Origin of the sequence: Sphingobacterium micropteri (assembly GCF_014692515.1) — a bacterium.
In the GTDB taxonomy this organism is placed as follows: Bacteria; Bacteroidota; Bacteroidia; order Sphingobacteriales; family Sphingobacteriaceae; genus Sphingobacterium; species Sphingobacterium micropteri.
Genome location: NZ_JACOIK010000008.1, coordinates 173,014 through 288,356 on the forward strand (window position 1 = coordinate 173,014; position 115,343 = coordinate 288,356).

A 115,343-nucleotide genomic window follows, 5' to 3' on the forward strand; every position below is an offset into this window, starting at 1 on the left:
CTTGTTCAACTGATATAGATTCCTCCTTTTCCGTTCTGATCACGACATTTTGCTGGATAGCCTTTTCATCATTTTCAAATCGTATTGACGTATAAACGTCTGCCGAAAAAAAATCGTCAGATGAAAATAACGGGGATTGACGCAATAGACTATCCATGTCCTGTTGAAATAATGCCTCTCCTCTGTCTGTTCCATTGATACGCGAAACCTTATATCTCATCTCTTGTGTCAAATCTTCCTTGAACACAAATTTTTGTTGAGCAAGCAACGGACAATATAACGACACCCATATTATAATTGCGATAAACTTCATTAGCTGTAAATAGGATAAGGAAAGATACGATTTTTACGTTATAAGATTATTTCCATAGATTTTCTGATCTGGACACCATATGTATCCCTTAGTTCTTCAAACCGCTGCCGTGTACTGTTTTCAAAACCGGCAATAGGAGACATACAGTCTTCCAACAACGTAATACGCGAGGTAATCGATCTATCGGCTGCATAATACTCCAAAATCTGTTCCACAGAAGCTAACACGCAGTGGCTGGAAGCTTCACCGGCGATAAAAATAGCATCATACGCACGGATGGCATTAAGCACCGCATGGTTTACGTAGTGTTCCTTGTCGTATTCCGCTTTGATGATACCATACATTTCGGTGTATGGATTCTGTCCTTTATAAACCAACTTAGGCTTCGTGTTACGTACTGCTGCATGAAAATATAACATTTTTGTAAACTCCGACTCGAGTTTAGCGCCAAATGTGCCCTCCAAGCAATGATATGGCCAGATACAAAGTTGCTTTTTACCCTCAAATTCCAGGTTGCGTAAGTAGTCTAAAGAACGTTCTGTCTCTCCATTGGCTACTGTCCAGGTTCCATTTGCAACATCATGATAGCGGATAATCGTAAAAGGTTCTGGGTGCTTCCCCTCCTTGTCCAGCCACCAAACCGGGTGGAAAATTTGCATCATCGAATGGCAATCCAGGCTACAGATTACTCCCGTCAGTGATTCGATATGACGATACATCCATTTCGTCAGCCGTCGTACATCTCCCTTCGAGCCCGCTACAGCCAGACTACCGATGCCTTCCATAAAATCATTTTGCACATCGATAGCTAAAAGTAGCGTTCGTTTTACATCCTGTGAAGCAGGTGCAATATTTTCTCGTTGAGCTAATGCCAAGATATCGGCTAAGTTTTCTCTGCTAACAAATGAAGCGATGTGATTGACGTTAACAATATCTTCGTAAGCTGCTTTCATATCATAAATAGGTGAACATATAATTACCGAATACCCTCCCACCAAGCGCTATTCGACGCAATACTATCCATATAAACCACCTGCCCTATCTGAGGAGTAACGACATCAACATTGCTTTCCTGAGCCGCTTTGGTAATCCTGATGAGCGGTTCATCCCAAGGGTGGTTCGCAAGCGGAAATTTAGAAGAATGGACAGGAATCACATAAGCCGCTTGCAGATCCTGTGTAGCTTGAACAACCTCTTCGGGCATCATGTGGATATTATGCCACATCTCATTGTACTGCCCGTTTTCTAAAATCGCAAAATCAAAAGGTCCATATTGTTGTCCTATTTCTTTGAAATGCTTACCATAACCACTATCGCCACCCAGAAACAATTTTTTAGAACCATTCAGAATGAACGATGACCAAAGCGTCGTATTCCTTTTAAAAGTACGGCCCGAAAAGTGTCTTGCTGTAGTAGAAGTAATTTGCATACCGTCCAGCTCCACGCTGTCTCCCCAATATAGTTCTGTAATCCGATTAGCGGGATAACCCCATTTTTCTAAGTGTGCTCCTACCCCTAGACCGGTGACAATATGTTTAACTTTATGTTTAAGCTTCATAAATGTGTTGTAGTCCAGGTGATCCCAATGATCATGCGTGATGAAAAGTATATCTATCTCGGGCATGTCCTGGACGGTGTAATTATACGTGCTATTGAAAGCCCGTACGTTAATACGTACTGGTGTAGCGTATTTGCTGAAGACCGGATCAACTAAAATTTTCTTTCCATCCAGTTGGATAAAATACGAGGAATGCCCAAACCATACGTAAAGGTTACTTTCCGCAGGAAGCGTGTGCAAGTCAGTTTTGACGACAGGTATGGAATCTTGAGGTACATTGCGCACTTTTTTGGTAAAGAAGAATGCTCTGATAATATCCCGATAAGTAACCCCTTCTGCTAGTGCCGGCGTAGGCTCTAGGTTATCAAACGCGCCGTTTTGATAATTGGGTTTGCTTTCCATCAGCGCAAGACGATCCCCGGTAGCATTTGCACCGAATCGATCATGCCGCAAGTAAATAAGTCCACCGATAACGATCAGTATAATGAGGACAAGTAGAATCTGCATACTTCGAATTAAAAACTTTTTCATTGATGCAGCCAAAATTAGGGGGAATACACATCATCTAAAAGTCATAATCTGCAGGTATCAAAATGCAACTGTCATAAAACGCCAATTTAGTGTATCGATAATCGTGAGCTGGTTGGTCTCTATCGGCAGCCCCGTAACCATTTTAAGTACCTGCATGGCCATCATCGTACCCACAATTCCCGGTAGCGGACCTAACACACCGTTACGATCACAATTGGGCACGTCTTCGGGATTTGGAGCCTGTGGAAACAGATCCCGGAGATTTTTGCTTCCCTGAAAATTAAAAACAGCTACCTGTCCTTCAAAAGCGAAAATGCTGCCATAAACGAGTGGTTTATTCAGCGCTACACAGGCATCATTCACGATATAGCGTGTTGTAAAATTATCAGAACCATCTACCACAATATCATAATCACGGATGACATCCTGGACATTTTCGGCGTCTATTTTTTGACAGACCGGAACGAAGGTAATATGGCTATTAAAATCCCTTATAAAACCAGCTGCGCTCTCCGTCTTGGATTTTCCAACCGTACTTTCGCGATGAATGACCTGCCTGTTGAGGTTATGTATTTCCACGTCGTCAAAGTCAACAACCGCTAGCGTTCCTATCCCTGCAGCCGCTAAATACTGTATGACCGGGCTGCCCAGTCCACCTGCGCCGATCACGAGGACCTTGGCATTGCCGATCTTCCGTTGCCCATCTACACCTATCTCTTCGATAAATATCTGTCTGCTATATCGCTTAAACACGTCGTTTGTCTGCATCTTTTTTTATTACCAATAAATATCCCAATCTTTCATAACGGGCTCATATCCTGCTTGATAAATAACCTTTCGTACTTCGTCCATGCTACGTTCGTCGCTGGTTTCGAACTGTTCCAAAGATTGCGGATCCACCACATATCCTCCAGGATTGGTTTTCGATGCCGCACTCATTGTCGTAGCACCCAGCGAAATGATATGGTTTCGGAATTTTTCATTCTCCCGGGTCGAAATGGAAATCTCCAAATCTGCGTTCCAGATCCTATAGGCACAGATCAGCTGCAGCAAATCCCGATCTTCCATGATAAAGTTGGGCTCTATAATACCTTCAGCCGGCCGCAGACGCGGAAAGGAAACGGAATATTTCGTCTGCCAGTATGTTTTCTGCAGGTAATCAATATGCAGCGCATTGAAGAAACTGTCTACCCGCCAATCTTCTAAACCCAACAAAACGCCCAGACCTATTTTATGTAATCCCGCCTGCCCTAACCTATCGGGTGTATCCAGGCGGAATGCAAAGTTTGACTTTTTACCTTTCGGATGATAACGCTTATACACCTCTTCATGGTAGGTTTCCTGGTACACCAGCACGGCGTGCACGCCAGCTTGATGCACAGCTTCATATTCTTCTAACGACAATGGTTGTACTTCGATGGAGATATGTGCAAAATGTGGACGTAACAGCTTTATGGCCTGGAGAAAGTATTCTATACCCACTGTTTTATTGGCTTCGCCGCTGACTAAGAGGACGTGATTTACGCCCATGGCTTTCAGCGCAGCGGCCTCTTGCATAATCTCGATACTGCTCAAGGTTCTGCGCTTGATTTGGTTATCCATGCTAAAACCGCAATACGTGCAGATATTCTGACATTCATTGCTAAGATACAGCGGCGCATACAGTTGTATAGTTTTTCCAAATCTCTTTTGGGTAAGTTGTTGCGTCAACTGCGCCATCTCTTCCAGCGAATCACTCGCCGCGGGTGATAACAGCACTAAAAAATCATCTATTGTTTTTTTAGTCTTGTGCAGACTGCGCTGTACATCTGCTTTACGAGCGCTATAAATGCGGTCGTGAATGGAAGTCCAGCTATATTGATGAAATGTATTTTCAAATGATTGCATTTTCTCCGTTATTTATGTAGCAAAAAATCCGTCAAAGGGCTTGATGGCGCTGCAACTGCATGCGAGGCCGGCAAACCGGCTTCATAAGCTCTTCGTCCGGCAACGACCGCTTCTTTAAATGCTATCGCCATTGCCGCCGGATCGTTTGCAACCGCTATGGCTGTATTGACCAGAACCGCATCGGCTCCAATCTCCATGGCTTTCGCGGCATCCGAAGGCGCACCGATACCCGCATCCACGACTACAGGGACGTTACTCTGTTCAATAATGATTTCCAGAAAATCTAACGTTAACAAGCCTTTGTTACTGCCAATCGGAGCACCAAGCGGCATCACCACGGCTGTACCCGCTTCTTCCAATCTTTTGCATAAGACAGAATCTGCATGAATATAAGGCATCACGACAAAGCCATCTTTTGCCAATAATTCGGTAGCCTTGAGCGTCTCTATCGGGTCAGGCAGCAGATATCTTGGATCGGGATGGATTTCCAATTTCACCCAGTTGGTTTCCAAGGCCTCTCTAGCCAGCTGTGCTGCCAAGATAGCTTCTTCGGCATTTCGCGCACCCGATGTATTCGGTAATAGATTGACATGGGGAATTTGTAACGCCTGCAGCAAATCGTCCGAATCCGACTGTAAGTCCACACGCTTCAAGGCCATGGTTACCAATTCCGATCCGGAACGACGAACGGCTTCGGCCATCTCTTCTAATCTACCAAACTTCCCTGTTCCTAGAAACAGCCTAGAGTTAAATGTTTTATCTGCTATCGTTAATATATTCATCGTAATCGTTTTTTAAAGTCAGAAACAATCGTCGGCGTATCCGTTATAACCTTGGATACAGCGACACCATAAATTCCTTCAGCTAACAAGGATTGGATGTCGGTGAGGCCAATCCCTCCGATCGCATAAATCGGGGGACAATGTATAGCCCGATTTTTTAGATATTGCATGATCTCCCGATACCCCTCCAGACCTAAGATCGGGCTCAATTTCTCCTTGGTTCTCGTCGTTCGATATGGCCCTAGGCCAATATAGCTGCACCCCTCGTCTATTCTTTTTATAACATCTGTTATCGTATTGGCTGTGCCGCCGATTATCTTCCCTTGTCCGAGGACACTTCGTGCCTTTTCGATTCCCTCATCGTCCAATCCGAGATGCACGCCATCGGCATCGATATGTTTGGCAACCGCAATGCTGTCATTAATGATACAGATAGCCTGGTATTGCTGACATTGTTGTTTTACCTGCTCAGCGAGTTTTATACGCTCTTCGTCGGCAGCCGTTTTCCAACGTAGCTGGATCCAATCGGCTCCGTGATCCAATGCTTGCTGGATATGATAGGCTTGTTCTTTAGCCGTAGTGCCTTGTGATATATATTGTAGTTTACTTAGCTTCATGATGAATCTCCGTATGGATGTTTTTATGTATCGTATCAAATACCTGTATCGGCTGCGGACTGTTCCAAATAGCGCCCAATAGGGCGATCGCATCTGCTCCTGCTGTAAAAACCTGTCCATAGTTCTGTTCGTCTATACCGCCTAACCCGACGAGTCGCACGTGTGGATTGCGCCGCAGACGCAAATCGTGCAAAACGGTATGGGTTATACCGTATCCTTTTTTAGAGATACTGGGAAAAACCGGTGATAAAAAAGCATAATCCCATAGAGCATCCAAGGTATTGAACGTTGTGATGGTATGAACCGATGTAGATAAAGTAAACCCAGTCATGAATGCTTGCTGTTTATGCTGCTTCCGGTCTTCTTCGCGAACATGCAGGCGCCCGATACCGAGTTCGTTTGCTAAGTGAAAATGCGAATGCAACACCACCTGTTTACGATAGTCAGGATCAATAGCGTCTACATAGGCCGCCATCTCCACATCGGTAAGCTGATATTTCCGAATATGAAACAGCGATAGTCCGCGTTCCAAAAGCGTATTGACAATCGCTGATTCATGCGCTACAGGCTGTTCCGGCGACAGCAGTATGATCATAGATAGATTTCTTTACCTTGTTCTATAAATTCTTTGGATTTCTCTGCCATTCCCTCTCTGGCCACATCTCTAATCTCTTGTGTGATTTTCATCGAACAGAATTTTGGGCCACACATCGAACAGAAATGCGCTACCTTGGCGCCGTCTGCGGGGAGGGTCTCATCGTGGAATTCACGTGCTGTATCGGGATCCAGCGATAAATTGAACTGGTCTTCCCAGCGGAACTCAAACCTCGCTTTGCTCAAGGCATTATCCCTATACTGCGCTCCCGGGTGTCCTTTCGCCAAATCAGCTGCATGAGCTGCCAGTTTGTAGGTAATCACACCATCTTTCACATCTTTTTTATTGGGCAGCCCCAGATGTTCCTTCGGCGTAACGTAACATAACATCGCACAACCATACCAGCCGATCATAGCCGCTCCAATAGCGGACGTAATATGATCGTATCCCGGAGCAATATCCGTAGTCAATGGACCTAACGTATAAAAAGGCGCTTCATCGCACTCTGCCAGCTGTTTATCCATATTCTCCTTAATCATATGCATCGGTACATGCCCTGGTCCTTCGATCATCACCTGCACATCGTGTTTCCACGCAATCTTAGTCAACTCTCCCAAGGTTTCCAGTTCGGCAAACTGGGCCGCATCGTTGGCATCCGCAATGGCGCCTGGGCGTAGGCCATCCCCTAGTGAAAAGGCCACATCATAGCGCTTCATAATCTCGCAGATTTCTTCGAAATGGGTATATAAAAAGTTCTCTTTATGATGAAACAGACACCATTTTGCCATGATAGATCCCCCGCGGGAAACAATACCCGTTACGCGGTCTGCCGTCAAATGGATATACCGCAACAGGACACCAGCATGGATCGTAAAATAGGACACGCCTTGTTCCGCCTGCTCTATTAACGTATCTCTAAAGATTTCCCATGTTAAATCTTCGGCAATGCCTTTTACTTTCTCCAACGCTTGATAAATCGGTACTGTTCCGATCGGTACCGGTGAATTACGGATGATCCATTCCCTGGTTTCGTGTATATTTTTTCCGGTGGACAGGTCCATAATGGTATCGGCTCCCCATCGACAAGCCCATACGGCTTTTTCTACCTCTTCTTCGATACTTGACGAAACCGCACTGTTTCCGATATTGGCATTTATCTTCACCAAAAAATTGCGCCCGACGATCATGGGTTCACTTTCGGGGTGATTGATATTATTGGGAATAATGGCTCTTCCTGCTGCGATCTCATCGCGTACAAATTCGGATGTGATTTTCTGTTTTGGCGTGTGCGCACCAAAACTATGACCGTCATGCTGTTGACGCATAGCCGTTGTTGCTGCTTCCAACTGTTCTATACGCTGGTTTTCCCGAATGGCGATATACTCCATTTCAGGTGTAATCATCCCTCTTTTAGCATAATGTAGCTGCGTTACATTATATCCTTCTTTAGCAACCTTCGGTTTATGGCTATATTCGAAACGTAATTCGTCCAAGCTTTGGTCGGCCAAGCGTGCTTTTCCATATTCGGAACTGATATTGTCCAACACTTGTACATCTCCCCTGTCCAATATCCATTGCTCACGAATCCTGGCAAGACCTTTACGGACATCTATTGCTGCATGTTCGTCTGTATAAGGACCAGAAGTGTCGTACACGGTTATTGGCGGATTAATTTCTAACGCTCCTGTACTTAATCTCGTTGGATGTTGCGCAATCTCGCGCATGGCAACCTTAATCGGGAAGAGCTTCCCTTCGACGTAGACCTTTTTGGAATTCGGAAATGGCTTGTGTGTGATTGTTTGCTTGATCATAATATGCTGATTGATAGATGACGGAATTAACCACCTTGTGTGGCCGTGATGATGAGAATAAAATCCTTGTCTCGTAATACAGTAGAGGCCCATTGTGTTTTGGGCACAACTTGGTTATTAACGGCTACGGCAATACCTTTGGATTTCCCCGGAGCTTCCAATTGCATTAACTCCTCCAATGAAGCCGGAGCCTCTCCAAAAAACTTTTGTTGATGATTGATGATAAGTTCCATTCCTGTTGACATTTTATTCTAATAAATAAAACTTTAGGAATGGCTACGACAATGCGGAATGCATCAGTGAAGACATCTTACTTTTCCCTACGCCAGTATGATCCGGATCAGGTTCAAAGGGTAAAATCTCAGTCTGCTAAACGCAGACACCCCTAAAGTGTGGGACTAAGATAATACTTTTTTTGGAATAAAACCTAATACTTCCAACAAATCCTGCTTGGATAGACCATCTAAATAAGATTTATCGGTCTTAATCAACGCTTGCGCCAGCTTATTCTTTTTCTTTTGCAGATGCACGATTTTTTCCTCGACCGTGTCCGAACAGATTAGCCGAACGGCCACTACATTTTTCTGCTGACCGATACGATGGCTACGATCTATCGCCTGATTTTCTACGGCGGGATTCCACCAAGGATCAACAAGATAAACATAATCCGCTTCGGTGAGGTTGAGCCCCACCCCACCCGCTTTCAGACTAATTAGAAATACACGGACATGCTCGTCTGTTTGGAAATGCTTCACCGGAGTTCCTCTATCTTTCGTCTGTCCAGTCAAGTACACAAACGGAATATCTTTACGCTCCAGTTCAGCTTTAATCAAGTCCAGCATCGCTACAAACTGCGAAAAAACAAGAATTTTATGTTCTTTGGCTTGGCTTTCGATTTGTTCCGTCAGCACTTCAATTTTGATCGCGTTATCACCAGAATGACCTTCTTTAAGCAACACAGGCGAGTTACAAATCTGGCGGAGCTTGGTTAACCCCGTCAATACATGCATACTATTTTTATGAATTTCGGATTCATCAGTCGCCGATATAAATTCCCGTAACTCTCTTTCATAAGCGTCATAAATCCGGCGTTGCTCCGCATTCATTTCGCAATAAATGATCATTTCCGTTTTTTCGGGCAATTCTTTTGCAACTTGCTTTTTTGTCCGGCGTAGTATAAATGGTCTAACCTTCTCTTGAAGTTCCACCGCGCGCTTATTGTATTCAAATTTATCAATCGGAAGGGCATACGTATCTCTAAAATATTGCTTGCTACCCAGCAATCCCGGACAAGCAAACGATAACTGTCCGTAAAGATCGAATGTATTATTCTCCATAGGTGTTCCTGTCAATACAATTCTATTGCGTGACTGCAAAAGTCGGGCAGCTTTGTATCGTTCAGAACTTGGGTTTTTAATGGCTTGCGATTCATCCAAAAAGATATAGTTAAAACGGAACGTTTTCAGAAAACGGATATCTGACAGTAACATACCGTAACTGGTCAACACCACTTCATATTGGTCCATCTCCTCGACACTTTTACCCCTTTCCGCTCCGTAATGCAATAGTGTTTTTACGGACGGTGCAAATTTGGATAATTCTTCCTGCCAGTTGAATAACAAAGAGGTCGGCACAATAACCAGATTCGTTGTATGTCCATATTTTTCCCGTTGCGTTAAGATAAAGGCAATAATTTGCAAGGTTTTTCCTAACCCCATATCATCCGCAAGGCATCCCCCAAAATTGAAGTTATCCAAAAAGTTTAGCCATTTCAATCCTTCCCGTTGATAGTCCCGCAGTTGCGCCTGTAACGTAGTCGGCACCGAAACCGCTGAAAAGCTTTTATGTTTTACGAATTGTGTCTGATAAGCTAGGATTTCGGTTTGTACTTCTGCGCTCAAAACGTCTTTCTCAAATAGCTTTGTTACCTCGGAAAAGTTGATTTTTGGAATTTTAAGCAATTCCTTATCGATTTCGCCTATTTGAAAATAACGGGAAATTTTGGTTATCCATTCCTCGGGCAATATCCCCTGTGTGCCATCATCCAGCTGCACAAATTTGCTTTTGTTCCGAATGGCACGGTACACCTGCTTTAAGCTGGCGTTATTTTTCCCAAAACGGACTTTCAATTTGGCGTTAAACCAATCTACACCACTGATCACCTCGATACTTATCTTCGCCCGGTGTGGATTTAGCCTATTACTTTTAAGCTCATGGAATCCCAATATGGTAATTCCTTTTGCCCGCCATACCTCAAAGGCTTCCAGAAACCAATCTTCATCCAAAAACTGATCTTTGTGCAAATAGAAATATTCATGTCCTTTCATTTGCTCCCGAAAATCCGGGTGTTGTTGCATCACAACTGACGTAAGGCGTTCTTCCGCTTCTTTATCCCGTTCGATTTTGAATTCGTTCCCGTTTTGATCGGTGTCTAGCAGTTGTTTCTGGGAATACACGGGAATCTCGATAGCACCGTATTTCATTACCGGTGTTATGGATATATAGTTGCCTTCTTGGTGTAAGTATATAATGGGTTCCGTTTCGAAGTTTTTTTCCGCCAATTGTACCGGAGTAGCAACGCGGATATAACTATAATCAATATGCAGCAACTCCTCCAATGGTGCCAATACCGTTTGAAAGAATTCGTCATATTTCGAAGCATGCACCAGCAAAATCTCGTTATTTGATTTAAAAAATCTAATCACCCGAAGCATATCCGGATGGTCTACGAAATAGAAAACCTGTTGATGGTAAACGAAATAATCATGCCGAATAACCGTATTCTTAAATGGAAGTGACGTATCATTAAATTGTAATTCTCCGGTAACCTCGTAAAATGGTTCTTTTTTAAATACCCGCAACCGTATCTCCGCTTTTAGCACCGCTAATTCAACAGGCAATAATGACTTTGCTGTAACCGTTTCTGAAATATCTCGATCGTGATAGTAAACCTCCAAGTCTAATGGATTCGCAACAATCAATTTTAATGCTTCCGATTCCGCTTCTGTATGATCTTCACTATAGGTCTGTTGAAAAGTCGTAAGGGCGGTGTAGAATTTAATTTCCTGTGGATCATCCGCTTTCCAAACGAGCTTTATCGGATCTATGTTCGCTATCGGATTCTTGATTTTGCCGGATTGTGTTATAGCCGCTTCCATCAACAGGAAGTTCAACTGTTGGTAATAGCGATGTCTACCGATCACCAATAGCTGTTTTTTACCGATATCCTTTGCATTCAAGTCCTTTAAAAAGGATTGCTGTTTAGGTAGTAGATCTTTTCTGAAAAGCTGCTCATCCATAGGGAGCAATTCTTTGATCCTGGTTTCCATATGAAGTTTTCCTTCTTGATGACTCAACTGGAAATAACTATCCAAATGCGGTTCGTTTTCCAAACCGTAGTATTTCGCTTGCGCCAACAACGTTTTATGCCGAAGCATCTTATCAAAGAAAATACGATAGTCCTTTCGTTCCAGAATACCGTAGATGATTTCGGCTTGATGTAGACACAGTGTAGAAGAACCCTGCATACAAGAACAGGAAGATATAATAGCATTACCCATCTGGCTCACCGCCACATTCGGAAATCCTACCACATTTATTTTCGTGAATACACCTGCATTCAATGCTAATGAAATAGCGGAAATATGTTGAAAATCTCGCTTCTCCATAAAATCTCCACTTGCTGTATGTTTCAGCAACTCAAATACCGAAAGGCTTTCTATGTTTGTATTAGCTAATGTATACTCTTTTGGTAATTCCGTCATGAAATGCAAATGAACTAAAAAACAGTCAAATTCTTACAATTAGTAAAGTTAGGATATTATCTTAATTTTGTGCCGACATTATCCCACAACAAAGAGAGTTTCCACACATGAATATTAATGCCGTTTCCCGAAAAAAGCGTTTTGTTATACTGTTAATACTAGGTTTACTATCTGCTATCGGTCCATTTTCGATCGATATGTATCTCCCCGCTTTCGAAACCATCGCTTTAGATTTCGAAACAACCATTGAACATATACAGCTTTCGCTGACTGCCTTCTTTATTGGCATCGCATTTGGCCAACTCATCTATGGCCCGCTACTAGACAAATTTGGACGGAAAAAACCACTTCTTATAGGCTTGGTGATCTACATGGTCGCTTCTATATTGTGTGCCTATACAAAGGAACCTAACCATCTTATCTTTTTACGTTTTATCCAAGCGCTAGGTAGTTGCTCCGGTATGGTAGCGAGCCGCGCCATGGTACGGGATATTTTTGAACCTAGGGAAGCCGCCAAGGTATTCAGTATGCTCATGTTGGTTATCGGTATCTCTCCTATTTTAGCGCCTAGCGTCGGCGCTTTTGTGCTGACCAATTTTGATTGGCATATTATTTTTATCATACTAGCTTTACTAGCCCTTTTGATCTTTTTAGGTGTCATTTTCATCTTACCCGAATCCTACCAAGGTAACAAGAAGATGTCTCTACATCCTAAGTATATTATAACTGATTTTTGGCAAGTTTTTCGGAACCCAACATTTCTTTTATACGCCGCTGTTGGTGGCTTCGCATCAAGTGGGCTATATGCTTATCTATCTGGTTCACCTTTTGTTCTACAACAATTATTTGGCCTGTCTGAAGCCCAGTACGGCGCAGCCTTTGCATTAGTCGCATCCTCGTTGATTGTGGCCACCCAGCTTAACCGCGTTTTTTTGAATAAATGGAATAGCGAAGGAATTTCCAAAAAAGCAAGTCTTTTACAAGCATCTGTTGGTATATTGCTCGTTGCCATCACCTTAGTAGGCGGTATGAATCTCTATATATTGCTTGTTCTTATCTGTCTTTTCCTTTGTAGTCAAGGCTTCATCTTTCCAAACACATCCGCCTTAGCATTAGCTCCATTTAGCAGACTTGCAGGCATTGCATCCGCGCTTTTAGGGTGTATCCAAATGGCATTAGGTGCGCTAACTTCCGCTTCCGTCAGTTATTTCCACAACGGTTCGATGGTACCCATGGTTGCTGTTATGTGTGCTAGTGCAACAATCGCCTGCGTGATATATTGCTTCGTTGACAAACGCCGAAGCCATACTTAGCGACCTCTGATTAGCAGACTTCCAAGAAACAAAGACACAAACTATTTCTATCGTTTTTTGTTCTTTAGATAGGAAACCGAGATGTAAATAGCTCTCATCAACCATTGAACAAAAAAATAAATAGATGAAAAGTACTTTAGATATTGATGTTACATCCTTTTATCAAACGCAGTTTAAGCGCTTGAAATGGGCGTTGAACGATCAAACAGAAAACGAATCGAAAAGCGCTCTAGAAGAGGAGTCCATAACGAGCAAAAGCGAAATAAGAGAAGCCATGGAGGATCACATCGAACATATAAGGGCTGCTCTTCCCGAAGGAAGTGTACTCAATGATTATGAAGTTGCCTTATCTTTTGATCCACAGACAGAGGAGAAACAAAAAGCGGAATTTACGACGATATTCAACGAATTCAATACAAGAGACGAATCTAATTAAAGATATTATGTAAGTTTGGGCGGGTTATGATTCATAAGAACTACATCCGGATTATCAAACTTGCATTTCCGGTTATTCTGGCTAATGCTTCCGTTCCCCTATTAGGATTGGCGGATACTGCGGCTATCGGACAAACCGGAGCCGCCGTAGACTTGGGTGCCATAGCTTTGGCATCATTAATTTTTAACTTTGTGTATTGGGGGTTTGGTTTTCTCCGGATGGGTACAACCGGTTTTATATCGCAAGCAGCCGGAGCGAATGATACAGATGAAATGCATGCCTTATTATTCCGGGCAGTATTATTAGGGGCAACAATCGGTCTAGTCCTTATCATACTTCAACGACTGATTGGCGAAACGGCCATCAGCTTACTAAAAGCAAGCGATGAAATTAAAACCCTTGTAAGAGACTACTTCTATATCCGTATCTGGGGAGCTCTGGCTACCTTAATTACCTTCACGTTATTAGGTACACTTATCGGAATGGGCTGGACAAAGCACTTGCTGTTCGTCCAATTATTTCTCAACGGACTTAATATCCTTCTCAATGTACTTTTTGTTGTGGGATATGATCTTGGCGTGCGCGGCATTGCGTTCGGTACGGTAATAGCCGAATGGTCTACATTATTTTTCGCGGCTTACCTACTCATCAAAAAGATGCAATTACGGAGTCTTTCCCACCGTTTGCAGCAATTGCGGTCTCGTGTCTTCGATAAAGAAAAACTTATTGCCTTGTTTAAAGTCAATGGCGATATCATGATTCGCACCTTGGCCCTGCTTAGCGGTTTTGCTTGGTTTGCCAATCAGGGAGCAGAGTTCGGCGATCAAGTTTTAGCCGCCAACCATGTCCTCTTGCAATTTGTGTCCCTCTCTGCCTTCTTTCTGGATGGCTATGCCCATGTCGCCGAAATGCTGACAGGCAAAGCATATGGAGCAAAAGATAAAGCCTATTTTATCGAGCAGGTTCGGCATTCCAGTATTTTAGCAGGTATTACCGCGTTAATCCTCGCGTGCAGCGTATACATGCTAAGCGATTTCCTCATTTCGCTGCTCACGAAAGATATGCAAGTTCAAGCAATAGCTTCTGCCCACAGTCTGTATGCTGCTATTTACATTGCATTATCTTTCGCCGCTTTCCAACTAGATGGCGTTTTCATCGGCGTAACAAAAAGTGTGGAAATGCGAAACGCAACACTGATGGCTTTGTTTATTTTCATCGGCTCGGCCATGTTGTTAACACCTCCCTATGGTAATGTGGGCCTATGGATTAGTTTTATTATTTATGTCGTTGCACGGGCCGTTATGTTAGGTATATACTATCCTAAAATATTACGGGGGATGGTAATTACTTAACAATTTTCTATATTTATAGGAATAAAAATGAAATATGTCTTCTATTCGATTATTATTTTTATTCATTGCGGTATATATCGGTAGCACAGGGTCTTCTATGGGGCAAGATACCGTGGTTTCTCTTGCGGATACAGCAGCAGAAATATCTTCCAAAGCGAACGATCTCCTCCAGATACGCGAACAACAAAAGCAAGATTCCCTCCAACGGAAGAAGCTCGAAACACAACTCATCTCCTTATCCACACAAGGGGACAACGAGCGGCAGCGTCTTTTACAAGAAATCAACATATTAAGAAGCCGGGATTCCATTCTGTATGCGAAGAGGAAACAAGCAGTAGACTCGCTGCGAACGTTAAACAAAGGTGTACCCGTCGTCCCATTTAAGGACACCCTATTTACGGTATATACGCAAGTCGGGAGTTACACCCCCCAGGAACGGGCTGCCGCCGTCGAAAACCGAATCCGCTCGCTTGCGGACAATTACAAATTTGACGTAGACTCCTTACGTCTGGAGCAGAACGAAACCAATTGGATCGTTTATTGGGAAGACCAGATGATTGCCAGCATAGGTGATGAGGATGCCATGTGGGCCGATCTTCAAACAGCGCAGTTGGCAAACACATATCTACAGAATATCAAAGATAGTATCGTCCAATATCGGGAAGATACCAGCCTGCAAAAAATAGCATTAGGTGTTGTCTTTGCCGTTATCATTATACTCGCCGTGGCACTCATTATTAGCGGCATCGGAAAGATGATAAAGTGGGTCAAAAAACGATTACTCTTATTACGAGGTAATCTTTTCCAAGGTTTCCGTATAAAGGGCTATGAGCTAGTTTCCGCCAAGCGGCAGATAAAGTTCATCTGGACGCTTCTCAACTTCGTGAAGTGGATACTTATCTTAACGTCGGTTTATCTCGCACTTCCGATATTGCTGAACCTGTTCCCAACAACGGAGGGCTATGCGCCTATCCTGTTAGGGTACTTTATCAAACCCATCAAAGATGTTGCCCAGGCTGTGGTCCGCTACCTACCTAATTTGATAACAATACTCGTTATTTGTATTATTTTTAGGTACCTATTGAAAATGCTCCGCTTCTTTGCCCAGGAAATACACAATGGAGCATTGAATTTCCCCGGATTTTATAAAGAGTGGGCATTGCCTACCTATCAGATTGTCCGCGTGTTACTATTCGCTTTCTTGCTGATTATTATCTTTCCGTACTTTCCGGGAGCCGACACCCCCATATTCAAAGGTGTTTCTGTCTTTATCGGTGTTCTTTTCACGTTCAGTTCAGCAGGCGCACTGGGCAATATCATAGCGGGTCTTCTATTAACCTATATGCGTTCGTTCTCTATTGGTGACCGCGTGAAGATTGGTGATGTTTCAGGCGACATTATTGAAAAAAGTTTATTGGTAACCCGTATTCGTACGATTAAGAATGAAGTCATTTCCGTTCCGAATTCGCAAGTCATGAATAGCCATACAATCAATTACAGTATGGATGTAGAGGCGAATCCGTTAATTGTGTACACACATATCACCATGGCTTATGAAATCCCCTGGCAGCAAGTACACGAGCTGGCAAAAAAAGCATGTGAACAAGTAGATTTATTGGAGAAGACCCCCGCACCTTTTATTCTACAAACAAGCCTTGACGATTTTTATGTCACCTATCAAATCAATGCGTATACACGGAACCCTCATAAACAGGCGGCTATCTATTCTGAATTACACAAACACGTCCTGGATGTATTTCATGCGGCTGGAATAGAACTTTTGTCTCCACATTTTCGTGCCGTACGTGATGGCTCGGAACTCGATATGCCGACAGCATTTAAGAAAGATAAAGACATTCCAAAACAATAAGGTATTACATAAGGATTACCATATTTCCTGACGAAGTCAGTAATTTTGTGGTATGAAGAAGATTAAACTTTCGGCTTTGGATCTAGCGACTGTCTGCAAATGGCAAAACGCACAACAAGCTATTGCTAGAAGTGTCGAAGCGGCTCAATATGTTGAGGAATTAGGATACGAACGGATATGGTTCGCAGAGCATCATAATATGGAGCATATTGCCAGTTCGGCAACAGCTGTTTTGATTGGCCATGTCGCGGGTAAGACTAATCATATACGGATTGGATCGGGAGGAATTATGTTACCCAACCACTCTCCTTTGGTTGTTACCGAACAATTTGGCACTTTAGAGACATTATACCCTGGCAGGATCGATTTGGGACTGGGCCGTGCTCCCGGTACCGATCAGGTAACAGCCATGGCACTCCGTCGAAACAACCTGAATACCGCATTCTACTTCAAGGATGATGTACAGGCTCTCCAACACTATTTTGAAAACGATGATCCATCGGAGAAAGTACGTGCCTTCCCCGGTGAGGGATTGGATATCCCCATTTATATTCTAGGTTCCAGTACCGACTCCGCGCATTTGGCTGCTGAGTTAGGGCTACCTTATGCTTTCGCCGCACATTTCGCACCCGCCATGCTCGCCCAGGCAGCGGAGATTTACAGAAGGGAGTTCAAACCTTCCAGCCATCTGAAAGAACCTTATTTTATTGTCTGCGTCAATATTATAGGCGCTAACACAACAGAAGAAGCAGATTTCCTTTCCAGCAGCTTACATAATATGTTTGCCGGTATTATCACAAACCATCGGCGACCGCTATCTCCTCCTACAGAACAGACAATATACCACGGCATCCCCGAAATTGAGAGAGCCGTCCATAGCATGACCGCATGTACTTTCACAGGCGATAAGGAAACGATTAAACAAGATGTCTATGATTTTGTCGACCGGTATCAAGTTGATGAAATCATGACAACAAATTATGTTTATGACAATCAGAAACGACTAGAATCGTTTCGTATCATTAAAGAGGCGTTAATATAGAGATACGTTCAGTTCAAAAGCAAAAACGATTTTGCTTTGCTTGAAAAAAACGGTATGTTGGACCATATGGAAAAAAAGACTTTAGCTATCATTGGTTGTGGCAAATTGGCCACACTTATTGCGGATGCGTATAACGCCAATCTACTTCCGGAATACGAATTGGTTGCTGCGTATTCCCGAAGCATGGAAAAAGCGCAACACATTGCCGACAAGGTAAATGCCAAGGATTCCAGATCATCCTGTGTACCTTGTGCGTCGATTCAAGAGGTTTTAATGATGAAACCCAACTATATTATCGAAACCGCTTCACCGAATGCCCTAAAGGAGTTTGCGCTTGATGCTTTAAAAAATGGCTCTTCCATCGTGACACTCTCGATGGGCGCTTTTGCAGACCAAATATTTTATGAGGAGGTCGCTAAAACAGCTAAAGAACATGGTACGAAAGTACATATTGCTTCTGGGGCTATCGGCGGACTGGATGTATTACGGACAGTTTCCTTAATGGGTAAATGTGAAGCTTCTTTTCAAACCGAAAAAAGCCCTAACTCGCTTAGAAAATATGCGCTCTATCAAGAATCCTTACAACACGAGAAAAAAAAGGTATTCGAAGGGAACGCCATCGAGGCGATTTCACTTTTTCCTACCAGCGTCAACGTATCTGTCGCCGCATCAATTGCATCCGTAGGCCCTGAAAACATGCGTGTCTCGATAACCTCTACGCCTGATTTTGTGGGCGATAACCACCGCATAGAGATCAAAAATGAACAAGTCCATGCGGTGGTCGATGTATACAGTGCTACGGCGCAGATTGCCGGTTGGAGCATTGTCAATACCCTACGAAATATTGTTTCGCCTATTGTGTTTTAAGATAGGTTTCGATATTGGCCAGTACTTTCTCGCTCAGGCGTACAAACGCCTGGCGGGTACGGCCTACCGACACCCCCATGCAGTTCACATGCGGGTGCGTCAGAAATTTCTCATTCCCTAAAGCGATCAAGGTATCGCAATAGCAACGATTATCTCCTGCGATCCATTTCTCAAAAGGTTCTTCATCCCAAGCGGGCGAAAGTCCGGTATTAAACAATATCTTCCGATCGCCCATGGCCTCAAATTCCTCCTTGTGCAGCAAAACTACACCACGGTTTAAGCAGGTGATGATTACTTCATTTTCTTCTACCAATTCGCGAACCGGTAAATACCGATAACCTTTTTGCTTGGCATCCTCTTTTTCCGAGCGTGCGAAATACGAAATTTCTGCACCAAAGAACCGGAGTGCATCCGCTATCATCCCCCCGGACTTGCCTAAGCCGACGATCCCGACTTTTGTGCCGGTGATTTCTCGCGGCACACCGTCCCAAGGAGCACGGCGCGTGCCATCGTTCTCCGTACCAAAACCGTGTAAACAACGCACCAGCTCACTCACCACATATTCTACCACACCTTCGTCGCCGTAATCCCGAACACCTAACACCGTGATACCTTTGGAATTCGCATACCGGATATCCACATTGGCACTTTCCGGGGTGTACAGCGAGCAGCACATACCAATATATTTTACGTTAGGGCATTTCACCAACGCATCCTCCCCCAAACGAGAAATATAACTGATTAAAACAGCATCCGCGTCGCCAATCCGTAAAGCCATCTCTTCTGCAGATTGTGGACTATTTGGATAAAAGACCACTTCCTCCGCATAGTCGAATAATGCCTTTTCAGCCGAAGGAATTAAGTTTAGTGGTTCAACGGCAACTAATTTTTTAAACATATGTAATATATCTTTAATATGCTTTCGCAAATAATACACGCTTACCAGATGGCTTACCCGTGAAGATACAAACGCCCGCTTCTTCCTTCGCATCCAAAGGGATACAACGAATAGTTGCTTTCGTTTCGTCTTTTACACGTTTCTCGGTCTCTACGGTTCCATCCCAATGACAGGAAATAAAGCCGCCCTTGTTTTCCAGTACATCTTTAAATTCTTCATAAGAATTCACTTCCGTAATATGTTCGCTACGGAAAGACAACGCTTTATGGTAGATATTCTCCTGGATAATACCCAATAGATTTTCGATGGTCACGGCCAGCCCTTCCTGTGATACCGTTTCTTTTGTTTGTGTATCGCGCCGTGCCAATTCCACGGTGCCATTTTGCATATCACGCGCACCAACAGCCACACGTAACGGCACACCTTTCATTTCCCACTCTGCAAATTTAAAACCCGGACGTTGCGTATCTCTATCGTCATATTTTATCGATATATCCATGTCCCGCAATTCGCTTGTTAGCTTATTAACAAAACCATCGATGTTCGCCTTTTCTTCTTCTGTTTTGTAAATAGGAACGATAACCACCTGAATAGGAGCTAATTTTGGTGGCAACACAAGCCCTTGATCATCGGAGTGTGCCATAATCAATGCGCCCATCAAGCGAGTAGATACACCCCAAGAAGTTGCCCACACATGCTCCAATTTTCCTTCTTTCGATGTAAATTTCACATCAAAAGCTTTTGCAAAATTTTGGCCTAGGAAATGCGAAGTACCCGCCTGCAATGCCTTGCCATCTTGCATAAGTGCTTCTATACAATACGTCTCCAATGCTCCGGCAAAGCGTTCGTTTTCTGTTTTTACGCCTCGAATGACAGGAACAGCAAGTGTCTGTTCGGCAAAATCTGCATATACCTCCAACATTCGTTCTGCTTCTTCAATAGCCTCTTCACGCGTGGCATGCGCCGTATGTCCTTCCTGCCATAAGAATTCGGCGGTACGTAAAAATAAACGGGTGCGCATTTCCCATCGTACTACATTCGCCCATTGATTTACTAAAATAGGCAAGTCACGGTAGGACTCAATCCAACCTTTATACGTATTCCAAATAATGGTTTCCGACGTAGGGCGTACAATAAGCTCTTCTTCCAATTTTGCCGTTTCATCCACAACGATATTTCCTTCACCATCATTTTTCAATCGATAGTGTGTTACGACGGCGCATTCCGTTGCAAATCCCTCCACATGCGATGCTTCTTTAGAGAAAAAGGACTTGGGGATAAATAAGGGGAAATAAGCATTCGAATGTCCGGTATCTTTGAATTTCTTGTCTAATATCGCTTGCATACGCTCCCAAATAGCGTATCCGTAAGGCTTGATAACCATACAACCGCGAACCGCCGAATGTTCTGCCAAATCGGCCTTGACGACTAAGTCGTTATACCATTGTGAGTAATCTTCACTACGACTTGTTATTCCTTTTCCCATTATTTATTTCAATTATTATTTCTGTAACAATTATTGTAATTTGCTCGTATTATTATGAAAAAACTTGGGGTAGCCCTAAGTTTTATTTATATTTTTGGAAACGGATTAAACCCCCGTCTAAAAAACGGGTCTAAGATAATAAATAAAGACTGTATTAGCGAAGTTTAACAGTAGAGGATATTATATCATGAAAACAAATAGATTATTATTCGGTAGTTTGACACTTGCAGCCATTTTTGCGCTGAGCTCGTGTTCAACAAGTAGGCAGATCGCCCACCGAGACGATGTGTATAATAATCAATCCCAAGCTCCCCAAGATTACCTGAGTCCGGATTATTATTATACTGATGGCGAAGTACAGGAGGAGCAATATGTCCAAAATGACTATTATGCTGATGAATACGCCGACGAAGAATACGTAGAAGGATTTGAATATGACAATAATCTGGAATATGCGAACCGCATTAACCGTTTCTATTACGGTGCACCCGGCATGCCTTATTTCGACCCTTGGTTTGACCCTTGGTATGGATACGGAGGAGGTTTTGGCCTAGGATGGTCTAGCTGGGGTTGGGGATCAGGTTGGTCTCTAGGATTCGGATGGGGTCGTCCCTCCTTTGGTTTTGGCTGGGGATGGGGAAGTCCTTATTACGGATACGGTAATTGGGGCTGGGGTGGATACCCTTATGCCGGCTGGGGCTATAACGCCTGGGGACACCCTGGATACGGATATGGAAACCATTATTATGGTGGAAATCGTTATTATGGTGGAAACCGATATAGTGTACGGCCAGCCAATGCACCTACCCGTGTTGCCGCTCGCAGTGGATACAATACACGTGTAGGGAATACGACACGTGTTTCCAACTCACGCGTGGCTCGGGATAGAAACGGTCGTATTGTGACCGGACGCACAACCCGCGCTACAGCAAATGGTACACGCACTACACGTGCTTCGGGAAATACAAGCCGCGTACGGACAGAGAACGGAAATGTTACTAGAAATCCTGCTAATAGACCTTCAAACTCTTCCCGTGTCGGTACACGTACACGTGGTGCAACGACTAACAGAGAAGCGGTAGGAAACAGATCGAGAACAACCACTCGCCCAACAACGGGTACGAGTAACACATCGCGTTCAAGGACAACCACCCGTCCGACCACGCAAAGTACTAGACCGACTACTACCCAACCGTCCAGACCGGCTACGCGAAGCACACCTTCGTATTCGCCTTCGAGAGGTTCCTCTGGTGGCTCCATGTCGAGCGGTGGTGGATCGTCAAGAAGCTCGGGTGGTGGCGGAGGCAGCTCCCGTGGGGGAAGAACAAGATAATTTTCTCTAACAGATATAATTGACATGATGTAGAGGCGCAAAACTTGCGTCTCTACTATTTAAAACAAACTATGCATATAAAAAACATACTACTTACATCTTTATTACTTTCCGGAATAGGTTTTTCCGCTCATAGCCAATCTGTAGGCAACGGGTTAATATTTTCGCAAGAAACCAATGGTGGTACCGCGCGATTCAAAGGATTAGGGAATGCAAAAACAGCATTAGGCGGTGATATCAGTTCCATTACCGGAAATCCTGCTGGATTAGGTTTTTTTGGTCAATCTGATATATCCGTAACGTTCAATTACGACAATGCTGCGAACAAAGGCAATTACTTTGGAAATAGCGTCAGCAAGAATAAAGGCAGATTTGGTGTGGATCATGCCGGCGTCGTTTTTCACCTTCCAAAAAATGAAGGTTATTATGGATGGCAAAATTTCAATATAGGGATAAGCTATGAAAATACCAATAGATTTTCTAATCATGTGCGTTATGAGGGGGTAAATCCCGACAATACCATCATTAGTGCTTATACGGATGATATAGCACAATTTGGAGATCAAGCACTTACCAACAGTTTATCCGGCATGAGACTTATTGAAAGGTTTGCCGATACCGATAAAGGTTATTTCCCGATCACCAACGAGGTTGGGAATAAAGATCAGATCAGTGATATATTGACGACCGGCAACAGTTTCAAGACATCCTTGGCATTTGGCGGTAACTACAACAACGTCTTTTATATTGGCGGTAACATCAGCTTTACTTCTTTTATACACGAAAACTCGGCACAGTTCTCCGAATACGGTTGGACGAAAGATGCCGCTGCAGTAGCCGCGGATAATCCCGGATCCAATTTTATCGATCCAACTCATCCGAATTACGATTTTTTGAAGGCTAATTACGAGATGCTGGACGATTACTACCAACGTTCCGAAGGCACTGGAATCGACTTCAAAATTGGTGCTATTTATAAACCTACGGTCGATTGGAACATCGGAGCCACCATTACCTCTCCTACTTGGTATACCGTTGATCAATATACGGAAAGTTATATCGGCGTGGATTATTACGATAACGAGAATGCAGAGGAAGCTTTTGATTATGGTGAAACGGAGTTTAGAGACGATTTTAGCTATCGCTTGGTTACACCTTGGAAATTTGGCCTTGGCGTATCTAAATTTTTCGGCCGCGGATTGATCTCGGCAGATGCCGAATACGTTAACTACGGTAGTATTAAAATTCGGGACACCAGAGGGCCAAATTCATCAGAAGATGCGCTTTGGGACCAAGATTTTAAAGATGCTTACCAAGGAGCCGTTAATCTACGTTTAGGCGGTGAATATTTAATTACCAATACCGTCAGCGGACGCGCAGGTGTCAATTATTTCGGTAACCCTTATAAGAACGCTGATAATAAACAGTATAGCGGTAGCTTGGGTTTAGGCACGAAACTTACAAACACCCTTTATCTTGATCTAGCAGTTGTTCACCTTATTAATGATTATAAAGTAAGTCCGTATCTTCTTAATGAAGAATTTTGGAACAGCACTAGTCCAGTTGCAGACATCAAACATCAGCGTACAAATGTAGTGTTGACATTGGGGGCTAAGTTTTAACTTATTTACATATGAAACCCAAAACCGTCATATTCAGCATCATCACCGCATTTGTGCTGATTATTCTCTTTAATAACAAAGAAGAAGCAAGCTTTTGGTTTTTTGGCGAAATACGCACCTCAAAATTATTGATTTTGGGTGTATTCTTTATTTTGGGAGTTATTACTGGTGGGATTGTATTCCGTCGAAAAAAGAGTCATCCGAAAGAGTATAGCATTAATAATACAACCACAGTAGATAATCCGGAAATACAAAACCCATCTCCTTACACTAATTTATCAGAGGAGGATCGGAAGTTTTTGGATCGTGATTAAATTTTGTAACTCGTGATTTGCGAGGGTCTGTTAAAATATACTACATTTACTTTAACAGACCCTTGCATATACTACTGATTAATGCAGGCCCTTCATAGATAAACCCGGTATACACCTGGACCAAGCTGGCTCCTGCTTCCAGTTTCTCAATAGCATCTTCCGCCGAATGAATCCCGCCTACTCCTATTATCGGGAATGAACGATTGGAGCGTTCGGCTAAGTATCGAATAACCTCGGTAGAGCGATTTGTGAGCGGTTTCCCACTGACCCCTCCTGCTTCCTTCACTAAAGATGGATCACTATACAATCCTTCTCTTGAAATAGTCGTATTCGTCGCGATAACACCGGCTATTTTTGTTTCTGTCACGATTTCCACAATATCATCCAATTGGGAATCTGTTAAATCTGGAGCAATTTTAAGTAAAATCGGTCGCTGGATATATTTGGTATGGTTCAAATCTTGAAGTGTATTCAAGATTTTCTTTAAAGGCTCTTTTTCCTGCAAATCCCGTAAACCCGGTGTATTAGGCGAACTCACATTCACCACAAAATAATCTACATATTCAAAAAGCGCATTGAAACAATAAGTATAATCGTTTACAGCTTCCTCATTGGGTGTCGTCTTATTCTTGCCGATATTTCCTCCAACAATCAACTTATTCCGGTCTTTCAGCCGTTTCAAACGACCTGCAGCCACATCAGCACCCTGATTGTTGAATCCCATGCGATTTATTAAAGCCTCATCGTCCACCAACCGAAACATCCGTGGTTTATCGTTTCCCGGCTGTGGACGCGGGGTTACGGTCCCGATTTCGATAAAACCAAAACCCAAACCTGCCATCTCTTCGATATACTCCGCATTTTTATCAAACCCAGCGGCAAGCCCTATCGGATTTTTAAATTTCAATCCGAATACTTCACGCTCCAAACGAGGATCATCCACCGTATAAAGTGACTTAAGCAATGACTTCGCACCCCAAATTTTAGTAAATGTGCGCAACCCTCCCGTCACCCTATGGTGTGCAGTTTCAGGGTCCATCGTGAAGAATATAGGTTTAACGATTTTATACATATCTGCAAAGGTAGCCAAAGAAGCAGAAATATTCATTACTTTTGCAGCAAATGATATCAATTAATAATTTAACATTCGAGATTGGCTCACGTGCACTATATGACGACGCCAACTGGCATATAAAACCCGGAGACAAAGCGGGATTAATCGGTGCAAACGGGGCTGGGAAGTCCACGTTGCTGAAATTAATCGTAGGTGATTATGCCCCGACTTCAGGCACTATTTCCATGGCGAAGGACTTAAAGATTGGTTATCTTAACCAAGATTTGTTGTCCTATCATTCCGATAAAAGTATCCTGCACGTTGCTATGGAAGCTTTCGAACGGCAAAACCAATTGCATTCAGAGATTGAAGTATTGCTTAAAAAACTGGAAACCGACTATTCGGACGAGATACTAAATAAACTGAGCGATAGACAGATGGAGTTCGAAGCGCTCGACGGTTATAACATCGAGTTTCGTGCACACGAAATCCTCGCCGGACTGGGGTTTTCGGAGGAAGAGCAACAGCGTCCCTTAGCGACGTTTTCGGGTGGTTGGCGTATGCGTGTTATGCTCGCGCGTATCCTCCTACAAACACCAGATATTCTGTTATTGGATGAGCCGACTAACCACTTGGATTTACCGTCTATTAAATGGCTGGAGAATTATCTACAGGCGTTCGAGGGTGCTATCGTCATTGTTTCGCACGACCGCTATTTTCTCGACCGGATCATCAATAAAACGGTGGAATCCCGCAAAGGAAAACTGACAGTCTATGCCGGAAATTATTCTTTTTATCTGGAGGAGAAATCCTTACGTGAGGAAATCCAAGGCAATCAGTTCAAGAATCAGCAAGCGAAGATTAAGCAGGAAGAACGGCTAATAGAGCGTTTCCGAGCGAAGGCGAGCAAAGCCAAAATGGTACAATCCCGTATTAAAGCACTCGATCGTATGGAAAAGGTGGATGCTGTGGATGATGATAACCCCGAGGTGAATTTCAGCTTTAAATTCTCCAAACCTTCGGGACGCCATGTTGTTACGGTGGAAAATGTTTCTAAATCATATCCTAATCTGGAAATTCTACGTGATACAAGTGCCATTATCGAAAAAGGAGATAAAATAGCGCTCATCGGTGCAAACGGTAAAGGTAAATCGACCTTGCTTCGCATTGTGGCCGATGCGGATAACGAATATGAAGGCAAGAGCATCAAGGGACATAATGTGTCCCAAACATTCTTTGCGCAGCATCAATTAGAAGCGTTGCATCTCGAAAACACCATTATACAGGAGCTGGTCAACTTTGCTCCCAAACATACCGAAACCGAATTACGCTCCATCTTAGGTTGCTTCTTGTTCACCGGTGATGATGTCTTTAAGAAAATCAAGGTGCTGTCGGGTGGCGAGAAATCGCGCGTCGCGTTAGCGAAGGCATTGACAGCCGATGCAAATTTTCTTGTACTCGATGAACCGACCAACCACTTGGATATGGCCTCTGTTAATATCCTTATCCAAGCTTTACAGCAGTACGAGGGCACATTCATCGTTGTTTCGCACGACCGTTATTTCTTAGATCATGTTGCTAATAAAATTTGGTTTATCGAAGACAAAGAAATTAAAGAATATCCAGGCACCTATGCGGAATATGAAGAATGGAGTGCAAAGCGTGTGGTAAAGAAAGAGCCTCAGGGAGAAAAGAAAGTCGTGAAAGAGAAAGAGCAGCCTAAAAAAGAAAAGACTCCCCCATCGGAAGACAAGAACAGGCTCATCCAACGTAAAAACAAGGAGTTGGCAACGCTTGAACAACAAATAGAGGAAAGCGAGAAATCCGTGAAGGAGCTTGAAGCACATTTAGCAAAAGAAGAAGTTTATTCGGATGCACCAAAGCTTCAAGAAGCCACCCGGACGTATAATTCTGCCAAAGCTTCTTTTCAGCAGCTCCAACAAGATTGGGAAAAGCTAGCCGAAGAGATCATGGAACTTGAGGGATAAATTTGTACTTTTTTCCCGTAAAAAAGTACGCAAAAACCTCGTCACTTCGGATATTTGACATCGAGGATAGTACAAAAAATGGACTTCTACAGTTGTCAAATTTCCGGATGTGACCCTTTTAAGGGAAAGGGAGGGACAGTTTATGGTTATTTAACTTAGGTGGTAACGTTGGTTTTTAAATTCCATCGAGGTATAATAGCTATATTTCTCTGTATCCAGCGGATAGTCCCAGCATCCCATGCGGTGGTACATCTCTCCACCAAAGCCTTTCTTGAAACGATAAAGTCCGTACATCGGATGCGATGGATCGGGGTTTGGTGCTGTTCCAAAAAAATCATATTCTGTACACCCCCGTTCCTTTGCCATTTCCATCGCACGCCACTGCAGTGCATAAGTAGCCATATAATTTCGGTTTTCTGAAGCCGAAGCTCCGTAGAGATACGTTCCCCGATTGGCCGAGATTACCAAAAACATCGCCGCTAGCGGCTTGTCTTCGATTTCGGCAACCAATAAATACACATCTGCGGGTGAAGAAGTATCGTTTGCCCGGGCTGAAAGTACAATCCGGAAGTACTGAATATCATGCAAAAAGAAATTATTTCGGGTAGCCGTCTGACGGTATAAATCATACCAAATCTCCAGACTTTCAATTCCCAACGAACGCACATTTACACCTTTCCGCTGTGATAGGTTGATATTATATCGTGTTTTGGGTTTCATACTTCCGAACAGCATATCCGTATCCTTCCGTAGATCTATGAACATGGTATTAGAAGGAAGAATATCGGTATTAGCCTTTCTCAACCGCCAATTGGTCGTGCTGTAATTGAGTCGAATCTCCTGTATACTTTTCTCGGGTACACCGAGCCAATTGCCATGCAGATCATAGCAATTTTCGTCCTTTGCCCAAAGTGATTGCCAAGGTAAATCATACCTGATCATAATGCACTTAGGCGGCAGAAACGTCCGTAAACTTTCGGACAGCTGTTCCAAGAAATAACCTTGATTTTCCTCCGATGGTTCTACTTCGGGACCATAAGGCACATAAGCAATACTATGCTCCTTATCGATCGGTTGGATAACAATCAATAAATCACCTATAAAATAAGCGTCACTTTTGCTATGCGTATATAAATCAGATTGTTTCGTTCTGAAATTGAACGCTCTGGTACGCAATCCCTGTAAGTTTTTCACTTCTGACCAATAGGCCGTTTGTTGGATAATGGATGTCTTATAAACTTGTTTAATTTCCTTATCTTCTAATTCCGCGATCATATATAAAAATTATAGTCATGATTTCAAAACCCAAAAGCTGCGAACATAGCCAAAATGTTTGGATTAAACAGCTCTTATTTGTCACTACCGTGTTATATATTGCCGATAAAAGTATGTCCCTTATCTAAATGTAACATTATTTATTACATTTAGATATTTATTATTATCTTTGTCTCCATGAACAATACAAGGTTTGCAACAGTGATACATATATTGACACTTTTGGGTAAAACGCCTGAACAGTGGCTGAGCTCAGATTGGATTGCAGGTAGCATCCATATCAATCCGGTAATTGTTCGTAAAGAACTCGGTTTTTTACAGGACCAAGGTTGGGTCATCAGCAAAAAGGGTAAAGAAGGTGGGTCTATGTTGGGGGTTCCAACCCATAAAATAAGTTTGGCCGCTATTTACAAAGCTGTCAAAAACACCAGCGTATTAGGCAAAAAAAATCAAACTCCCAATCCAAAATGCCCCGTAGGAAAACATATCAACAAAAAATTGGATCAACTTTTTGCCGAAACGGATGAGATGGTGTCTAATGCACTTTCTCACAAAACGCTTAAAAATTTTGTAGAGCAATTTGAATAATTTTTTTGACCCTTAATGTAACAAAGTTTATTACAAATAAATATTAATAATATGACAAAAATAGGAATCACCGGAGCTACTGGACAACTGGGTCGTTTGGTAGTAGAAAAATTAAAACAACGTGTAGATGCGGATAATTTAATAGCGCTTGTACGCGCGCCTGAAAAAGCGGCGGATTTAGGTATCGCGACCACCGCGTTTGATTACAACAAACCTGAAACCTTAATTGAAGGACTTCAGGGGATTGACCATCTTTTGCTCATTTCTGGAAATGAGGTTGGGCAGCGCAAGGCACAACATCAAAACGTTATCGATGCCGCACGCCAAGCGGGTGTTCGATGGATTGTTTATACAAGTCTCCTTCGTGCAGACTCGTCCTCTTTGAGCTTAGCACCCGAACATCTCGAAACCGAAGAACTACTCAAAGCTTCCGGCATTCCCTACACCATCTTAAGAAACGGTTGGTATACGGAAAACTATACTGCCTCCATTCCAGGTGCTTTGGGTGCCGGTGGGTTTGTAGGAAGTGCAGGCGATGGCAAGATTTCATCTGCTTCACGCGCCGATTACGCTGAAGCGGCGGCAACCGTGCTGAGCAGTGAAGATCACGTTGGAAAAGTCTACGAATTAGCAGGAGACGATGCGTATACCTTAAAAGACTTAGCGGCTGAAATTTCTCGACAGACTGGGAAAGACATCCCTTACAATAACCTTTCCGAATCGGAATATGCCGGTGTGCTAGCGTCGTTAGGTTTACCTGAACCACTTGCACAAGCTATTGCGAGTTGGGATGTAGGCGCCTCCAAAGGTGATCTATTCGACGATAAGAAGGTTTTATCCCATTTAATCGGACGGTCCACAACACCGTTAGCTGAATCTGTTAAAGAAGTGTTGGCTTAGCATAATGAATCAAGGCAGGCTTATTGGTTTCTTTTATGTCATAAGTCTGCCTTATCATATTAAATATCCACGAGTTAACATTCAGTTAATATTGATTTCTTATGTTTGCTCTATGGAAAATATAAAATACAATGTCCCAGTTGTGTTGCACCATACCAGTGATGATTCACACAACTTCAAACCATTACCTATTCCTACGGGCGAATATCCATATCGCTTGAACATAGAAAAGATCATTGGGGAAGCGACAAACGGAATACAAGACCGCATGTTTTTTCATATGGTCGGTGACACAGGCAGTGTCCGTCATTCTGATTTTCAGGCAACGGTTGCCCATACGCTAGCCCAACAAATTGAAGGCCATCCGGATGCATCGCCTACTTTCTTTTTCCATTTGGGTGATATCGTTTATAATCATGGTGAAGCACACGAATATCCGGTACAATTTCTAAAGCCTTATAATCAATACCCAGCTCCTATCTTTGCTATTGCGGGTAACCACGATGGCGATATCAATCCGAACGCATCCAGTCCGTATCAAAGTCTCGACGCCTTCATGGATGTCTTCTGTGATACACACAGCCGACCGGTAAGTTATGGTTCGGGCGCCAATAGGAAGAGTATGGTACAGCCCAATGTATATTGGATATTGGAAACACCGCTTGCACGTTTTATAGGTCTGTATGCCAACGTCACCAAGCATGGTATCATTACCGATGAGCAACGCGAATGGTTTATAGAAGAATTACGAGATGCCGCCATACAGCGAGATGAGCAGGCTATTATCGTATGTATACATCACGCTCCATACTCGGCAGATACAAACCACGGATCGAGTATCGCTATGATTGATTTTCTCGAAAGTGCATTTGCCGAAGCTTCCGTGATACCCGATGCCGTATTCAGCGGTCATGTGCACAATTACCAACGTTTTCATAAAACATACCCAGATGGTATTACGGTGCCTTACATTGTAGCCGGTGCGGGAGGATACGCTGACCTCCACACGATAGCCTCTCACGACTCCGCTATAGTAACACCATTGCAAACGTTCGACAATGACGTTCGATTAGTTTCTTATTGCGATGACCGTTTTGGCTTTCTCAAAATGGGCGTTGTCAAAACGGATGAAGGTCTGAAACTGACGGGAGCATATTATACGTTAACCCAACCGGATGATATGGAAGCCAAGTTATACGATCGTTTTGAGATTCCGTTGCAACGGCAAATATTCTACGAAGTGTAGAATTATCAATATTATCCAAAAACTTTCCCGATAACGTTACCGATTGCGGCGAAATCATCGAGATTATTGACGGCTCTCCTTTCGATCGGGTTTTCTCGTGCTTCCGAATACGGATAAATCAAGATATAATTATTGTGAAGTAAATTATTATTTAAAAATTCCGGTACCGCATGCATTGGAGAAGTATAAGAGAATCGATTTCTATCAGCCATGAGCACAATTAACCCTTGATCCGTCTCCAGTCCAAGCAATACGCTCTCCGCTTCGTTCCAAGACTCCATTTCTTGCAGTTCGGCTTCGATTGCTGATTTCTTTAAAACACGTTCGAGAACGCCCAGCATCCGCTTGTTAGTGTGAAATGTCATCGTAGCGCCCGAATTACGCGCAATGTTCCAGATTTTTAACAGTGCGTGAAAAAATCCTGGTTCCTCCTCGGCATCGCGCGGAATAATAACGACATAGTTTTTCACCGTCGATATCGGCTGGACGGCGCGGTATATCAATAAATTCACATGCTCGTTTGTCAGGTAACCATTATAAAGATTGTAAATAAACGACGCAGAAAATCCTTTTTCACGTTCCAAACCGATGATTAAATCGGTGATATTTTTCTCTTTAATGACATTATTAACACCAGATACAACCTGTTCATCATGCCGGGTGATAGGTGTAATAACGACATCGGTGGCAGCGCCCATTTTTACTGCCGCATCTAAAATACGTTCTGCATTTTTGGCCGACGATTCATTTTTGTCCTCATTGATAATATTTAGCGCAAATATTCCCTCTTTATTTGACGCTGTTTTAACCAGCAGTCCAAGGTTGACCATTTTCTCGGTCATCTGCTCATTATTGATCGGCAGTAGAATCCGTTCCCTTTCGACACCTTTACCCGTCACCGTGTTGTCCTTATCCACATCCGCTATTTTCTGTCCGCTCGACATCGATACGAATGACGATATGGTACAAGACACTAAAATGAGTAAAATACTTCCATTTAATACATGGTCATTTAATAATCTGATTGGCTCGCCGTCCGCAGTTTCGCCGATGATAATCGTATAACCGACCATTACAGAAGCTAATGTTGCCGCAGCAGATGCTGCACTCATGCCAAAGATTAACCGTCCTTCGTTGGCCGTAAGCTTAAAAGTCCGTTGCGTCAGATATGCTGCCATATACTTCCCGCCTATCGATGCCACAAGCATAATTGCCGCTACCCCAAGCGTTTCCCAATCGTTTATAAAAGCCTTAAAATCAATCAGCATACCCACGCTGATCAGAAAAAACGGAATAAATATGGCATTACCTACAAACTCTACCCGATTCATCAATGAAGAAGTATGTGGGATGAGCCTATTGAGTGCCAAACCCGCAAAGAAAGCTCCTATAATTGCCTCTATTCCCGCTATCTCGGCAAGAAGTGCCCCCATATATATCATCACAACTACGAAGATATACTGGGAAATCTTATCCTCCACGCGCTTGAAAAACCATCTTGCAATGATCGGAAACAACATTAATACGATGGCCGAAAACAACACCATAGAAACTCCAAGTCTCACCCAAAATTCCGTACCTGCCTCTCCTTGGGACATACCGACAATGACAGCAAGCACCAAAAGTGAAAGTACATCGGTTATCATCGTTCCACCAACGGTAATATTCACGGATAAGTTTTTCGCAATCCCCATACCGCTGATCAGTGGGTATGCAATAAGGGTGTGCGACGAGAACAAACTAGCGAATAAAATGGATGTTGGAATGGAGAATTGCAACACATAGAAGCCCCCTATAAATCCCAGAGCAAAAGGAAATATAAAGGTGTATAATGCAAATGTCAAACTCTTCCATTTATTCCGTTTGAAATCCCCCATATCTATTTCCAATCCCGCCAAGAACATAATATAAAGCAGACCTGTCGTCCCTATTACAATAACACTGCTGTCTCGTTCCAGCACATGAAAACCATTAGGCCCAATTAAGGCTCCAGCGATAATTAACCCCAATATGTGTGGAACTTTAATTTTGTTCAACAAGAGGGGAATAAACAGGATAATAACCAATTCAATCAGAAATTTGATTAGCGGGTCTGTAATCGGAAGTGTTATTGGGTGTATAGCAAGCATCATATATCGTTATTTTGCTCTCGGTGTTAATTCTACTGAAAATACAGTCTCACAATTATTTTTACCTGTTAAGACCAGTATACCTCTCATCACACCGGGTTTTATATCATCGAGCTTGGCCCGTCTGGTTACCCGCGATCTACTCACGTTGGTATCGGCTAATACATTCAGCGTAATTTCGTTGCCGCTATGTTGTCCTTTAAATATGCGAATATGTTCGTCGTTGTTGACAACTTGAACATAAGATCCAATGGAATCTGAATAAAATCGCCAGACCTCGTGACGTTGATCCCCAACAACATAGTTTACACAACGTGAAGTACGGCACACCATCCGACTATTCCATTCGCCCACTATGCTATCTGGCCAAGATTCATACGTGGAGATGGTATCTCCCTCCAATTGAGTTAATTTGCTACCCCGCAGACTATCCCTCATCTTTAACAACATGCGATAGTCTTCTTCTATCAATGCAATACGCTCTTCCCGCTGTTCAAGCGTTCTTTCACGATCGTCAAGCGTCTGATTCTTGCCATCTTGCCCACAACTTATCAGCAATATCATCACCAGATATATTGTATAAAAGCGTACTATCATGCTTATTTTTTTATTCATAAATATACTATAACGCATACCCTAACAAAACCGCTACCATGTAGTTTTGTTTACAGAAATTTTCAAAAACTACTTTTATGAAAATTCCAACTATCCGTTCGACGTTGTACCATTCCCACACAGAAAGGTTACCATAAAAAAGTACAACTAGCTATTGGAATTTCGCTTTTTTTTATACATTTGCTCCGCAATATGCGAAAAAGGACTAAACAATATATTGCCGTCGCGCTGCTTCTTATGCTACAGATTGTAGGGAGCTTTGATTTATACGCGGCAATACATTATCCTTGCTACTCTTCCAGCGACCAGCAAACGACTTTACTTCACAAAACAAACACGACCGTTTCATTCGATCGTACGCCTGTAGCATTTCACAAAAACCTCTCCGAGGTTTTGGAAAACAGTGATTCTAGTTTGGTTGATTTTCCTTTTTCAGTAGCAGCCTTTACCACCCTACTTGTCCAGTTTTTATACTATATCGTATTACCAGAAGACCGGTCACTGGTTTACGGCTTTGTTCCACCCCAAGGGGTAGATTCAGCTGGCCGATACCTTCTTTTTTCCAACTTTAGAATTTAGGATCAAGCTCCTTTTCAATTTTCTTAGTAATTCCTGTTTTTCAATACATGTTCAAACATCGGTATTGAAAGGAGATTTATATAGCCTTTAAAGAACAAATATCCATATATGAAACGTATCATTTTTTTTAGCGTGCTGGGCACGCTATTAACCCTCTCGTCCTGCCATTCTCATCAAAAAGAGAAAGAAGAAAACATTTTTCTGGTTACTTCCTCCCTTATTAAAGACACCACTATTACGCAACAATATGTTAGTCAGATCCGCTCCGCCAGGCATATTGAAATACGTTCGCAAGAACGCGGTTTTTTGGAGAAAATATATGTAGATGAAGGCCAATTTGTCCATAAAGGGCAGCTCCTTTTCCAAATTATGCCTAAAATTTACCAGGCAGAATATCTTAAAGCGCAAGCCGAAGTGGAGGCAAGTACGTTAGAGGTAAGCAATGCACAGGCACTAGCGGATAAGCAAATCATTGCACCAAACGAATTAGCCTTGGCCCAAACGAAACTGAAAAGAGCGGAAGCCGAAATGGAATTGGCAAAAACACATTTACAGTTCACCAAGATTACTGCGCCCTATGATGGTTACATCGATCATCTGGAGCTTAAATTGGGCAGTCTAGTAGATGAGGGTGAGCTACTGACGAGTCTTTCCGACAATAGTACCATGTGGGTTTATTTCAATGTCACGGAACGCGAATACCTCGATTTCAAAACCAATAAAGATCAGCAGGACGTCAGCAATGTGCAGCTATTGCTGGCGAATCAACAGGTGTTTTCCCAACAAGGAAAAGTAGAGACTATCGAAGCAGACTTTAACCACGAAACGGGAAATATTGCCTTTCGGGCGGCCTTCCCCAATCCAGATAATCTTCTGCGAAACGGGCAGACCGGTACCATCCTGATGTCTAAACCTTTCAAGAAAGGTATCCTTATTCCGCAAAAAGCCACGTTTGAGATCATGGACAAAAAATACGTATATGTCGTGCATGATGACGAAACAGTCAAGCTGACACCGATCTCGATCAAAGCAGAGCTCCCGGATTTATATGTAGTACAGCAAGGTTTAGACGGAAATGAAAAAATATTGCTGGAAGGTATCCGCAAGGTGCAGGACGGTGATAAAATAAAATTTGAATACGAAGAGCCACAGCAGGTCATGGCTAAATTGACATTGCCCAGTGAATAATAAGCAGATCATAAACATTTAAAAACATAGCATATGTTTGAGAACTTCATAAAACGCCCCGTATTGGCAATCGTCATGTCCATCTTTATCGTACTCATGGGACTATTGGCGATCAATTTCTTACCCATCTCCCAATTTCCGGACATTGCTCCGCCGGTGGTCGTCGTGAATATTGCATACCCCGGAGCGAGTGCAAATGTCCTTACCGAATCGGTGTTGATTCCGATGGAAAAAGCTATTAACGGTACTCCAGGCATGAAATATATGACCTCCGACGCGACCAGTGCCGGAGAGGCCGCTATCATGGTTTATTTTAACCTCGGTACAGATCCTAGCTTAGCTATGGTGAACGTGAAAACGCGTATCGAACAAGTCACCAACAACCTACCGGAACTCGTACAGCGCGAAGGCTTAGTTGTTAGCTATACCTCTCCCAATATGCTGATGTATGTCAACGTATTCAGTAAAGATAAACATGCCGACCAAAAGTTTCTATACAACTTTGCGAACGTCAATATCATCAATGAAATAAGCCGGTTGGATGGTGTCGGGAGTGCAAAAATATTGGGGAGCCGTACCTATGCCATGCGCGTTTGGCTCAATACCGACCGCATGCGTGCGTACAATGTCTCGACAGAAGAAGTCATGGAAGCCATGGCCCAGCAGAGCATCATCGGAACACCAGGGCGCTTAGGGCAAAGTACCGGTAAAAAAACACAGTCTTTAGAATATGTTTTAACCTACGAGGGGCGGTATAATAAGCCTGAGCAATATGACAACATCATTATCCGGTCGAACCCGGACGGTGAAAGCCTCAAATTGAAAGATATTGCCACCGTAGAACTTGGAAGTGAATTCTATGATATTTACTCTAATCTAGACGGCCTCCCTTCAGCTTCTATCACGCTCAAACAGAGCTACGGCAGTAATGCTAACGACGTTATAAAAGAGGTAAAAAACAAGCTTGAAGAGATTAAAGCGTCTTCATTTCCTCCCGGTATGGACTACAAAATCACCTATGATGTATCCAACTTCTTGAATGCATCGATGGATAAAGTCGTTCATACCCTTATCGAGGCCTTTATACTGGTGGCTTTGGTGGTGTTTATCTTCTTAGGCGACTGGCGGTCTACCTTAATTCCCATCATTGCCGTTCCGGTATCCTTAATCGGGGCGTTCTTCTGTATGCAGGCCTTCGGACTGACGATCAATTTGATCACGTTGTTCGCTTTGGTTTTAGCTATCGGTATCGTAGTGGATAACGCCATTGTCGTGGTGGAGGCGGTACATACCAAGATGCACGACAAGCATATGCATGCCTATCCCGCAACGCTCGAGGTCGTCAAAGAAATCAGCGGCGCTATCATCGCCATCACCTTGATGATGACCGCGGTGTTTATCCCCGTAGCTTTTATGACCGGACCGGTAGGTGTATTTTTCCGGCAATTTTCGATTACCATGGCCAGCTCGATCGTGATCTCCGGTTTTGTCGCCTTAACATTGACACCTGTTTTGTGTGCCATGCTGTTAAAAGGCCAACAGGGCAAAAAGAAGAAGAAAAGCATCATGGATAAGATGCTAGATGGTTTCAACAAACGTTTCGAGCGTACGACGACCCGATATGCTGTATTAATGAAACGACTGGTTAACCGCAGGCTCATTACATTTCTATTATTCGCCATATTCGCTGTAGCAATCGTCGGAATCAGCAGTACCCTACCTTCCGGTTTTATTCCGAATGAAGATCAAGGTATGATTTATGCGATTGTGCAGACGCCACCAGGCTCCACTTTAGAGCGAACGAACGACATGACCACCCAGCTACAGCATGTTGCTGAACATATGGAAGATGTATCTTCTGTGACGGCATTGGCTGGATATGAAGTGCTGACAGAAGGCCGTGGTTCCAATGCCGGAACCTGTCTGATCGCATTAAAAGACTGGTCCGAACGCAAACATACCACAGCAGAAATCATCGAAGAACTGGAAGAAGAAACCAAAGATATCGCCGGAGCAACGATCGAATTTTTTGGTCCACCGGCCGTACCAGGATATGGCGCCGCGGGTGGTTTTTCCATGCGCTTACTCGATAAGACCAATTCAGATGATTATAAAGCACTCGAACAGGTCAACGATGACTTTATGAAAGCCCTTGGTGAACGGAAAGAATTAACAGGATTATTCACCTTCTTTAGTGCTAATTATCCACAATACGAATTGGAAATCGACAATGAAGCCGCTATGCAGAAAGGCATTAATATTGAGACGGCTATGAATAACCTGTCGATATTGATTGGCAGTACCTACGAACAAGGATTTATCCGCTTCGGCACCTTTTACAAAGTCTATGTACAAGCCGCGCCCGAACACCGCGCCCTCCCGGAAGATATCATGAAACTTTATGTCAAAAACAACCGCGACGAGATGGTGCCTTATGCGGCTTTCATGAAAATGAAGAAGACCCACGGACTAAATGAAATTACACGATACAACATGTATCCATCCGCGTCCATAAAAGGCGAACCGGCAGCAGGCTATAGCACAGGCGAAGCCATTAAAGCTATTCAGGAAGTAGCCGCACAGACGCTTCCAAGAGGTTACGACATCGGTTGGGAAGGACTAACAAAAGACGAAGCTGCACGAGGCAACGAAGCATTGTATATTTTTGGTATCGTTTTAGTATTCGTTTATCTCGTACTCGCTGCACAATATGAAAGTTTTATCATTCCCTTCGCGGTGATCCTGTCGTTACCCGCAGGTATTTTCGGAACATTCTTATTGTTAAAACTGATGGGGCTATCGAACGATGTATATGCACAAGTAGGGCTCGTTATGCTCGTTGGGCTCCTGGGCAAAAACGCCGTCCTTATTGTCGAATTTGCCATGCAGAAAAATGCCGAAGGGCTATCCACCTATAAAGCAGCGATCCACGGTGCTAAAGCACGTTTCCGGCCGATTTTGATGACTTCTTTCGCATTTGTTGCCGGTATGTTGCCCATGCTGTTTGCGCATGGACCGGGCGCTATCGGAAACAAAACCATCGGTGCTGCCTCCGCCGGAGGCATGCTGTTGGGAACCATCTTTGGGGTTATTGTCGTCCCCGGTCTCTACTTTCTGTTTGGTAGCATCGCCAATAAACGCAAGCTCATCAAATACGAAGAAAAAATGCCTTTGTCCGAACGCATAGAGAATTAACATCCAGCAAACTTATCAGAAAAAAGATGAAGAGAAAATATATATCTTACAGCAGTATCCTCCTACTATCAACCCTATTTGGTGCCTGCGGTGTCCCGAAGATAGCAAAACAGGAAGTACATAAAGAACTGCCTACACAATACGACAATCAATCCATACGCGACAGCAGAACCAATATAGCACAAATTGACTGGAAAGACTACTTCCACGACCCATATTTAGCAGCCATTATTGACAGCGCACTTCAACACAATCAGGAACTCCTTATCACGATGCAAGAAATCGAGATAACGGCCAATGAAGTGATGGCACGTCATGGAGAATATCTTCCGTCGGTAGGTATAAAAGCAGAGGGCGGAATAGAAAAGCGCAGCGAGAATACACCCTTGGGTGCGATGGAAAGACAAGTTGAAATCCGGCACGGGAAAGAAAATCCCGAACCGATGCCGGACGTAGGCTTTGCGCTTGTCGCCAACTGGGAGATTGACATCTGGAAAAAACTGCGTAACGCGACCAAGTCTGCACAACTCCGTTATTTATCTTCGATCGAAGGTAAAAACTTCATGGTCACCAACCTCGTCGCCGAGATTGCTCGTTCTTATTACGAATTGCTGGCTCTTGACGAACAGAACAGGATGATTCAGCAAAACATCCAATTGCAATCGCAGGCACTGGAAATAGCGAAAGTCCAGAAAGCAGCAACACGCGTCACAGAACTGGCGGTAAAAAAGTTCGAAGCCGAGTTGCTGCGAACCCAAAGTCTGCAGTTTGCCGTACAGCAACAGATCGTAGAAACGGAAAACAAGATAAACTATCTCGCTGGCCGATATCCTCAACACATCCTCCGACCCGAGTCAGACTACGCCGTTAATAGCAGTCTCATGTCGTTTGCAACAGGATTACCAGCAGCGTTATTAAACAACCGCGCCGACATCCGGCAGGCGGAACTCGAAATAGCCGCCGCAGATCTGGATATCAAGGTTGCCAAAGCTCGGTTTTACCCATCGGTCGGTATATCGGCCAATCTAGGTTATCAAGCTTTCAATCCAACATATCTACTGAAAACGCCGCAATCATTGATCTACTCGCTGTCTGGGGATTTAATGGCGCCGTTAATCAACAAAAAAGCGATACAGGCCGACTATAAGAACGCCAATGCGAAACAGGTTCAAGCGGTATACAGTTATGAACAGTCTTTGCTGAATGCTTATGTAGAAGTTGCCAATCAATTGGCCAACTACCAGAACATTTCCCAAAGCATTGGGTATAAAGCCAAGCAGGTAGATGTCCTTAACAAATCCATTGAAATTGCGAACGACTTATTCAATGCTGCGCATGCAGAATACCTGGAGGTTTTGATGACACAACGTGATATTTTAGAAACGAAGATGGAGCTCATTGAAGCCCAACGTGACCAATATATGGCTAAAGTGAATCTATATCGTTCCTTAGGTGGCGGATGGCAGTAAGTTATTTCACACCAAGTAGGCTAACAAAACGTATTAGCCTACTTGGTATTAATACTTAATAAATCTCACCAGCAGTTCGAAGAACCTGTTCCGCTTCTTTATCTTCATATTTTAGGATCAACTCCTGAAGTCTGCCCTGCAAAGATTCCTGTACAGAACCGTAATCCGGGTGATCAATAACATTCGATAATTCGTTCGGATCCTTCTGGAGATCAAAAAGCTCCCAATTATTCAATTCACCATAAAACCGAACCAGTTTATATCGTTCAGTACGGATACCAAAATGTGGATGAACACGATGAGGCTGTGGGAATTCATAATAGTGGTAATATCCAGCGTCCCTCCATTGTACACTATCTTGATCATTTACCAATAACGGTAAAAATGAGTCCCCTTGAATATCGTTTGGAATAGCTGCACCCGCCAATTCCAACACGGTGGGTGCCCAATCAATATTTAGAATAAGATTTTGAAGATTCAAACCCGGTTTTACGATCCCCGGATAGCGGAGCACAAATGGTGTCTTTAACGATTCCTCGTAAATAAACCGTTTGTCAAACCAACCGTGCTCTCCCAAATAAAACCCCTGATCTGAGGCATATATTACGACCGTATTCTCTGCCAGACCACTTTCATCCAAATAGTCCAATAATTCCCCTATATTTCGGTCCAAAGATTTTGCCGTAGAAAGATAATCTTTCAGATAGCGCTGATACTTCCATTCTACTAATTCCTTTCCCTCCAATTTCTTTTCGGCAAATTCTTTCGATATTTTACCGTAGTAGTCCGACAATGCCTTCTCTTGCGCAGGCGTGTAGCGACCTCTCACATGGGCATCCAATGCTTTACTTTGGCTGGCGGTAAGTTCCTTACCTCCAAACCACTTTTCAATGAGCTGTTGCTTTAATTCCTGCGCCTGCTCTTTGTTTGGGTTGAACACCTGTCCCACTTTCAAATCCTGTCTTAGCACCATCGTTTTATCGATAGTCATATCCTGATCCTTAGCAGCTTCCCTGCCTTCATAATCGTCGTAAAACGTCTCAGGAATAGGAAAATCTACACTATCAAAAGCCCCTAGATCTTGGATGTCAGGCATCCATTCCCGATGCGTAGCCTTATGTCCTACCACCAGAAAGAAAGGTTTATCAGCATCTTGCTGCTCGATAAAATCCTTAGCAAAAGACGTGATGATATCGGTCACATAACCTTCGTGTCTCACCGTATCACCGTTGTTATGAATAAAATCTGGATTATAGTAATGGCCTTGTCCGGGCAGTATATTAAAATAATTCAACGCTTCGGTAGGGAGTGTTCCCAAATGCCACTTGCCGACCCAAGCCGTATTATAGCCGGCTTTTTGCAACTCCTTTGTAAAAATTGTCTGGTTAAGATCAAAATTAGGGTTTTCATTTGTCTTAAAGCCATTCTTATGACTGTACTTCCCGGTTAATAAAGTTGCCCGACTAGGTCCACAGATACTGTTTGTCACCAGTTGGTTTTTAAGGATCACCCCTTCCTTTGCGATCCGGTCAATATTTGGTGTTTGTGCCAGTGTACTTCCATACGCGCTGATTGCCTGATATGCATGATCATCCGAAAAGATGAATACGATATTTGGCCGTTTACGTTTAACCGAATCCAGCTGTTGTCCGAACGTATTGAATGTCACACCAGATAATAATCCAGCGAGCACGTAACTATATATTTTTCTGTTCATAATCATTTATTTTACGTCGTTTACTATTTCATTAGGCCAGGGAACGAATCTCTCCGTTCCTTTAAAGCGTGGCAACTGTGCTTCTCTTTCTTTGAGCTTTTGTGTCAGTAGCCCTGCCAGTTCTTTTGTTTTTTCAGGGTATATATCCGTCAAATTATGCTTCTCCCCTATATCATGATCTAGATTATACAATTCCAGTGTTTGTTTCGTATAATCATAGATAAGCTTCCAATCCCCGATTCTTAAGGCGCTGGCCCACGAAGAAGACGAAAAATCTTCCTTGATCCATCGATTAGGATGATGCCATACCAACGCTCGGGTAGAATCAATCAGATCAGCATCTTGAAGATATGGTAGAAGATTAATGCCGTCTACCGTCTGCACCACCTTCCTATTTTCTATACCGGCAATCGCACGAATAGTAGAAAACAAATCCTCCACGATTATAGGATTTTCGGAAACAGACTGTGGTTGAATCACCTTTGGCCATTTCACCACGAGCGGAATGCGAATCCCACCTTCATACACCGATCCTTTACCCGATCGCAGCGGTGTATTATGCGTATCGGATATTCCTCCTCTCGGCGGAACACGCGATAACCCGCCGTTATCAGACAAGAAAAAGAATACGGTATTTTCCGACAAGTTATTCTTCGCTAGATAATCAAGGACATCCCCTAAACTCTTATCTACTCCTTTTACCAATGATTGATAAGCCGCTTCGACACTATCCACCGACGTTCCATAAAACGCATTAACATACCGTGGGTCAGCCATTATCGGCGTATGTACGGCATAGTGGCTTAGGTATAGAAAAAACGGCTGCGACTGCCTTTCAGCATCTCCTAGCGCCGCCAGAGCCGATTGAGTAAGTGCTTCTGTCAGAAAAATATCTTGTCCGTGAAATTGTTTAAGTCCCCGGACCGCATTACGATCGTGAAAACCGTTTCGAGATCGATCAAAATTTTCCGATCCAAAATACGAAGCAGGATGTCCAATTTCACTACCAGCAATATTAACATCGAAACCAATGTTTTTAGGGTCTGCTGCCGCAATGCCTTTACTTCCAAAATGAGCCTTTCCGGCTAAAATAGTTCTATAGCCATTTTCTTTAAGCAAAAGCGGTAAAGGCGTTGCCAAAAAGGTATTGTCTTCGTTTTTGTCTATTCCCAGACCGTTTATATTCCAGTCTACATGCTGGAATATCGTATCCGGGTAATCGGTGCTTCTATCCTTATCCGGATGTGTCCAGTTGGTTACGCGGTGCCTTGCCGCATTTGTACCTGTAATGAGGCTTACGCGTGTTGGTGTACAGAGCGGGGTTGCATACGCCTCGGAGAACTGGACACCGCTTTGTACCAATTTTAAAAAATTGGGGAAAGCCGAAATATCCTGCCATCCCAGATCATCTACAAGGAATATGATGATGTTTGGTTTAGCATCGTCCTTTTCATAGACTGTCGCGGCATTACACACCCCATGTACAAACAGCATGGTAAAAAGCAAAAATTTAATATCCATCATTTTGTACAAGATTTGGATTTCTATCTATCTCACTTTGTGGGATCGGATATCGTATTTGATAATCAAACGCCACCTTTCCCCTTGCTTTTGCATATTCAATAAAACGGCCATGTCTGATCAGATCCTGTCTACGCAACTCCTCCGTAAAAAACTCCCAACTTCGTTCTTTTAGGATATGGTCTCGTAAAGCAGCCTTATCTCCAAAAGAAGATAAGGATAACGGTGGAACATTTGCTTTCTCCCGCACCTGATTGATTAAATCTATTGATTCCTGGTTAGGTCCGTTTAACTCGTTGAGCGCCTCCGCCTTTGATAGTAAGATGTCCGCATAGCGTACAACGGGGAAATCATTGCCTAAGTCAGCCCCCGTCGCCGGCAAATCTTCTTGAAATTTAAAGCTCCGTGCATCGTCTTTACCCAACGAAATTATGTTCCCATTCAAATCTTCGTATGAAGTGATGATCACCTCCTTTCTTTCATCCTGCAGATGAAAAGAATCCAAAAACGACGAAAGCGTTTTCAACTGTGTCGCATAATTTGTTTTTGCGGCACCTTTATATTTATAATTTGGAGGCGCTGCATGGGGCAAATAATTTGTGCCCAAACCCGGTTGCGCAATATGCGGCCTTACATAAATAAATTCCTTGTTCTCTTCGTTTTCAATCAAGAATAAATCTGTTCGTTTTTGACCATCAAATAGATCATACACGCCCAAACCAATGAGCTCATTTGCCCGTTCGACTACTTTATCCCATTTTTTATTGTTTAGGTGAAATTTGGTCAAAAATGCCCATGCGGCACCTTTTGTCGCCCGTCCATATTCTGCTTGTTCAACAGGTAGAATGGCACTCACTTCCAATAGTTCATCTTCCACGAACCGAACAAATTCTTCTTTTTCAGCTCTAGAAGGTCTGTCGTCAGCAGCTACCTCGCTACTCGTAATCAATGGAACCGATCCAAATAAATCGTACAAATAAATATAGTTGCTTGCTCTTAAAAACCGCGCTTCAGCGATGATCTGGTTTTTCCTATTTTCATCGAAGTCTATATTTGGAACATGATCTATCACTAAGTTTGCTTTATAAATGGCATTGTAATACTTTGACCAAGCCGTCGCAAAAAACTCATGCGCAGGATTCCAAGTGAAATCCTCCAACGGTTGTGCGAGCCCTCTTAATCCGCCCTCGCGTATAATAAGTAAATCCGTATTCACTTCGGCCATGACCAAAATATTTCGAAAGCCATCCGTACCTTGCTTCTGTTCAGCTGCGTATGCCGCCAGCAGCAGAGACTCGGCATCTTCTTGGCTGTTAAAAAAGTTATCAGGACCAAAAGACGAGTAAACCGTTTCGTCCAGTGCATGCTGACAAGATAACAACAAGAAAACTATTAATAACCCAATACTATTTTTCATTTTTATTTTCATCTAATTATTTTTATACACCTTAATGTCTCTATCTACCCGTTTTAAGGTTGGCATTGATACCGAAAATATAAGACCTTGTCAAAGGATAGGCGTTAAAATCTGCACTTACGTTTGAGGTTCCAAATGCACTAACTTCCGGATCCGAGCCCGAATAATTCGTGATTGTAAACAGGTTCTGTGCCGTAAAATGAAAACTCAACGCGTCAAAAAACGCATTGTTCTTTAACGGTAACTGATAGCGCAACTGTACATTTTTTAACCGTATATACGATGCATTTTCGACCGCCCGGCTATTGACGTTGCTCGCGTACGAAACAGCAACCGGCACGGAAGAAGAGTTCGTATTTGTGGGATTCTCAGGTGTCCAACGATCCAAGTAAGCGTCGCGCAATCTGTTTCTGCGAAAAGAGATCGGGTTTTCCGAATCCGCACGGTTCATATAGAACAACGAACTTCCAGAAACCCCTTGCACAAAAAATGACAGCCCAAACGATTTATAACTAAAATCATTGTTTACACCATACGTGAAATCTGGAAAGGGAGAACCTAAAATAGTACGGTCGTTAGCATCTATCCGTCCATTACCATCTACATCTTTATATCGGTATTCGCCCGGTCGTGATAGGGGTTGAGCGGAGTTCTCTATATCATCATCCAACTGGAACACACCCGCTATCTGATATCCATAATACGCATTCAATGGCTGTCCCTCCTGTATAATCGTAAAATCGTTGATAAATCCAGCCGATCCTGCCAATATAAATGGCAACCCGCCCAGATCGGTCACTTCATTTCTAATTGTAGAAAAGTTTATATTCGATTTCCATTTAAATTCTCGATCGATGTTCAGCGTGTTCAAACCGAATTCAAAGCCATAATTTTTCACACCTCCTACGTTCCTAAGTGTTGTATTAAAACCCGTCGTTCTAGGTACAGGTAATAGCAACAATAAATCTTGGGTGTTCTTATGAAAAAAATCGACACTACCTGTTATGCGATGGTCTAAGAATCCAAAATCAACACCGATATCAAATTGCCTTGTTGTTTCCCATTTTAGATTCGGATTAGGTAGTTGGACGGCCGATACACCTACCTTTGACGCCCCGCCCAATACGGCCTCGCCAGAAGGGCCGAACAACACTAACGAGTTATAATTCCCGATTTCCTGATTTCCTGTAAGCCCATAACTGGTACGGATTTTTAGATCCGACAGAAAAGAAACATCTTTCAAAAAAGCCTCATCCTTTAAGTGCCAGCCAATCGCTGCGGAGGGGAAAAAGCCAAACTTACTCGACTCACCAAACCGGGAAGAACCATCTGCCCGGAACGTAAATGTCAACAGGTATTTTTGCAATAGATTATAGTTCACACGCCCCAGATACGATTGCAACTGATTGCGCGTCCGTTCGCTACCCACGCCGTAAGTAGGTTGCAATCCCGCGCCTATATTATCGGTGTATAGCGCATCCAAAGGAAACCCTTGCGCATTGGCCGAAAGTCCGCGGAATTCAAATTCTTGAAAAGTATAACCCAATAAAGCCTCTATTCCATGCGCACCGGCTTGCTTTTTATAGGTTGCTGTCAGTTCCAATAGATTATTTAGTGCTTCATTAGATCTTATATTCGCCATTCCTTTCGTTCCCTCACCTCGCTTTAACAGTCTACTGATATAACTATCCCGTCTAGCATTCTGGCGATCGAAGCCTACATTGGCACGTACGGAAAGCTCGGGAAGAATCGCATATTCGGTATACACATTTCCAAACGTCCGGTTTGTTTTTCCGTCATCCCTTATCTCCTGACTTAATGCATATGGATTTTCCAGATTGACGATACGCGTTACACCGTACGATCCATCTTCCTGAAAAATCGGCAATGTAGGATCCTGAAACAAAGCTGAATAGATAATACCGGCACTTTCATTGATACTTACTCCACTCGGCGCATATTGGTCATCAATGGAACTACCGTTTAAGTTAATCCCAAACCTAATCCTATCCGATTGATAATTCAGATTCGCTCTGCCGATATATTTCTTTAATCCAGAATTCAATACTACACCTTGTTGATTGGCATAGTTCAATGACGCATGCACATTCAATTTATCTACACCCCCCGAAAAGGTAACATGATGATCTTGCAAAGCCGCATTTCTATAGATCTCGTTCTGCCAGTTGGTACCCGTTCCTACTTGTCGAATTTGCTCTTACGTAAACTCGGGAGTCTCGCCAAGATCAGATTTAATATCATTCAGAAAAGACATATACTCTTGCGCGTTCAACATTTCTATCCGATTTGCAACAGACTGTATACCCGTAGAAACGTTATAGCCGAGTGCAAATCTGTTTCCCTCACCATTTTTAGTTGTTATCAAGATCACACCGTTTGCCGCCCTAGATCCATAGATAGCAGTGGCCGATGCGTCTTTCAATATTTCTACCGATTTGATATCGTTCGGGTTTAATGAATTGAGGGGATTTCGGGGAGAAGGATCGCCTACCACCGCCGAACTAGGTGATATTGGTGTGTTATTAATGGGCAAGCCATCTATAACATACAACGGTTCATTACTCGCATTGATTGAATTCGCACCGCGTATACGGATAGACGCTCCCCCACCCGGTTCACTGCTCGACTGTGTCACCTGTACGCCCGGCGCTCTACCAGCAATCAGTTGATCCACTGATTGTTGAAAGCCATTATTGAAATCTGCCGTTTCCAAGGAAGTTACCGAACCGGTAAGATCTCTTTTTTTCTGCGTACCGTATCCGACCACGATAACTTCATCAAGGTCTTTGGCAGAGGGGTTTAATTCGATAACAGTTGGTGAAGATTCGACAATGACCGTTTTTGTTTCGTATCCCAGGTAACTCAAGATAAGCGTAACGGGCAACTTTTGACCAGTTACAAAAGCAAACCCGCCCGCCCGGTCGGTTTGTACACTGTGCGTTACCGCATCCAATTGGACTGTCACACCTACTATAGGTGCTTTTGTTACAGCATCGACGACCTGTCCCGTCAACGATGCATTAATAATGGGTTTAGGGTCTACTTGGGAATAAGCTTTTGTTGCGATGAAGTTAACAGAAAGCAATAGAAGGTAGACTGCGTACCGTCGTACAGCATTTTTTTTCATTAGTATAAATATATTAATAGTAAAAAACGAAAAGTGCCAACGCCAATTGACAATTAATAAAATAAGTAACGCTACGAATGAATTTTAATTTCTTCGTTTTGTTGGCTTAAAATAGTTCGATATTAATGGCACATTCGACAGGAACCTCGAAATAAGATGTGAAGAGGAAGATTAGAAAGGAATCTGTTTAAAGAATCAAAGTCATACTTTTTCATTACGATAATTGTTTATTAGTAAAAATTAAACTCGTCGCCAACGCCAATTGAAAAACGATTGAACAAAGATATAAATACTTCTATAAAAACTACTAAAAAGGTAGACTTTTTTTAGTCTCAACAATCTTATTATTTTTGTTGATACACTATATACATTTTGAATTATTTTTTCGTAAGACATGCGTACTCAAAGCTCTCGTTCATCTTTCCTAAAATTAGGAAGTTTCTTATTGCTCCTATGTACGTATACGTCGATCGTCGTCGGACAACAACACAAAATAGGAACATTGATCGATAGCGCAGATCTATTGCTCAAGAAAGGTTTAACCGAAGAAAGTAAATCACTGTATCAAGGAATCATATCAAAAATTGAAACCGACGATTTGCCGGATACCCTACAGCTGCGGGCCCATCTCGGCATAGCGCGTGCGTGGCATATGCACCAGCAACTGGATAGCTCACTACAATCTTACTTAAAAGCATTGCAGCTGGCCAAATCCACCAGTCAACCATCTTTTCTGACAGATGTATACATGGGAATCGGTGTGCTACAAGCACAAATCAAAAACTTCACCGATGCGATACACTATCTCCAGCAAGCAGATAGTTTGGCCACGGAAACCTCCGTTAAGAAGCTGCAGATCAGAATCAACCTAGCCAATACGCTTATGGACGCAGACCGGGATGAAGAAGCGCTTCATTATCTACAGGAGTCGTTACAAACAGCTCGATTGTTGGATCAAGAAGCTATGCAGGCCATTATCCATACCAATCTCAGCAATCTATTTATCAAAGCAAAAAACTGGAAAGCGGCCATTACGCATAGCAGGGAGAGTCTCCAAATTAGAGAGAAATTGGAGCAACCTCCATCCATCGTAACGTACAATAACTTAGGATACGCACTCATGCAGTCAGGTGCGTTGAACGAAGGTAAAAGAGCCTATTTACGTGTACTCCCTATCGCCCAAGGCATACAACGACAACAAATTCTCAAAAACTTAAAAGAGCTTTCCTTATTGCAAAACGATCACCGTGCGGCCTTACAATATTTTGAGGAATATGATCAACTCAAAGACTCCATACAGCAGCACGAATTAGAGCAGCGAATCGCCGAGATAACCGAAGCCTATGAAAGTGCGGAAAAATCACGGCAGATCCAATCCCTACAGCTGGAAAACAAAACCAATCGGCAACAGCTTGCGATGGTTATTATTGGAAGCGTACTTCTTATCCTGTTGATTTGTTTAGCAACGTATCTTTATCTGAAAAACGAAGGGGTGAAACGAGAACTTAGCCACTCCAAGACAAGAAATCAATTGTTGCGTGCACAGTTGAATCCACATTTTATATTCAATTCACTACAACATGTACAGCACTACCTCTACAACAATGACAAAGAGACGTCCATGGCGTATCTAAGCAACTTTGCACGTCTTATGCGATCGACGTTAACGCATTCAGATACCGACTGGATTTCGCTAGAAGAAGAGATCGAATTACTCCGTAATTACCTTTATCTACAACGTCTGGCTTCGCATAAGCCTTTTCACTATAACGTGGATGTCGATCCCGAAATAGATCTTTCGTTCGTACAGCTACCACCGATGCTTCTTCAACCCTTTGTCGAAAATGCCATTAAACACGGTATTACCGAGCAAACTGATGCCCATATTATGGTGGATATACGTTTAATAGGTCAAAAACTAACGATCAATATCTCCGACAACGGCGGGGGTATATCTACGAGCTCTCCAGACCACTCCAATAACCTACACAAATCCATGGGGTCGCAATTAGTTAGCAAAAGAATTAATGAAATCAACAAACAATATCCTAATTTCGTAAGCGTAATGATTGATAGAATACGTCCTATGGAGACCTATCCCGGTACACGCGTACAGTTCCTATTTGATCTCACAAAAATTTCAAAAAGTTAACGATGAAACAAAACATGACCTGTCTGCTTCTGGAAGATGATCACTTCACCATGACCATGATGAAGGACATTATTGTCGGTGCATACCCGCAGGTCAAGATTATTTCCTGTTACCAGATAGCGGAAGCAGCGCATTGTCTTGTTTCTACAAAGGTTGATTTTTGCATCCTGGACATCAACCTTCCAGATGGAAATTCTTTCGATTGGCTAAGTCGTATTTCCGGCGAAATAATGTATCCTTTCCGGATTATCTTTATTACCGCCTATTCGACCTATGCAGCCAAAGCATTTCGTTTCAACGCATTAGACTTTGTGGTTAAGCCTTTTTCTCCAGCAGACCTTTATATGGCCATCGACCGCGTACTGCAATCGATCAACGATGAATTCCGAAAACTCGAACTGGAGCAGGCTCTACGAAACCTAAGCCATAGCGAGGAAGCGGAGCAGCGTTTGGTGCTCAAAAGCCAAAAAGCGATTCATATTGTGCGGCTTGGTGAAATCGTATACCTTTCTGCGGATAACAATTATTGTAACTTCCATTTAACCGATGGCCGCATACTCCTGGTTTCACAACCATTGAAACATTATCATGATAAGCTAAGCGGTTTCGGTTTTCTACGTATACATCAAAGTTATCTCGTAAATCAGGTATACATTACTTCCTTTAAAAAAAAGACAAACCAACTTATTATGTCTAATAAAGAAAGTCTTCCCGTTGCACAGAGCCGTCGTGTGGATGTAATCGCGTATCTCGGCCAACTCTAACGAAGTCAATTCGAATTCTCAAAATATACGGGCAAATACTCAAACACCAGCCTCCCTACTCGTTTTTTTAGCGTAATACCCCTACATTTAGTTATCGAAACATGAAGGCCATCCCCTCATGATCATCGTTCATTAAAGAAAAATTTATGAAAAGGATCGTTATTTTAATTTCCATATTGGGTTTGGCGCTCAACGGCCATGCACAGATTTTAAAGAAGATACAGCGCAAAATGGAGGATAAAGTTGAAAAGTCGGTTGATGGTATTTTAAATGGTAAAACAGAAGAAAAAAACCAACAGCCGAATGCTGGTATTCCGGGAACGACAGGTCCTAAAACCGCAGGAACATTTGACATTCTGACAAAGTCTGAGCCCTTTATAGCTGGTAATGTACTCCTGTTTGAAGATAGCCTGAACTATGACACACCAGGTCATATGGCAAAATATTGGCAGACTAATAGTACGGGCACCGTGGTTGAAATTAATGGAGCTCCGGGAAAATGGTTAAAATTGGCCGACCAAGCTTCTTACCAGCTAGACACCTTACTCCATTTGCCCCAAAAATTTACGTTGGAGTTTGATCTTTTAACGCGCGCCAGTGAAGCTAAGGATTTACGATCGATAGATTTTGGCTTTTCCAAAAACAACAGTACACGAAAATATATCTATGGCGTGGCAAACGAAACAAATGTATACACCAGTTTGCAATATTACTACGAAACGATTAACACCACCAGTAACAATAACAACAACCAAAGCAGGATAGAGTTCCCGCTGAGCAATTATGCGAACGCCATCATGCATGTATCAGTGTCCGTAGATGGTAGTCGAATGCAGGTTTATATCGATGATCACAAGGTACTGGATGCCACTGTCCTGGATCCACAAGTGCCCAAACATTTTTTCCTATCTACGGAAAATTACCGTAATAACGCCGTTGCTCTTATTAGTAATCTGCGCATTTACGGTTTTTAATTTCTTACCACCCGATATAAATTACTCACATTTCCCGTCTGTCGTACAGCTTTGCCCTTTTGTGATCTCCAATTGATTTTCCGGATTTAGTTTACGCCATTCGGGAAAGGCTTTTTCGAGCATTTGAAGAAAAGCCTCCGCTGGCTGTGCTCCGGATACGGCATATTTTCTGTCGACGACAAAAAATGGCACACCGCGCACGCCAATCTGCCTTGCTTCTTGGATATCCTGATTTACTAAATAGGCATATTTGTCGTCTGTAAAAGCCGCTTGCAATTCGGTTTCATCCAAACCAATTTCCGTTCCTAACTGAGTCAGCGCTTCGATGTCTGCAATACTTTTGCCTTCCGTAAAAAAGGCCCGGAATAACCGCTCTTCTGCCTCATCGCCCAAGTTTTTAGTTTTGGCAAATTGGATCAATTGATGGGCTTTTTGTGAATTGACAATGATCGATTTGTCAAGGTGATAATCTAAGCCCACCTGTTTGGCAGACTGGGTTACATTTTCCAGCATCCCCTTGACCTGATCTAAGCTCATTCCCTTTCGTTTTACCAAATACTCCTCATGGGTTTCATTAGCCACTTCCGGAATAGTAGGATCTAATTGGAAGCTTTTCCAAACAACTTCAATATGTTCTTTTTCGGGGAATTTCGCCAATGCCGTTTCAAAATTTCTTTTTCCGATATAACAAAACGGACACATGACATCACTCCAAATTTCTATTTTCATTTCGTCTCTCTTTTATTTTGTTTGCTTTATTAGCGAGCTTTTTAGCTGTAATCGAAATTACTGACAAAGACTTTCTTTAGCAAGGGGGGTATGTAGAAAGTAAGTCAAAAAATGGAGCAGATTTTAAAACTATAATAATCGAAAAATGAAAAAACACCGAAATTGTAAGAAGCAGCCTACAAAATCACTATTAAAAATTTAACGTTTCGGAATTTACATTAAAACAACACGGGAGAGCATTTTGTTATATAATTTAGTAGTGAAAAATTACAACAGAAAATGATCAATTTCGAATATAAGAACCCTACAAAAATACTTTTCGGTAAAGGCAAAATCCCTAAAGTTGCCCTCGAAATCCCACAGGACGCCACGGTATTGATGGTATACGGTAGCGGAAGCATCAAGAAAAACGGTATTTACGAGCAGGTTAAAGAGGCGCTGCGCAACCATACGGTTTATGAATTTGGAGGTGTTCCTGCCAATCCGGAATATGACATATTACTACAGGCGTTGGCCCTTATTAAAGAAAAGAAAGTAAGCTATCTGCTAGCTGTAGGTGGCGGCTCTGTGATCGATGGTGTCAAATTTCTATCCGCCGCAGTAACTTACGAAGGTGATCCTTGGGATATCCTGCAACTTCGTATCCGCACAGAAGAAGGTCAGGGTATGCCTTTCGGAACTATCCTCACGCTACCGGCCACCGGCTCCGAAATGAATTCAGGATATGTAATATCCAGAAAAGAAACAAACCAAAAGCTAGGCGCGGGCGGTCCGGGGCTATTTCCACAGTTTTCGATATTAGATCCGGAAGTTGTCCGATCAATCCCCAAAAAACAAATCGCCAATGGTATTGTTGATGCCTATATACACGTGTTGGAGCAATATATGACGGTGCCTTCGGCCGCCGATCTACAAGAGCGATTTGCGGAAAGTATCCTGATCAGTTTGCAGAAGACAGCGCCCCAACTGATGACAGCGAAATTTGATTACCCTGCTGCGGCAAACTTTATGTGGTGCTGTACCATGGCCCTCAACGGGCTCCTCCAGAAAGGAGTAATTACCGATTGGGCAATACATGCGATGGGACATGAACTGACGGCCTATTATGGCATCGACCATGCACGCACCTTGGCAATTATCGCTCCATCCCACTACCGCTATAATTTCGAGACAAAAAACGAGAAGTTGGCACAATATGCAGAACGTGTATGGGGGATTACCGAAGGTACAGTTGAAGAAAAAGCTGCGGCAGGCATTGCACAAATGGAATACTTTTTCCACAGTTTGGATATCGCCACTAAGCTTTCCGATTACGTAACAGATTATCAGGAAACAGCCACACGTATTAGGGAAACTTTCATCAGCAGAAACTTGACGGGCATCGGTGAATATCAATCCTTGACACCGGATGATGTATATGAAATCGTCAATATGAGTTATTAAACACTTCGACCAAAAAAAGCTCCCGAGGCTCACGCCCCGGGAGTACACAACACCATTAAACAAACAATTTACCAAACGTGCTGTTGTCTGCTTTTATGTTAATATCCATCGTTCTGTGTAATCAGATTATTTTGTAAACGTACAATATCCGGAATGGGAAGTAATAATTTTTCTTCGGTAACCGACTTCCCTTTGGCTGTCAGCACCGAAACGGCACGATTCTGACGTTTCAGTAAGAACCAACGTTTAAATTCTCCCGCAAGTTCCATACGTGCTTCGTGTTCGAGCGCCAGCGGAAGTGTTCCATATTTATCTGTTGGGTACGCCGTAGTCCCCCACAGGGGTAAATCAGCCCGATCTCGTACTTCATTCATATATTGAGGGTCTCCGGTAGCTTCTGTCAGCATCAATAATACATCTGCAAAACGATACACCATAAAGTCATTATTCGCCAATAACGTTGTACCATTCACGGTCGCATCTGGATGTATCCATTTCTGGTAAAACTTCTGTTCAACGAAGGTTGCCCCACTTTGATATCCTTGCGCAACCGTAATATCTCGCCTTGGATCTCCCGTTTCATATTCATTGTATAGATCATCTGTGACCTGATTCATTCCTACTCCCGAAAATCCCGATAAATTTATATTCGGAAAAAAGAATTGATAAAACGGACTATGCGTGCCGGTGCTAGCATTCGCCGAAGAATATTGAATTTCAAAAACAGACTCCTTTGTATTCTTAGCATCCGGCCCCCAAACCTCCGCAAACGTAGGGAGCAGGGCATATTGCCCGCTGTTATATACCTCTAATAATGTTTCGGCTGCAGCAGTTTTGTCGCCTAGAGTCAGATACACCTCTCCCAATGCTGTCTGTGCAGCTCCTTTGGTCGGCCGGCCGACCAACTTTACGTTAGTCGCAAGCGGTAAGTTTTCCATCGCAAACTGCAGATCGGTCTTTATTTGTTCATACACCTCTGTTTCCGTGGATCTTAAAATACCATAACTCTCTTGTGCCGAAACAGCTTTGGTTACCAGTGGCATACCACCCCACATTCTTACCATGTAGAAATAGTACACCCCCCTTAGAAAACGCATTTCCGCTTCCGCTATCTTTTTATATTCCACATCCAATTGAGTAGCTTCCTGAAGCTTATCAAGTACCGTATTAACATTGAATAAAGCACTATAGAATGTCCTCCAGAAACTATACACCATCGTATTCGCTGTCTGAATCGTATAATCACGAATAGCATACTTATCAGCTTGGGCTCCCGCTATCAGATATAGTGTAGCGTTATCGCTCATCAGTTCACCTGTATAGGATACCGGTCCTTCAGGAGCGTATACGCTATACAATGTGTTCATAGCCGCGGTAATCGCAGATTCAAAGTCCGCTTCGCTATTATAAAAATTATTGGTATTCGCATTGGAAATCGGCGTCAGATCCGTAAACGATTTTCCACAGCCCGCCAAAAGCACAACAATCAGCGACAGCACAATTTTATTAAAATGATTAATCTTTTTCATTATTAAAAATGTTTAGATAATATCTATAAATTCTATCCGCTTAAAATGAAGTTTTCAAACCCAACGTAACCACAAGCGGTAAAGGATAAGACCCATAATCTATGCCGAGCATCGATCCCGAAGGAAATGAAGAAGTCGACACCCCCGTATTCGCTGCAGATGTACCCGCACTGTAATTCGTCGCCTTATAGGTCGTGTTTTCAGGGTCGTAACCTCTATATTTACTGAATAGCTTCACATTGTCAGCATTTACAAATACCCGGAAATTATCAAAGGGTGTTTTTCTTAAAACAGACTGTGGAATATTGTAGGAAAGGGTTATGTTTTTCACCCGAATAAAGGATGCATCCTCCACCCAAAGCGTCGAAAACCCTTGTTGAAAAGGTCGTCGGTTAGCCGATGGTCTTGGGTTTACGCCATCACCCGGATTTTGTTCAGATTCCCAAAAATTAGCAGCTCCAGCAAACAGGTTCCGTCCGCTGTTCCAGAACCCCAGAAACCGATAATTCTGATTAACGATCTCACCGCCTAAACGCCCCTGTAGTAGAACAGACAGCTCTATTCCCTTATATCCAAAACGATTCGTGATACCCCCGATAAAATTTGCCTGATTATTACCAATTACCGTTCTGTCATCGGTGGTAATCTGTCCATCGCCGTTGATATCGACAATGATCGGGTCACCGGTTCTCGTTGTACCCTCATGCGGGCTATTCTGAATTTCGGTGATATTATTGTATACCCCGTCAAATACATACCCAAAATAATCAGAGACTGATGAACCGACAGCCGTACGCACCGTTGTTTCATTGTCGGTATAGTAAATCGGTGCATTTCCAGGGCCTAATTGTAACACCTTGTTTCGATTTAGGCTGAAGTTAATATCAGTTGCCCACGTAAAATTACGCTGTACATTTTTTGAGGATACGAGTATCTCCACACCGCTGTTACGCATCTTGCCTACATTGGTTAACTGGCTCGAAAAACCTGTAATATCCGGTATTGGCACATTTAATAACATATCCTCCGTGATAGAACGATAAACTTCGATCGTAGCCGAAAGCCGATTTCGTAATACGGCAACATCCAACCCCACATTTAGCTGGCTTGTTTTTTCCCAGCGCAAAGCTGCATTATCCAATGTGATGGGTTTTAAACCCGCAATAATATTGCCGTTGGATACGTAGTTTGCCGCCCCCAGTAAACTGATGGCTCCATAGTTCGGAATCTGGTTGTTTCCGACCTGCCCATAGCTGGCCTTTAACTTTAAAAGATTTACTCCGCCAAATCCTTTCATAAAGCTTTCGTCGGATATTACCCAACCTGCAGAAACCGATGGGAAATAACCCCATTGGTTGTTTCTGCTAAACCGTGAGCTACCATCCCGACGTATACTGGCCGACAGAAAATACCTGTTCATAAAATCATAATTTACTCTTCCCAAGTAACTCTGGATCGCCCATTCACTAGCTGTAGAGGTACCACCAGTAACCGTACCTGCATTAATAGTCTGCACGAGATCATTCGGGAAATTCGATGCTGTTACGGATTGAAACTCCGTGCGTTCTTTTTGGGAGGTATAGCCTGCCAATACGTTAAAGTTATGGTCAGCCAACGAAAAATCGTAGGTAACCGTGTTTTCCCAGAGCCAGTTTAGTTTGTTACCGGCATCAGCTGTGGCCGAAGAAGTAGCGAGATCCTGATTAAACCCATACCCTTGATTTTTCATTCTGTAGAAATTATACACGTTATTTGACAGGTTTGCACTCAAGCTCGATTTAAACTTCAAACCTTCTATAATATCATATTCCAAGAACCCCAATGCAAACGTATTGTAAGCTTTATTCTTTTTATCGGTAAATCTTGTCGTCGCATAAGGATGCCATAAGTTTACCGGATTAAATTGCTGTGGATATCTATACCAAATCGAATTAGGATCGACAATACCCAAATTGCCATTTTCGTTATACAACGGGAAAAACGGATCGCTTTGTAATGCCAGACTAATGACATCGCTCTTTCCATTAACACCTTCGGTTCGGTCATGTATACCGGTAAGGCTCAAATTCATGCCAACGGATACCTTGTTAGAAAGTTTTTGCCGAATATTAGATCGCAATCCCAGCCGACGATAATAGTTCTGATCTAAAACCGCATCCTGATTAAGCAGGCCTGCTGAAAACAGATATTGCGTTGCATCCGTACCACCCGAAACCGATAGTTGTGCGTTAGCCATAGGTGCCGTCTTGAACATCACGTCCTGCCAATCGGTTCCGTTCCCAAACTGTTCCGGACTGTTAATAAATTCCTCCGGAATTTTATACAAGGTAGAGCCGCCCCTAGCACTGTTCGGATCGCTAGCCTTATTTACCTCCGGATTCAGATCCACCCATGCATTATTTTTTGCAGCAACATAATAGCGTATCCATTCTTGGGCATCCATCATGTCCACCATTCGGGTTACTTTCTGAACGCCGTAATCAAAACCAGCCGTAACCATGGGTTTGCCGGGCTTTCCTAATTTAGTGGTAATCATGATTACGCCATTAGCACCACGAGATCCATATATCGATGCTGAAGAAGCATCTTTCAATATTTCTACCGACTGGATATCCTGTGGGTTGATCATGTTCATATTAAAATCTTCCAAGGGCACACCATCTATTACAAACAAAGGATTGGTACCAGCCGTGATGGAGCTGATCCCTCTGATCTGTACGACAGGCGCAGCACCGGGCGCTCCCTGCGATTGCGTAATGTTCACCCCCGGAACCGTTCCACTAAGGGATTGCACTACATTACTAAAGGAACGGTCCTTGAATTCGTCATAATTCACAGAGGCTACAGAGCCCGTTACCGACCTTTTTTTCTGTGTACCGTATCCCACTACAACCACTTCATCCAAGCTCGAATCTTCACTTTCCAAAACCACATCTATCCTTACCGAACTTACCGTCACTTCTTTATCCGCATAACCCACGGAAGAAAAGACCAACACATCGCCACTTTGTGCTTGGATAGCGAATTGACCACTTTCGTCCGTTGCCGTAGCTATAGCTTTCCCTTTTACCGACACACTTATTCCAACCAATGCAGCCCCGTTACTATCCACAACCTGACCACGCACTCCACGTTGCTCCATAGCTCCGGAAGCTACTACAGATACCCTCTTATTCTCTGCCTCACGGACTACGATCGACTTTCCGTCCACTACATAGGTCAAGCCTCGGTCGTTGAAGATGACATTCAACGCATTTTTGAGGGACTCATTTTGAAGGTTCACCGTAACCAATCCCGACTTTTTCAAAATAGCAGCATCGCAGATAATCGTATATCCGGTCTGCTTCTTAATCTGTCGAAAAACGTCTTTCATCGAAGCTTCCTTCCGGTTCAAATTAACAGTCTGCCCGAGTGCATTCGCATAGCTCTGCACCGAAAAGACAACGATAAGAAGTAAGATTAATTTCATAATAATTAAGTTTCTATAGTGCAACAACAGATAGCTCCGCCATAGGGATAAAACGTATATTTTCATCTGAATAATTTTGTTTACAAAGGCGATGAAGCCATCAGATTTTTCACGATTGTTTATATAGGAAGTGCGAAAAACCATGATAGTTTCATTACTTTTGATTGGTTTTAAGTTTACATAAATAGTTTATAATGCATTTTATGGAAGTTAACCATCGGCTGGGGAAGCTCCACCTTCCCCAGCTTCTTATTTGCCTTCCGAAAGAGTAAAAGGCGCTATTTCATAAAACGTACCCTCCTTCCCTCAATTTCCACTTTTACATTTTTATTCGTTAGCTGGATCAGTTTCAATACTTGTCCGAAGTTTTCGCGCCGCGGCACCGATCCCCAAAGATGGATATCCTTCAAAGCTGGATCAACGTCAATATCTAAGTCATACCACCTTCCGATTCTATTAGCCGCTTCGACCAAACTCTCTTCGTTGAACATGAACTCATCGTTCTTCCAAGCAATGTATTCATCGACATTTACATCCCCAACTTCCAAATGCTTTTGCGTTACCAATGCTTGCTGACCGGGGTATAGCACCCGCTCTTTCTGTCCCTCTATCGAAACCGCAATACGTCCTTCCACCAACGTCACTGCGGATTTACGCTCTGTGGGATAGGCGTTCACGTTAAAATGGGTACCCAGTACTTCAATCCGTTGGTTGACGGTTTCCACAATAAACGGTTTAGATTTATCTTTAGCGACTTCAAAATAGGCCTCCCCTGTCAGCTGGACCACGCGATTCTCACCTGCAAAAGTCTGCGGATAACACAACTCGCTTTCCGCATTCATCCACACCTTGGTACCATCGGCCAAGACGACATAGAAATCATTCCCTCGTGGTACAGATAGCGTCATCACAGCGTCATTCACTTGGGTTCCATCATCAAACAAAGGGCTTCCGTCACTATACCGAAGCTGATCACCTGTAATAATCCCACCTTCGTCCGAACGCAGCTCTACGTTCCATCCGTCCGACATCGACAACCTGACACCGTTTTTTCCGGGTAGAATATTCGTCGCCAACTCCATCGTATCTGGCTGTTTGATGGGCTGCGAAGGTTGCAGCCATAAGATACCCATCACCAGCGCAGCACAAGCCGCGATACCGGCTAACGCGTAGCTGAACCACTTCATTTTATTTACAGGCTGTATCTCTGTAGTTTCTTGGATTCGATCAAGAATCTTTGTCAAAATGGGATCATTAGCCATGTGATCATCATCCTGAGATAAACTATTATATAGTTTAATCGCTTCTATAAATTGATCGTTGTTTTCCATTTCGCCGAGCAACTCCTTCAAAGACGGATGTTTCTCAACGAAGGTATTGATATCGATCTCGGTCGCTCTATCACGAGTTGGATTTATAAAATATCGCTTCCATTGAAGGACAGTCTGATCTATTCGTTTCATGGATTTATAATCGTATTGTCATAGTAAGACACATCCCTATCGGATATCTTACACAAAAAATAAAAATAATTATAAGTAACTGATTATTAGCTATAAATACTTATCTAGCGAAGAGCGTATTCTTATTGCAGAAACAAGGTATGTAACAACGAGAATGTCACGACTAGTCCTTTTTTCATAAGCAATTCGCGCAGGGTCGCAATAGCCCGGGATCGGTTAGCATATACCGCAGTAGCACTAAGCTGTAATTTTTCACTGATTTCCTCTACGCTCATATCTTCCAAGAAAGTATACCGAAACACTTCCTGTTGCTTTAACGGAAGTCTATCGACCTCTTCCATAATGCTTTTGATTAGTTCTGTACGCAGTATGTTCCCAAATATATCATCATCCTCTAAGAGCGTTTCTTCGAAATCGGCCGGCACATCTTCCAAAGACATAGCTTGTGGTCTACGCAGATAGTTTAAACTGGCGTTTTTCGCCATGACATACAGATAAGCCCTTAAACTATCTATACGACGAAGCTTAGTTCGCGCATTCCAGGCCTTGACAAATATATCCGCTACGATATCTTCTGCGACTTCCCGACTTCCCACATAACGTATAACAAAAAAAAGTAACGGTTGCCGATAGAGACGGTATGCGGTCGTCAGCCCTTCCACCTCTCCGTTACACATATTATTTAAGAAGATCGTGTTTTCCATTTCCCGGTCCATATAGTCCCCCCCTAACTTGCCCATTAATTAGCCTTTATTGAAAACTAAATTATCGTTCCGTATTCCGCTGTAACACGTTTTTACGATGTATAGTCGCAATAATAAAAGCAAAAATATAGGAGATCGACTAAATTACGAATCTCTTCGCTAAATCCGTCCTGTACCGTCTGTTAGCATTCCTACGGTTTTTCATAGCATTGATTACTATGAAAATGAGTATAACAAATGCTACGATATAGCAGGTATAGACAACCGCAAGGCTCCCATTAGCCGTATTATTGGCGACGGAAATCGCGATGAGCGCCCAGATACCGACCAAGCCATATTCGCGAAGATTCCGTGTCATGATCATAAACACGTTCACTACACCCGCAATAGCTATCATGAAAACAGTCCATGTCACCGCCGAAATGCCCCAGCCATCCCAATTCATTTTCGTGAGCCAAGCCGCCACATTCGCTATCAGCGCAACAGAGATCCAGCCGGCATATAGCGCGAAAGGCAAGAATACAAAAAGATATCTTCTAAACGGGTGGTAATCCAATTCCATCCGTGTTATCAAAATAATTCTCAGCAAGCAAACAAGAAGAGCGACCATAATGATAACAGAAAGCCCAACATAATCATTTAACCAAGCGATCACCCAAAGTGAATTCGCCAGACAAGTAAATACGAAAAGCCCGCGTATTTTGAAAAGGATAGGATCCGTTTCCTTTTTCGTGAAGAGGGCGCGCCCTGTATAGATGACAAAACCTAACAATGCGAAATAAATAATTCCCCAGATAGAAAATGCATATCCCGCCGGAGTGAAAAAATTAGCATATCTATCCGATACCGTCGCCATGGTATTGCCGTTAAAGATTCCAGCATTACCGAAATAATTGACAAAAACGGTGATGATCAAGGCAAGGCCGTTGGTTATGGGAAGAACAGTTTTCATACAACTAACTTAAGGGGTTACCTAACAAAAACCGTTGCGATTCCATTTTGTTTTGTAAGAACTCTAAAAAAGAAAATGAAAGTAAAGGTTATTGATGATCATCGATCTACCCCAACTTCCACCGCCCAATTTTGGTAGGATTCCTTCATCTTTTCGATAAGAGCAGGATGCTGTTGACTCAAGTCGTGCAATTCGACCGGATCATCCTTCATGTTAAACAACTTGACATGCCCGTTTGAATCATCACCCACTAACTTCCAATCTCCATCCCGCATTGCCCACTTACCAAAATGCTCCCAGTACAACGTCCGATCCTCTCCAGTTTCCCCTTTAAGAACAGGTAATAAGGAAATACCTCTTGTGTCTTTAATTTCATGGCCGTTGCGTCTTTTCGGATAGGTGGCTCCGGCAATATCGATGCAGGTCGTCATGATATCCGTAATATGCCCCACCTCGTCCGTTTGATTATCTTTTCTTTTGCAAATACCACTCGGCCAATGTACAATAAACGGTGTGATAATCCCACCTTCCTCCGTCCATGATTTGTACATCCTATAAGGCGTATTTGATACATTGGCCCAAGGTTCATCGTAAGCCAAATAAGAACCCCGTTGCCCGACTTTTACGTGTGGATCATGTAATTTCCGTCCATCGATGTTTTCTGCACTTGCTCCATTATCGGAAAGGAAAACAATCAAGGTGTTATCGAATTTTCCTTGCTTTTTCAACGCTGCGACAAGCTGACCGATCCCTTGGTCCATACGGTCAACCATAGCCGCATATACCTCCATCCGATCCGCCCACTCTTGCGGATTATCCAGCGATTGCCACTCGGGTATTCCTTCTGGGCTGCCAGAAAGTTTATGCTGCGCATCGATTATTCCTAACTGCTTCATCCGCTCATAACGGTATCTACGAATGTGTTCCCAGCCTTTGTCATATATCCCATCGTAACGCTCGATATCTTCCTGGGGTGCGTGCAGCGGCCAGTGTGGTGCTGTGTAAGCCAGGTATAGGAAGAAAGGTTTTTCCTTATCCTCCCTGTTGTGCCGATCTAGGAAAGATAACGCTGTATCGGTAAAGGCATCCGTCATATAAAAATCTTCAATTGGAGGAGACCATAGCTCATCTTCGTATACCATTTGCCGTTTGCGCGGTTCTTCCACTAGTTCAAAATAGCTACTTGCTCCGCTAATCAGTCCAAAATAGTGGTCAAATCCGCGTTGCCGTGGCCAGTGTTCCGGTCGTTCGCCTACATGCCATTTTCCAGCCATATAGGTTTTATAGCCCGCTTCTTTCAACACCTCAGCCAATGTTACGCTTTGTTCATTTAGGAATCCCTGATAGGGCCCTGGCTGTGGTTTGCTCCCCACATTACTCACCATCTTTCCCATTCCGGCTTCGTGGGGATATAATCCCGTCAGCAGTGCTGCCCGGGAAGGGCAGCACCGTGTCGCGTTATAAAAAGAACGGAACTGAAGGCCATCATCCGCCAATTGATCAAGATTCGGGGTATTAATTTCACTGCCGTAACAACCCAGGTCTGAATACCCCATATCATCCGCCATTATTACGATAATATTCGGACGGTCGGCAGGAAATAACTGGGCAACAGCTAAATGCCCAGAAAACAGTAATCCAATGATCAGTATCCAAAAACGTAAAGCTAGATAGCCTTCCAAAATAAAGATCGGGTACGAAAAAAAAGATCTCATATCATGTTTTTTAATTTACAATCTCGGTTAACGGCGGCAGATTCTGCTCAGTTCCTGGGTATCCCTCATTTTGGTTAATGATACCTAGGGTGTTCGTATTAATCGCATCAGCCGGTATCGGAAACAGCACGTGGTAGGGACTAATCCGACACTCGGACGCCCCCCATTTTAAATGGGTCTGATAAAAGTTATTCGTGGCCATAACCCGGTCGTACCAAAAATTTTTCTTGCTAAAATCCGCCAACGAGTAGCCATTACGACCTTCGGCTGCCATGATATACGAAATCCGGACCAGCTCCGATTTACGATGTTCTTCCGCAAACAACTCTCTGGCGCGCTCGTCAAGGATCGTTTCTATGGTCACATCATCCGCAGCAATTTCCGCGGCATCGGCCCGTCTTCTTACTTGGTTGATATCTGCCGCAGCCGATTCCATCCTTCCTAACCAATAGTAGGCTTCTGCACGCAACAGATAAGTTTCTGCCGAGCGGAACACATAATAATCGCCCTGACCTCCATTCGGCACTTGGTCTGTTGTCGCTTGCGGAACAAAGGTTTTATAAAACGGGAAAGAATGATAATGCTGGAAGGTATCTACAATTGCCGAAAAGTTTGTTGGGTCTATAGGTTTTCCAAAATCGATTGACGCCGGATTGTTATATAGCAATTCCTCCTGCAGCACCCAGTTGCCATCCTTCCGCCTTAAGTCATTTTCATCCTTCCACAGATCATAAAGATAATAATTAGAAGGCCTAAGATTCGAATTACCGCGACCAAGGGAGTCATAGGTGTCACCTCTATCTAAAGTACCTCTTGCCGCTTTACTGTCCAGAACACGAGCGTTCCACCATGCCGGGTGATAATTGCGCATAGTATGGAGTCCCCCTGTACGTACTTCATCCGGCAAATCGTTTCTATCCAACACACCAAGGATCGTTTCGGAATTCGCTGCATTATGCACGTTTACCGGGCGGTGCAAATCCCAGAATAAGTTCCGATGCGGTGCAATTTCTACTTCGGATCCAAACCGTTCCTGCATTAACGGGTGTCTTTCAATGACGTCAGTGGCCATTTCAATCGCCTGTTCATACGCTCGGTTAGCCAAACATATTTTCGATAACAGATGTTTACCTGCCGACTGGCTTGGTGCCCCCGGCCGCATCTGTTCGGGAAGCCACTCTACGGCAAATTCCATATCGCTTTGGATACGATCCAAGATCGTCCAGCGCGAATGGGTATAGAAATCCAATTTGGCTTCCAGTAATTCCTTATCGAGAAAGGGTACATCTCCAAATTGATTGACCAGTAAATAGTACCAGTAAGCACGATGGAAGTATGCTTCGGCCAGTATTTCATTCCGATCCGTTTCATTCTCCCAGGTAATATCATCAATCCGAGAGATAAGCGCATTCACCACACGTACCGGCCGGTACGCCCACTGGAAATTATCCAGAACGTAATAATTTCCATCGGCATTTGGAGTCAGCTGCAGGTTCATATTCCGTATACCGTTGTCATTGAGTGGTCCTGCTACCCCTAGCTCCGTAAAGATAGATTCCGATACCACGGTATTGAGTTCACCGTAAAACGAATTTCGAAGGTTCTTGCGTGCGGTAACCAACATAGACTCGTATCCAGCCTTATTTATGAGTAGGTTTTCCGGTGCATAAAAGGAGAGCGGCTCTGGTTTCAACCATTCCTTGGAGCAGGAAAAAACAGCCAACATGCTTACAGCTACGACTAAACTATATATAATTTTTATTCTCATTTCATCAATTATTAAGGTAAACTAAAACGATGCATTGAACCCGATGGTAAAGATCCGTGGCATTGGACTATTCTGAGATTCGGGATCCCAGCCAGTCCATTTTGTTAAGGTGAGCAAATTTCGTGCACTCAAAAAGAGCCGAAGGTTATTTACTGAAACTTTGTCCAGTACATCTTTCGGTAAACGGTAACCGATCGCGACATCCTGCAGTCTCAAAAAACTACGTGACTCATACATATTGATCCCCCCCTCAAACAATCGGTAATTTACATTAAGTCGAGGGTGTGTATTCGATCTATTTTCGGGCGTCCAATACGGGATATCCAAGGTATTTGCCCGGTCATAGATATTCGAACTTGAGTGGTTAAAATCATCGCGCGACCCTAGGTGACCGAGGTCAGCCCTTATGAAAATGTTTGCATCAAAGTGCTTCCAGAAACTGAAATCATTCCGCCAGCCCAGTGTATACCGAGGCTGACGCCAACCGATAAATTGTTTATCGTCAAATTGCCGGTATGCGCCATCCGCGTTACTATCTTCCACACGATATTCGCCCGGGCGTAGGCCATACTGGGCTGCTGCTTCGGTCTCCTCAACCTGCCATATCCCCTGTATCCGGTAATCCCAGATTCTGTCTAAGGCCTCTCCCGGAAAATATCCATTTGCATAATCTGGAACCTCCCGCTGCACAAGCTGTCCATTGACCTCTTCTTCCATCATATCCCCCCAAAGGCGATCGATACGATTACGGTTTAACGAGAAAACGAAACTACTCCTCCAATTCAAGTTTTCTTTTTTTATAATCTGTCCCTGTACGGTGGCATTTATACCTCTATTGGAAAGTTCGCCGAGATTTGTCGTGACCGATTCATAGCCGATAATCCGCGGTAACCTCCGATCCAATAAGAGATCATAGGTCGTCCCTTTGTAGGCATCTATTGTCGCAGTAAGCTTATTGTCAAAAGCGGTGAGGTCGAATCCTATGTTGTAGGCCTCCGTTCCCTCCCATTTCAGATTGGGATTGGCCATCGAGCTATTTGTTAGCCCCACTACCACGTTCGAACCATCAAAATATGCGTTGCGCGCGAGGTTAGAAAGCGCCGCGTATCCGGGCACATCTCTGTTTCCGTTCACCCCCCAAGAGACACGCATCTTTAGGTCATTTACCCAGGCGACATCAAAAAAACGCTCCTGAGACAATCTCCACGCAAAAGCTGCGGACGGAAAGAACCCTCTCGGGTTATTTTGGCCAAACGCAGAAAACCCATCCCTACGCCAAGACAAGGTAAACAGATAACGTTCATCGTAATTGTAATTCATACGTGCCATCAAGGCATCTCCCGTACGCACCCTATCATTGTTACTGATAGAGGGATTCGCCCCATATTGCAGACCATGCCAAGAAAGATTTTCATTGGGACCAAAATTTTCATTTTCCTGAAAAGACTGCTGTATCTGTAATTTTTCCGCATTAACCAAAAAAGTAAAGTCGAATGCGTGCTTATCGAAACGTTGCGACCAAGTTAAGATATTATCGACCATCCATTCATAGGAGTGTTCATCAGACCGCGTACCATATCCATTACGGCGCGTCACACCCCCCATCATCGTTGTAGAAGGCCAAAAATTATAGTCTTTTTCCGTCACCAAGCGGTTTTGGAAAGATGCACGATATTTAATACCGAAAGGCAGTTTCAATTCTGCATAGAACGTTGCAAACAAGCGATTATTTTTTCGATACTGATCCTTATAATAGGACTCTAAGAAAGCGTTGGAAAAAGAAGGGTCTTCCTGGGGAAACCTAACTAGCATACCATCATCCTCCATAAATTTACCGTAAGGGCTAAGTCTGTTTATTCCTCCGGCAGGCACAGAGCTGTTGTCGGAAGTTGCAAACTGCGTATTTACTCCGATTTTAAAAAAATCAGCAACATCCCCTTCCAGGTTTAAACGCGTCCGCCAGGTCTTGAGCCTGTCGCCATAGATGATTCCTTCATTATCGGTATATCCGGTAGATAGGTAATAGTTCAGGCGGGATGCCTTTCCAGACAGTGCAATGTCATTGTTGTGGCGGAGCCCCTGCTGCATCCGCTTATCGTACCAGTCGATTACCCGCCCTTGTTGGAAACCTTCAATCTCTACACTGTTCAGACGTAATCTTTTTAGCCATTCCACTATATTATCCGCATCGGCATTATTACTGTAATTCCGCCATTGTTCTAACGACACATTTTCCGGCAATTGTTCTGGATTCATATAATAACCTTCGGCATCACGTGGTGCCATCTGCTGCATAAGATCCTGTCTAAACCTTAAATACCCTGCAGCATCGAAAGGTTTATAATCGTTGGATACGGATGCCAGTCCCCACATGGACGAAAGCGTTACGGTAGGCACCTCGCTAACGCCACGTTTCGTGGTCACTATGATTACCCCTGAGGCAGCGCGTGCACCGTAAACGGCGGCCGAACTGGCATCTTGCAGGACGTCCATCGTAGCTATATCAAACGGATTGATATCCTGCAACGCTCCGTTGTAGATAACGCCGTCCAACACAATCAACGGACTCGAACCCGCAGTGATGGAGTTGGCTCCCCTCACCTCTAACGACCCTCCACCTCCTGCTCCGGTAGCCTGATTACTGGCAATACCTGCCACCGTCCCGCTTAGGAACTCGCTCAGGTTTGTAGCCGACTGGCTTTCGAAATCACGCGCATCCACACGGGAGATTGCACCGGTTAAATCGCTTCTTTTCTGCGTACCGTATCCGATCACGACAGCTTCTTCCAAGTCGTTCATAGCGGTTTTCATAGCAATTTCCAAACTAGAACGCCCCTTCAGCTCCACTTCCTGCGTTTCATACCCTACCAGCGTAAACACTAAGATTCTTGCCTCGGCGGGCAAATCAAGGCTGAAATTCCCATCACCATCAGTTTTCGTCGCAGTAGCATAATTCTTCACCGATATTGTTGCACCCTCCAAAGGCAACCTATTTTCATCGGTTACCTTTCCCTTCATATGGCTTTGAGCTGGTTGATCCCAGAAATCAGGAAGAGCAACCTCTCGTTTGTCGGAGATAGTTGTTTTTACTTTACGACGTACGAGCACCGTCCGGTTACGAATGGCATAGTCAAGCGGCTGACCCTTAAAACATACCGATAAGGCATGTTCTAGACTAGCATTCTGCAAATTTACCGTTACCGGACGTGCCTTTTTTAAGTCTTGGTCCGCATAGATAAAATCCACACCAGTTTGTTCACTTAGCAATTTTACGACATCTCTCAGCGCAGCATTTTGTTTGCTTATATTAATTTGGGCACGTGATTCCGCAGAAACCTGTAGAATCAGAAAGGTTAAAAAGAACACTGTTATCCGCATCGCTTTCCATATAGTATGATCATTCCGCTTGTGATAGCCGAATGTCTTATTATAGTTTATAATCATTAACTTTGTTTGTTTGGTTATTCTTCAATTATTTAGACGATAAATAAAGGAACGATCAAATATTCAGACGGAAGGGGTCTCAAGCACTTCCGTCTTTTTGTGGTTCCCTACACAAGCTAGCTTTTACATCACCTTCACCCTCCTTCCCTCAATCTCAAACCGGACCGCCTGTGTATAGCTAATCTTATCCAAAATTTCAGATATATGCTCATACCGGCCTACGGAACCGGTGAAGGTGACCAACGATGCATCACCTTGGTAAATAATCTCTACGTCGTACCAACGCGCTAACATTTTTAATATATTTTCCAGAGGTTCCTGTTCAAATACGAACTTACCATCTTTCCATGCCGTAAACTGCCTGACATCAACTGTACTTATCTTGAGATCTTCTCCCTGTAAGACACTCTGCTGTCCAGGTTTGAGCACATGATATTTTATTTCGTTTTCATCTATCATATCATGCAGAAACACATTAACGCTCCCCTCAATCAACGTAGTAAGTGTCTTATGATCATCCGTATACGCTGAGATATTAAATTGGGTACCGAGAACGTCAACAATCTGCGCACCTGCCTGCACGCGAAAGGGTACCTTATGAGAAAGGCCATTTTGATCCCGTAACACCATTTTTGCGACATCAAAATAAGCTTCCCCTTCCAAGAACACCCGACGTTCTTGCTTACCAAAATGTACAGGATATCGTAGGGATGATCCGGCATTTAACCAAACGCGTGTACCATCAGGCAGTGTAAGCGCATACTGTCCGCCGCGAGGAGTCCTTAAGGTCAACATCTGTCCGGCGATTCCGGAACTAACAACCTCTCCGTCCTCATACTTTATCGAATCGCCGATCACAATACCTTTGTGCAGATCACTCAGGATAATTTCCTTTCCGCTCTCCAACACGAGCGTCGCCGTATTTCGGCCCGGTACAATACTATCCTGCTGTATTGCTACATGATTCTGCTCAAGAGAAGTTGGTGTGTATAAGAAGACGAACAAACCCACTATTACGGCTGCTGCAGCCACATAATACCAATATAGATCAAATCGACGTGACGGTCTGTTTTGTGTAATCCGACTGTCTATCTCCCGTTTTATCCTGTCCTTTAGCCTGCTCCGATCATCTTCGTTTAGCTGCCGTAGGACGTCTTTATCCTTGTCAAATAATCTGTAGTAGACATCCACAAACTGCCGTTCCTCTTCAGAGGCTGTACCGTTTCGATATTTTTCAACAAGTTCTAAAAAAGTTTCCCTATCCATGATTAGCGAGGTTTACACTAATAAGACAGCATAGGTTGGCATTTTCCCGAAAAAAATTTCAATTTTTCAAATTGACAACATAAAAATCTAAATATCAGTAAATTAAAATAATAACTAAAGAAAACCTGTTGATAGCTAAATCAGAAAAGCTTGGTCAGGACGAGCAACACTATCAATGATGCACGCAGTTGTGCCAGTGCTAAACTTAATTGGTTTTGAACAGTTTTCCTGTTCATTTTTAACTTTTTGGCAATTTCCGCCGTGTCCAACTCCTGCTCATACCGCATCCTATAAATTACTTGCTGTCTAGCGCTCAAAGAATTAACAAGTGCTTCTGCCACGACGACCAATTCCTTATCCAACAATGGGGTATCGCTGGATTCGGTAACCGCCTGATATTCTATTAAAAGTTCGGCTATAGGCACATAGCGTTTTTCCTTCTCAAACCAGTTGAGCACCCTATTCTTAACCGCAGTATAAAGATATCCTCGAACATTTTCGATACATAATTCTTCCATTTGGTCCCACAGGGTGACGAAAATATCCTGGGTAATATTCTCCGCTATGTCGTATTGACGACAGCGTATGAACGCCTGCTCAAAGACGTACTCCCAATGCTCTTCATACAGCGCCGTAAAGACCTGCTCATCCTGAGTTTGCGAGCGAGATAATAAATTTGATGTCGTGTGAGATTTATAATCGGCCATAAGTTGTATGCCATGTTATGCACACAAACTTAAAAAATAATTTGATACTTTAATAATATGCAACTCTTTCCTTATTTTGAAGTCGTTGCCCTCCTATTTAGGAAAAAATCAACCATACCGATATACCAAATGATATGACCGCGCTTCAACACCTCAAAGACAATAATCGATGTAGTAGAGCTGTGTTCTTCCTTGTGAGTCTGGTTGATCAAAAATGTTATCGTCATATTTAATATTAACATCTACAAATACCTGAAGAGCATCCGTATAAACCACATATTTTTTACACATACTACCCATAAACATGTCCTTCATGCTTTACGGCATTTTTTTTGGAGGTGGCCTAAGAACAAAACTCAATAAACTTAGGGAATTCAGATTATGAGGTTATTAAACAAGGAAAATATCATGGCTACCTTAGAACGGGGGGTCGGAAATACGCCATTGCTCAAACTGGAGTCCTTATCCGCCACGCTAGACATCCAAATCTATGCGAAGATGGAAATGGGGAATCCAAGTGGCAGTGTCAAAGATCGGTCAGCCACCAACATCCTGATCGAGGCGATCCGAAAGGGCGAGATAAATGCGGAGACCACTATTGTTGAGTCTTCGTCCGGAAATATGGGTATTGCCTTGGCCCGACTCTGCAAGCTGCTGCGGTTAGACTCCTATATTGTTGTCGACCCTTACATTAACCATCATACCAAGAAATTACTACGTAGTTACGGCGCAAACTTGGTAGAGGTAAATGAAAAAGATGAAAATCAAGGTTACCTCCGCAACCGGTTAAAAAAAGTACAAGAACTTTTGGAAACTGTACCAAATAGCTACTGGACAAACCAATATGGAAACCCCAACGTACGGATGGCACACGAAAATATATTTCGCGAACTTCTCGTCCAACTTGGAACAGCCCCAGACTACATGCTAGTAGCAACCAGTACGTGTGGTACTATCCGCGGCATCGGCGATGCCATTGCGAAGACAGAGTCGCAAACACGGCTGATCGCGGTCGACGCCGAAGGCAGTATCCTTTTTGAAAACAACCCCAAACCCAGGCACATTCCGGGAATGGGCGCTAGCCACCCATCCTCCTTTCTACAAAAACACCAGATCGACCACTATACACTTATCTCCGATCATCAAGCGATTCAGGGATGTCATTTGATCCGGGAGCACGAAGGCATGTTAATCGGTGGCTCCTCCGGTGCGCTCGTCGCCGCATTACATAAACTTAAAGACCGCATTCCGGCAAACGCCACGGTGGCTTTACTCTTCCCAGATAGTGGCGAGCGCTATCTTGATACGATCTACGACGACATGTGGGTACATAAGACTTTTGAGAAAGTAATCGCATGATCTGGACAACCGAACATATTACGCCGGAACCGGACCTGTATTCGTATGTCCAAGCGCGAAAACCAGAAACTTCGCCTACGCCCGAAAGCCGTATGATCGCCATCATGGGTGGCGGTCCTAAGGGGATGTATGCGCTGAATCATTTTGTCAATCAAACTCGCCTCGATCCAACTACAAAACACTATCAAGTTTTGTGGTTTAATCAGGACGAACGCTTTGCTTGTGGACCGAATTACGACATACATCAACCTAATTATCTGTTGATCAACTATTGTATAGGACATGTACACGCCTTTCATCCGGCATATCGGGACATCGAAAACCAAAGAAGCTTTGTAGATTGGCTGACTGCTGTAAAGATTGTCGACACAGTTATCGAGCCGACCGATTTTGCCTCGAGGGCTTTGGTGGGCCATTATCTACAGTGGGTCGCTGCAGAGACGATCCGTAACCTTCCGTCGAATGTACACGTAGAGCTTATCCCACGGCCTGTCATCACGATGACCTATAAGGATACCCAAGTAGCAATCGAAACTAAAACCAAGACTTGGGAGGTCGATAGCGTGTTACTTACTACAGGTCATTGTTACCAAAACAGTCCGTTAATTGAACACACGGAGATCCCCACAGCAATGTATAAGCGTGCGCCCTATCCCGTCTCACAGTTCGCCACGATCCCGCCACAAGCGCAGGTTGGTATCATCGGCATAGGTTTAACCTTTATCGATATTGCATTGGCGCTTACCGAAGGCCGTGGCGGCACGTTTGAACAGGGCACCTATCATCGCTCCGGAAAAGAACCTGTAATTTATCCCTTTTCGAGAAGTTCACTTCCCATATTGTGCCGCGGCGCACAATATCAGGAGCAACGCCCGTTATATATCTTGACCGAATCGCAGTTTAAGAAATGGATGCGCCAATCAGCAAAAATCGATTTCCTAAAGGAAATACTCCCCTTAATCGAAGAAGAAGTGCAACTGGCTTATTACACCGTGGCGTTTGACGTAACAGATCTTGAAACGATACGGAATATGATAGCACACATACCCGTATCCGAGCGCTTTATGCTAAACAATTTGTTACGACCAGCGTTAAACAACGAAGAAGAAATTATCCAGTATATACGGACGAACATTGATGAAGCCTATAAAGGCGAAGAAAAAAGTCCGCTGATGGCAGCCGCAGCCGTTTGGAGTCGAATCTGTTCCCAGATCGCTGAGGTATATCGGACTGTAGGTTTTACGGGTGCCTCTCAGCAGCAATTGGATCAATACTATTTTAGCGCCTTCAACCGTGTGAGTTACGGTCCTCCCATAGCGAACATGGAAAAAATATATGCGTTAGCGAAAGCGGGCATCCTCCGCTTTATGGCGTTTCAAAATCCAGTGATTAGCTGGCACTCTGACGAGCAGTTGTTTTCCCTCCGTGACGCCAACGGAAAGGAAAAACAATTAGATATCTTAATTGACGCGCGCATCGCTCGCCCCGCCCTCGAAAAAAGAAACGCCGTACTATATGATAACCTGTTGCAGAAGGGATCTATCCATGCATACGAGAATGAAGGGTATTCCCCAGGTAGCCTGTCTATTGATAAACGTGGAAAATGTACCACGATGGAAAGTCTACCCGTTTACTGTTACGGATCGAATACCGAAGGTGTGTTTTTCGATAACGACACCTTATCACGAACAAAAAATGATACCGCCTGTTATTGGGTACAGGAGACACTTCGCCAAATGTAGAAAGAACTTTATGGACAACACATTTTTACCACTAACACCCATCCTACACCGTTGGGTGCAAGATATTATAGAACAACCCACGTCTTTGTTCCAAGCGATCGAACGGCAAGGATCGCCTATAAACATACACCATCTAGCACCATTGAAAGAAAACATCAAAGCCTATGAAAAGGTACTAACCAAATACCAGATCCCCCACAAAATATTCTTTGCACGCAAAGCCAATAAATGCTTGGAAATAGCCCGAGCTGTAGCACAGATGGGTCAAGGAGTAGATACCGCAAGTTACCGCGAACTCCAGCAATGCGTCGAGGCCGGAATAGATAGCCAACAACTTGTGCTTACCGCTGCGGTTAAAAACAAGAAACTTCTTGAACTTGCCCTGCAGCATAACATCCCTGTGGTATTGGATAACGAGGATGAACTGCAGCTGGCGCAAGAGGTTGCACAAAAAAAGGAGAAAACCATGATAGTAAACATTCGCGTGGGCGGCTTTTTCGTGGAGGACAAGCGTTTACCCACGCGCTTCGGCTTTCCCATCGATCACGCAGTCGCCTATATCCGTGGTTTAGCAGATAAATATCCCCATCTCGAATACACCGGTTTACACTTCCATCTAAATGGTTATTCTGTCACGGAGCGTGTGGCAGCCATCGAGCAATCGGTACGCGTCATCGACGAACTATTGCATCATGGCATCCCGACGCGGTCGCTCGACATTGGTGGCGGTATGCTGATGAATTACCTACGATCAGAACAAGAATGGCTCGAATTCCATGACGCGCTACGTGAAGCTGTATTGGGCGTCCGATCCGAACTTACCTATCAGAATGACGCGCTCGGTATGGTCAAGATCAACGACCAGCTCTATGGTGAACCCACGGTATACCCCTACTTCAATAAACTGCACAAGGAGAAACTATTGGAAGAGATTCTAACCACGCGATCTGCTATCTTCGACGCGCCGATCCATCAACTGTTTACCGAGCGCGCCTTAGCGTTTCGCATGGAGCCTGGCCGATCGCTGCTGGATCAGGTGGGCTGCACGGTGGCTAAAGTTGCCTTCCGTAAAAAAGATAGCGAAGGCCGTCTGCTAGTAGGCCTAGAAATGAACCGCACCCAGCTCCGGAGTTCCAGTGCCGATTTTTTGGTAGATCCCATCCATCTGCCCAAACGGCAAAGCCAGAAGACCGATGATCCGTGCTACGCCTATCTTGTCGGGAGCTATTGTCTGGAACAGGAATTGATCCTTAAACGAAAAGTTTACCTAAAATCGTATCCGGAAATCGGCGATTTGATTCTATTTCCCAATACTGCCGGATATCTGATGCATTTTTACGAATCAGAAGCACATCTGTTCGAACTTGCCAAAAACATATTCGTTTAACGGAGATGATAATAGCCGTTTCCAGCAAGGACAACCTGATTAAGAGACAAAGCTAGAGCATGAAAAAAGTCTTAGGCTTGAGGGGTTCAGGAATTTCTGTTTCTTTCAGCAACTGTTTAATATTAATCTCGATATTACGCGCTATGGCAGTTACAGGCGTATCACTGGGCCGATTACGGAAAGGATCTTGTAGGTTGTAGGCGGTTTTATCAGCAAGAAAAAACAAAGCGGCGATAAGCACCAACAGCGGAATTTCAAAAATCGCGTGGACATCTTGTATCGCAATCGATAACGTAATCAAAAAGAGATAAATAGCTGCATGCAGAAAAAAACGATACGTTACTGGAAATACCGTAGTATTTATACGTTCTGCTTTGCCCATCGAATCCACAAGACGCACGAGCGTCTGATCCAGCTGCACCCGATAAAATTCGGGGATTGGTTGCTTATCTGCAACTTCTTTTATACGGGTTGCCTGCATCTGGGTTATGGCTAACGCCACATTTTTATGAGGTCGAAGCATCTCCCGTTCCGCCGACGTAAGGTTGAGTTGCCTAGCCAATGGATTCAGCCCCCGTAGAGAATCACCTAAGGCGTAACACCACGCGATCTGTTTATAAGCGATGTCCCGAATCACTTCTTCGTATGCACTGTCCATATAGCTTTGAAGTTGTATGACGAGCGAACGGGAATCGTTTACAATAGCGCCCCATATTTTGCGTGCCTCCCACCACCGTTCATACGACTGGCTCATCTTAAACGACAGTAACACCGATATCGCGGTACCTAAAAATGCAGGAACACCCAAAGGCATATCTGGAAGCCGATCATTCATAAAATACGTAAAGGCATTAAAAAATAAGCCGACAACAGCCACTATAGCCACTTCCCTTTTTATTTTGTTAAGCATGTAACGTAAGGGAATCCGAGAAGAGTTCAGTATCATACTCTGATGAACAAATATCTTTTGAATGTGTTTGTACGACGAAGAAAAAAATCCGTGTTCCCATTAACATGGGGACACGGATCGTCGATTTAGCGCCAGAGCATCTGTCCGCCACCAGATTCAATTCTATCTTTGTCTTTCCAAATAACCGGGATAACACCCGGTGTGTTTGATTCGGAAGGATTAACCACATACTGCTTACCATCATTGGGGATAATCCGCATTTCCCATAGGTGGCCAAGTGTACCGGAGGATCGGTAATACGTCCCAACAAGCAAATACGCGCCATCCGGCGAAAAGACCGGATTCGATTCCGTAAAATTACTGGTGGTTACCTGTTTTAGATCAGAACCGTCTATATTCATCGTATGGATATGATTGCCTATCTGTAACGCGAGTTGATTGCCAGCTTGATTAACAGCTACTTTACCCCACTCCTCATAATTCATTTCTTTAATACCCTTGCCGGAAGTATAAGGTGGATCCAGGCGTATGATATATTTGTTATGGGTAATTAACAACGCATTACCCGGCAGCCATAGCGAGCTCATGTTAAACACATCCAGTCTCTCTCCTTCAATATCCAAAAGGCGTGTCACAAATTCACCATTTCGCTTTAAAATGGTTATTCCGTCGTTGTAATCTTTTGACGTTACCATAATCAAACTATTATCCGGTGATAAGTAACCTTGGCAATAGCTATTGCCCTCAGGGCTGGTATAATCAAATTGTTCGACAATAGATCCGTCCGCCATATTACTAAGTGTAAATTTCACTTTATAATTTCCGATCGTACTGGCATTAACCGCAGTCAACTTTAACTTACCATCACGTGATACATCTACGTTATTTCGTTTGCTATCGCTGGGAAGAAATGTCCCCCCGGTTCCATCGGGCAAACTTATTTGGAGGATGCCTTCTGTCGCCCAGTCGTAGTAAATGGTACCTTTTACATCTGCCGGATATTTCCCTATTCCAGTTCCCTCACCACCCGTTCCGTCTCCATCTTTAGAACAAGAAACAGAGAATATACAGCATAAAATACCTATACCCATCAAATAACTGAATTTCTTCATCGCATTAAATATTTATTTACGCCACTAAGTTACGGCTAGTTGATTTTCTGGACAATCCACGAAAACTAGGAAATTATTTTAACTCATCCCCAAGGTAAGCGTCGTCACGAAAACCAGTCCCGTCGAACTGACAGCCTCTACATATACTTTGTAAGAACCCGCGGTTAGGTTTTCCGACGGTTTAACCCGAACTTTTCCCGAAGATTCTTCAACCTCAAATATGTCGCCTGAATTGGCAAAGGGAACCCCATTCTTCTCGACCGCCTTTAAACGGAAAGTCGATTTATATTTATCTGGATAAAACACCGGAGCAGCTGATAGATACCCGTTACTTAACCCAATATGTACCGTGCTATAATCGATGGTAATGTCCAGATCAGGATAATACTGTCCGAAAAGATATTTGATCTTCGGTATAAAAATCATGCGGAAAGGTGTACTTGCCACCACAAAACCGTCTTTAACCAAGGACGGCTGGCTATTGACAACGGTCTCCTCTTCCCCTTTACTTTCAGAAACACTAGCATCAAATACTATTTTTCCTTCCCGTACCGCCGCAAATTCGGTAACCGGCAAATACCAATCCGCTCCTTTTTTTACATCCTCCATCGCAGACAATGCAAAAGCGCTTTCCACCTCACCGTACAAGCCATAAGCAAACGCCGTTCCAGCGTCCTGCTCCGCCCCTTCAATGTTGACAGCAGCTGGATCAACCGTTACATGGAGATAGCCCAGTCCTGCATCCTGCTCTAAATTCGTGGAGAGTTTAACCGTCCAAATATACTGCGACGGCAATACTTCTGCAGATGTTATGGAAGAAGTGCCTGTAGGATATAATAACCGACTGTCGACAAAGATGGCGTGCTGCTCAGCGTCATAACGAGCCGCTTTCACCAATTTCTGCCGCAACGTGTTACCATCGGAAAAGACATAGTCCTTGGTTTGGTCGGCTGAAAAATCGACCTGTACAGTCCCGCCATTACCATAACCTTCCGGAAGCGGAACGCGGAGTTGTTCGCCATAAGTAACCGTACTCTTTTCCGGAAACGAAACCGTTGCCGGCTCTTTCGGTTCGGCGTTATCTTTTTGACAGGCTGTTAATAAGACAAAGCAGAAGGATAATCCAATCCATGCTTTTCTGGTGTAGTTGTTCAAATTCATTTGTTTTGCCATTTATTTTGTGGCAAAGTAAAGGTATATTTTTATCAAAAGCAATATTGTTGCTTTTATATTTTATACGTACTTTTGCCCATCATGAATAGCGGCAATACGTACAACTCCATCAAAAAAGATCTCTTGGGGAATCTCTTCTTCTTGTTTTTATCCACAAGCTGTATGGCGCAGCTGGATACCGTATTGCACATCGATTCCGTAGTCGTAGATGCACGGATCGATCCATCCTGGAATCGTACGGTGCTCAACAAACATGACCTTACCCAACGCAACGCTACGTCTTTCGGTGAACTTCTCAGCAGCACAGCGGGAGTCCAAAATGCTTACCATGGCCCGCATGCCGGCTCTCCTATGATCCGCAGCATGTCCGGGAATCGGGTAAGGATACTCCGGAATAACACCAGTATTTCCGATCTCTCGGGCATTAGCCCCAATTTCACCATCAGTTTTGACCCGGACAACATCTCGGACATACATATCTATAAATCGCAATCTAGCGTGCTTTATGGCGGCCGAGCGATCGGTGGAGCGATCAATATTGTGGATAATAGCATTCCTAAAAACGTACCCGCAAAACCAATCACCGGATCGGTCAAGACCTCCTGGCAAACCAATGCCGGACACCTGGTATCTTTCGATCTCAATGGGAAAACAAACGAACAGTCAACATGGCATGTCGACGGGTCTTGGCGTCAAAACGGAGATATCCGGATACCTAGCCATCCGAAAATCGACTGGGCATATAACCCTACAATCGACAATATGCAAGCTTCAATGGCACAAGTATTTGTGGATAAGGAAAGTAAACAGAATATAACCCTCTACCCATACCTTAGCCAATTTGTACTCGATAATATGGGCGATCCCAGCCAAGGGCTATCGGAAGCCGAAATGTATACCTTTAAATCTCATTCGGTGATCGGGGGTTATGAAGTACCCAATCCAGCCAATCCGCAATATATTCCAGATCAAGATCCGAGTATACCGTTATATACGACGGTCGTCCATGGCATATACGACTATGCACCAGTACGCAATGGTTATATCCCGAACAGCCATGCAGATCATAAAACGATCAACATCGGATACGCCTGGCATACATCCAATATGCACATTGGTATAGGGTATCGCGGTAACCAAGGTTATTTCGGCATTCCAGGATTCGCACGAATCAAACAACCTTCACACGCACATAGCCACGGCGACGACCATCAACATCGTGCAGAGGACTTCGGGTATTCTCCCATCAATACCCGGGCACTTTCTAACAATTTTGTTAGTGACGTCTCGATTGCGGTAGGATCTCCCTGGCTGTCTAGTATAAAAAACAGCTACAGCCTGCAACTCGCTGATGATAGGGAACTGTTGGGCATCTATCAAATGAATAAATTTAACAGCAATATACACAGTAATCGGTTAGAATTTCATCAGTCATACCAAGCATTCTGGAAAGGGCTCTCAGGACTAGACTTATCTTACAGAAAAATTACGGGGACCGGCATCATGCGTTACATGCCGCATACACGCAGTCAGGAATGGAGCGCTTTTACCCAACAGCAGTTTGCCATAAAGTCGTTACGACTCAGCACAGGCTATCGTATCGAGCACGTGCATCGAAAAGCGATTCCTGACGCAGCATATAAACGTAGCCGCGGTCTGTCCGGTGGCAATCTTTCACCAAGAAACTATAAACTGCAACAGTTCAACAGCGAGCTCTCCTGGAAAATTCTTTCATTTCTGCGGGTGATGGGGAGTTACCAGCATGCCGAACGCGCACCGGAGATAAATGAGCTATATGCGGGTAACAATCATTTTGCCATCATGACCGAAGAAAATGGCGACGACCGGCTTCCGGTCGAAACCAACGATGGAATCGAGTTCGGTATGGAGTTCAATAGTTTATCCGGCTGGAATCTCAAGTCAACCTATTACCACAATACTTTTAAGAATTATCTCTATCTGGCACATACCGGTATTTCACGGTCAGGCGGCTTCTTAGTGAAGGAATGGCGTGCGTCGGACACCGAGATTTCGGGTTGGGAAGTAGAACTCAGCCAGCAGACGATCTTTGCCCATGGCGCGAAGCTGTTCAGTCAAGGTTACTTTGACCTGGTCAAAAACCGGAATACTTCCGACGATCCGATGCGCCAATGGGCCGAAGGTGATTTTATGCCCAATATGCCGACCAGCCGTTTTGGCTTTGCGACCAAACTAGATACAAAAAACTGGTCATTATATGTGGCTGCTGATAGCTATCTAAAGCAAAAACTGCTCGGAAAAAACATCAACCCAGAACCGCCTATGCCAGCATTCACCCTACTGCATGCCAAAATCAGCCATAGATTACCTTGGTCAAAATATCATTTGGAAGCCTATATTCAAGGCGGTAATCTCTTGAATAGCGAGGCGCGTCCACAACAATCGATATTAAAATATCTCTCCCCCTTACCAGGTCGAAATATCAGTATGGGGATCCAAATGGCTATTTGATTTGATAATCATCATACATACCCTATTTCAGGATTCTTCAGCCCCACCATAGATATGGTCCAACATGCGGTATAACTTCGGATGATCCTCTTGTAGCAAGGCAGGCTTTTTGAAGAAATATTCGGATACAACAGCAAAAAACTCTGCTTCATTGGTGCCCGCATACTCCCGAATATCTGATTCTCCCGTGCGGATCTCGCGAATGGTTTTATGCATCTCTTTGACCCAAGGCTCTATCAATGATTTCGGGATAAGATACTCCGGAATGCCATCCACCTCACCATCGGCCTTATCGATGAGGTGTACAAACTCATGGATGGCAGTATTGTCAGCAGACATGTTTAAGAAACCGTTTCGCAATGCCTGCTGTGATAGGATCATCTTACTGCTGAGGGCACCCGAACCGACCATCCCCGCGACATTTCTCCCTTCGCTCGCTATACTGAAACGCTCATCAAAATAATCAGGATACACCAGTACTTCGGTGAGATTGCGGTAGACCCATAGTTTGAAATGAAAAAGCGGGATAGTAGCACTTGCCGCAATAAGTACTTTATCCTCATCGGTAACCACCGCACCTTTTTCTGCCGATATCTTGGTATGTTCCAAAAAGTAGCGTACCCTTGTCAAGAACGTCTGCTGTTCATCCGTTGGCAGATGACGATAAAACCGAACTTGCTTCTCGAGGATCTCTCCCATCAGCTCGTCCGTGAAGGCAGCAGGTACTGGAATTTTCTTCGTACCGCCATACCTAAAAATGTACACAACAAGCACAATGGCAAAAAGCACGAGGCCAGCGACAATGAAATAGGACGAGTCATTCATGAAGCATATATATTTTTATTGCAAAACACATAAATATATAAAGTTATTTTGTATTCAGTCCACCCCAATTAAGAATGGATCAGTAGAATCCCAAATACATTCTTGGAATATTTCTCGTTTCTTAAAGATGCTTATTTGATCAATTTTGTTCCCATATTCAATCATTCGCTAAAAGTTCAGGCGCGTAACCCTAAAAAGATTTATGTAATAGACATAGGGCTCTACACGGAAAGCTCGGTATCTCTAAGTGATAACACCGGAAGACAGTTGGAAAAAAAGATCGAGGAGAATGTGATTTTATTGCTATGGAAAAAAATAATGTACAAGAAGCGATTCAAGTATGTCTTTCCATAAACGACGAAAATTTTGACCGGGAATATAACGTACAGCGATTTATGGCCTTTTAAACAAAGTAACTTCGGACGTTTAAACAAAATGACTTTTTTATAGCGTGCCTACCTTTGTTCCATCAATAATCATAAAAAATTAAAGAGATGAAACAGCATAATTATCAGGGAGCATTACAACAACCGATCGGTTCCGGCTTCCACGCAAAATCAACTTCAACAGAAGTCATCAAAGGAATTGATCTGACAGGGAAAATCGCTATTGTAACTGGAGGCAATACCGGTATCGGTCTGGAAACGACCAAAACATTAGCACAGGCAGGCGCAACCGTGGTCGTTCCGGCAAGGGATGTAGAAAAGGCCAAACGTAATCTGGAAGGGATTGCAAATACGGAAATAGAAAAAATGGACTTGATGAATCCAGCTTCTATCGACGCATTTGCCGAAAAATTTAACGCTTCCGGCAGGCCACTTCATATGCTCATCAACAACGCCGGTATCATGTGGGTACCGCTACGCCGGGACAATCGTGGTTTCGAATCGCAACTGGCAACTAATTATCTAGCACAGTTTCAATTGACCGCAAGACTTTTGGCTGCACTTAAAAAGGCCAATGGCGCAAGGGTCATCAACGTATCTTCAGGCGGCCATCAGTTTGCTGATTTTGATTTTGACGACCCAAATTTTGAACATCGGACATACGAAACACTACTTGGCTATGGACAGTCAAAAACAGCTGTCAACTTGTTTTCGCTTGAACTGGACAATCGTGCAAAAAAGCATCGTATCCGCACTTATTCATTATGTCCCGGTTCAGTAGGCGGAACGGAATTATCCAGAGAGGCCCCTGTGGATCTGTTCCAGAAATTAGGGTACAGCGATGCAGAAGGAAATATCTTGCCTGAAGTTGCGGCTTCGCTAAAAACCATTCCGCAAGGTGCTGCCACTACGTTGTGGTGTGCCACAAGTCCGATGCTAAATAAAATTGGCGGGCTATATTGTGAAAATGTAGAAGTAGCCCGTTTAAGCGAAGATACATCACTTATCGGCGGTGTAAAACCCTATTCGTTGGACGAAGCAAACGCAAAACGTTTGTGGGTATGGACTGAAAAAGCTACGGGGGTATTTTTCGATTTTGATTGATATTTGTAATTTTACAACCACACAAACAATATGGACTATCACGTAAATTATATCAGTCCCGACATCAAACTTTCCAGTTATGAGGGAAAACTGTTTAGAACGGAAGCGGCGTTTGATGACCATTTGCTTGTGTGGTTGATTTCCGGCCAAACAAAAATTGTACAGGCGCACGAAAACCTTACTTTCGAGCCGGGTAGCGTTTTTTTAATTTACAGGAACCAGTTGGCGACTATTATCAATACACCAAAAGATGGATTGCCACACAAGGCCGTTGCCATGCATCTGTCTACCGAAAGACTCAGAAACTATTATGCCGGGAAAGAGATAGGAGTAACATCAGCTCCGGCGCGCGCAGTACGTTTTCTCCAACATCCTTTATTACAAAGTTGCCTGGCATCACTGATACCCTATTTTGAGATGCAGGATAACTTCCCGAAGGACATTGCTTCGCTGAAAATTACGGAAGCAATCAGTATCCTGCGGATAATTGATACGGACATCGACGGTGTGCTGGCAAATTTTGACGACCCGTATAAGGTGAACTTAATCAGCTTTATGGAAAAGAACTATATGTTCAATATGCCTTTGGAGAAGTTTAGTTATTTAACAGGTAGAAGCCTTACCACATTCAAGCGCGATTTTGCAAAAGCCTTTAACACCACCCCACAACGGTGGCTCACCCAAAAACGATTAGAACTGGCACATTATCAACTTTCCGAGGGAAAAAGTAAACCTAGGGATGTTTGTTACGAAACAGGGTTTGAAAATCTATCGCATTTTTCATTTGCTTTCAAGAAACAATTTGGATATGCCCCGACGGCGTTGCTTGTTCAACGGAAAGGTCGTTGATAATTTCAGTATGATCCTCTTGTGCCTCCCATTGCGCTAACATTTCCTTAAGAACCCGATATTCCTGCGAATATGCGCCATCAGGAACATCGAATCTATCTTTGAACTCTGTAAAGCTCCTCCATGCCTCTTTGCTGCCAGATAGGGCTGCAACAAATAACTGGTTGGCAATTTTCATCTTGCTTTCATCAAAACCACAGCCCGCACTTCTATAAGTTTCAAGAACTTCTTTAATTTCCGCTGCGCTATATTTTCTTATACCGCTGTTAACCGACTTTTTACGGTTAACTTTATTATCCGTAAAATAAATCTTTTCTGTTGTCCAGACAGTTTCTTCAAATTCAAAATTATCCGCTATGGGCAATGGATAAAGCTCCTGTACAAACAGCGTGTCGTTGTGGGACGTTAAACGACATACGGTAGTGGCATCCCAGAAATCAATAACCTTATTTTCCCCGCACACCGCAAGTACAAATTCCGAATAAGTGGGATGAGCGTCATCTGTATTTTTATATCCACATACCGCTATCGCTCGATCGTTGGAAAAACTGAACACAGCTTCTGCGTTTACGTCCGTGAATTGATTTACAGGGCATCCGCATTCGGTATTATTTGCTTGTGCATATAGCGTAGTAGATAAGATAATAGAAAACAAAGCGAGTAAAAAAGTCTTTTCCATTTGTATTTCTTTTAATGAATCCGATATGTACACCCCAATATTTATACCAATCTAATTGAATTGTTACGCAATCATTTTGGATGTGGTCGACACCGTAAATGTTATCCGTAAAACCCCTGTTTTCGTGGATTGCTCACGCCATCTTTTTTACGGAACTTTAAATTTGTTGATATAGGAGGTTGACATGATAAAGAAAAATTGGACAAAACGAATAGCTTGCGTGATGATAGGATGTTATGGATTCATGCTTATTGCCGCCTGCTCAAAAGGCACTTCAGATGATCTCCCCTCAGAAAATGGGTTCAACAGCAAAATGAATGGCAAGGCTTACGTAGGGAAGACAAAGTCGACTTTGTACCTCGGGGGCTACGAATCGCTTCCTGCTGTGGAAGGCTCAGGCTCGTTTAACATCGACAAGATCAGTGGTGACAGTTCTACACTCGCACTCGTCGTTGAACTTAATTCCGGAGATGGTTTCACCTTTGGCATTCCCGGCAAACAGGATGGTATGTCTTGGCAAACGAATTTTCCGAATGCTTCATGTTTAATTAAAGCTAACGGTGAAATTGATGCAAAGATGATAACAGCTGGCAAAGAAATTACTTGGGACGGACATCTGTTTGATGACAAACTTATGTTGGACATAAGGGTGAAGTACCTTGAAAATGAGGACGAAATAACAGCCGGGTCAATTTTGGCTACACGGCTGGAATTAGCCAGTGAAGGCAGCGGTGAATCCACTGGAAACGGAAACGGTTGCAAAAATATCGTTTGGGAGTCTCGTGCGGTTTTCAATATGTACAGTGGAGGCGTCGATCTTATTCGTGTACCTGTATGTTATCCATGATGTTATGGGGAAAGAGCTTCATATCTTCCAATGTAGGGAATGGGTATGAATCTTCGTGAAAAAATCTTTCGTCCGCCAGGAACACTTCTTCCATGCGCGAAATATAAAAGATCAGCAATTTTTATATTTATTGTCACGCATTAAACTTTTTTGGGTGGTTATTTGTATTATTACAATAGATTACAATCACACATTATGGAATGGATTACCGACCCTCAAATATGGATTTCGTTTTTAACGCTGACATTATTGGAGATCGTATTGGGTATAGATAATATTGTATTTATCTCTATACAGAGCGGTAAACTCCCCTTAGAACAACAAAAAAAAGCGAGACAGCTTGGTTTGCTGCTCGCCTTGGTTATGCGCGTTGGTTTATTATTCTCTATCAAATGGATTATGGGCCTAACCGAACCATTCCTTCATCTGGGCGATACATTTCATATAGAAAATCCTTCCTGGTATCGATACCTTACCTTATCCGGTCGAGACTTGATCTTATTTTTTGGCGGTCTATTCCTGATTTATAAAGCAACAACAGAGATCCATCATAAAGTAGAAGGACATGTCGAGGCAGCTGCCAGCCGAAATAGGCCCATTACCTTTCGGAGCGTCATTATACAAATTATTATTCTCGATTTAGTCTTCTCACTTGATTCGGTCATCACAGCCGTCGGAATGGTAGATCAAATCGGCGTTATGATAGCAGCGGTCATTGTAGCGGTTGTTATCATGTTGCTTTCTGCTTCAACCATATCCAAATTTGTCAACGATTACCCATCCGTCAAAATGCTTGCATTGGCCTTTCTGCTACTTATCGGCGTTTCGTTAACAGCTGAGGCGTTTGACCAACATATTCCGAAAGGGTATATTTACTTCGCTATGGCTTTCTCAGTTCTGGTTGAGTTTCTTAATATCCGGGCAGAGAAAAAAGAACTGCAAAAACTGAAAGAGTGAGCATAAAATTGGCATAGGCTATAAATGGTTGAGCCGTATATCGAGATGAAAGAGGCTTCACTTCCGTGATTTAGTTGTAAAATACCGGTTTTTGGGGATAACGAAAATTGGATCGACCCTATATATTTGTAAGGTACACACGATGATAAAAGGCTTATGAAAAAAGTTCATTTTGATGATATAAAGCATCTTATTCCAGAAAACTGTCCGTACAATCATGAAGATTTCCGATCACCTATATTGTATGCAGAGGGAAACCAAACATGGACCGAACCAACGGATCTAGATGAAATTTATGGCATGGACGACACTGAAGACTTCTACCCTTTCGTCCTTATCAATGGCGATTTGACCGCTTCGCAGATTTTCAATGAAGAAACGGACGGTTCTACGGGTCTCCTTGTACTGGGTAACCTTCGTGCCGAGAATATCGTGGTTGGCGGACAAGGTATATATGTTACGGGAGATATGACTGTTAACGGGCTATATTGGGGAGATTATAACCATGGCGAATTGATTGTAGAAGGATACATCCGGGCACGCGCGTTTATCAATACAGATTACGGTGTCGACTTCACACGTTTTAGATCAAAAGACCGCATGCAGATCGATCATTTCCTTTGGGATGAAGCAGGTGATTATGATGATGTGGATCGGTTAAAAACCTTTCTTAAGCCGGCGTTCATCCTGAACGACATGGAATTAATCGAGGAAGAAATGTATTCCTGGAAAGAGTGGATCAATGATGCCAAACTATTTGAAGCATTGCGAGAAAACATGTCTCTGCTATTGCCGTTGTCCGAAATCCAGATTCCCGGTCCAGATTATCCATTCCTGTTTGCAGACGAACGTATTTCAGCAGAAAATTTAAATCGGCTTACCGATAAAAAATTATTTGTATTGGAGGCTCCGCAAGATGGATCGGAACTAAATTTTGAATACTGGCAGGACGACGTTTTCAAACGTATTTCCTACGTGGAAGGAAAACCTATGTCGCCCGTTGCCTATTTTCAGCACAACGAAGATTACGCCTGTATGGTGTATTATGGATATGAACCCAGCCTGTTAGATAAATTTGGTGGTAAAAAAAAATACGAACTGGCTATCTCCTACAGACCTACTTTGGACGATCAACAACAATGGATTAAATTAGATCAGCGTGCTCCTAAAATTTACCACGACTTTCTGGAGGCGCAATGGAAGAATCTTCTCCATGAGCTCTCGGAAATGCTTTACGTCCAGAAGCAATACGATAGCATCGTGACACTCCAACGGTTTGATGAAATCATGTCTCTGCCGATAGTTCAATATACAGGCAAAAAATATTATAGCGAGGCCGACGACAGTTACATACCATTTCGTGGCGTCGAGTGGCAGTTCAGGAACGCTTCTACCGCGAAAGAGAAAGAAGCCCGTATAACCATTGCAAAATTTATTGGCGAGGATGATGAAGGAGAAGACCTCTATGAGTTTTACCACTTTCAAAAGGAAATGACCGGAGAAAATGATAGTGCGCGCGTTGTGCTGTATACGCAAGATGAAAACGATTTTTCGTCAGACATTTATGAGCTTACCGTATCCGAGCTTGCTAAATTCAAAAAAGCACTTCAGCATTTCGAGCTGCTGGACAAACATATTGAAAAAAAGAACGAAGGTGTCCGGAAATTTTAGGAGAGAAAGTTATATGAATCCTAGAGAATACATTGAAAAAGCATTGGATCTCCAATTTGGAGATGATCAACAGAAAGTATCGGCCAAACAGCTTTACCAACAAGCTATTCAGGCTTGTAGATCAGAAGACGACAACTTTGAGCACCTGTACGCCCATTACGAACTCATGCGCATGCATGCCGACGAAGATACTGAACAAGCAGCCGCGTACGCCAGAAAATGTCTGAAAATCTTAGATTCCGCTATCCAAAGTGGAGCGATCATGCATTTCAGCGAGCAAGGACAGTTTCAAGAGGAGGTCATCCGATATGCCACCAACAGTATAGCTTGGCATACCTGTTTGAAAACCGACAACCGGCAAGATCTCCAAGAGGCCCTTGAACTGCTGTCGCTAGGCGAAAACTATGTCGATGCTCCCGAACACAGCTATCTACTAGATACAAAAGTCCGATTATTGCTCAAACTTGACCGTAAAGAGGAAGCCTATCAAATCACCCGCTCCTGCCTAATTAATGATCCTTACGTGACCTACTTTGACGACATCCTTGCAGATGACGATTACCAGCAGTGGAAAAAAGAATTTGAGCGCGGTCAACATGTCGTGTTTAATGACGAGGAAAAGCAGTTTTTACAGAAAGCAGAAGCTATCTCCCATAAGATCCGAGAAGGCCTTGCGGAGGCTCAAGCAAGTAGAGAAAACCGCGCCGAACATGTGCCGGCCAAGAATGTCATCGGCAGAGTCGATGCGACGGAAAAATATGGTCTTCCCGACTATCTCCCGGCGGATTCGACTTATCTTCTTTTTCTTGGCGACCTGCACGTACAAGGCCCGTTAACCATGGAATGGGTATTTCGGCAAGCCGATGAGCTTGAAGGTCCAAAAAATATATACGGCATTATTGTCGACGGGGATCTGTTAGTTAACGGAGATATCCTTGATGAGAACTATTTGCATCTGTACGTACTAGGCAACCTCCAATGTGACTATTTTCATTCCTACAACGGACAACAAATAATTAAAGGCGATGCCCATATCCACCATGGCATATATGGGCAGTATAACGATGGCCAATTGGATATTTACGGAAAGCTCCATACGCCTTATATTCTGGTAGATGACCACAATATGCCTAGCAGCGCAGAAGGGAATTTTGTGCATATGCAGGTAAGCGATCATGCTTCGCGATATGAGGTGACGGTGGGCATCCATCCAAATAAAGAGTGGCCATGGATATGGGAATATTTTGAAGATTCCCAGAAACTGTTCGCGCCTGATTTTTGGACGGAACAAGATACTTTTTCCGTTGATCGATTTCTGGCGTACATTAAGAAAGGAAAAAACCCGTTTGTTAGTCCTACGGACAAACAGCTGAAACAGCAATGAGCTACAATAACCGTATAAGTACTTGATTTACTTTTTCGAGATTCAGGTTCTCTTTTGACCATAAATCGACAATATCGGACATCCAAACAGGTAAATTTGGGAAGAAGTCCAGCAATACAATATTGTCGTCTGGTTTTAAGTATTAAGCTATGAATAATAAAGTGATAATTGTTACTGGAGCAGCTATGGGTCTTGGTCTCGCTGCTGCCCAAGAGTTCGCCGCTCGAGGAGCTAAACTGGTATTAGTTGATTACAACAAAGAAGCCCTTGAAAAAGCTGCAGATGAAATTCGTAAAGAACTTCCAGCTGTAGAAATCGCTACATACGTTGCCGATGTTTCTAACGAGGAGGATGTAAAAGGTTACGTTGCACTTACCGAGTCTAAATTTGGCAGAATTGATGGGCTTTACAATAATGCCGGCATCGAAGGCCGCCAAGCACCACTCACCGAATATGATCTCGATGTATTTAAGAAAGTGGTGGATATTAATTTAATGGGTGTTTATTATGGTATGCGCTATGTTATCCCCGTCATGCAAAAACAAAAATACGGTCGTATTGTAAATGTGGCATCTGTCGGTGGTATCCGCGGTGTTGTCAACCAGACACCATACGTGGCCACTAAGCACGCCGTATCCGGTATGACAAAAAATGCCGCCATCGAATATGGCAAAGATGGTATACTCACCAACGCCATTGCTCCGGGTGCCATATTAACACCTATGGTAGCTGAAGCTTTCAAGCAGGTTAACCCAGGTAATCCTGCTGAGGCAGAGCGCGAATATGCCCAACGCAACCCCATTCGCGCATTAGGACAACCGGAGCATGTAGCGAAGCTTGTCGCCTTTCTTATCGGTGACGAAAATGGCTACGTAAATGGACAAACCATAGCGATAGATGGTGGAGAATCTAATTTATACGGCAATTCTTAATAGCAGGACAACCTTCCGCTATTACCGTAAAAAAACTTCCGAGGTTTTACACCCCGGAAGTTTACAGCAACATTAAAACGACTTGTAAGATAGCTGACCGCAGCATGCCCAGACCCATGGCGATGTATTCCTTAATAGATCGAGAACGGCAAGACAATACATGTCATACCAGCACATGTTTATTTAACGACGGATTAATTGCACGTTCCAAAATGTCAGTTTATCAATCAAACGGTCGTAAACAATGCCTTCGTCTTTGGGCAGCATAAAGCCGTACATCTGCCAGAACTTCGCGTATATATTCCAACGGAACAAAGAGTCCTTTTCGGTCACCTTATACTTAAACGTATTTGCTTCGTATTGTGTTGGAAACTCCATCAACGTATCTTGCAATACCTGTATCGAGTCCAGTATCTGCAAGTCAAACTTACTTATCGGCGTTTCGTTAACAGCTGAGGCGTTTGACCAGCATATTCCGAAAGGGTATATTTACTTCGCGATGACTTTCTCGGTTCTGGTGGAGTTTCTTAACATCCGGGTAGAGAAAAAAAACTTCAAAAATTGAAAAAGTGAGCATAAAATTGGCTTCACTTCCGTGATTTAGCTGTAAAATACCGGTTTTTTGTGGACAGAAATTAACCTCACCTTTCCGTACGACAGTATACACAGGATTCAGTGTGCGCAACGGTACCCTGCCGTGCTAAAAACTTACCCCGGGGCAAAAAATAATTCGGCTTAACAGTGATCTGCATGTAGGCACAATTGGTGGCTTAAGTACAAAAATTATAGCTTGCATCACTTGTTTAGTATGCGCATCACTTCCAGTCACCGGTACAGTTATTTGGTATAACAGGGGTCGCGGTTCAAAAAAAAGACGCCGGCGCTAGATGATAAAAGGCTTATAAAAAATGACACTTTTTATTTGAAAACAGATTGAAAGCTTCTTTGCACTCAAGCAAGCCTTTTAAACGCCTCACGTATTATCTTTCAACACAAAAACAAGATATCTTCCGTTTGTAATGAAAGATATCTTCCGTTTCATTTAAAAGATGTATATTTTCGTTCAAAAGTTAATTATTATGATACGGCAAATGGCAGAATAGCATACTAATTAGATGTGTCCAGCTATTAATGCCCTTATGATATTTGTCGCTCTGGTAACGACCAACCAGCTCATATATTGCTCTAAATCCAATGGAAAGTATTTCATAGCTTCTTTAGTTGAGTATAAAATTTTCCTGATCTTTTGTAAGTACAATTGGTTCTGTCATTATTTTTTGCACGGCTTTATCATCAGCGGCCCGGAATCCATTAACAAATTTCTCTAATTCTGCTTCGCTCTTAGGCAGAAAAGATGCTGCATTATTCTTTGCATTGGTTTGAAATTTTTCTACAATAGGCTGCATCAATGTATTATAGCTATTACAGGCAGTTAAGATGTCATCCGGATATTCCGCAATATAATGTGCCAATGCCTTTGCCCCATAAATAGACAGGGAAGCTCCCATTCCTGATAAAGCAGTCGGACAAAAACCTGCGTCTCCCAACAAAACCAAACGACCATTATGCAGTGTTGGAGCATTTACCATGCCCATTTTGTCCATGAAAAACAAACCATTGTCCTGAAGACTTTGCAGTAAATGCTTTACTTCTGGATTATAATCACCAAAAGAATCTTTAAGAATAGATGAAGCATTATTTTTGATAAAGTCAATGTCTTCAGAGCTACGGATATAACACTGAATGGCTAATTCGTCCTCTGCTATAGGGTAGATATGTAGTGATCTGTTGACATCTATATAGACCTTAAATACACCAACTCGTTTTTCGTGGTTTTGTTTTAATTTTCCTCCTACATAAAGCGTATTGAAATCTTCTAATTGGTAATTGGTAAAATACCGTTCTCTTGTCGAAGAACGCAATCCTTCCGAAACAACGACTAAATCAACTACTATCCTACTTCCGTTTGAAAGCGTGACTTTTGTATTATCAGCATTTTCTTCCAATTGTGCAATCGTTGTGTCTAAAAGTACATTTACATCGTTTTTGACCGCTTCATACAAAACGTGATGCAATCCACCACGACTTACAAGAACGGAACGTTCGATATTCTCATGCATTTTATCGTATTCAATGCTTTGAATGATTTCCTCATTCGTTTCTACAAAATGAACCGTTTCAGAGGGTGATGATTCTGCTTGTAAATTTTGAGTTAGTCCCAATTCGTCTATAATTTTTACACCGAAACTCTTGAGGGAGATAAGAAATCCCGCTTTACTGAATGAAGACGATCTGTCAATTACAGTAACGTTATGACCTTGTTTTGCCAAAAAATTAGCTACTGTTAAACCAGCTATTCCTGCTCCAGATATTAAAATGTGCTTTTTCATTTTCTTATATTTTTAAATTGATATTGCAAATATATTTATACTTTTAAGGCTAAAATAGCCCAGTAAAAAACAAAAATAGTCTGATAAGATGAGTGATAATATAAAAAAGCAAGAGATGTACTATTGGGTAGAGCGTTTAGGGGTTTCGCTTACACCAACCAGATCTGAATTGGATATGCTTTATCTCAATCAGCTTAAAATCATAGATTTAATGCCCGAAATGCTGGTTATGGTTCGCTCTGTCGTGGCAAAGGAAACATTTTCTATTCGGCGAAAACCGATAACAGCTTTTGAAAATGGAATATCCATTTCATTCCAAAATATCATCAATTCGCCATCAAAAATAGCTGTCAAAGACAAACAAGTATTACAACAAACACAGCCACACGTTCGCATTATCCCGCTGCACGTTGAAAGTGACGTGAGCTTTCCAAAAGATATAAATATTCAACAGGTAACCATAATTGTAAGTCTTGATTATTTAAAAAACTTTATCGGAAAAGACCATATAAAATTCGATTATCTTTTTAATAACGAGAAAACGCTTTGGATTGAAGAATTCATGTCTCCGGAAATAGCAGAAGTGGCCAATGATATTTCGATTACAAAAATACCGGATACGCTATCAGATGCTTACTATAAGCTAAAATCGCTTGAACTACTATTTTATTTGTTTAAAAACTTATCAAGAAGAACAAATGTTACGCATCAGCATCTGTCAAAATATGAACTGGAATCAGTTTACAACGTACGGGATAAAATCGCAGCTTCGATAGACAAACCGTTTATCCAGGAAGAGTTAGTGAAGTTAAGTGGTATGAATGTCATTAAACTTCGGAAACTTTTCACGCAAGTATTTGGTAAAGGCATGTATCCTTATTACCAGCATGTGCGTATGCAAGAGGCGGCAAGACTTTTACGTGAAGAACATCTCTCGGTTTCTGAAGTCGGTTACCAGTTGGGTTTTAGTAATTTAAGCTATTTTGGAAGATTATTTGAGAGACATCTTGGATGCAAACCGAAGAAATGGACTCAGAATAATATGAATAGATACAAGAACAGCGACACTAACAAAGAATATTCACAAATTCAATAAAAAAAATGGAAACCGTATTTAAAACATGGAAAACAAGCCGAAAATTATATCTGGATTTTTTTGACAAGTATTCGTTAGACCAACTCAATAAAATTCCAGTCGGTTTTAACAACAATATGATTTGGAACATCGGCCATATTATTGCCACACAGCACAAACTGATTTACAAAGGTGCAAATTTGCGAGGTTATATTACTGATGAGTTATTCAACAAATACCAATCGGGAACAAAACCAACAGAATCTGTTTCTCAACAAGAAGCGGATGAACTTAAATTCCTGTTAACTTCACAAATTGAACTTACAATAAATGATTTCGACAACGGCATCTTTGGCACTTACAACGAGCGCACCACTGGTATTGGCTTTCATCTAATTTCTATACAAGATGCATTTGCATGCAATAATTATCACGAGGGGCTGCATTTGGGATATATGATGGGTATTAGAAAATTTGTTTAAAAACGTTCTCTTAAAAAATAAGTGTTGATAACATTTAGATACTGCGTGTCAAACATTACTATTAGCTATTTTTTGGGAAAGATTATAGCTAGGACTAGCCGTACTTCTTATTTCGTTTTAAATTCAGTAGGTCTCATGTTGGTCAGTTGCTGAAAATTATTGCTAAACGCAGATATATTCGAATACCCAATTTCATAGGCTATCTCGGTCATGTTCAAATCTGTATCTTTTATCAATTCCATAGCACGAATGATACGCAGCATCTTTAAGTATTGAACAAATGTAATGTGCAGTTTCGTTTGAAATAATCTGGTCAAACTACGGACACTCATTCCCGATTGCTGAGCAATACTATCTAAACTTAGATTTTCATTTAAACGATTTCTAAAACTGTCGATTATGGCATTGAGCCTTTGATCGTCCGTTGTAGGAAGTTGAATGGAGAATTTTTTGAGGTTTTCCTTTGATAATACGCCTTTAAGCGTAGTTAAAAACTCAAATTCCCATGAACCTCTGTAATAATCACCTTGCCATTTCTCACTAAAGGAGAGCATCTCTGCCAGAAGCTTACTCACAGGATAAATACCTAGTTCATCATAAAAACTATCCGCTTTTTCATCTGGAAAGTAAATATTGATAATGTACAAATCTTGTGTATTAAACATCAGGTTGTGCGGATAATTTTTTGGTATCCAGATATAATGATTAGCTGGAATATACAAATCCTTTTCGTCTGTTTGTAAATAAGCAATTCCCCCATAAACCAATAATAACTGAGCTTTATCGTGCTGATGAGCAGGCAAACGCTGTTCTGTCTGTTGTCGCATCACGAGGATTGAATCAGGATTTTGATCCACAATAGTTATTAATTGGCTAAGAATCTCCATATGGCCAAATATAACAAATATTAGGCTAATTATATAAAGCTATGCCCTGGTGCTTACGGTACCTTTGCAGAGTCAATGATAAGAAAATCATTGACATATATACATCGCAAATAAAGAAAACTGATGAAACACTATAAAACAGTCCCAATTTTCGGCGTATTGTTGCTGGTATTTGTACAACCCACGTATGCTCAGCATACAGAAAACGACCAACCTTTAAGTTTGGAAGAAATATGGAAAGTTGCGGAAGTGAATAATCGACAACTGAAACTATCCGATCTTACTCTTCAGCAAAGTAAAATAGAAATATTGGAAGCTAAAGACCGTTTGTTACCGGAGCTTTCGTTAGGTGGAGACGTAAAACTTAATTCCAAATTTCTGATTTACGACAATGGATTATTCTCTTCTCCACAAGATGTGCCTGTAAAAGGCTATGGGTACGGAGTAGGCTATCACTTAAACTTTAATCTTTACAATGGTGGTAAAGACAAAAGGAACATCGCCATGAAAAAGGAAGGAGAGACGCGAAAACAATATGAAGTGGATCTGCAAAAGCATAGTGTAAAATATAATGTCGCAATTGCATATTTTGATTTATATAAGTTTTTGCACTTCTATGATTTCCTTCATGCAGAGATTGAAGCAGAAAAAAAGCAATTGAGATTGATAGAAAGTCTGCATAAAAACGGCACCGTACTAAAGAGTGATGTGCTGAGAACCTCCGTGAAATTGTCTCAACTGGAACTTAATCTTTCTGACGTAACTAAGAAGATTGAAATAGCCAAACAAAGGCTCAATATTCAGATGGGACGTGAAAATGATATGGAGCTAGCGATCAAATACGAAGATGCAATTGAATTAAACGTTATCATAGACGGTGACTACAATGATTATGTAGACATTGCTTTCAACAAATCTCCTGAATACAAAATTGCTGGTAGTGACTTCAAATGGAGCGAAATGAACGTAAAACAAGTAAAAGCTACGCTATTGCCCAAAGTTTCTTTGTACTCTAATTACAATTACAACTATCCACAGATTTCCTTTTATCCGTATTCAAACGACTTGTGGGGATTTGGTCAGACAGGAATTAAAGTACAATATTCTATCGATAATTTGTACAAAAGTAAACATACAATTGCTCGTGCCCAAGTTGTCAGCAATCAAGCTAAAGAAAAAGCAGAAATGAAGAAGGAAGAAATCTCTCTTCAAATAAAAGAAGCTTATTTACAGCAAAAACAGGCTTTGGAGAGCGTGAAAACGGCAGAACAAAATATTATTAAAACCACCGAAACCGTTCGTGTTATCAGAAGTAGCTACTTAAACCAGGAATCGTTACTGACCGACCTCTTGGAAGCAGAAAACGCTTTGTTGGAAGCAAAATTCAATCTGACAACAGCACAAACAAACGCAAAACTAAGCCATATCAGACTATTGGCAATCGTAGGAATTCTTTAATACATATATGATGAACAAAAATAAAACAGATAAAATCGTGGTCAGCCTGACCAAATGGTTGGGAATTGCCTTATTCGTAGGGATCATTATCTGGGGAGCTACCTATTTCTTTAAAGGATATCGCTATGAACAAACTAATGACGCACAGGTAGATGCTTATCTCTCACCGATAAACGCAAAAGTGGGTGGCTATATCAGCAAAATATATTACAAGGACAATCAGCTTGTTAAAAAAGGTGATACACTTGTGGTCATTGAATTGGACGAGTATGGACTGAAAAAAGACGCGGCATCAGCAGAACTCATGAGTTCACACGCTAAATTACCGATTTTAACGGCGAGCGAAGAAACGCAACTTAAAAGTATTGAGGTTATAAAAGCACAATTAGCAGGAGCTAAGGCGAGATTGAACCAACAGCAAAAAGAATTTGACCGTTATAAAAATCTACTGGCGGATGAATCTACCACACAACAAAAATTCGACAACATCAATGCTTCTTTATCCATTGCACAGTCGGATTATGATCAGGCTAAAGCTTCTTTAGAAGTAGCAGAATCTAAATTGAATGATTTCAGAGCTCAACATCATGCTATACAGGCAGAGATAAAAATTAAAGAGACACTTGTTCAAAGACAAGAATTGGACATTCGATATACGGTTATCACTGCACCTTTTGATGGGCAAATTGGTAAAAAGACCATTCAGGAAGGTCAGCTTATACAGGCTGGACAAACATTGGCTTTTTTGGTGAACAAAGCCGAGGAAAAATGGGTGATTGCTAATTTTAAAGAAACACAGATTGGCAGCTTCAAGATCGGACAAGCGGTATCCATAGAAGTTGATGCTTTTCCGAATGAAAAATTCAATGGTACCATCGAATCACTCTCCCCAACCACAGGTTCACGTTATTCGCTACTTCCACCAGATAATGCAACAGGTAATTTTGTCAAAATCATCCAACGTATTCCCGTAAGAATTAAACTGACCGATACGCCTGAAAAATTAGGAAAACTCTCTGCCGGAATGAATGCCAATGTTTATGTTTTAAAAGATTAATGATGCAAGCACATAAAATACCGATTTTCAAATCCTGGGTATCTGAATGGGTGGCGAGATCCGTCATATTTGCTATTCTGATGACCTGTCTGTTTAGCTTCGCTTTTTACAGCAGTCCTATTGCAACGATGGGATTTTACGGTATACAGCCCACCGATGTACAATATGGCATGGTCGTAATCTATGGTTCTACCGTTGCTTTCTTAGCACTTGACTTTCGGATCGTAAAATATTTTGCACCTAGGAAATATTTACTGATTGCCCTTGCCGTAAATGCAATATGTTCTGTGCTTTGTTTTCATTTTAAAGATTGGACATTGTTTGTTATTTGCCAGTTTTTTCAAGGAATTACCTGTGCGTTGATGTCAGGCATCGTCTTGCAACTCATTTTCCCACGGTTACAGTCTGTACGTGCCCGTGTGATTGCTTTTAGCATACTGTATGGCAGCATACAGATTGCCGTTCCTTTTTATTCAATTTTTACCAGCTTGGTCATTCATTCCTTTGATTTTAACTGGCTATTCTATGGATTTGTTACCATACTTATCATGCTAACAATTACCGTATTGCTAACAATGAACAGTAAAGCCCGATTTACCAAAAAGATTCCACTTTATCAGGTGGATTGGATAGGCTATCTGTTTTATGTATCTTTTATCTTAATCTTGGGATACATCCTTGTATATGGGCGACAATTGGGATGGTTCGGTAGTTCATTAATCACTACGCTTAGTGTAATCAATGTACTTATTCTTTCACTTTTCATCGTTAGAGAATTGAAGCTTAAACGACCATTAATCAACTTACAGATTTTCAAGACCAAGAATTTTGTCATTGGGTTATTACTACTTTTTACATTTTATATTTTTAAAGGGAGTACAGGACTTGCCTACGGCTATCTTGAAGTCATTTTAGGAAATGACCCACTGAGCACCATTCCTATATGGACATCTGTAATTTTAGGAACAACAATGAGTATGTTCGTTACTTCCAGATTTGTTTTGATGGGGTATAACCTGATAAGAATGATTATAGCCGGTTTTGGCATAATGGCGATTTATTATGCTTATATGATATTATTTGTTTCTGTACAGGGCGAAACAATTGATTTCACTCTACCGATGTTTATTTATGGTGTAGCAACAGGCGTCTTATTTGTTCCGATTGTTTCGTTTACCGCTTCATCAGCACCTCCCAAAATCGCGATCAATGCATCGCTTGTTGGTATCTTAGCAAGGTTCACTGGTTTTACAGCAAGTCTGGCACTGAATAACGAACTTCAATTATTTGCAAAATCAGGAGTTCGGGAAAAGGTTCGGGAAGCACTTACGGAAACCAACCCTCAATTACCAGCTACCTTACTGGATATTCAAAATCAATATATGAATGTAGGAAACGATATATATACCTCAAAAGCAATATCCACAGGCTATTTTAATCAAATGGTAGGTCATCAAATTTTGGCTCGTGCTACCAGAGATTATTACGATTGGATGCTGACAGGTGTGATTTTCGTAATTGTTGTTTTACTCCTCTTACCACAAATTCAACACGTTGTTTTGAGATTAAGAAAAGGTAATATCCCTTATTAAAAACAAAAAACTCCCGAGGCATACACCCCGGGAGTTCAAAACAACAAAAACAAACCAAAGAAACTTACTAATTACGTCTTCGCCTTCGCCGTCTGCCTTCGAGAAGCCGACTGGTCAGGTAGCTGACCGCAGCACCTATGACAGCTACCAATGCCGTGTGCAAAAGGTTGCTCCAGTCAAAGCTGTTCCAGAGCGAGCAGATCGTACCGCCAAGCGTACCAAACTGCACATTACTCATCATCCGCATCACTTCCCTCCTTTCTTTCCGCTTCAGAATCATCTTTTCCGTCATCCATCACCTGCTCGATGATGCCTAGACCTACCGCGATGTATTTCAACACGCTCATGGCCTTCGCGGGAAGCTTGATCGGCGCCAGCAGTACCACCTGTACTGCTTGGCTGATTTTCCGGATGATCTTTTTCATCGCCCCTCCCGGATTAAAAGAAACACTTCATCTCCCCGATCCCAGAGACTATAAACCAAAGCCTTAAGTTTCGCTAAGGCTTTACGGCTTTCCGTGCCTTTTCCCTCACCGGTAAGTTCCGTGACAGGTGCAATACAGCCCAGCAATTGCTTCATGGCGTTGTTGGCCGCGTGGATCAAAATGGCTTCGCGACCGAGGACGGCGGGTATACCGATCTGCTCACCATGCTTGGTATACTTCCGTTTTTTCAGCTTATAACATCCCTCCGGGATACAGCTTAAACGCTGTATGTTATTCCGGTCGGGCAGCTCGATCGTATGGCAGATTTTCTTGCCGTCGAAGTAAATCGTTCCGTTGGTTCCCTGTTCTCCGTAAGTCCGTCGGAGAACCAAGGTGCTTTTCAATGCCATCTTATCTCACCAAAATATTTGCATTGTCACTCCAATCCCCTGTGCCCTGCGTATTCAAAGCACGCACCCGCACTTCGTATCGTTCAGCTACCATCAGCGGTGCGATGATATTGGCTCGGGAAGAACTTGTTACGAGACGTTCACTCCAGTCACTCTCTCCCTGCAACCGGTATTGATACTCATACATCAATACGTTCCGCTGTTTCTCAAAATCTAACCTCACCTGTCCGGATTGCCTCCCATCGCTCAGCTTTAGGCTTTCTACTTTCAACGGTACCTGTACGCTTCCGTTAGCACCATTCGTAGGGAACCCCGAGCTCAACAGCGTAGATAAGTGTCCATCTGCCGTTCCGTTTACATAATATGCCAATTGGCGCAGTGCAGCCTCCAGTGGCAGGCGGCTTTCATTTTTGAGGGCCGTTTCCTCTGGTGAACCGCGACGCCTTGCGGCTGACAGCTTCGCCGAGAAATCGTCCAGCAGTTCCTGTACCGATTCCAATGTCGGTGTCGGTTGTTCGAAATGTACATTGTCTGTCATGGCACCGATGATCGTTGCAGCGGTTACCATGAGCTCATCGTCTTTCATTCGTGTAAAGCCGATAAGCGCTTTAAATTTTATAGCCATTTTTTTGCTTTTTATGTTCTCCTCGCGAGATCGAACAGTACAAACGTAAAAAGCAACCCTGCCTCAAATGAACTTTTGATAGGATTTGATAGAAATTGATAAGATTTGATAAAAATTAACCGGAAAAAGCGCGATTATGTACATGTACATAGCGCCTACCTCCATGTAGTTAGCCGCTTTGTCACTATAGATAGCGAACAAGTCAAGGCACATAATCGACAAGTACAGGGACAAACGTCATAAGTCAGGCAACAACACGACCAAGTCCCCGGAGTTAATCAACACGTCAGTTTACATAGGCGACAAGTCCTGTGCATGCATCGCAAACGCAAGGATCATAACGTCCAAGTCAGGGAAGAAAACCATTTCCGCACCGGACAATGTCGATGCCGCAGGCAACATCATCGCTCAGTCATGGGACAACATCAATAAGTCACGTGCAGACATCAACATGTACAAGTACATAGCCACGCTGATTATGCAAAAAAAGCATGACAAGCATGCTCCATAAGTTTTTAATTTTGATCTTATTGTTTTTTCGTATAGACGTACTGCGGTGCGTTACGTCCCTGCACCACCTTGCCATCGGCGTCCAACTCGAATAGCCTATCTTCGCCGATTCTAAGCTTCAAGTCGGTATCTTTACCTTTAAGGTGGATGGCGGATGCATTTTGGATCAATTCGTAAAGTCCGTTATCTTCTAGCGTTTTATTTTTACCCAGATAGGTACTGCTTATTCTATACGTACGATCATTATTGATCACGATGGTCGTTTGTATGCCTTCACAATCCTCACAAGGGACCGTTCCTTCGTAAGTTCCCTCGAAATCGCTGGGGTTGACCGACACATCCGTGGTCGCTACATCCGCATCCGCTGGCGTGCCAGCCTGATCTCCGGGCGCCGCGCTACCCTGGGTGGCGTTTTCAGTAGTATTTGTTGCAGTGCCATCGTTCGCTTCACGATTTCCTGAATCGCCGCATGACCACGCGCATACTAAACCTAATAAACATATGTACATCCAGTTGGATCTTCGGATTGTGGGCTTTTTTGAAATCATAATCATCTATTTATTTAAAAATATACTTTACATCTGCTGTCACTGCTCTGTTCCATTACGTACAAGAGCCTTTAAAAACAAGACAAGACAGGGTCGCGATTGGTTCTCCTATTTTTCACTTCGGGTAATAACCCCCGAGCATTAAAGTAGAAAACAAATCGTTACCGTATAAATACAGCATACGCATTGCGCTGTCTTTATCGTGTAAGCTTACCCAGCTCCATATTAGCGTTTGATAGGATTTGAATAACATGTCGATGCCGCACCGCATACCATCGATCAGTCATCTGACAACAACGACAGGACACGCGTACTGGCACCAACATGTATAAATAAATCGCCGCACTGATCAAGCGAAAAAACCTTATATCTTTCCGCTTCTCCTACTTTTCTTCAATGCTTCGATTAAATCTTCTTCAAAATACAGATCGCCACCGCTCAAACGCATGGGATCGAGTATTTCTTTTTTCAGATTACGGTTGTAGGTCGGTTCGGTCATATTCGTCTTCTCCAGTACCTGTTCTTTTGTCCAGATGTGGCGTTCCTTCAAAGGCAGGCGCTGTTGCCGCTTGATATCGACGAGTTCGCGAAACAAGTTGACAAGTTCGCTCAATGAGTTTTTAATGCTTGTTAATAATTCGATTACATGATTCAGTCCGCTTTGCATAATTGGAATACATTAAAAAAGCAACAGCCGAACAGCTTCCGCATGGTCAATGCATGACCAGCCCACTCCTGTTGAATAGGTTTACAAAATATGGGATATTTAAACGTTAACGCAACGGAATGAAGCTATCCCAACCTTCGTACGTCATTCCGTCATTATCAGCCAAAAAATCCTCTACCACGCCTTTCTTCGCGGGCCCAATCTTACACATCTTGTCCAATTCTTCCGCTGGTATCTTTTGCACCATGCGGCTGTATATTGTCCTGGTCAATTCGACATGCGATCTTGGTTTCTCTATGGGATAAGCCACCAGCAGCATATTGATGCAGTAGTACTTCGATATCTTGATCATCCAGCGGTCAAGCCCCCGCGCTTTCAGTTCTTTCAGAATGTCGTCTGCCCGCAGCTTATCGCCGTCGTTCAAGTACACATAATATTCTTTAGAATGTGTTTTTATCGCCACTATATCGAAAAAGCGAACCCAAAGACCTTTCGTGTGGTCAAATACGGGACCTAAACCCTTACGCTTCATTAAATGCTGAAACAGGGTATACAATCCCGCCCGTTCATCTATATCGGGAGGCAGCACCTCTTTGATCTCTACCACCTTCTGCGGAAAGCTGTTTTTCAACGCATATTCGGGACGAAAAAGCAGCAAACCGGTATAACCGCCAACCAATAGCACAAAAACAGGTAGGTAATCGCGCATATAGGCAAATACGACTGCCTGCGTATTCGGTACAATGGAAGCCGCGCACCAGATAAACGTCATATGCACGATCACTACCGGAACAATTGCCCATAGGATATATCCCAGTTGATGTCTGTACGATAATGAAATGGCTTCCGTTTCCAGCCCCATGTTATGCCGCTTACGCAATACTCTGCCGTACTGCCTGCCTATCCAGATCGCATACGCCCAAAAACCAGCAATGGTGATGAGCAACAACGGAATTAAGTTGGGGCTTTCTAAACGTGCAACAATATCAGCGTCCCATACCTTCAGGTTGAACAGCAGAGCAATAACGAATGCATAGCGCAAAAAAACAGGCTTCTTCAAAATTTCTAAGTTGGTTTACGGGTTATAATTCGAACCTAAGATAATAAATTTCCTTAAACAACGATGCCCCATGGGGAAATTTTTGTCAAAAAGACGATTATTTATCGGCCTGCTATTTAAGATTAATCTTTAAAAAAGCCCATTTCAGTCCTATTTGCTCCGATAATTCTTGGGATCAGTACTGAAAACCACTTACTTGCCTGCTTCATCAAAACAATACGTTATGAAATACAGCTTTGACAATACCGGCGTTGCTCAGAAGCAAGCGTCGGTCGTAGGACTTCCAGATGCCGAATTAGGGGCGGAAGTAACCTTTATCCGTACCGATTTTAAAGGGTGGATGCGCGACTCGTTCGACCTGCTCCCTCACCAGGATCAGCAACTGGACATCATGCCTGCCGATTTTACGTTCCGGTTGGCAAACGCCATTGCCGATCACTACGAAAAGCGCATGATGGTGCAGTTTAACAAAGAGACGCGCGCAAAAGAAGACAGTGACGATATTAAAGAACTCATTTTATTTGGCTTGGATGAAGTCACCTTTACGCTTGGTTCAACACCGAGCGTGCTCGTTCCGGAACTGGCCATCTTTATCCGTTACAAACAAACCCTTTAATATCATTAGTATCAGCCATTCCCTCGGGAGCCAGCCGAACAGTGCTCCTGGGGGATACTTAAAATCCTTTACCTTTCATCCTTAATAAACTAATAAACTAACCTTATGAAAAAAAGCATGCATCTGGGCTTGCATGAATACTTTAACGAAGTAGACTCACCAGCCTATTTAACCAACATTGAGCGTAGCATAGCTATGCGCCACGCCGAAGAAACCTACTGGAAACACCAAAGTGAAGAAGTTATATTACAAGATTTTGACGGCCTCCAAGGATACCTTTACTTTATCGATATCGTACTGGATGACGAACGGCACATTCCCTTCGAAATAGACCATCCTGATCTCCATATCCTGTATGTTCTGTCGGATAATGACACGGTAAGTATCGTCGATCAGCAGACTGATGCCGTCTGCCAAGTCCCCAGCGAACGGGCGATATATCTATACTTACCATCAGATGACTACCAATTTAACCTACCAAAAGGCTTCACCAAGATATTCGGCTTTTATTTCCGTGCTTCCATTTTTCGCAGAGGAAATGAAAGAGCCTATGATTTTCTCCATCCATTGCTTGATGCACACCGACAGCAGTCTAACCTGCCGCTAGCCAGCAGAGACTTTATGGTGGGGCCCAAAACACGGTATCACATCGAGTGGCTGTGTGAAAATCTGCACCCGACGCAACTCAACAACGATCATTTCATTTCGGGAAAAATCCTGGAGCTTATCGAACTCTCGCGTATCAAGATCTTGAGCGAAGACAGCAAAATCAGCCACGAACTTCGTATCGCCCAAGAAGCCCGTGAACTTCTAATCCTGTATATAGCACACGACGGACAAAGCACCCAGCTGAAAAAACTGGAAGAAGCCTTGGAACCGACACTCTCCACAATAAACCGCTTCCACAAGACGTATTTTGGTAAAACGTTACAACAGCTTCGGGATGATTTACTGCTCGATAGAGCGTGTGATCTGCTACGTTCTGGATTGTCACCCACGGAATGCGCTTACGAGCTTAACTACAACTCACCGGAGTCCTTCTATCATTTCTTTAAGAAAAACAAGGGGTTAAGCCCTCTGTCCTATCTTAAAACTTTATAGAATTTCTTCCGGATTATTCTTATCATTCCCTATCAGTTCGGGATATCATTTACTATCAGTAGATGCGTCTTTTCGTACTATACTTTTGTATCAGGCACTGGTTCATAAACGCCAGCGCTTGATATAAAAGAAATGAAAACACGGATAAGACATATCACTTCACATACCCTACACATCTTCCTGATGCTGTTCTGGTTGTATGTCGCAATCGATAAACTTTGGGACTTACCAAACTTCCATCGTGCACTTCTCAAACAACCGTTTCCAGCTGCATGGGCAAGCGTGTTGTACTGGGCATTGCCCATGGCAGAATTGGGATTGGCTTTATTATTCGTGTTAACCAGAAAAGGATATACCTACCTCCTGTCCGCCTTTCTTATGTTGTCTTTTACCATCTATATCAGCCTCGGCGTAGCCGGTTTCTATGCCAAGCGTCCCTGCGGCTGTGCTTCGGTATTCAGCGGACTATCATGGGGTTGGCACCTGCTTGTAAACGCCGTGTTGTTGGGTCTATCTATATTAGGTTGGCATTTGTGTAGGCAAACTACTCCCAGCAACAGCAACCGAATACGTCGCAAAAAGTTCGCGATGTTATTTTTTGCTTTTAAGAAGATACTTACTGTCCCGATCTATGAGGGTGGTTTTTTCATACGGATAAGGTTTCCGAGGAGATTTGCACTCTTCCCGGGTAGGCCGGTGTAGCTAAACCTAAATTATACGTTTGTGGTGTAAGCGTAAAAAATACCGCCGGGGAATCAGGGATCATTCCGCCCCGTAAAAGATGGAGAGCGATCAGCAGTTATTTAAACAAATAATATGGAACATAAAAGAAAGTTATATGCCGCCATAGTGGCAGCAGTAACAATCTTAGGATTCTCGGCTTTTAAAATAACCGAGAGCAAAGAAGGTAAATTATTGGCTCCCGTCACGATCTATTTTCATGGTGAAGCTGATGATCCAACTCAGGTCGCAGAAGAATCAAATTGGACCGATGAGCCTAACGAAGAGAATTGCAATGATATCGATGAACTTGCATGTTCTATGGAAGTTGACGAATCCGATCTTACTCCGAGTGGAGAGTTAGATCCTTCCAAAATTCAATTAGGCGCTACCAATCCTGGATCTGGGTCGGGTTTCGTTCCTACCAGAACAGGTGGAAACAGTCAAACCCCATTCAATCCTACCAATAGGAGTGAATAATAAGTAATAAAATAGCAGCTCGCATTGAGCTGCTATTTTTCTATATGGGATTCTGCGGCATTCCAGTCTGCCGAATAATGTCTTCCGGCAACGGCAATGCATAGCGGTTATCGCCCGGTTCTAATATATATTCCTTTTCGCCTACCCTTCGTTTTAATACGATATTATGTCCTTCTTTATTCAGCCGTTTAATATCTATCCACCGTAAACCACGAAATACCAATTCTTTTCTCCTTTCCGTTAATATCAAATCTAAAAGACTTCTGCCATTTATATTTTCGTAAGGCACAAAGCTTCCCGTAACATATCGCTTAGCGAGAAGATCGTTCAAATCCGACAATGCTTCATCTGGACGGCCTAGTCTTGCCAGACATTCCGCTCGTATCAAAAAAAGTTCATTGACCGCGAGCCCACCGAATAAATTTCGGTCGCCCGTATAACTTCCCCCAAATGAAGAGTATCCATCACTATTCTCGATAAAATATGCCTTACCCCGTAAATCGTTCTCATCATATGACGCACATAGTACCGTATCAATCAGAGAAAAAGTAAAGTTGACCTGCGGGTTAGATGGAATTAGTTCAAAATAAGACAAGGTCTCCCTGTTAAAGCGCTGAAATGGAAAGTCTAAATTTAACGACACATTTTCCGGATCATTGAAATCCAGAAGATAATTATTCAATTGCAACGCTTTATCCGCGTACACATAGGCAGAATCAAATTCATTCATGGACAAATACACCCTAGCCAAACTGGCTAAACTAGCTATCTTTGATGGTCGCATAACGTGCGTTGCTTCCTCTGGCAATAACCTAGCGGCCTCCTTAAAACCATTTAGAATTTCTGCATAACACTCGGCAACACTCGCCCGTTCCGATGGAATGTTTGGATTGGAAGTTTTTCGGAGTGCAATGCCCAGATCTTCCGAAGAACTGGCTATATCGTAAGCATGGGCAAAAGTCCACACCAGACTTAAAAATTGTGTGGAACGGTAAAACAACGCACTTCCCTTCACCCGATCCCAGTCCGCTGCATTTTCAGCTGTCCGTTCAATCTCAGCCAATTTATCGAGCACCAAATTGGCCGTATATACCGGCGTATATGCCTTTGACCAATCATTGCTATAGAAGTAAGCATATTTTTCCCAATAATATGCCGGTCGATGTACATCGGAAAGCCTATTAACCGAACTTTCGGTCAAAAAATAATCATCTGCAGATACCTCCCCGTAGGAACATAGGTGCATATTAACAAAACTCGAAGCATCAAGTAGTTTTTGAAAGCTTTCCAAACTATTTGGTACTTCCAGTCCACTGTTCGATTGGACGTCTAGAAATTTATTGCATCCGCAAAGAGTGAGTAGTATACCCAATGCAATACTTACGCTATATATATTCAATCTCTTTCTCATAGTTATACCATTTAAAAATCAAACTGAAACCCCAGAGAATAGGTACGTGGAGGCGTTATCTGATAAGGAAATTCCGGATCTATACCTTCGCTGTTAAGCGTCCAAAGCAACCCTAAATTATTTACGTTTGTGTATAATCGGAAATCATACGTACGTCCCGATAATTTCAATTGCGGATTCCACTGAAGCGACACAAATTCCAATCGTAGATGATCTGCTCGTAACACGTTTATTTCGGAATTCGCATAAAACGCATCTCTACCTGTATCCAACGGATACTGTACGGAAGGCACATTCGTATATTGCTCATCCCCGCTCTTTATCCAACGTTGCTCAAAATCTGGGTAAGCTGTCCCACGATTATAAAGCGTATTGTACCACGTAACAGGACGGTTGAAAAAATACCCCCCTCTATAACTGATATTGATTGCGATGCTTACATTCTGGTAGGCAAATGTGTTCATTATCGAGCCAAACACTTCCGGTTTAGCCGAACCAAAATACCTGATACTTCCGCCAGTCTCTGGATCCTGATAGGACTGCGTTCTGATTTTATTATATTCTTTACTCGGTTCTCCGTTTAATATCCCTTGTGGGTTTCCCTCTTCATCCAATCCCATCCATCGGTAACCTGCCAGTGCATATAACGGCTTACCAACTATTGGGGAAATCATATTTCCATTACCAAGAAAGGAAGCTAGTCCCATGTTGAGCGAGTTGTAGTAGTCCACCGTTTTACTCTTGTTCATATTAAGTACGAGTCTTGTATCCCATTTCAACTTTTCATTCAGGTTACGCGTATTGACGACAAGGTCCCACCCTTTCGTTTGCATGCGGGCAACATTTTTTGTAATCGTACCCTCTAAACCCCAAACCGTGTAATCATATTCCGAAAGGCCATACAGATCTTTACCATTTTTAATAAAATAGTCCATCGTGCCGTGAATACGATTATTCAAAAATGAAAAATCCAGCCCTACATTGCTTGTACCCACCTTTTCCCACCTTAGATTCGGATCGTTCAACGTGCCGATAACCTGCCCGGGATAATTGGTGTATATGCTACCACCTATATTCGCAACGGGCTCTGGTGTTTTCCGTAGATCTACGTTTCCACTGTATCCATATGTAAGTCGAAGCTTTAAATGATCTAGCCAATCTATTTTCATAAACTCTTCCCGGGTTACATCCCAGAACGCTCCCACTGACCATAAAGGCGACCACCGGTCGTTGGTTGCCGCTCCGAAGATATTGGCGCCATCCTGGCGGAAGCTGACGGATGCACCGTACCGCTGTTTCCATACATAATTCCAATTTGTATACGCCGAAACGAAACGATTTGTCAGTCGGGAGAATCCTGGCGTCCCTGCAATTGTCCTACTTGAGTTTGAAGGAGCCAATCGGTAGCTTGTCACATAGTCTACCGGAATAGCGATCAGTGGACTTTCATTATACCCATAAGCTGTTACGTTTTCGCCACTAATCTTATTTTCACGTGCTTCAACACCTAACATTCCGACTATCTTATGGTCTGCAAAAACTTTATTAAAATTTAGCTGACCGCGAAGCGTATACGATGCCCCGTTAGTGACTGCCGAATTTCGTATTCCTCCTAATGGTACAGGATAAGTGGTCGCACCCGTATTCGGATCAACTTGCATAAACTGATTGATGTACGTTCTCGCAAAGTAGCTTTCCTGTTCATCCAGGATAATCCGTTCACTTCGTTGGTTCTGGTATTGAACAGCAACATTTGCGTCCAGAAATGGGGCGATACGATATTGCGTACGAAAGGAGGCAAACCATTCATTGCGTTGCCGATTTGTACGGGAGTAACGGTAATCGACTAATGGATAATAATCCCAATCTAAGTATCCTTCGCTGAACATTTCCTGCATATACGATCGGCGGTATTCCTTTTCAAAAGGCTGAGGTAATCCATCTTCATCGAAGAACGACATGTATGGAACGGTTTTGTTACCATAAGTAAAATTGGAGAGTGCCGGCTTACCACTTTCTTCATGCTGATTCGTATACAATATCAATACATCCATCTGTAACTTATCCGTAGGCTTAAAACTGTTGGATAGCTGCACGTTTAACTTACGGTTACCTGCGTCATTTTCATTCCTATCCCCTGTATAACCCAGACCGAATCCGTACGCGTGTTTTCCGCTTCCACCGTTTATAGAAAGCGCATGTTGATTGGTAAACGGCGTGCGGATAAAATTGTCTATATACTGCCCTCTACCAGCCGATAGCATGAGACGTTCGATCATATCAGCAGAATCTGCAACCGAAATCATCCCCGATCTTCTGTTATGGAATATTTCGATTGCCGGCGTAACAGCCATATATGGCGTCCGTGATAACTGACGATCATAAAAACCTGTATTAAATAACATTTCTTCTATCCCGATAAAATCTCTGTTATTTAATTGGTATAGTTTCTCCAGATCGGGACGCTCTTTCCATATCAACGTGTTATTCACGGATACTTTGGTGGTACTCTCGGCTCCAAGCGTGCCTTTTTTAGACGTCATCACAATCACACCATTTCCAGCCCTCGCTCCCCATATTGCACTAGCAGCCGCATCCTTTAATATGGATACACTTTCTATACTATTCGGGTCTATATTATTGATATCGCCTTCATATATAAATCCATCCAGTACAATTAACGGATCTCGTGCTCCGTTGATCGTACTCAACCCGCGAACAGATATATTGAGTTTCTGTAAGTCGGCATTCTCTATAGGCTGGTTGTCAAAACGAACCGAGGACGCCATGTTATTAAGACGATCCAGTATATTGGTACCTGTCTGGATATTCAGCATTTCTTTATCCAATACTTCTGCTGCTCCCGTGGATTCTCCTGATCGCAGTTGCTGATAACCTGTTTCAACAACCACTTCTTCCAGTGTATTTTTATCAGCAAGCAAAAAAACGGTACTGTTATTCTCAAAGAAAGAAGCAACGACAACTATATTCTGAAAACCAATGGACGATATGCCCAGTGAATCTTTCAAACTATTTACCCGAATACGGAACTTCCCATTTTTTTCGGTCGATACACCTATATCCGCCTCTTTTGCAAAAACAGTTGCGTTTTGAATAGGGCTTCTATCTTCTTTCGACAACACCGTCCCCTCTATCCACTGCACGGAATTCTCCTGTGCCTGGCACAGTCCTCCTGATAAAATCATGACGATTACAAAACAAACAACTCTCATCTCAATTGATTTCGTTAAGTGATTGCTTTATAAAAACTGGATATTCCTTGTGGACTTGTTCTTTTACCAATTTTATACCATGTTCTTCCAGAAATGCCAAACGGTTGGTCAGCGGTAGTTTGTGAAAATCGGCAGGTATCGTCAAGTCAACATATAATTTACGCAATTTCGCATGATCAGTTTCGATAATAACCGGACAATCCAACCAATAATACAGTGCCGAAACTATTACAGATATAGGCTTATTTACGTACGTCAATGGAACATTTGGCGATTGGATATCGATTGTTCCCATCCGGCCTTCTGTCTTGATCGCATCGATCTTGTCCGTCAATTCTAACTTATAGACATCTATTGTTCCCGATCTGCGTTCTACTGTAAATCCAAATGTGTTGGTTAATTCTTTCCTTAACGCATTCGTTACCGTATGTTGACCAACAGAGTCCTGATTATAAAACAGATAACTGTACATATAACCACCTCTAGCAAAGAAAAGACCTCTATCACGTAGCTCTTCCCGAAGGTTCGACTCGAATACGTAATCATTCCACGCAAACCCGTCTAGTTCCTCTCCGTAGGCAAAGAACAGCATCATAGAAAGGCTTTGATTTATAAATTGATAAAAGGAAGCACCATTTTTATGGATAAGATTCGGATATACAGCAAGGTATTTGGGTATATAGGGTCCCAAGGCTGATATCGACAGCAAATCCGCAGTATCAATTATAGGCGGGGTTTCGGTACGACGCCCTTTATTTTCTATTACACCGGTATGGGTAATGTCGGTTGTTCTGGTATTTATTAACTTGTCAAGCTCTTTATCCGAAACCAAGCCACTCATTGTATTGGCCAGATAAATCCCATCTTGGTTTATCCATGAAATATTTGGAATGGTATTATGCGGTAGAAGTGCTGTAAAGATTGTATCGTCCAGTATGGTCGGAAGTTCCGGGACATAATTATTAACCTTCTTGTAAACCTTGAACCGGTTCGCTATCCTTTCGGGTGTATCTTTATTTCGTTTGCTATTCACCAATAAAACGACCAGATCATCTTTATACTGGCGCTGATATTTTTCCATCTTCGGAATTCCTTGTATACATGATACACATCCTGTAGACCAGAAATCCAATAAGATCGCCTTTCCTCGGAAGTCATTAAACTTCACCTCTTCCGTACTCCCATCGAAGTAATGCAGTGTAAACGTGCTGTTCCATATTTCTTCGGGAATAGGCTGCCCGGGAACCAATGGCTTGATTTCGGTTTGCCCTTCGGCAGCCTCCCGATTATTGGGAGACTGCGCCTGGGCGTTGGGTAAATCAAACAACATGAAACAAAGGAGTCCATAAAGAAGGACTCCTTTGTTCTTCGTTGCCTTCAAAAAAAGATTCTTCAACGAAACACAAATCAATGCCACTATATAGGGCATTGATTTGTTCTCCGTTGCCTTAAAAAACAAATTCTTCAACGAAGCACAAATCAAGGACATTGTGTAAGGCCTTGCTATTTTCTTTTTATTCATGTTGTCCATAACTAAGGTTTATGTTTATGCTCAAAATCGCGCAAACCTAGAATCGAATAAAAAATATCCGCGTAGAGCTTGTCTTCTTCACTTTTTTCTGGCACTTCTGTAGTAGGAATTGCTATATCTTCAAGATTGATTTTCTCATGATGAACCACAAAATAAGCCATCAGCAATGCCCTGAGATCCCTCGAAAACTCCTCCATTTCCTCTACGCTCAAGCGATCTTGGAGTTCCGTTTCACCCCTGTAGAATAAGAACATGTTAAGGATGTTAAGGCGACTGTGATCAACGCCATATTTAGTCCAGAAACCCTGTATTTTTACCGTGGGATCATAGTCGTCGTCGGCTATCTCTGCCGCGTCTAGCAATAATGGCAAATACCTAAAGTCCATTGATGACCTCCTTCCTTTTTACTAGGATTAGCCGTGTGTTGTTCCGTAATGGGCGCGTTTTCTTGGTCCTTTCGTTTAGGGCATAGCTCTCCCTTTTGCAAAATTTTCGCATTACTTTTTGGCAATTAAGGAAGGGTGCGTAGCCCAAGATGCGCTACCGCCCGAAGACTACGCTCCGCTTCCTGGTTAATAAATAAGTGATAAACGAATGCGAACGATACTGTTTTCTACGATGGTTAATAATACGTTCTGAACTGTCGCATTCTGGTGAAAAACCGACCTAAATTGAATTATCAACAAACAATAATCCATTTTACGGGAATTAAATTTGGAAGGCAATAGGAAAGTCTTTATTTTTAAAGTGCGAACTAGAAATAACGACTGATCTATTGACCTATCCGAGCATTTGTTTTGATATTCAAGGTCGGTTAGCAGACGCGAAGTCGGAGATGGCTTTCTTATAGAAAGAGTACCCCTCCCGAGCACAGAGAAGCCCTTCTTTCGTTATGATGGAATAACCTTCTCTCCTCGCGGCCTGTTTTTGATAACGTTATTCTGGATGGCGAATTACGTTCTTATAAAGTAGTACATGGGAAAACCAGTGACTGCGATCCTTGATCAGGTCTATGTGGTTCTGCTTGGCGTTTGTAATCGTTCCTTTCATAAATGTTGTAGTTTATTATGTGAACGATGTCGACTCACTGAAACTTAGAAGAAAGGCAAATTGGCTTAAAAAAACCAATAGGACGATCCTGCAGCTCTCTAGTTGAGGAAAACGGTCAGTAAACCTATGTGAAAAACTACTCGAGTCTCTCAGTGTGCCCCTAGAAAGTCTTACGCAAGAATCGCCCTACTGGCTTTATCGACAAAGATAAACAATCCAGCAGTAATGGGCGACCTTACGGTACTCTCGTGGGCAAAATTGACCGTTTTTCCAAACAAGAGGACATCGTTAGTAATGCATAGTAAAATGCTTTACCATATTGTCGCAAATAATACTATACAAATATAAACAAACTTTTTAAATATGGCAATATTGCCATATAAATATTTATAAAAAACTGACTTTATGGTAAATAAATATTTAGAAATATATAAACGAATTGGATTTAATCTGAAACAAGAGCGAAAAAAAGCAAAACTAACGCAAGGGCAATTAGCTGAAAAAACTGCCAAGCTTGACGCATCAAAAATCAGTGACATTGAAAATGGTAAGGAAGATTTCATGTTCTCCACTTTGCTTGAGATAGCTAACGGTCTTGGTATTGACATTGAAAAGTTAACAAAAGGAGAAAGGACAAATAAAACCAAATAGGTTGTATAAGCTATAGCTAAGTAAATGATGAAGAAAGTGAAAGGAACAGTTGACATGG

Annotated in this window: 96 protein-coding genes and 1 riboswitch (1 of these 97 running past the window's edge); of the genes, 43 read left to right on the top strand and 53 right to left on the bottom strand. The window is 42.8% G+C overall.

Annotated features, from left to right (window positions below):
- The 11 genes from H8B06_RS12585 to H8B06_RS12635 all read right to left on the bottom strand — a co-directional run.
- Window positions 1-220, bottom strand: the 5' end (the start) of a protein-coding gene (locus H8B06_RS12585) for a hypothetical protein (protein ID WP_190994625.1). The gene continues 632 nt to the left of window position 1, outside the view; 220 of the gene's 852 nt are visible here — the first part of the coding sequence; its start codon is at window positions 218-220; its stop codon lies beyond the left edge, outside the window.
- A 131-nt stretch (window positions 221-351) separates the two neighbouring features.
- Entirely contained in the window at window positions 352-1,266 is a 915-nt protein-coding gene (locus H8B06_RS12590) for a cysteine hydrolase family protein (protein WP_190994626.1), read from the bottom strand.
- Between the two features lie 23 nt (window positions 1,267-1,289).
- Complete coding sequence (locus H8B06_RS12595) at window positions 1,290-2,378, bottom strand: MBL fold metallo-hydrolase (protein ID WP_190994720.1); 1,089 nt, start codon at window positions 2,376-2,378, stop codon at window positions 1,290-1,292.
- 81 nt (window positions 2,379-2,459) lie between these two features.
- Window positions 2,460-3,170, bottom strand: coding sequence for a HesA/MoeB/ThiF family protein (locus H8B06_RS12600; RefSeq protein WP_190994627.1), 711 nt, complete (start codon window positions 3,168-3,170; stop codon window positions 2,460-2,462).
- Between the two features lie 9 nt (window positions 3,171-3,179).
- Window positions 3,180-4,289, bottom strand: coding sequence for a 2-iminoacetate synthase ThiH (thiH, locus tag H8B06_RS12605; protein WP_190994628.1), 1,110 nt, complete (start codon window positions 4,287-4,289; stop codon window positions 3,180-3,182).
- A gap of 8 nt (window positions 4,290-4,297) precedes the next feature.
- The gene (locus tag H8B06_RS12610; protein WP_223857652.1) at window positions 4,298-5,071 is read right to left on the bottom strand and encodes a thiazole synthase; all 774 of its coding nucleotides are present in this window, start codon (window positions 5,069-5,071) and stop codon (window positions 4,298-4,300) included.
- On the bottom strand, window positions 5,068-5,688 hold the full coding sequence (gene thiE, locus H8B06_RS12615; RefSeq protein WP_190994629.1) for a thiamine phosphate synthase: 621 nt from the start codon (window positions 5,686-5,688) through the stop codon (window positions 5,068-5,070). The genes H8B06_RS12610 and thiE overlap by 4 nt, the downstream gene beginning before the upstream one ends.
- Window positions 5,675-6,283, bottom strand: a complete 609-nt coding sequence (locus H8B06_RS12620) for a thiamine phosphate synthase (RefSeq protein WP_190994630.1) — start codon at window positions 6,281-6,283, stop codon at window positions 5,675-5,677. The genes thiE and H8B06_RS12620 overlap by 14 nt, the downstream gene beginning before the upstream one ends.
- A complete protein-coding gene (gene thiC, locus H8B06_RS12625; RefSeq protein ID WP_190994631.1) occupies window positions 6,280-8,094 on the bottom strand; it encodes a phosphomethylpyrimidine synthase ThiC in 1,815 nt (604 codons plus the stop codon). The genes H8B06_RS12620 and thiC overlap by 4 nt, the downstream gene beginning before the upstream one ends.
- A gap of 26 nt (window positions 8,095-8,120) precedes the next feature.
- Window positions 8,121-8,339 carry a sulfur carrier protein ThiS gene (thiS, locus tag H8B06_RS12630; RefSeq protein WP_223857653.1) on the bottom strand — a complete coding sequence of 73 codons (219 nt, stop codon included), beginning with the start codon at window positions 8,337-8,339 and terminating at the stop codon, window positions 8,121-8,123.
- A gap of 55 nt (window positions 8,340-8,394) precedes the next feature.
- A riboswitch (TPP riboswitch) is annotated at window positions 8,395-8,491 on the bottom strand.
- Window position 8,492: 1 nt separating this feature from the next.
- Window positions 8,493-11,858, bottom strand: coding sequence for a DEAD/DEAH box helicase (locus H8B06_RS12635; RefSeq protein ID WP_190994632.1), 3,366 nt, complete (start codon window positions 11,856-11,858; stop codon window positions 8,493-8,495).
- A gap of 107 nt (window positions 11,859-11,965) precedes the next feature.
- On the opposite strand from H8B06_RS12635, the gene H8B06_RS12640 reads away from it, so the two are divergent.
- The 6 genes from H8B06_RS12640 to H8B06_RS12665 all read left to right on the top strand — a co-directional run bounded on the left by H8B06_RS12640 (window position 11,966) and on the right by H8B06_RS12665 (window position 18,738).
- A complete protein-coding gene (locus tag H8B06_RS12640) occupies window positions 11,966-13,171 on the top strand; it encodes a multidrug effflux MFS transporter (RefSeq protein ID WP_223857654.1) in 1,206 nt (401 codons plus the stop codon).
- Between the two features lie 124 nt (window positions 13,172-13,295).
- Window positions 13,296-13,607 carry a hypothetical protein gene (locus H8B06_RS12645; protein ID WP_190994633.1) on the top strand — a complete coding sequence of 104 codons (312 nt, stop codon included), beginning with the start codon at window positions 13,296-13,298 and terminating at the stop codon, window positions 13,605-13,607.
- A gap of 26 nt (window positions 13,608-13,633) precedes the next feature.
- The gene (locus H8B06_RS12650) at window positions 13,634-14,959 is read left to right on the top strand and encodes an MATE family efflux transporter (RefSeq protein WP_190994634.1); all 1,326 of its coding nucleotides are present in this window, start codon (window positions 13,634-13,636) and stop codon (window positions 14,957-14,959) included.
- Between the two features lie 34 nt (window positions 14,960-14,993).
- Window positions 14,994-16,829: a mechanosensitive ion channel family protein gene (locus tag H8B06_RS12655; RefSeq protein ID WP_190994635.1), complete on the top strand. Its 1,836-nt coding sequence runs from the start codon at window positions 14,994-14,996 to the stop codon at window positions 16,827-16,829.
- Window positions 16,830-16,881: 52 nt separating this feature from the next.
- Entirely contained in the window at window positions 16,882-17,871 is a 990-nt protein-coding gene (locus H8B06_RS12660; RefSeq protein WP_190994636.1) for an LLM class flavin-dependent oxidoreductase, read from the top strand.
- Between the two features lie 66 nt (window positions 17,872-17,937).
- On the top strand, window positions 17,938-18,738 hold the full coding sequence (locus tag H8B06_RS12665; protein WP_190994637.1) for an aspartate dehydrogenase domain-containing protein: 801 nt from the start codon (window positions 17,938-17,940) through the stop codon (window positions 18,736-18,738).
- Here the strand turns inward: H8B06_RS12665 and H8B06_RS12670 are convergent.
- Together H8B06_RS12670 and proS are read right to left on the bottom strand one after the other, a co-directional pair.
- Complete coding sequence (locus tag H8B06_RS12670) at window positions 18,725-19,636, bottom strand: NAD(P)-dependent oxidoreductase (RefSeq protein WP_190994638.1); 912 nt, start codon at window positions 19,634-19,636, stop codon at window positions 18,725-18,727. The two genes, H8B06_RS12665 and H8B06_RS12670, sit on opposite strands and share 14 nt — an antisense overlap.
- Window positions 19,637-19,649: 13 nt before the next feature.
- Entirely contained in the window at window positions 19,650-21,122 is a 1,473-nt protein-coding gene (gene proS, locus H8B06_RS12675) for a proline--tRNA ligase (RefSeq protein ID WP_190994639.1), read from the bottom strand.
- A gap of 187 nt (window positions 21,123-21,309) precedes the next feature.
- Here proS and H8B06_RS12680 point away from each other — a divergent pair, with 187 nt between their 5' ends.
- The 3 genes from H8B06_RS12680 (at window position 21,310) to H8B06_RS12690 (ending at window position 24,391) form a co-directional block, all read left to right on the top strand.
- Window positions 21,310-22,455: a hypothetical protein gene (locus tag H8B06_RS12680; protein WP_190994640.1), complete on the top strand. Its 1,146-nt coding sequence runs from the start codon at window positions 21,310-21,312 to the stop codon at window positions 22,453-22,455.
- Between the two features lie 71 nt (window positions 22,456-22,526).
- The gene (locus tag H8B06_RS12685; RefSeq protein WP_190994641.1) at window positions 22,527-24,077 is read left to right on the top strand and encodes an OmpP1/FadL family transporter; all 1,551 of its coding nucleotides are present in this window, start codon (window positions 22,527-22,529) and stop codon (window positions 24,075-24,077) included.
- An 11-nt stretch (window positions 24,078-24,088) separates the two neighbouring features.
- Window positions 24,089-24,391, top strand: coding sequence for a hypothetical protein (locus H8B06_RS12690; RefSeq protein WP_190994642.1), 303 nt, complete (start codon window positions 24,089-24,091; stop codon window positions 24,389-24,391).
- A 46-nt stretch (window positions 24,392-24,437) separates the two neighbouring features.
- Here the strand turns inward: H8B06_RS12690 and H8B06_RS12695 are convergent, their stop codons facing one another.
- Window positions 24,438-25,463, bottom strand: coding sequence for a quinone-dependent dihydroorotate dehydrogenase (locus H8B06_RS12695; protein WP_190994724.1), 1,026 nt, complete (start codon window positions 25,461-25,463; stop codon window positions 24,438-24,440).
- 50 nt (window positions 25,464-25,513) lie between these two features.
- Between H8B06_RS12695 and H8B06_RS12700 the strand changes: the two genes are divergently transcribed.
- Entirely contained in the window at window positions 25,514-27,433 is a 1,920-nt protein-coding gene (locus H8B06_RS12700; RefSeq protein WP_190994643.1) for an ABC-F family ATP-binding cassette domain-containing protein, read from the top strand.
- 150 nt (window positions 27,434-27,583) lie between these two features.
- On the opposite strand, the gene H8B06_RS12705 is transcribed toward H8B06_RS12700, so the two are convergent.
- The gene (locus H8B06_RS12705) at window positions 27,584-28,708 is read right to left on the bottom strand and encodes a lipid II:glycine glycyltransferase FemX (protein WP_190994644.1); all 1,125 of its coding nucleotides are present in this window, start codon (window positions 28,706-28,708) and stop codon (window positions 27,584-27,586) included.
- 177 nt (window positions 28,709-28,885) lie between these two features.
- On the opposite strand from H8B06_RS12705, the gene H8B06_RS12710 reads away from it, so the two are divergent.
- The 3 genes from H8B06_RS12710 (at window position 28,886) to H8B06_RS12720 (ending at window position 31,442) form a co-directional block, all read left to right on the top strand.
- Complete coding sequence (locus H8B06_RS12710; RefSeq protein WP_190994645.1) at window positions 28,886-29,296, top strand: Rrf2 family transcriptional regulator; 411 nt, start codon at window positions 28,886-28,888, stop codon at window positions 29,294-29,296.
- 51 nt (window positions 29,297-29,347) lie between these two features.
- The gene (locus H8B06_RS12715; protein WP_190994646.1) at window positions 29,348-30,196 is read left to right on the top strand and encodes an SDR family oxidoreductase; all 849 of its coding nucleotides are present in this window, start codon (window positions 29,348-29,350) and stop codon (window positions 30,194-30,196) included.
- Window positions 30,197-30,308: 112 nt separating this feature from the next.
- A complete protein-coding gene (locus H8B06_RS12720; RefSeq protein WP_190994647.1) occupies window positions 30,309-31,442 on the top strand; it encodes a metallophosphoesterase family protein in 1,134 nt (377 codons plus the stop codon).
- Between the two features lie 11 nt (window positions 31,443-31,453).
- Here H8B06_RS12720 and H8B06_RS12725 read toward each other — a convergent pair whose 3' ends face one another.
- Window positions 31,454-33,574 (bottom strand): cation:proton antiporter, encoded by a 2,121-nt coding sequence (locus H8B06_RS12725; RefSeq protein WP_190994648.1) that lies wholly within the window; start codon window positions 33,572-33,574, stop codon window positions 31,454-31,456.
- 6 nt (window positions 33,575-33,580) lie between these two features.
- Window positions 33,581-34,168 (bottom strand): hypothetical protein, encoded by a 588-nt coding sequence (locus tag H8B06_RS12730; protein ID WP_190994649.1) that lies wholly within the window; start codon window positions 34,166-34,168, stop codon window positions 33,581-33,583.
- A 210-nt stretch (window positions 34,169-34,378) separates the two neighbouring features.
- Between H8B06_RS12730 and H8B06_RS12735 the strand changes: the two genes are divergently transcribed.
- The 4 genes from H8B06_RS12735 to H8B06_RS12750 all read left to right on the top strand — a co-directional run bounded on the left by H8B06_RS12735 (window position 34,379) and on the right by H8B06_RS12750 (window position 40,617).
- Entirely contained in the window at window positions 34,379-34,765 is a 387-nt protein-coding gene (locus H8B06_RS12735) for a hypothetical protein (RefSeq protein ID WP_190994650.1), read from the top strand.
- A gap of 108 nt (window positions 34,766-34,873) precedes the next feature.
- Window positions 34,874-35,953, top strand: a complete 1,080-nt coding sequence (locus H8B06_RS12740; protein WP_190994651.1) for an efflux RND transporter periplasmic adaptor subunit — start codon at window positions 34,874-34,876, stop codon at window positions 35,951-35,953.
- A 33-nt stretch (window positions 35,954-35,986) separates the two neighbouring features.
- Window positions 35,987-39,148: an efflux RND transporter permease subunit gene (locus H8B06_RS12745; RefSeq protein WP_190994652.1), complete on the top strand. Its 3,162-nt coding sequence runs from the start codon at window positions 35,987-35,989 to the stop codon at window positions 39,146-39,148.
- A 26-nt stretch (window positions 39,149-39,174) separates the two neighbouring features.
- Window positions 39,175-40,617, top strand: a complete 1,443-nt coding sequence (locus tag H8B06_RS12750) for a TolC family protein (protein ID WP_190994653.1) — start codon at window positions 39,175-39,177, stop codon at window positions 40,615-40,617.
- Window positions 40,618-40,672: 55 nt separating this feature from the next.
- Here the strand turns inward: H8B06_RS12750 and H8B06_RS12755 are convergent, their stop codons facing one another.
- From H8B06_RS12755 to H8B06_RS12775, 5 genes are read right to left on the bottom strand one after another with little or no spacing between them, the layout of a single operon-like run.
- Window positions 40,673-42,334: a sulfatase family protein gene (locus H8B06_RS12755; protein ID WP_190994654.1), complete on the bottom strand. Its 1,662-nt coding sequence runs from the start codon at window positions 42,332-42,334 to the stop codon at window positions 40,673-40,675.
- Window positions 42,335-42,340: 6 nt separating this feature from the next.
- On the bottom strand, window positions 42,341-43,858 hold the full coding sequence (locus tag H8B06_RS12760) for a sulfatase (protein ID WP_190994655.1): 1,518 nt from the start codon (window positions 43,856-43,858) through the stop codon (window positions 42,341-42,343).
- Window positions 43,845-45,272, bottom strand: coding sequence for a RagB/SusD family nutrient uptake outer membrane protein (locus H8B06_RS12765; RefSeq protein ID WP_190994656.1), 1,428 nt, complete (start codon window positions 45,270-45,272; stop codon window positions 43,845-43,847). Before H8B06_RS12765 ends, H8B06_RS12760 begins: the two co-directional genes overlap by 14 nt.
- A 40-nt stretch (window positions 45,273-45,312) precedes the next feature.
- On the bottom strand, window positions 45,313-47,484 hold the full coding sequence (locus H8B06_RS12770; RefSeq protein WP_317170904.1) for a SusC/RagA family TonB-linked outer membrane protein: 2,172 nt from the start codon (window positions 47,482-47,484) through the stop codon (window positions 45,313-45,315).
- A 6-nt stretch (window positions 47,485-47,490) separates the two neighbouring features.
- Window positions 47,491-48,420 (bottom strand): TonB-dependent receptor plug domain-containing protein, encoded by a 930-nt coding sequence (locus H8B06_RS12775; RefSeq protein ID WP_190994658.1) that lies wholly within the window; start codon window positions 48,418-48,420, stop codon window positions 47,491-47,493.
- Between the two features lie 394 nt (window positions 48,421-48,814).
- Here H8B06_RS12775 and H8B06_RS12780 point away from each other — a divergent pair, with 394 nt between their 5' ends.
- The 3 genes from H8B06_RS12780 to H8B06_RS12790 all read left to right on the top strand — a co-directional run bounded on the left by H8B06_RS12780 (window position 48,815) and on the right by H8B06_RS12790 (window position 52,310).
- Window positions 48,815-50,572 (top strand): tetratricopeptide repeat-containing sensor histidine kinase, encoded by a 1,758-nt coding sequence (locus tag H8B06_RS12780; protein WP_190994659.1) that lies wholly within the window; start codon window positions 48,815-48,817, stop codon window positions 50,570-50,572.
- Between the two features lie 2 nt (window positions 50,573-50,574).
- Entirely contained in the window at window positions 50,575-51,336 is a 762-nt protein-coding gene (locus tag H8B06_RS12785; RefSeq protein WP_190994660.1) for a LytR/AlgR family response regulator transcription factor, read from the top strand.
- A 146-nt stretch (window positions 51,337-51,482) separates the two neighbouring features.
- Window positions 51,483-52,310: a hypothetical protein gene (locus H8B06_RS12790; RefSeq protein WP_190994661.1), complete on the top strand. Its 828-nt coding sequence runs from the start codon at window positions 51,483-51,485 to the stop codon at window positions 52,308-52,310.
- 21 nt (window positions 52,311-52,331) lie between these two features.
- On the opposite strand, the gene H8B06_RS12795 is transcribed toward H8B06_RS12790, so the two are convergent.
- Entirely contained in the window at window positions 52,332-53,039 is a 708-nt protein-coding gene (locus H8B06_RS12795; RefSeq protein ID WP_190994662.1) for a DsbA family oxidoreductase, read from the bottom strand.
- Window positions 53,040-53,318: 279 nt separating this feature from the next.
- Here H8B06_RS12795 and H8B06_RS12800 point away from each other — a divergent pair, with 279 nt between their 5' ends.
- A complete protein-coding gene (locus H8B06_RS12800; protein ID WP_190994663.1) occupies window positions 53,319-54,482 on the top strand; it encodes an iron-containing alcohol dehydrogenase in 1,164 nt (387 codons plus the stop codon).
- 98 nt (window positions 54,483-54,580) lie between these two features.
- On the opposite strand, the gene H8B06_RS12805 is transcribed toward H8B06_RS12800, so the two are convergent.
- From H8B06_RS12805 to H8B06_RS12855, 11 genes are all read right to left on the bottom strand, one after another.
- Window positions 54,581-56,011 (bottom strand): RagB/SusD family nutrient uptake outer membrane protein, encoded by a 1,431-nt coding sequence (locus H8B06_RS12805; protein ID WP_190994664.1) that lies wholly within the window; start codon window positions 56,009-56,011, stop codon window positions 54,581-54,583.
- Window positions 56,012-56,051: 40 nt separating this feature from the next.
- A complete protein-coding gene (locus H8B06_RS12810) occupies window positions 56,052-59,480 on the bottom strand; it encodes a TonB-dependent receptor (protein ID WP_223857655.1) in 3,429 nt (1,142 codons plus the stop codon).
- Between the two features lie 278 nt (window positions 59,481-59,758).
- Window positions 59,759-60,943, bottom strand: coding sequence for a FecR family protein (locus tag H8B06_RS12815; RefSeq protein ID WP_190994665.1), 1,185 nt, complete (start codon window positions 60,941-60,943; stop codon window positions 59,759-59,761).
- Between the two features lie 122 nt (window positions 60,944-61,065).
- Window positions 61,066-61,683 (bottom strand): RNA polymerase sigma factor, encoded by a 618-nt coding sequence (locus H8B06_RS12820; RefSeq protein WP_190994666.1) that lies wholly within the window; start codon window positions 61,681-61,683, stop codon window positions 61,066-61,068.
- A 103-nt stretch (window positions 61,684-61,786) separates the two neighbouring features.
- The gene (locus H8B06_RS12825) at window positions 61,787-62,599 is read right to left on the bottom strand and encodes a tryptophan-rich sensory protein (RefSeq protein WP_190994667.1); all 813 of its coding nucleotides are present in this window, start codon (window positions 62,597-62,599) and stop codon (window positions 61,787-61,789) included.
- Between the two features lie 98 nt (window positions 62,600-62,697).
- Window positions 62,698-64,314 carry an arylsulfatase gene (locus H8B06_RS12830; protein ID WP_223857656.1) on the bottom strand — a complete coding sequence of 539 codons (1,617 nt, stop codon included), beginning with the start codon at window positions 64,312-64,314 and terminating at the stop codon, window positions 62,698-62,700.
- 10 nt (window positions 64,315-64,324) lie between these two features.
- Window positions 64,325-66,082 carry a RagB/SusD family nutrient uptake outer membrane protein gene (locus tag H8B06_RS12835; RefSeq protein WP_190994668.1) on the bottom strand — a complete coding sequence of 586 codons (1,758 nt, stop codon included), beginning with the start codon at window positions 66,080-66,082 and terminating at the stop codon, window positions 64,325-64,327.
- A 21-nt stretch (window positions 66,083-66,103) separates the two neighbouring features.
- Window positions 66,104-69,526 carry a SusC/RagA family TonB-linked outer membrane protein gene (locus H8B06_RS12840; protein ID WP_190994669.1) on the bottom strand — a complete coding sequence of 1,141 codons (3,423 nt, stop codon included), beginning with the start codon at window positions 69,524-69,526 and terminating at the stop codon, window positions 66,104-66,106.
- A gap of 123 nt (window positions 69,527-69,649) precedes the next feature.
- Window positions 69,650-70,792 carry a FecR family protein gene (locus H8B06_RS12845; RefSeq protein WP_190994670.1) on the bottom strand — a complete coding sequence of 381 codons (1,143 nt, stop codon included), beginning with the start codon at window positions 70,790-70,792 and terminating at the stop codon, window positions 69,650-69,652.
- Window positions 70,793-70,932: 140 nt separating this feature from the next.
- On the bottom strand, window positions 70,933-71,499 hold the full coding sequence (locus H8B06_RS12850) for an RNA polymerase sigma factor (protein ID WP_190994671.1): 567 nt from the start codon (window positions 71,497-71,499) through the stop codon (window positions 70,933-70,935).
- Between the two features lie 71 nt (window positions 71,500-71,570).
- A complete protein-coding gene (locus H8B06_RS12855; RefSeq protein ID WP_190994672.1) occupies window positions 71,571-71,726 on the bottom strand; it encodes a hypothetical protein in 156 nt (51 codons plus the stop codon).
- A gap of 154 nt (window positions 71,727-71,880) precedes the next feature.
- Here H8B06_RS12855 and sbnA point away from each other — a divergent pair, with 154 nt between their 5' ends.
- From sbnA to H8B06_RS12870, 3 genes are read left to right on the top strand one after another with little or no spacing between them, the layout of a single operon-like run.
- Entirely contained in the window at window positions 71,881-72,858 is a 978-nt protein-coding gene (gene sbnA / locus H8B06_RS12860) for a 2,3-diaminopropionate biosynthesis protein SbnA (RefSeq protein ID WP_190994673.1), read from the top strand.
- The gene (locus H8B06_RS12865; protein ID WP_190994674.1) at window positions 72,855-74,600 is read left to right on the top strand and encodes an FAD/NAD(P)-binding protein; all 1,746 of its coding nucleotides are present in this window, start codon (window positions 72,855-72,857) and stop codon (window positions 74,598-74,600) included. The genes sbnA and H8B06_RS12865 overlap by 4 nt, the downstream gene beginning before the upstream one ends.
- Window positions 74,554-75,987 carry an alanine racemase gene (locus H8B06_RS12870; RefSeq protein WP_190994675.1) on the top strand — a complete coding sequence of 478 codons (1,434 nt, stop codon included), beginning with the start codon at window positions 74,554-74,556 and terminating at the stop codon, window positions 75,985-75,987. The genes H8B06_RS12865 and H8B06_RS12870 overlap by 47 nt, the downstream gene beginning before the upstream one ends.
- A gap of 52 nt (window positions 75,988-76,039) precedes the next feature.
- Here the strand turns inward: H8B06_RS12870 and H8B06_RS12875 are convergent, their stop codons facing one another.
- The 3 genes from H8B06_RS12875 to H8B06_RS12885 form a co-directional block, all read right to left on the bottom strand.
- On the bottom strand, window positions 76,040-76,897 hold the full coding sequence (locus tag H8B06_RS12875; protein WP_223857657.1) for a bestrophin family protein: 858 nt from the start codon (window positions 76,895-76,897) through the stop codon (window positions 76,040-76,042).
- Between the two features lie 125 nt (window positions 76,898-77,022).
- Entirely contained in the window at window positions 77,023-78,009 is a 987-nt protein-coding gene (locus H8B06_RS12880; RefSeq protein ID WP_190994676.1) for a TolB family protein, read from the bottom strand.
- A 78-nt stretch (window positions 78,010-78,087) separates the two neighbouring features.
- Window positions 78,088-79,182 (bottom strand): hypothetical protein, encoded by a 1,095-nt coding sequence (locus tag H8B06_RS12885; protein ID WP_223857658.1) that lies wholly within the window; start codon window positions 79,180-79,182, stop codon window positions 78,088-78,090.
- Window positions 79,183-79,263: 81 nt separating this feature from the next.
- Between H8B06_RS12885 and H8B06_RS12890 the strand changes: the two genes are divergently transcribed.
- Window positions 79,264-81,672, top strand: a complete 2,409-nt coding sequence (locus tag H8B06_RS12890; RefSeq protein ID WP_190994678.1) for a TonB-dependent receptor — start codon at window positions 79,264-79,266, stop codon at window positions 81,670-81,672.
- Window positions 81,673-81,699: 27 nt separating this feature from the next.
- Here the strand turns inward: H8B06_RS12890 and H8B06_RS12895 are convergent, their stop codons facing one another.
- Window positions 81,700-82,497, bottom strand: coding sequence for a M90 family metallopeptidase (locus tag H8B06_RS12895; RefSeq protein ID WP_190994679.1), 798 nt, complete (start codon window positions 82,495-82,497; stop codon window positions 81,700-81,702).
- Between the two features lie 494 nt (window positions 82,498-82,991).
- On the opposite strand from H8B06_RS12895, the gene H8B06_RS12900 reads away from it, so the two are divergent.
- Window positions 82,992-83,987: an SDR family NAD(P)-dependent oxidoreductase gene (locus H8B06_RS12900; protein ID WP_190994680.1), complete on the top strand. Its 996-nt coding sequence runs from the start codon at window positions 82,992-82,994 to the stop codon at window positions 83,985-83,987.
- A gap of 30 nt (window positions 83,988-84,017) precedes the next feature.
- Complete coding sequence (locus tag H8B06_RS12905) at window positions 84,018-84,836, top strand: helix-turn-helix domain-containing protein (RefSeq protein ID WP_190994681.1); 819 nt, start codon at window positions 84,018-84,020, stop codon at window positions 84,834-84,836.
- Here the strand turns inward: H8B06_RS12905 and H8B06_RS12910 are convergent.
- Entirely contained in the window at window positions 84,778-85,515 is a 738-nt protein-coding gene (locus H8B06_RS12910) for a hypothetical protein (protein WP_190994682.1), read from the bottom strand. The two genes, H8B06_RS12905 and H8B06_RS12910, sit on opposite strands and share 59 nt — an antisense overlap.
- Before the next feature lie 184 nt (window positions 85,516-85,699).
- Between H8B06_RS12910 and H8B06_RS12915 the strand changes: the two genes are divergently transcribed.
- The 5 genes from H8B06_RS12915 (at window position 85,700) to H8B06_RS12935 (ending at window position 91,306) form a co-directional block, all read left to right on the top strand.
- A complete protein-coding gene (locus H8B06_RS12915) occupies window positions 85,700-86,362 on the top strand; it encodes a hypothetical protein (protein WP_190994683.1) in 663 nt (220 codons plus the stop codon).
- Between the two features lie 195 nt (window positions 86,363-86,557).
- The gene (locus H8B06_RS12920; RefSeq protein ID WP_190994684.1) at window positions 86,558-87,319 is read left to right on the top strand and encodes a TerC family protein; all 762 of its coding nucleotides are present in this window, start codon (window positions 86,558-86,560) and stop codon (window positions 87,317-87,319) included.
- Between the two features lie 156 nt (window positions 87,320-87,475).
- Entirely contained in the window at window positions 87,476-88,990 is a 1,515-nt protein-coding gene (locus H8B06_RS12925) for a hypothetical protein (protein ID WP_190994685.1), read from the top strand.
- 13 nt (window positions 88,991-89,003) lie between these two features.
- Window positions 89,004-90,374: a hypothetical protein gene (locus H8B06_RS12930; protein ID WP_190994686.1), complete on the top strand. Its 1,371-nt coding sequence runs from the start codon at window positions 89,004-89,006 to the stop codon at window positions 90,372-90,374.
- 149 nt (window positions 90,375-90,523) lie between these two features.
- Complete coding sequence (locus H8B06_RS12935) at window positions 90,524-91,306, top strand: glucose 1-dehydrogenase (RefSeq protein ID WP_190994687.1); 783 nt, start codon at window positions 90,524-90,526, stop codon at window positions 91,304-91,306.
- Between the two features lie 183 nt (window positions 91,307-91,489).
- Here the strand turns inward: H8B06_RS12935 and H8B06_RS12940 are convergent, their stop codons facing one another.
- Window positions 91,490-91,726, bottom strand: coding sequence for a hypothetical protein (locus H8B06_RS12940; protein ID WP_190994688.1), 237 nt, complete (start codon window positions 91,724-91,726; stop codon window positions 91,490-91,492).
- 308 nt (window positions 91,727-92,034) lie between these two features.
- Here H8B06_RS12940 and H8B06_RS20965 point away from each other — a divergent pair, with 308 nt between their 5' ends.
- Complete coding sequence (locus H8B06_RS20965) at window positions 92,035-92,193, top strand: PepSY domain-containing protein (RefSeq protein WP_394370025.1); 159 nt, start codon at window positions 92,035-92,037, stop codon at window positions 92,191-92,193.
- A gap of 183 nt (window positions 92,194-92,376) precedes the next feature.
- On the opposite strand, the gene H8B06_RS20970 is transcribed toward H8B06_RS20965, so the two are convergent.
- Both H8B06_RS20970 and H8B06_RS12955 read right to left on the bottom strand, forming a co-directional pair.
- Entirely contained in the window at window positions 92,377-92,511 is a 135-nt protein-coding gene (locus H8B06_RS20970; protein WP_190310202.1) for a DUF4372 domain-containing protein, read from the bottom strand.
- Window positions 92,512-92,523: 12 nt separating this feature from the next.
- Window positions 92,524-93,696 (bottom strand): FAD-dependent monooxygenase, encoded by a 1,173-nt coding sequence (locus H8B06_RS12955; protein ID WP_190994689.1) that lies wholly within the window; start codon window positions 93,694-93,696, stop codon window positions 92,524-92,526.
- A gap of 88 nt (window positions 93,697-93,784) precedes the next feature.
- Here H8B06_RS12955 and H8B06_RS12960 point away from each other — a divergent pair, with 88 nt between their 5' ends.
- Window positions 93,785-94,792: a helix-turn-helix domain-containing protein gene (locus tag H8B06_RS12960; RefSeq protein WP_190994690.1), complete on the top strand. Its 1,008-nt coding sequence runs from the start codon at window positions 93,785-93,787 to the stop codon at window positions 94,790-94,792.
- 5 nt (window positions 94,793-94,797) lie between these two features.
- On the top strand, window positions 94,798-95,253 hold the full coding sequence (locus tag H8B06_RS12965) for a DinB family protein (protein ID WP_190310162.1): 456 nt from the start codon (window positions 94,798-94,800) through the stop codon (window positions 95,251-95,253).
- A 107-nt stretch (window positions 95,254-95,360) separates the two neighbouring features.
- Here H8B06_RS12965 and H8B06_RS12970 read toward each other — a convergent pair whose 3' ends face one another.
- Complete coding sequence (locus H8B06_RS12970; protein ID WP_190994691.1) at window positions 95,361-96,140, bottom strand: AraC family transcriptional regulator; 780 nt, start codon at window positions 96,138-96,140, stop codon at window positions 95,361-95,363.
- A 123-nt stretch (window positions 96,141-96,263) separates the two neighbouring features.
- Between H8B06_RS12970 and H8B06_RS12975 the strand changes: the two genes are divergently transcribed.
- The 3 genes from H8B06_RS12975 to H8B06_RS12985 are packed head-to-tail and all read left to right on the top strand — an operon-like array spanning window position 96,264 to window position 100,247.
- Window positions 96,264-97,598 carry a TolC family protein gene (locus tag H8B06_RS12975; protein WP_190994692.1) on the top strand — a complete coding sequence of 445 codons (1,335 nt, stop codon included), beginning with the start codon at window positions 96,264-96,266 and terminating at the stop codon, window positions 97,596-97,598.
- 7 nt (window positions 97,599-97,605) lie between these two features.
- Window positions 97,606-98,655, top strand: a complete 1,050-nt coding sequence (locus tag H8B06_RS12980) for an HlyD family secretion protein (protein WP_223857659.1) — start codon at window positions 97,606-97,608, stop codon at window positions 98,653-98,655.
- Window positions 98,655-100,247 (top strand): MFS transporter, encoded by a 1,593-nt coding sequence (locus H8B06_RS12985; RefSeq protein WP_223857660.1) that lies wholly within the window; start codon window positions 98,655-98,657, stop codon window positions 100,245-100,247. The genes H8B06_RS12980 and H8B06_RS12985 overlap by 1 nt, the downstream gene beginning before the upstream one ends.
- 230 nt (window positions 100,248-100,477) lie before the next feature.
- Here the strand turns inward: H8B06_RS12985 and H8B06_RS12990 are convergent, their stop codons facing one another.
- From H8B06_RS12990 to H8B06_RS13015, 6 genes are all read right to left on the bottom strand, one after another.
- Window positions 100,478-100,672 carry a hypothetical protein gene (locus H8B06_RS12990; protein ID WP_190994693.1) on the bottom strand — a complete coding sequence of 65 codons (195 nt, stop codon included), beginning with the start codon at window positions 100,670-100,672 and terminating at the stop codon, window positions 100,478-100,480.
- Window positions 100,669-101,082: a DUF5675 family protein gene (locus tag H8B06_RS12995; RefSeq protein WP_190994694.1), complete on the bottom strand. Its 414-nt coding sequence runs from the start codon at window positions 101,080-101,082 to the stop codon at window positions 100,669-100,671. The genes H8B06_RS12990 and H8B06_RS12995 overlap by 4 nt, the downstream gene beginning before the upstream one ends.
- A 1-nt stretch (window position 101,083) precedes the next feature.
- Complete coding sequence (locus H8B06_RS13000; RefSeq protein ID WP_190994695.1) at window positions 101,084-101,707, bottom strand: fibronectin type III domain-containing protein; 624 nt, start codon at window positions 101,705-101,707, stop codon at window positions 101,084-101,086.
- A 527-nt stretch (window positions 101,708-102,234) separates the two neighbouring features.
- Window positions 102,235-102,726: a copper resistance protein NlpE gene (locus tag H8B06_RS13005; RefSeq protein ID WP_190994696.1), complete on the bottom strand. Its 492-nt coding sequence runs from the start codon at window positions 102,724-102,726 to the stop codon at window positions 102,235-102,237.
- Window positions 102,727-103,129: 403 nt separating this feature from the next.
- A complete protein-coding gene (locus H8B06_RS13010) occupies window positions 103,130-103,432 on the bottom strand; it encodes a hypothetical protein (RefSeq protein ID WP_190994697.1) in 303 nt (100 codons plus the stop codon).
- 106 nt (window positions 103,433-103,538) lie between these two features.
- Complete coding sequence (locus H8B06_RS13015) at window positions 103,539-104,492, bottom strand: hypothetical protein (RefSeq protein WP_190994698.1); 954 nt, start codon at window positions 104,490-104,492, stop codon at window positions 103,539-103,541.
- A 223-nt stretch (window positions 104,493-104,715) separates the two neighbouring features.
- Between H8B06_RS13015 and H8B06_RS13020 the strand changes: the two genes are divergently transcribed.
- The 4 genes from H8B06_RS13020 (at window position 104,716) to H8B06_RS13035 (ending at window position 107,409) form a co-directional block, all read left to right on the top strand.
- Complete coding sequence (locus tag H8B06_RS13020) at window positions 104,716-105,108, top strand: hypothetical protein (protein WP_190994699.1); 393 nt, start codon at window positions 104,716-104,718, stop codon at window positions 105,106-105,108.
- Window positions 105,109-105,213: 105 nt separating this feature from the next.
- Window positions 105,214-106,209 (top strand): AraC family transcriptional regulator, encoded by a 996-nt coding sequence (locus H8B06_RS13025; protein ID WP_190994700.1) that lies wholly within the window; start codon window positions 105,214-105,216, stop codon window positions 106,207-106,209.
- 132 nt (window positions 106,210-106,341) lie between these two features.
- Window positions 106,342-106,911, top strand: a complete 570-nt coding sequence (locus H8B06_RS13030; RefSeq protein ID WP_190994701.1) for a MauE/DoxX family redox-associated membrane protein — start codon at window positions 106,342-106,344, stop codon at window positions 106,909-106,911.
- Between the two features lie 147 nt (window positions 106,912-107,058).
- Window positions 107,059-107,409 (top strand): hypothetical protein, encoded by a 351-nt coding sequence (locus H8B06_RS13035; protein ID WP_190994702.1) that lies wholly within the window; start codon window positions 107,059-107,061, stop codon window positions 107,407-107,409.
- A 40-nt stretch (window positions 107,410-107,449) separates the two neighbouring features.
- Here H8B06_RS13035 and H8B06_RS13040 read toward each other — a convergent pair whose 3' ends face one another.
- From H8B06_RS13040 to H8B06_RS13055, 4 genes are read right to left on the bottom strand one after another with little or no spacing between them, the layout of a single operon-like run.
- Window positions 107,450-108,820 carry a RagB/SusD family nutrient uptake outer membrane protein gene (locus H8B06_RS13040; RefSeq protein ID WP_190994703.1) on the bottom strand — a complete coding sequence of 457 codons (1,371 nt, stop codon included), beginning with the start codon at window positions 108,818-108,820 and terminating at the stop codon, window positions 107,450-107,452.
- Between the two features lie 11 nt (window positions 108,821-108,831).
- Complete coding sequence (locus H8B06_RS13045; protein WP_223857661.1) at window positions 108,832-112,053, bottom strand: SusC/RagA family TonB-linked outer membrane protein; 3,222 nt, start codon at window positions 112,051-112,053, stop codon at window positions 108,832-108,834.
- 1 nt (window position 112,054) lies between these two features.
- Window positions 112,055-113,575, bottom strand: coding sequence for a TlpA family protein disulfide reductase (locus H8B06_RS13050; RefSeq protein WP_190994705.1), 1,521 nt, complete (start codon window positions 113,573-113,575; stop codon window positions 112,055-112,057).
- Window positions 113,576-113,586: 11 nt separating this feature from the next.
- Window positions 113,587-113,970 carry a hypothetical protein gene (locus H8B06_RS13055; protein ID WP_190994706.1) on the bottom strand — a complete coding sequence of 128 codons (384 nt, stop codon included), beginning with the start codon at window positions 113,968-113,970 and terminating at the stop codon, window positions 113,587-113,589.
- A 1,069-nt stretch (window positions 113,971-115,039) separates the two neighbouring features.
- Here H8B06_RS13055 and H8B06_RS13060 point away from each other — a divergent pair.
- Window positions 115,040-115,285, top strand: coding sequence for a helix-turn-helix domain-containing protein (locus H8B06_RS13060; RefSeq protein ID WP_190994707.1), 246 nt, complete (start codon window positions 115,040-115,042; stop codon window positions 115,283-115,285).
- Window positions 115,286-115,343 lie beyond the last annotated feature (58 nt).

Excerpts from the sequence above, each read along its gene's own strand:
- H8B06_RS12900 (WP_190994680.1), top strand. The coding sequence starts at position 82,992 with ATGAAACAGCATAATTATCAGGGAGCATTACAACAACCGATCGGTTCC.
- H8B06_RS12910 (WP_190994682.1), bottom strand. The coding sequence starts at position 85,515 with ATGGAAAAGACTTTTTTACTCGCTTTGTTTTCTATTATCTTATCTACT.
- H8B06_RS12760 (WP_190994655.1), bottom strand. The coding sequence starts at position 43,858 with ATGATGGATATTAAATTTTTGCTTTTTACCATGCTGTTTGTACATGGG.
- H8B06_RS12885 (WP_223857658.1), bottom strand. The coding sequence starts at position 79,182 with ATGGCAAAACAAATGAATTTGAACAACTACACCAGAAAAGCATGGATT.
- H8B06_RS12990 (WP_190994693.1), bottom strand. The coding sequence starts at position 100,672 with ATGAAAAAGATCATCCGGAAAATCAGCCAAGCAGTACAGGTGGTACTG.
- H8B06_RS12710 (WP_190994645.1), top strand. The coding sequence starts at position 28,886 with ATGAACAATACAAGGTTTGCAACAGTGATACATATATTGACACTTTTG.
- H8B06_RS12825 (WP_190994667.1), bottom strand. The coding sequence starts at position 62,599 with ATGAAAACTGTTCTTCCCATAACCAACGGCCTTGCCTTGATCATCACC.
- H8B06_RS12725 (WP_190994648.1), bottom strand. The coding sequence starts at position 33,574 with ATGATGCTTGCTATACACCCAATAACACTTCCGATTACAGACCCGCTA.
- H8B06_RS12690 (WP_190994642.1), top strand. The coding sequence starts at position 24,089 with ATGAAACCCAAAACCGTCATATTCAGCATCATCACCGCATTTGTGCTG.
- H8B06_RS12670 (WP_190994638.1), bottom strand. The coding sequence starts at position 19,636 with ATGTTTAAAAAATTAGTTGCCGTTGAACCACTAAACTTAATTCCTTCG.
- H8B06_RS12955 (WP_190994689.1), bottom strand. The coding sequence starts at position 93,696 with ATGAAAAAGCACATTTTAATATCTGGAGCAGGAATAGCTGGTTTAACA.
- H8B06_RS12590 (WP_190994626.1), bottom strand. The coding sequence starts at position 1,266 with ATGAAAGCAGCTTACGAAGATATTGTTAACGTCAATCACATCGCTTCA.
- H8B06_RS12875 (WP_223857657.1), bottom strand. The coding sequence starts at position 76,897 with ATGCTTAACAAAATAAAAAGGGAAGTGGCTATAGTGGCTGTTGTCGGC.
- H8B06_RS12715 (WP_190994646.1), top strand. The coding sequence starts at position 29,348 with ATGACAAAAATAGGAATCACCGGAGCTACTGGACAACTGGGTCGTTTG.
- H8B06_RS12610 (WP_223857652.1), bottom strand. The coding sequence starts at position 5,071 with ATGAATATATTAACGATAGCAGATAAAACATTTAACTCTAGGCTGTTT.
- thiS (WP_223857653.1), bottom strand. The coding sequence starts at position 8,339 with ATGTCAACAGGAATGGAACTTATCATCAATCATCAACAAAAGTTTTTT.
- H8B06_RS12920 (WP_190994684.1), top strand. The coding sequence starts at position 86,558 with ATGGAATGGATTACCGACCCTCAAATATGGATTTCGTTTTTAACGCTG.
- H8B06_RS12655 (WP_190994635.1), top strand. The coding sequence starts at position 14,994 with ATGTCTTCTATTCGATTATTATTTTTATTCATTGCGGTATATATCGGT.
- H8B06_RS12820 (WP_190994666.1), bottom strand. The coding sequence starts at position 61,683 with ATGGGCAAGTTAGGGGGGGACTATATGGACCGGGAAATGGAAAACACG.
- H8B06_RS13025 (WP_190994700.1), top strand. The coding sequence starts at position 105,214 with ATGAAAAAAAGCATGCATCTGGGCTTGCATGAATACTTTAACGAAGTA.
- H8B06_RS12635 (WP_190994632.1), bottom strand. The coding sequence starts at position 11,858 with ATGACGGAATTACCAAAAGAGTATACATTAGCTAATACAAACATAGAA.
- H8B06_RS12600 (WP_190994627.1), bottom strand. The coding sequence starts at position 3,170 with ATGCAGACAAACGACGTGTTTAAGCGATATAGCAGACAGATATTTATC.
- H8B06_RS13060 (WP_190994707.1), top strand. The coding sequence starts at position 115,040 with ATGGTAAATAAATATTTAGAAATATATAAACGAATTGGATTTAATCTG.
- sbnA (WP_190994673.1), top strand. The coding sequence starts at position 71,881 with ATGAGGTTATTAAACAAGGAAAATATCATGGCTACCTTAGAACGGGGG.
- H8B06_RS12695 (WP_190994724.1), bottom strand. The coding sequence starts at position 25,463 with ATGTATAAAATCGTTAAACCTATATTCTTCACGATGGACCCTGAAACT.
- H8B06_RS12895 (WP_190994679.1), bottom strand. The coding sequence starts at position 82,497 with ATGAATGACTCGTCCTATTTCATTGTCGCTGGCCTCGTGCTTTTTGCC.
- H8B06_RS12905 (WP_190994681.1), top strand. The coding sequence starts at position 84,018 with ATGGACTATCACGTAAATTATATCAGTCCCGACATCAAACTTTCCAGT.
- H8B06_RS12845 (WP_190994670.1), bottom strand. The coding sequence starts at position 70,792 with ATGGATAGGGAAACTTTTTTAGAACTTGTTGAAAAATATCGAAACGGT.
- H8B06_RS12890 (WP_190994678.1), top strand. The coding sequence starts at position 79,264 with ATGAATAGCGGCAATACGTACAACTCCATCAAAAAAGATCTCTTGGGG.
- H8B06_RS12835 (WP_190994668.1), bottom strand. The coding sequence starts at position 66,082 with ATGAGAATAAAAATTATATATAGTTTAGTCGTAGCTGTAAGCATGTTG.
- H8B06_RS12740 (WP_190994651.1), top strand. The coding sequence starts at position 34,874 with ATGAAACGTATCATTTTTTTTAGCGTGCTGGGCACGCTATTAACCCTC.
- H8B06_RS12855 (WP_190994672.1), bottom strand. The coding sequence starts at position 71,726 with ATGACGATAACATTTTTGATCAACCAGACTCACAAGGAAGAACACAGC.
- H8B06_RS12985 (WP_223857660.1), top strand. The coding sequence starts at position 98,655 with ATGATGCAAGCACATAAAATACCGATTTTCAAATCCTGGGTATCTGAA.
- H8B06_RS12800 (WP_190994663.1), top strand. The coding sequence starts at position 53,319 with ATGATCAATTTCGAATATAAGAACCCTACAAAAATACTTTTCGGTAAA.
- H8B06_RS12780 (WP_190994659.1), top strand. The coding sequence starts at position 48,815 with ATGCGTACTCAAAGCTCTCGTTCATCTTTCCTAAAATTAGGAAGTTTC.
- proS (WP_190994639.1), bottom strand. The coding sequence starts at position 21,122 with ATGGGAAAAGGAATAACAAGTCGTAGTGAAGATTACTCACAATGGTAT.
- H8B06_RS12745 (WP_190994652.1), top strand. The coding sequence starts at position 35,987 with ATGTTTGAGAACTTCATAAAACGCCCCGTATTGGCAATCGTCATGTCC.
- H8B06_RS13005 (WP_190994696.1), bottom strand. The coding sequence starts at position 102,726 with ATGTACATATGTTTATTAGGTTTAGTATGCGCGTGGTCATGCGGCGAT.
- H8B06_RS12960 (WP_190994690.1), top strand. The coding sequence starts at position 93,785 with ATGAGTGATAATATAAAAAAGCAAGAGATGTACTATTGGGTAGAGCGT.
- H8B06_RS12755 (WP_190994654.1), bottom strand. The coding sequence starts at position 42,334 with ATGAACAGAAAAATATATAGTTACGTGCTCGCTGGATTATTATCTGGT.
- H8B06_RS12785 (WP_190994660.1), top strand. The coding sequence starts at position 50,575 with ATGAAACAAAACATGACCTGTCTGCTTCTGGAAGATGATCACTTCACC.
- thiH (WP_190994628.1), bottom strand. The coding sequence starts at position 4,289 with ATGCAATCATTTGAAAATACATTTCATCAATATAGCTGGACTTCCATT.
- H8B06_RS12830 (WP_223857656.1), bottom strand. The coding sequence starts at position 64,314 with ATGAGATCTTTTTTTTCGTACCCGATCTTTATTTTGGAAGGCTATCTA.
- H8B06_RS12775 (WP_190994658.1), bottom strand. The coding sequence starts at position 48,420 with ATGAAAAAAAATGCTGTACGACGGTACGCAGTCTACCTTCTATTGCTT.
- H8B06_RS12880 (WP_190994676.1), bottom strand. The coding sequence starts at position 78,009 with ATGAAGAAATTCAGTTATTTGATGGGTATAGGTATTTTATGCTGTATA.
- H8B06_RS12795 (WP_190994662.1), bottom strand. The coding sequence starts at position 53,039 with ATGAAAATAGAAATTTGGAGTGATGTCATGTGTCCGTTTTGTTATATC.
- H8B06_RS12620 (WP_190994630.1), bottom strand. The coding sequence starts at position 6,283 with ATGATCATACTGCTGTCGCCGGAACAGCCTGTAGCGCATGAATCAGCG.
- H8B06_RS12700 (WP_190994643.1), top strand. The coding sequence starts at position 25,514 with ATGATATCAATTAATAATTTAACATTCGAGATTGGCTCACGTGCACTA.
- H8B06_RS12865 (WP_190994674.1), top strand. The coding sequence starts at position 72,855 with ATGATCTGGACAACCGAACATATTACGCCGGAACCGGACCTGTATTCG.
- H8B06_RS13020 (WP_190994699.1), top strand. The coding sequence starts at position 104,716 with ATGAAATACAGCTTTGACAATACCGGCGTTGCTCAGAAGCAAGCGTCG.
- H8B06_RS12870 (WP_190994675.1), top strand. The coding sequence starts at position 74,554 with ATGATACCGCCTGTTATTGGGTACAGGAGACACTTCGCCAAATGTAGA.
- H8B06_RS13045 (WP_223857661.1), bottom strand. The coding sequence starts at position 112,053 with ATGAGAGTTGTTTGTTTTGTAATCGTCATGATTTTATCAGGAGGACTG.
- H8B06_RS12850 (WP_190994671.1), bottom strand. The coding sequence starts at position 71,499 with ATGGCCGATTATAAATCTCACACGACATCAAATTTATTATCTCGCTCG.
- H8B06_RS12965 (WP_190310162.1), top strand. The coding sequence starts at position 94,798 with ATGGAAACCGTATTTAAAACATGGAAAACAAGCCGAAAATTATATCTG.
- H8B06_RS12730 (WP_190994649.1), bottom strand. The coding sequence starts at position 34,168 with ATGATAGTACGCTTTTATACAATATATCTGGTGATGATATTGCTGATA.
- H8B06_RS12680 (WP_190994640.1), top strand. The coding sequence starts at position 21,310 with ATGAAAACAAATAGATTATTATTCGGTAGTTTGACACTTGCAGCCATT.
- H8B06_RS12685 (WP_190994641.1), top strand. The coding sequence starts at position 22,527 with ATGCATATAAAAAACATACTACTTACATCTTTATTACTTTCCGGAATA.
- H8B06_RS13040 (WP_190994703.1), bottom strand. The coding sequence starts at position 108,820 with ATGAGAAAGAGATTGAATATATATAGCGTAAGTATTGCATTGGGTATA.
- H8B06_RS12980 (WP_223857659.1), top strand. The coding sequence starts at position 97,606 with ATGATGAACAAAAATAAAACAGATAAAATCGTGGTCAGCCTGACCAAA.
- H8B06_RS12705 (WP_190994644.1), bottom strand. The coding sequence starts at position 28,708 with ATGATCGCGGAATTAGAAGATAAGGAAATTAAACAAGTTTATAAGACA.
- H8B06_RS12595 (WP_190994720.1), bottom strand. The coding sequence starts at position 2,378 with ATGCAGATTCTACTTGTCCTCATTATACTGATCGTTATCGGTGGACTT.
- H8B06_RS13030 (WP_190994701.1), top strand. The coding sequence starts at position 106,342 with ATGAAAACACGGATAAGACATATCACTTCACATACCCTACACATCTTC.
- H8B06_RS12930 (WP_190994686.1), top strand. The coding sequence starts at position 89,004 with ATGAATCCTAGAGAATACATTGAAAAAGCATTGGATCTCCAATTTGGA.
- H8B06_RS12935 (WP_190994687.1), top strand. The coding sequence starts at position 90,524 with ATGAATAATAAAGTGATAATTGTTACTGGAGCAGCTATGGGTCTTGGT.
- H8B06_RS12915 (WP_190994683.1), top strand. The coding sequence starts at position 85,700 with ATGATAAAGAAAAATTGGACAAAACGAATAGCTTGCGTGATGATAGGA.
- H8B06_RS13055 (WP_190994706.1), bottom strand. The coding sequence starts at position 113,970 with ATGGACTTTAGGTATTTGCCATTATTGCTAGACGCGGCAGAGATAGCC.
- H8B06_RS13010 (WP_190994697.1), bottom strand. The coding sequence starts at position 103,432 with ATGCAAAGCGGACTGAATCATGTAATCGAATTATTAACAAGCATTAAA.
- H8B06_RS12840 (WP_190994669.1), bottom strand. The coding sequence starts at position 69,526 with ATGATTATAAACTATAATAAGACATTCGGCTATCACAAGCGGAATGAT.
- H8B06_RS12660 (WP_190994636.1), top strand. The coding sequence starts at position 16,882 with ATGAAGAAGATTAAACTTTCGGCTTTGGATCTAGCGACTGTCTGCAAA.
- H8B06_RS12790 (WP_190994661.1), top strand. The coding sequence starts at position 51,483 with ATGAAAAGGATCGTTATTTTAATTTCCATATTGGGTTTGGCGCTCAAC.
- H8B06_RS12970 (WP_190994691.1), bottom strand. The coding sequence starts at position 96,140 with ATGGAGATTCTTAGCCAATTAATAACTATTGTGGATCAAAATCCTGAT.
- H8B06_RS12665 (WP_190994637.1), top strand. The coding sequence starts at position 17,938 with ATGGAAAAAAAGACTTTAGCTATCATTGGTTGTGGCAAATTGGCCACA.
- H8B06_RS12750 (WP_190994653.1), top strand. The coding sequence starts at position 39,175 with ATGAAGAGAAAATATATATCTTACAGCAGTATCCTCCTACTATCAACC.
- H8B06_RS12735 (WP_190994650.1), top strand. The coding sequence starts at position 34,379 with ATGCGAAAAAGGACTAAACAATATATTGCCGTCGCGCTGCTTCTTATG.
- H8B06_RS12640 (WP_223857654.1), top strand. The coding sequence starts at position 11,966 with ATGAATATTAATGCCGTTTCCCGAAAAAAGCGTTTTGTTATACTGTTA.
- H8B06_RS13000 (WP_190994695.1), bottom strand. The coding sequence starts at position 101,707 with ATGGCTATAAAATTTAAAGCGCTTATCGGCTTTACACGAATGAAAGAC.
- H8B06_RS12765 (WP_190994656.1), bottom strand. The coding sequence starts at position 45,272 with ATGAAAAATAGTATTGGGTTATTAATAGTTTTCTTGTTGTTATCTTGT.
- thiE (WP_190994629.1), bottom strand. The coding sequence starts at position 5,688 with ATGAAGCTAAGTAAACTACAATATATATCACAAGGCACTACGGCTAAA.
- thiC (WP_190994631.1), bottom strand. The coding sequence starts at position 8,094 with ATGATCAAGCAAACAATCACACACAAGCCATTTCCGAATTCCAAAAAG.
- H8B06_RS12805 (WP_190994664.1), bottom strand. The coding sequence starts at position 56,011 with ATGAAAAAGATTAATCATTTTAATAAAATTGTGCTGTCGCTGATTGTT.
- H8B06_RS12995 (WP_190994694.1), bottom strand. The coding sequence starts at position 101,082 with ATGGCATTGAAAAGCACCTTGGTTCTCCGACGGACTTACGGAGAACAG.
- H8B06_RS12810 (WP_223857655.1), bottom strand. The coding sequence starts at position 59,480 with ATGAAATTAATCTTACTTCTTATCGTTGTCTTTTCGGTGCAGAGCTAT.
- H8B06_RS12645 (WP_190994633.1), top strand. The coding sequence starts at position 13,296 with ATGAAAAGTACTTTAGATATTGATGTTACATCCTTTTATCAAACGCAG.
- H8B06_RS12720 (WP_190994647.1), top strand. The coding sequence starts at position 30,309 with ATGGAAAATATAAAATACAATGTCCCAGTTGTGTTGCACCATACCAGT.
- H8B06_RS12815 (WP_190994665.1), bottom strand. The coding sequence starts at position 60,943 with ATGAAACGAATAGATCAGACTGTCCTTCAATGGAAGCGATATTTTATA.
- H8B06_RS12925 (WP_190994685.1), top strand. The coding sequence starts at position 87,476 with ATGAAAAAAGTTCATTTTGATGATATAAAGCATCTTATTCCAGAAAAC.
- H8B06_RS13050 (WP_190994705.1), bottom strand. The coding sequence starts at position 113,575 with ATGAATAAAAAGAAAATAGCAAGGCCTTACACAATGTCCTTGATTTGT.
- H8B06_RS12975 (WP_190994692.1), top strand. The coding sequence starts at position 96,264 with ATGAAACACTATAAAACAGTCCCAATTTTCGGCGTATTGTTGCTGGTA.
- H8B06_RS12650 (WP_190994634.1), top strand. The coding sequence starts at position 13,634 with ATGATTCATAAGAACTACATCCGGATTATCAAACTTGCATTTCCGGTT.